Annotated in this window: 99 protein-coding genes and 1 pseudogene (2 of these 100 running past the window's edge); 38 read left to right on the top strand and 62 right to left on the bottom strand. The window is 60.8% G+C overall.

The window, feature by feature from the left end; genetic code table 11:
- From ACIOWL_RS04850 to ACIOWL_RS04805, 10 genes are all read right to left on the bottom strand, one after another.
- Window positions 1-109: the start of a class I adenylate-forming enzyme family protein gene (locus ACIOWL_RS04850; RefSeq protein WP_400382239.1), read on the bottom strand. It extends 1,424 nt beyond the left edge of the window; only the first 109 of its 1,533 coding nucleotides appear in the window; it begins with the start codon at window positions 107-109; its stop codon lies off the left edge, out of view.
- Between the two features lie 193 nt (window positions 110-302).
- The gene (locus tag ACIOWL_RS04845) at window positions 303-1,307 is read right to left on the bottom strand and encodes an ABC transporter permease (RefSeq protein ID WP_400382237.1); all 1,005 of its coding nucleotides are present in this window, start codon (window positions 1,305-1,307) and stop codon (window positions 303-305) included.
- Between the two features lie 2 nt (window positions 1,308-1,309).
- A complete protein-coding gene (locus tag ACIOWL_RS04840; protein ID WP_400382235.1) occupies window positions 1,310-3,838 on the bottom strand; it encodes an ATP-binding cassette domain-containing protein in 2,529 nt (842 codons plus the stop codon).
- Entirely contained in the window at window positions 3,835-4,935 is a 1,101-nt protein-coding gene (locus tag ACIOWL_RS04835) for a substrate-binding domain-containing protein (RefSeq protein ID WP_400382234.1), read from the bottom strand. Before ACIOWL_RS04835 ends, ACIOWL_RS04840 begins: the two co-directional genes overlap by 4 nt.
- A 63-nt stretch (window positions 4,936-4,998) precedes the next feature.
- Entirely contained in the window at window positions 4,999-5,769 is a 771-nt protein-coding gene (locus ACIOWL_RS04830; RefSeq protein WP_400382232.1) for an SDR family NAD(P)-dependent oxidoreductase, read from the bottom strand.
- A gap of 232 nt (window positions 5,770-6,001) precedes the next feature.
- Complete coding sequence (locus tag ACIOWL_RS04825; protein ID WP_400382230.1) at window positions 6,002-7,447, bottom strand: aldehyde dehydrogenase family protein; 1,446 nt, start codon at window positions 7,445-7,447, stop codon at window positions 6,002-6,004.
- Window positions 7,448-7,467: 20 nt separating this feature from the next.
- On the bottom strand, window positions 7,468-8,523 hold the full coding sequence (locus tag ACIOWL_RS04820; RefSeq protein ID WP_400382228.1) for a zinc-dependent alcohol dehydrogenase family protein: 1,056 nt from the start codon (window positions 8,521-8,523) through the stop codon (window positions 7,468-7,470).
- Between the two features lie 89 nt (window positions 8,524-8,612).
- Window positions 8,613-9,596, bottom strand: coding sequence for a helix-turn-helix domain-containing protein (locus ACIOWL_RS04815; RefSeq protein ID WP_400382226.1), 984 nt, complete (start codon window positions 9,594-9,596; stop codon window positions 8,613-8,615).
- 109 nt (window positions 9,597-9,705) lie between these two features.
- Window positions 9,706-10,032, bottom strand: a complete 327-nt coding sequence (locus ACIOWL_RS04810) for an EthD family reductase (protein WP_400382224.1) — start codon at window positions 10,030-10,032, stop codon at window positions 9,706-9,708.
- Window positions 10,033-10,049: 17 nt separating this feature from the next.
- Complete coding sequence (locus ACIOWL_RS04805; RefSeq protein WP_400382222.1) at window positions 10,050-11,615, bottom strand: acyl-CoA carboxylase subunit beta; 1,566 nt, start codon at window positions 11,613-11,615, stop codon at window positions 10,050-10,052.
- Between the two features lie 132 nt (window positions 11,616-11,747).
- Between ACIOWL_RS04805 and ACIOWL_RS04800 the strand changes: the two genes are divergently transcribed.
- Both ACIOWL_RS04800 and ACIOWL_RS04795 read left to right on the top strand, forming a co-directional pair.
- The gene (locus ACIOWL_RS04800) at window positions 11,748-12,239 is read left to right on the top strand and encodes a MaoC/PaaZ C-terminal domain-containing protein (protein ID WP_400382220.1); all 492 of its coding nucleotides are present in this window, start codon (window positions 11,748-11,750) and stop codon (window positions 12,237-12,239) included.
- Window positions 12,240-12,243: 4 nt separating this feature from the next.
- Window positions 12,244-13,461: an acyl-CoA dehydrogenase family protein gene (locus ACIOWL_RS04795; RefSeq protein WP_400382218.1), complete on the top strand. Its 1,218-nt coding sequence runs from the start codon at window positions 12,244-12,246 to the stop codon at window positions 13,459-13,461.
- Window positions 13,462-13,660: 199 nt separating this feature from the next.
- Here ACIOWL_RS04795 and ACIOWL_RS04790 read toward each other — a convergent pair whose 3' ends face one another.
- Both ACIOWL_RS04790 and ACIOWL_RS04785 read right to left on the bottom strand, forming a co-directional pair.
- Entirely contained in the window at window positions 13,661-14,110 is a 450-nt protein-coding gene (locus ACIOWL_RS04790) for a cupin domain-containing protein (protein ID WP_400382216.1), read from the bottom strand.
- A gap of 260 nt (window positions 14,111-14,370) precedes the next feature.
- On the bottom strand, window positions 14,371-15,597 hold the full coding sequence (locus ACIOWL_RS04785) for an OmpA family protein (RefSeq protein WP_400382214.1): 1,227 nt from the start codon (window positions 15,595-15,597) through the stop codon (window positions 14,371-14,373).
- Window positions 15,598-15,725: 128 nt separating this feature from the next.
- On the opposite strand from ACIOWL_RS04785, the gene ACIOWL_RS04780 reads away from it, so the two are divergent.
- Window positions 15,726-17,774 (top strand): alpha/beta fold hydrolase, encoded by a 2,049-nt coding sequence (locus ACIOWL_RS04780; RefSeq protein WP_400382212.1) that lies wholly within the window; start codon window positions 15,726-15,728, stop codon window positions 17,772-17,774.
- A gap of 118 nt (window positions 17,775-17,892) precedes the next feature.
- Here ACIOWL_RS04780 and ACIOWL_RS04775 read toward each other — a convergent pair whose 3' ends face one another.
- From ACIOWL_RS04775 to ACIOWL_RS04750, 6 genes are all read right to left on the bottom strand, one after another.
- On the bottom strand, window positions 17,893-20,361 hold the full coding sequence (locus tag ACIOWL_RS04775; RefSeq protein WP_400382210.1) for a hypothetical protein: 2,469 nt from the start codon (window positions 20,359-20,361) through the stop codon (window positions 17,893-17,895).
- Window positions 20,358-21,764: a hypothetical protein gene (locus ACIOWL_RS04770; RefSeq protein WP_400382208.1), complete on the bottom strand. Its 1,407-nt coding sequence runs from the start codon at window positions 21,762-21,764 to the stop codon at window positions 20,358-20,360. Before ACIOWL_RS04770 ends, ACIOWL_RS04775 begins: the two co-directional genes overlap by 4 nt.
- Before the next feature lie 181 nt (window positions 21,765-21,945).
- Window positions 21,946-23,352: a dihydrolipoamide acetyltransferase family protein gene (locus ACIOWL_RS04765; RefSeq protein ID WP_400382206.1), complete on the bottom strand. Its 1,407-nt coding sequence runs from the start codon at window positions 23,350-23,352 to the stop codon at window positions 21,946-21,948.
- Window positions 23,353-23,361: 9 nt separating this feature from the next.
- On the bottom strand, window positions 23,362-24,336 hold the full coding sequence (locus ACIOWL_RS04760; RefSeq protein WP_400382204.1) for an alpha-ketoacid dehydrogenase subunit beta: 975 nt from the start codon (window positions 24,334-24,336) through the stop codon (window positions 23,362-23,364).
- On the bottom strand, window positions 24,333-25,472 hold the full coding sequence (locus ACIOWL_RS04755) for a thiamine pyrophosphate-dependent dehydrogenase E1 component subunit alpha (RefSeq protein WP_400382202.1): 1,140 nt from the start codon (window positions 25,470-25,472) through the stop codon (window positions 24,333-24,335). The genes ACIOWL_RS04760 and ACIOWL_RS04755 overlap by 4 nt, the downstream gene beginning before the upstream one ends.
- A 122-nt stretch (window positions 25,473-25,594) precedes the next feature.
- Window positions 25,595-26,710 (bottom strand): histidinol-phosphate transaminase, encoded by a 1,116-nt coding sequence (locus ACIOWL_RS04750; RefSeq protein WP_400382201.1) that lies wholly within the window; start codon window positions 26,708-26,710, stop codon window positions 25,595-25,597.
- Between the two features lie 82 nt (window positions 26,711-26,792).
- On the opposite strand from ACIOWL_RS04750, the gene ACIOWL_RS04745 reads away from it, so the two are divergent.
- A complete protein-coding gene (locus tag ACIOWL_RS04745) occupies window positions 26,793-27,179 on the top strand; it encodes a phage holin family protein (protein ID WP_400382199.1) in 387 nt (128 codons plus the stop codon).
- A 21-nt stretch (window positions 27,180-27,200) separates the two neighbouring features.
- Here the strand turns inward: ACIOWL_RS04745 and ACIOWL_RS04740 are convergent, their stop codons facing one another.
- Window positions 27,201-28,571 (bottom strand): hypothetical protein, encoded by a 1,371-nt coding sequence (locus ACIOWL_RS04740; protein ID WP_400382197.1) that lies wholly within the window; start codon window positions 28,569-28,571, stop codon window positions 27,201-27,203.
- A 2-nt stretch (window positions 28,572-28,573) separates the two neighbouring features.
- Complete coding sequence (locus tag ACIOWL_RS04735) at window positions 28,574-28,846, bottom strand: hypothetical protein (protein WP_400382195.1); 273 nt, start codon at window positions 28,844-28,846, stop codon at window positions 28,574-28,576.
- A gap of 161 nt (window positions 28,847-29,007) precedes the next feature.
- Here ACIOWL_RS04735 and purB point away from each other — a divergent pair, with 161 nt between their 5' ends.
- The gene (purB, locus tag ACIOWL_RS04730) at window positions 29,008-30,417 is read left to right on the top strand and encodes an adenylosuccinate lyase (RefSeq protein WP_400382193.1); all 1,410 of its coding nucleotides are present in this window, start codon (window positions 29,008-29,010) and stop codon (window positions 30,415-30,417) included.
- Window positions 30,418-30,479: 62 nt separating this feature from the next.
- Here purB and ACIOWL_RS04725 read toward each other — a convergent pair whose 3' ends face one another.
- Window positions 30,480-31,259: a hypothetical protein gene (locus tag ACIOWL_RS04725; protein WP_400382191.1), complete on the bottom strand. Its 780-nt coding sequence runs from the start codon at window positions 31,257-31,259 to the stop codon at window positions 30,480-30,482.
- 225 nt (window positions 31,260-31,484) lie between these two features.
- Window positions 31,485-31,745 (bottom strand): hypothetical protein, encoded by a 261-nt coding sequence (locus ACIOWL_RS04720; RefSeq protein ID WP_400382189.1) that lies wholly within the window; start codon window positions 31,743-31,745, stop codon window positions 31,485-31,487.
- Window positions 31,746-32,058: 313 nt separating this feature from the next.
- Between ACIOWL_RS04720 and ACIOWL_RS04715 the strand changes: the two genes are divergently transcribed.
- The 7 genes from ACIOWL_RS04715 (at window position 32,059) to ACIOWL_RS04685 (ending at window position 46,505) form a co-directional block, all read left to right on the top strand.
- Window positions 32,059-33,435 (top strand): MFS transporter, encoded by a 1,377-nt coding sequence (locus ACIOWL_RS04715; RefSeq protein WP_400382187.1) that lies wholly within the window; start codon window positions 32,059-32,061, stop codon window positions 33,433-33,435.
- A gap of 1 nt (window position 33,436) precedes the next feature.
- Window positions 33,437-35,557: a molybdopterin oxidoreductase family protein gene (locus ACIOWL_RS04710; RefSeq protein ID WP_400382185.1), complete on the top strand. Its 2,121-nt coding sequence runs from the start codon at window positions 33,437-33,439 to the stop codon at window positions 35,555-35,557.
- Entirely contained in the window at window positions 35,554-37,050 is a 1,497-nt protein-coding gene (locus ACIOWL_RS04705; protein ID WP_400382183.1) for an FAD-dependent oxidoreductase, read from the top strand. The genes ACIOWL_RS04710 and ACIOWL_RS04705 overlap by 4 nt, the downstream gene beginning before the upstream one ends.
- Before the next feature lie 246 nt (window positions 37,051-37,296).
- The gene (locus ACIOWL_RS04700; protein WP_400382181.1) at window positions 37,297-38,436 is read left to right on the top strand and encodes a type IV secretory system conjugative DNA transfer family protein; all 1,140 of its coding nucleotides are present in this window, start codon (window positions 37,297-37,299) and stop codon (window positions 38,434-38,436) included.
- Between the two features lie 429 nt (window positions 38,437-38,865).
- Window positions 38,866-45,666: a DNRLRE domain-containing protein gene (locus ACIOWL_RS04695; protein WP_400382179.1), complete on the top strand. Its 6,801-nt coding sequence runs from the start codon at window positions 38,866-38,868 to the stop codon at window positions 45,664-45,666.
- A 2-nt stretch (window positions 45,667-45,668) separates the two neighbouring features.
- A complete protein-coding gene (locus ACIOWL_RS04690; protein WP_400382178.1) occupies window positions 45,669-46,016 on the top strand; it encodes a hypothetical protein in 348 nt (115 codons plus the stop codon).
- A gap of 201 nt (window positions 46,017-46,217) precedes the next feature.
- On the top strand, window positions 46,218-46,505 hold the full coding sequence (locus ACIOWL_RS04685; protein ID WP_400382176.1) for a recombinase family protein: 288 nt from the start codon (window positions 46,218-46,220) through the stop codon (window positions 46,503-46,505).
- 901 nt (window positions 46,506-47,406) lie between these two features.
- On the opposite strand, the gene ACIOWL_RS04680 is transcribed toward ACIOWL_RS04685, so the two are convergent.
- The 6 genes and pseudogenes from ACIOWL_RS04680 to ACIOWL_RS04655 form a co-directional block, all read right to left on the bottom strand.
- On the bottom strand, window positions 47,407-47,865 hold the full coding sequence (locus ACIOWL_RS04680; protein WP_400382174.1) for a DUF4913 domain-containing protein: 459 nt from the start codon (window positions 47,863-47,865) through the stop codon (window positions 47,407-47,409).
- Entirely contained in the window at window positions 47,862-48,227 is a 366-nt protein-coding gene (locus ACIOWL_RS04675; protein WP_400382172.1) for a hypothetical protein, read from the bottom strand. Before ACIOWL_RS04675 ends, ACIOWL_RS04680 begins: the two co-directional genes overlap by 4 nt.
- The gene (locus ACIOWL_RS04670) at window positions 48,184-49,248 is read right to left on the bottom strand and encodes a hypothetical protein (protein ID WP_400382170.1); all 1,065 of its coding nucleotides are present in this window, start codon (window positions 49,246-49,248) and stop codon (window positions 48,184-48,186) included. The genes ACIOWL_RS04675 and ACIOWL_RS04670 overlap by 44 nt, the downstream gene beginning before the upstream one ends.
- Window positions 49,249-49,275: 27 nt before the next feature.
- The gene (locus ACIOWL_RS04665; protein ID WP_400382169.1) at window positions 49,276-50,151 is read right to left on the bottom strand and encodes a hypothetical protein; all 876 of its coding nucleotides are present in this window, start codon (window positions 50,149-50,151) and stop codon (window positions 49,276-49,278) included.
- Window positions 50,152-50,166: 15 nt separating this feature from the next.
- Window positions 50,167-50,409 (bottom strand): annotated as a pseudogene (locus ACIOWL_RS04660) (relaxase/mobilization nuclease domain-containing protein); the annotation flags it as partial.
- A 159-nt stretch (window positions 50,410-50,568) separates the two neighbouring features.
- Entirely contained in the window at window positions 50,569-51,261 is a 693-nt protein-coding gene (locus tag ACIOWL_RS04655; protein WP_400382167.1) for a hypothetical protein, read from the bottom strand.
- Between the two features lie 52 nt (window positions 51,262-51,313).
- Between ACIOWL_RS04655 and ACIOWL_RS04650 the strand changes: the two genes are divergently transcribed.
- The 3 genes from ACIOWL_RS04650 to ACIOWL_RS04640 all read left to right on the top strand — a co-directional run bounded on the left by ACIOWL_RS04650 (window position 51,314) and on the right by ACIOWL_RS04640 (window position 53,552).
- Window positions 51,314-51,640, top strand: coding sequence for a hypothetical protein (locus ACIOWL_RS04650; RefSeq protein WP_400382166.1), 327 nt, complete (start codon window positions 51,314-51,316; stop codon window positions 51,638-51,640).
- Window positions 51,641-51,984: 344 nt separating this feature from the next.
- Window positions 51,985-53,193, top strand: coding sequence for an RNA-guided endonuclease InsQ/TnpB family protein (locus ACIOWL_RS04645; protein ID WP_400382164.1), 1,209 nt, complete (start codon window positions 51,985-51,987; stop codon window positions 53,191-53,193).
- A gap of 50 nt (window positions 53,194-53,243) precedes the next feature.
- Window positions 53,244-53,552 (top strand): hypothetical protein, encoded by a 309-nt coding sequence (locus tag ACIOWL_RS04640; RefSeq protein WP_400382163.1) that lies wholly within the window; start codon window positions 53,244-53,246, stop codon window positions 53,550-53,552.
- Window positions 53,553-53,778: 226 nt separating this feature from the next.
- Here the strand turns inward: ACIOWL_RS04640 and nirD are convergent, their stop codons facing one another.
- Entirely contained in the window at window positions 53,779-54,144 is a 366-nt protein-coding gene (nirD, locus tag ACIOWL_RS04635; RefSeq protein ID WP_400382161.1) for a nitrite reductase small subunit NirD, read from the bottom strand.
- A gap of 274 nt (window positions 54,145-54,418) precedes the next feature.
- Here nirD and nirB point away from each other — a divergent pair, with 274 nt between their 5' ends.
- From nirB to ACIOWL_RS04620, 3 genes are all read left to right on the top strand, one after another.
- Window positions 54,419-57,001, top strand: a complete 2,583-nt coding sequence (gene nirB, locus ACIOWL_RS04630) for a nitrite reductase large subunit NirB (protein WP_400382159.1) — start codon at window positions 54,419-54,421, stop codon at window positions 56,999-57,001.
- A 215-nt stretch (window positions 57,002-57,216) separates the two neighbouring features.
- On the top strand, window positions 57,217-58,233 hold the full coding sequence (gene cobA / locus ACIOWL_RS04625) for a uroporphyrinogen-III C-methyltransferase (RefSeq protein ID WP_400382157.1): 1,017 nt from the start codon (window positions 57,217-57,219) through the stop codon (window positions 58,231-58,233).
- Window positions 58,230-59,330, top strand: a complete 1,101-nt coding sequence (locus tag ACIOWL_RS04620) for a uroporphyrinogen-III synthase (protein ID WP_400382155.1) — start codon at window positions 58,230-58,232, stop codon at window positions 59,328-59,330. Before cobA ends, ACIOWL_RS04620 begins: the two co-directional genes overlap by 4 nt.
- Before the next feature lie 101 nt (window positions 59,331-59,431).
- Here ACIOWL_RS04620 and ACIOWL_RS04615 read toward each other — a convergent pair whose 3' ends face one another.
- Both ACIOWL_RS04615 and ACIOWL_RS04610 read right to left on the bottom strand, forming a co-directional pair.
- The gene (locus ACIOWL_RS04615; protein WP_400382153.1) at window positions 59,432-60,421 is read right to left on the bottom strand and encodes an aldo/keto reductase; all 990 of its coding nucleotides are present in this window, start codon (window positions 60,419-60,421) and stop codon (window positions 59,432-59,434) included.
- 255 nt (window positions 60,422-60,676) lie between these two features.
- Window positions 60,677-61,354: a GntR family transcriptional regulator gene (locus tag ACIOWL_RS04610; RefSeq protein ID WP_400382151.1), complete on the bottom strand. Its 678-nt coding sequence runs from the start codon at window positions 61,352-61,354 to the stop codon at window positions 60,677-60,679.
- Window positions 61,355-61,540: 186 nt separating this feature from the next.
- On the opposite strand from ACIOWL_RS04610, the gene ACIOWL_RS04605 reads away from it, so the two are divergent.
- Together ACIOWL_RS04605 and ACIOWL_RS04600 are read left to right on the top strand one after the other, a co-directional pair.
- Window positions 61,541-62,917, top strand: a complete 1,377-nt coding sequence (locus tag ACIOWL_RS04605) for an MFS transporter (protein WP_400382150.1) — start codon at window positions 61,541-61,543, stop codon at window positions 62,915-62,917.
- Window positions 62,918-62,977: 60 nt separating this feature from the next.
- Complete coding sequence (locus ACIOWL_RS04600; RefSeq protein WP_400382148.1) at window positions 62,978-64,345, top strand: FAD-binding oxidoreductase; 1,368 nt, start codon at window positions 62,978-62,980, stop codon at window positions 64,343-64,345.
- Here ACIOWL_RS04600 and xdhC read toward each other — a convergent pair.
- The 7 genes from xdhC to ACIOWL_RS04565 all read right to left on the bottom strand — a co-directional run bounded on the left by xdhC (window position 64,304) and on the right by ACIOWL_RS04565 (window position 75,311).
- On the bottom strand, window positions 64,304-65,131 hold the full coding sequence (xdhC, locus tag ACIOWL_RS04595) for a xanthine dehydrogenase accessory protein XdhC (protein ID WP_400382146.1): 828 nt from the start codon (window positions 65,129-65,131) through the stop codon (window positions 64,304-64,306). The genes ACIOWL_RS04600 and xdhC overlap by 42 nt on opposite strands.
- Window positions 65,121-67,469 (bottom strand): xanthine dehydrogenase molybdopterin binding subunit, encoded by a 2,349-nt coding sequence (xdhB, locus tag ACIOWL_RS04590; RefSeq protein WP_400382144.1) that lies wholly within the window; start codon window positions 67,467-67,469, stop codon window positions 65,121-65,123. Before xdhB ends, xdhC begins: the two co-directional genes overlap by 11 nt.
- Entirely contained in the window at window positions 67,466-68,941 is a 1,476-nt protein-coding gene (locus tag ACIOWL_RS04585) for a xanthine dehydrogenase small subunit (protein WP_400382142.1), read from the bottom strand. Before ACIOWL_RS04585 ends, xdhB begins: the two co-directional genes overlap by 4 nt.
- A 318-nt stretch (window positions 68,942-69,259) precedes the next feature.
- Entirely contained in the window at window positions 69,260-71,581 is a 2,322-nt protein-coding gene (locus ACIOWL_RS04580) for an FdhF/YdeP family oxidoreductase (RefSeq protein WP_400382140.1), read from the bottom strand.
- Between the two features lie 61 nt (window positions 71,582-71,642).
- On the bottom strand, window positions 71,643-72,473 hold the full coding sequence (gene fdhD / locus ACIOWL_RS04575) for a formate dehydrogenase accessory sulfurtransferase FdhD (RefSeq protein WP_400382138.1): 831 nt from the start codon (window positions 72,471-72,473) through the stop codon (window positions 71,643-71,645).
- A 175-nt stretch (window positions 72,474-72,648) separates the two neighbouring features.
- Complete coding sequence (locus ACIOWL_RS04570; RefSeq protein WP_400382136.1) at window positions 72,649-74,307, bottom strand: BCCT family transporter; 1,659 nt, start codon at window positions 74,305-74,307, stop codon at window positions 72,649-72,651.
- A 35-nt stretch (window positions 74,308-74,342) separates the two neighbouring features.
- The gene (locus ACIOWL_RS04565; RefSeq protein WP_400382135.1) at window positions 74,343-75,311 is read right to left on the bottom strand and encodes a flavin reductase; all 969 of its coding nucleotides are present in this window, start codon (window positions 75,309-75,311) and stop codon (window positions 74,343-74,345) included.
- 118 nt (window positions 75,312-75,429) lie between these two features.
- Between ACIOWL_RS04565 and ACIOWL_RS04560 the strand changes: the two genes are divergently transcribed.
- The 8 genes from ACIOWL_RS04560 (at window position 75,430) to ACIOWL_RS04525 (ending at window position 81,806) form a co-directional block, all read left to right on the top strand.
- Window positions 75,430-76,122 carry a GntR family transcriptional regulator gene (locus ACIOWL_RS04560; protein WP_400382134.1) on the top strand — a complete coding sequence of 231 codons (693 nt, stop codon included), beginning with the start codon at window positions 75,430-75,432 and terminating at the stop codon, window positions 76,120-76,122.
- Between the two features lie 50 nt (window positions 76,123-76,172).
- Window positions 76,173-76,841 carry an amino acid synthesis family protein gene (locus ACIOWL_RS04555; protein ID WP_400382133.1) on the top strand — a complete coding sequence of 223 codons (669 nt, stop codon included), beginning with the start codon at window positions 76,173-76,175 and terminating at the stop codon, window positions 76,839-76,841.
- A complete protein-coding gene (locus ACIOWL_RS04550; RefSeq protein ID WP_400382131.1) occupies window positions 76,838-77,389 on the top strand; it encodes an amino acid synthesis family protein in 552 nt (183 codons plus the stop codon). Before ACIOWL_RS04555 ends, ACIOWL_RS04550 begins: the two co-directional genes overlap by 4 nt.
- Window positions 77,390-77,427: 38 nt before the next feature.
- Window positions 77,428-78,180, top strand: a complete 753-nt coding sequence (locus ACIOWL_RS04545) for an alpha/beta fold hydrolase (RefSeq protein ID WP_400382129.1) — start codon at window positions 77,428-77,430, stop codon at window positions 78,178-78,180.
- The gene (locus ACIOWL_RS04540; RefSeq protein WP_400382127.1) at window positions 78,177-79,661 is read left to right on the top strand and encodes an aldehyde dehydrogenase; all 1,485 of its coding nucleotides are present in this window, start codon (window positions 78,177-78,179) and stop codon (window positions 79,659-79,661) included. Before ACIOWL_RS04545 ends, ACIOWL_RS04540 begins: the two co-directional genes overlap by 4 nt.
- A gap of 14 nt (window positions 79,662-79,675) precedes the next feature.
- Window positions 79,676-79,885, top strand: a complete 210-nt coding sequence (locus tag ACIOWL_RS04535; RefSeq protein ID WP_400382125.1) for a tautomerase family protein — start codon at window positions 79,676-79,678, stop codon at window positions 79,883-79,885.
- A gap of 13 nt (window positions 79,886-79,898) precedes the next feature.
- Window positions 79,899-80,945, top strand: coding sequence for an LLM class flavin-dependent oxidoreductase (locus ACIOWL_RS04530; protein ID WP_400382123.1), 1,047 nt, complete (start codon window positions 79,899-79,901; stop codon window positions 80,943-80,945).
- A 66-nt stretch (window positions 80,946-81,011) separates the two neighbouring features.
- Entirely contained in the window at window positions 81,012-81,806 is a 795-nt protein-coding gene (locus ACIOWL_RS04525) for a GNAT family N-acetyltransferase (RefSeq protein ID WP_400382121.1), read from the top strand.
- Window positions 81,807-81,810: 4 nt separating this feature from the next.
- Here the strand turns inward: ACIOWL_RS04525 and ACIOWL_RS04520 are convergent, their stop codons facing one another.
- Entirely contained in the window at window positions 81,811-82,581 is a 771-nt protein-coding gene (locus ACIOWL_RS04520) for a VOC family protein (RefSeq protein ID WP_400382398.1), read from the bottom strand.
- Between the two features lie 191 nt (window positions 82,582-82,772).
- Here ACIOWL_RS04520 and ACIOWL_RS04515 point away from each other — a divergent pair, with 191 nt between their 5' ends.
- On the top strand, window positions 82,773-84,332 hold the full coding sequence (locus ACIOWL_RS04515; RefSeq protein ID WP_400382119.1) for a long-chain fatty acid--CoA ligase: 1,560 nt from the start codon (window positions 82,773-82,775) through the stop codon (window positions 84,330-84,332).
- 8 nt (window positions 84,333-84,340) lie between these two features.
- On the opposite strand, the gene ACIOWL_RS04510 is transcribed toward ACIOWL_RS04515, so the two are convergent.
- The 6 genes from ACIOWL_RS04510 to ACIOWL_RS04485 form a co-directional block, all read right to left on the bottom strand.
- Window positions 84,341-85,135 (bottom strand): enoyl-CoA hydratase/isomerase family protein, encoded by a 795-nt coding sequence (locus ACIOWL_RS04510; RefSeq protein WP_400382117.1) that lies wholly within the window; start codon window positions 85,133-85,135, stop codon window positions 84,341-84,343.
- 277 nt (window positions 85,136-85,412) lie between these two features.
- Entirely contained in the window at window positions 85,413-86,408 is a 996-nt protein-coding gene (yjfF, locus tag ACIOWL_RS04505) for a galactofuranose ABC transporter, permease protein YjfF (protein ID WP_400382115.1), read from the bottom strand.
- Window positions 86,405-87,427, bottom strand: coding sequence for an ABC transporter permease (locus ACIOWL_RS04500; RefSeq protein WP_400382113.1), 1,023 nt, complete (start codon window positions 87,425-87,427; stop codon window positions 86,405-86,407). Before ACIOWL_RS04500 ends, yjfF begins: the two co-directional genes overlap by 4 nt.
- Window positions 87,424-89,004, bottom strand: a complete 1,581-nt coding sequence (locus ACIOWL_RS04495) for a sugar ABC transporter ATP-binding protein (RefSeq protein WP_400382112.1) — start codon at window positions 89,002-89,004, stop codon at window positions 87,424-87,426. Before ACIOWL_RS04495 ends, ACIOWL_RS04500 begins: the two co-directional genes overlap by 4 nt.
- 90 nt (window positions 89,005-89,094) lie before the next feature.
- Window positions 89,095-90,087 carry an ABC transporter substrate-binding protein gene (locus ACIOWL_RS04490; protein ID WP_400382110.1) on the bottom strand — a complete coding sequence of 331 codons (993 nt, stop codon included), beginning with the start codon at window positions 90,085-90,087 and terminating at the stop codon, window positions 89,095-89,097.
- Window positions 90,088-90,348: 261 nt separating this feature from the next.
- On the bottom strand, window positions 90,349-91,419 hold the full coding sequence (locus tag ACIOWL_RS04485) for a LacI family DNA-binding transcriptional regulator (protein ID WP_400382108.1): 1,071 nt from the start codon (window positions 91,417-91,419) through the stop codon (window positions 90,349-90,351).
- A gap of 143 nt (window positions 91,420-91,562) precedes the next feature.
- On the opposite strand from ACIOWL_RS04485, the gene ACIOWL_RS04480 reads away from it, so the two are divergent.
- Both ACIOWL_RS04480 and ACIOWL_RS04475 read left to right on the top strand, forming a co-directional pair.
- Window positions 91,563-91,718 carry a hypothetical protein gene (locus ACIOWL_RS04480; RefSeq protein WP_400382107.1) on the top strand — a complete coding sequence of 52 codons (156 nt, stop codon included), beginning with the start codon at window positions 91,563-91,565 and terminating at the stop codon, window positions 91,716-91,718.
- Window positions 91,719-91,791: 73 nt separating this feature from the next.
- Window positions 91,792-92,292, top strand: coding sequence for a DUF456 domain-containing protein (locus ACIOWL_RS04475; protein WP_400382105.1), 501 nt, complete (start codon window positions 91,792-91,794; stop codon window positions 92,290-92,292).
- On the opposite strand, the gene ACIOWL_RS04470 is transcribed toward ACIOWL_RS04475, so the two are convergent.
- The 4 genes from ACIOWL_RS04470 to ACIOWL_RS04455 are packed head-to-tail and all read right to left on the bottom strand — an operon-like array spanning window position 92,289 to window position 95,711.
- Window positions 92,289-92,894 carry a response regulator transcription factor gene (locus ACIOWL_RS04470; protein ID WP_400382103.1) on the bottom strand — a complete coding sequence of 202 codons (606 nt, stop codon included), beginning with the start codon at window positions 92,892-92,894 and terminating at the stop codon, window positions 92,289-92,291. The genes ACIOWL_RS04475 and ACIOWL_RS04470 overlap by 4 nt on opposite strands.
- Complete coding sequence (locus tag ACIOWL_RS04465) at window positions 92,891-94,045, bottom strand: sensor histidine kinase (protein WP_400382098.1); 1,155 nt, start codon at window positions 94,043-94,045, stop codon at window positions 92,891-92,893. The genes ACIOWL_RS04470 and ACIOWL_RS04465 overlap by 4 nt, the downstream gene beginning before the upstream one ends.
- Window positions 94,042-94,797 (bottom strand): ABC transporter permease, encoded by a 756-nt coding sequence (locus tag ACIOWL_RS04460; RefSeq protein ID WP_400382091.1) that lies wholly within the window; start codon window positions 94,795-94,797, stop codon window positions 94,042-94,044. The genes ACIOWL_RS04465 and ACIOWL_RS04460 overlap by 4 nt, the downstream gene beginning before the upstream one ends.
- Window positions 94,794-95,711: an ABC transporter ATP-binding protein gene (locus ACIOWL_RS04455; RefSeq protein WP_400382089.1), complete on the bottom strand. Its 918-nt coding sequence runs from the start codon at window positions 95,709-95,711 to the stop codon at window positions 94,794-94,796. Before ACIOWL_RS04455 ends, ACIOWL_RS04460 begins: the two co-directional genes overlap by 4 nt.
- A 313-nt stretch (window positions 95,712-96,024) precedes the next feature.
- Between ACIOWL_RS04455 and ACIOWL_RS04450 the strand changes: the two genes are divergently transcribed.
- Window positions 96,025-96,750 carry a DedA family protein gene (locus ACIOWL_RS04450; RefSeq protein ID WP_400382087.1) on the top strand — a complete coding sequence of 242 codons (726 nt, stop codon included), beginning with the start codon at window positions 96,025-96,027 and terminating at the stop codon, window positions 96,748-96,750.
- Window positions 96,751-96,755: 5 nt separating this feature from the next.
- Here ACIOWL_RS04450 and ACIOWL_RS04445 read toward each other — a convergent pair whose 3' ends face one another.
- Entirely contained in the window at window positions 96,756-97,112 is a 357-nt protein-coding gene (locus tag ACIOWL_RS04445) for a DUF2695 domain-containing protein (protein ID WP_400382085.1), read from the bottom strand.
- A gap of 237 nt (window positions 97,113-97,349) precedes the next feature.
- Between ACIOWL_RS04445 and ACIOWL_RS04440 the strand changes: the two genes are divergently transcribed.
- The 3 genes from ACIOWL_RS04440 (at window position 97,350) to ACIOWL_RS04430 (ending at window position 101,038) form a co-directional block, all read left to right on the top strand.
- A complete protein-coding gene (locus ACIOWL_RS04440; protein WP_400382083.1) occupies window positions 97,350-98,129 on the top strand; it encodes a LuxR C-terminal-related transcriptional regulator in 780 nt (259 codons plus the stop codon).
- A 123-nt stretch (window positions 98,130-98,252) separates the two neighbouring features.
- Window positions 98,253-99,707 (top strand): aminopeptidase P N-terminal domain-containing protein, encoded by a 1,455-nt coding sequence (locus tag ACIOWL_RS04435; RefSeq protein ID WP_400382082.1) that lies wholly within the window; start codon window positions 98,253-98,255, stop codon window positions 99,705-99,707.
- Window positions 99,704-101,038, top strand: a complete 1,335-nt coding sequence (locus ACIOWL_RS04430) for an alpha/beta fold hydrolase (protein ID WP_400382080.1) — start codon at window positions 99,704-99,706, stop codon at window positions 101,036-101,038. Before ACIOWL_RS04435 ends, ACIOWL_RS04430 begins: the two co-directional genes overlap by 4 nt.
- Before the next feature lie 290 nt (window positions 101,039-101,328).
- Here ACIOWL_RS04430 and ACIOWL_RS04425 read toward each other — a convergent pair whose 3' ends face one another.
- Window positions 101,329-102,531, bottom strand: a complete 1,203-nt coding sequence (locus ACIOWL_RS04425; protein ID WP_400382078.1) for a pyridoxal phosphate-dependent aminotransferase — start codon at window positions 102,529-102,531, stop codon at window positions 101,329-101,331.
- Entirely contained in the window at window positions 102,531-103,016 is a 486-nt protein-coding gene (locus tag ACIOWL_RS04420; RefSeq protein ID WP_400382076.1) for a carboxymuconolactone decarboxylase family protein, read from the bottom strand. The genes ACIOWL_RS04425 and ACIOWL_RS04420 overlap by 1 nt, the downstream gene beginning before the upstream one ends.
- A gap of 513 nt (window positions 103,017-103,529) precedes the next feature.
- On the opposite strand from ACIOWL_RS04420, the gene ACIOWL_RS04415 reads away from it, so the two are divergent.
- Window positions 103,530-104,048: a hypothetical protein gene (locus ACIOWL_RS04415; RefSeq protein WP_400382074.1), complete on the top strand. Its 519-nt coding sequence runs from the start codon at window positions 103,530-103,532 to the stop codon at window positions 104,046-104,048.
- Here ACIOWL_RS04415 and ACIOWL_RS04410 read toward each other — a convergent pair.
- The 5 genes from ACIOWL_RS04410 to ACIOWL_RS04390 all read right to left on the bottom strand — a co-directional run bounded on the left by ACIOWL_RS04410 (window position 104,045) and on the right by ACIOWL_RS04390 (window position 108,301).
- Window positions 104,045-104,320, bottom strand: a complete 276-nt coding sequence (locus ACIOWL_RS04410; RefSeq protein ID WP_400382072.1) for a hypothetical protein — start codon at window positions 104,318-104,320, stop codon at window positions 104,045-104,047. The genes ACIOWL_RS04415 and ACIOWL_RS04410 overlap by 4 nt on opposite strands.
- A gap of 66 nt (window positions 104,321-104,386) precedes the next feature.
- Window positions 104,387-105,685 (bottom strand): 23S rRNA (adenine(2503)-C(2))-methyltransferase RlmN, encoded by a 1,299-nt coding sequence (gene rlmN, locus ACIOWL_RS04405; RefSeq protein ID WP_400382070.1) that lies wholly within the window; start codon window positions 105,683-105,685, stop codon window positions 104,387-104,389.
- Window positions 105,686-105,911: 226 nt separating this feature from the next.
- The gene (locus ACIOWL_RS04400) at window positions 105,912-106,100 is read right to left on the bottom strand and encodes a CsbD family protein (protein ID WP_400382068.1); all 189 of its coding nucleotides are present in this window, start codon (window positions 106,098-106,100) and stop codon (window positions 105,912-105,914) included.
- Window positions 106,101-106,326: 226 nt separating this feature from the next.
- On the bottom strand, window positions 106,327-107,472 hold the full coding sequence (locus tag ACIOWL_RS04395; RefSeq protein WP_400382066.1) for a hypothetical protein: 1,146 nt from the start codon (window positions 107,470-107,472) through the stop codon (window positions 106,327-106,329).
- An 85-nt stretch (window positions 107,473-107,557) separates the two neighbouring features.
- Window positions 107,558-108,301: a sulfite exporter TauE/SafE family protein gene (locus tag ACIOWL_RS04390; protein WP_400382064.1), complete on the bottom strand. Its 744-nt coding sequence runs from the start codon at window positions 108,299-108,301 to the stop codon at window positions 107,558-107,560.
- Between the two features lie 358 nt (window positions 108,302-108,659).
- Between ACIOWL_RS04390 and ACIOWL_RS04385 the strand changes: the two genes are divergently transcribed.
- Window positions 108,660-109,835 (top strand): FAD-dependent oxidoreductase, encoded by a 1,176-nt coding sequence (locus ACIOWL_RS04385; RefSeq protein WP_400382062.1) that lies wholly within the window; start codon window positions 108,660-108,662, stop codon window positions 109,833-109,835.
- A gap of 54 nt (window positions 109,836-109,889) precedes the next feature.
- Here ACIOWL_RS04385 and ACIOWL_RS04380 read toward each other — a convergent pair whose 3' ends face one another.
- The 3 genes from ACIOWL_RS04380 to ACIOWL_RS04370 are packed head-to-tail and all read right to left on the bottom strand — an operon-like array spanning window position 109,890 to window position 113,434.
- On the bottom strand, window positions 109,890-111,410 hold the full coding sequence (locus ACIOWL_RS04380) for an APC family permease (RefSeq protein WP_400382060.1): 1,521 nt from the start codon (window positions 111,408-111,410) through the stop codon (window positions 109,890-109,892).
- A 31-nt stretch (window positions 111,411-111,441) separates the two neighbouring features.
- Window positions 111,442-112,464, bottom strand: coding sequence for an agmatine/peptidylarginine deiminase (locus tag ACIOWL_RS04375; protein WP_400382058.1), 1,023 nt, complete (start codon window positions 112,462-112,464; stop codon window positions 111,442-111,444).
- The gene (locus ACIOWL_RS04370) at window positions 112,457-113,434 is read right to left on the bottom strand and encodes a nitrilase-related carbon-nitrogen hydrolase (RefSeq protein ID WP_400382056.1); all 978 of its coding nucleotides are present in this window, start codon (window positions 113,432-113,434) and stop codon (window positions 112,457-112,459) included. The genes ACIOWL_RS04375 and ACIOWL_RS04370 overlap by 8 nt, the downstream gene beginning before the upstream one ends.
- 144 nt (window positions 113,435-113,578) lie before the next feature.
- Here ACIOWL_RS04370 and ACIOWL_RS04365 point away from each other — a divergent pair, with 144 nt between their 5' ends.
- Window positions 113,579-114,184, top strand: coding sequence for a TetR/AcrR family transcriptional regulator C-terminal domain-containing protein (locus tag ACIOWL_RS04365; protein ID WP_400382054.1), 606 nt, complete (start codon window positions 113,579-113,581; stop codon window positions 114,182-114,184).
- Here ACIOWL_RS04365 and ACIOWL_RS04360 read toward each other — a convergent pair.
- Both ACIOWL_RS04360 and ACIOWL_RS04355 read right to left on the bottom strand, forming a co-directional pair.
- Complete coding sequence (locus tag ACIOWL_RS04360) at window positions 114,181-115,308, bottom strand: signal peptidase I (protein ID WP_400382052.1); 1,128 nt, start codon at window positions 115,306-115,308, stop codon at window positions 114,181-114,183. The two genes, ACIOWL_RS04365 and ACIOWL_RS04360, sit on opposite strands and share 4 nt — an antisense overlap.
- A 1-nt stretch (window position 115,309) precedes the next feature.
- Window positions 115,310-115,343 carry the 3' portion of a hypothetical protein gene (locus ACIOWL_RS04355; RefSeq protein ID WP_400382051.1) on the bottom strand. Its footprint extends 542 nt past the window's final position, so only the last 34 of its 576 coding nucleotides appear in the window; the start codon falls outside the window, past its right edge; it ends in the stop codon at window positions 115,310-115,312.

Raw genomic sequence — 115,343 nt, 5'->3', positions numbered from 1 at the left:
TTCGTTCAGCGAGCTCTCCGAACGTAAGCCTGCCATCCCGGGCTACCAGCGCTTCACGGGCGGGAAAGCGTCGATAATTCAACCGGATCCATTCACCGATTGTGCGCATGAGATTCTCCTCAAGATCTAGGTCCGCCTCGTTGCGGAGCAACTACAAAGAGGCCAAAAACGAACGTTTGTTTGTATACCAATTCTAAGACGAAGCACCTCATCGTGCAACACATTAAACACAGCGTAACGCGGTGAATGTGCTGCACAATGGGGTGCTCAGGTATTCCTTTGGGCCTCAGGCCAGTGCTGGCCTATCGTCGACGTTGCCGAAGTTTGACCGCACCCAACACCGCCGCCACCGCAATGGCCAGCGCCTGGATCAGCATCTGGGTCGCAGTCGGCGCACCCAGCGTGAGGACGAGCTGAATCAGCTGGGACATAAACAGCGCCGCAATCGCCGTTCCCACGATCGTGCCTCGGCCACCGGTCAGCGGGGTGCCTCCAACAATGACCACCGCAATCACAGACATCAGATAGGAGCTACCGGCGTTGACGGTGACATTTTGCAGATAGCCTGCCAAAAGGATCCCGGCAATGCCATAGCAGACACCGGCCACCACATAGGCCAGCACCACACTGCGTTGAACCCGAATGCCGTTGCTGATTGCCGTTGCAGGATTCGCGCCGGTGAGGACAAACTGCCGTCCCAAAACAGACTTCGAAGCAACCAGCGCCAGCACCGCGACAAACACCAAACTGAACCACAGCAGGGCTGGCAAGCCCAAGAAACGGGCCGAGACCGCGGAGCTTAGCTCCGCCGGTGCCGCCGCGGAGGAACCAGAGGTGAACAGCAACGCCGCGCCCACCAGAATCGCATTCACCGCCAGGGTGGCAACCAAGGGAGTGATCAGCATTCGGGAGACCAGGATGCTATTGAGCAGCCCGAGCAATCCGCAGATCACCAGAACCACGGGGATCATGACAAATACCGAGATTCCGAACTTGCCAGGGCCCGCGGATACCAGCACCGCGGCCAAGGTAATACTTCCACCCACGGAAAGGTCAATACCTCTTTGCTGGACCACCAGGGTCTGGCCCACCGCGGCAACCGCAAGGATCGCCGCAAATGGAAGCATTGCTCCAAGGGAAATTGAGCTCATGGTCCGCGGCGCAATCACCGCACTAATCACCACCAACACCAAGGTTGAGACCAACACCGGCAGATAAGCTGGCATCTTGAAGGGTGCCTTGCCGATGACGGGCAAGGACGTTTGCTCCTGTTTCCCTTCGTGAAGAGAAGCCTGGGAAGTACTCATCATTATCTCGCCTCAACTTTCGCCATTTGACGGCTGCGGGAATAGCCAGCCACCGCAAGGATGGTTAACCCACCGATGAGGAATTGTTGCCAGGCCGAATTCAAGCCGATGAACGTCGTTACCGTCATGGCAGTCTGGATCAGCAACGCACCGAGGAACGCGCCAAAAAATGTTCCGCGCCCGCCCAGCAGGCTTGCCCCGCCAATGACCGCGGCGCTGATGGAAGACAACGTATAGCTGGTGCCGGCCGTCGGATCACCGCTGCCAAGCTGAACCATCAAGGTGATAGCACCCAATGTGGCCAGCAACGACGCTCCGACATAGGCCAGGGCGCGGATCCGTTTGGGGTTGAGCCCGTTGACCTCCGCAACTGTGGGTGCCGAACCGACCGCGCGCAGGGCGATCCCGCCCCGTGTGCGATGAAGCCAGAGCGAAAGCGCCACCGCTACGGTAGCCGCCAGCACAAACAGTACCGGGATGGGCCCCACCTTCAGACTCAACGGTTCGGTGATGCCGCGGCTGATGGTTCCGCCGGGGGTTGGACGCAGTATCAAGGCTACGGCCTGAAGCGCCATATAGGTCACCAGGGTGGCGATCATCGGATGGATTCCACCCACATCGCTCAGCGCCCAGTTCACCATTCCCAACATCAAGGGCAGCAGCAACAACAAGGCCCAACCCATCAGTTGAAGCCCTGAACCGGTCCCGTCAACAAGGAAAAACGACAGCACCACCACGGTCAGCCCCATGTAGGGGCCGATGGAGAGATCAATACCGCCAATCAGCAACACCAGGTTCTGCGCCAGTGAGGCAAAAATCAGGGTGGTCGACATCATCAGCAGCGCCGAAATGCTGCGCTCGGTGAAAAACAACGGGTTCAAGCCCTGAGCCAACACCGCAAGGACCAGCAAGGCGGCGCCGACCAGGCAAATCGGCGCAAGGTCCCCGGCAAGCCAGTTTCCAAGACGCCCCCGGCCGGATGCAACTTTTTCCCTGACGCTGGTTGCCTTCAGTGCGGTATCGGTAATGGTTTCTTCCGCAACTTCGTCGTCCACCAGTTCGCGGACCACCGAACCACGTGAGAATACCAGCACCCGGTCGCACAGTCCCTCAAGTTCCTTGGCATCCGAGGAAAGCACCAAAACCGCCATCCCGGTTTCGGCCGCTCGCGCGCGAATGAGTGTATAGATCTCACTTCGTGCACCCACATCAACACCCTGCGTCGGCTCATCCAACAGCAGCACTTGTGGATTGGCGGCGAAAGCACCAGCCAGTACCGCCTTCTGTTGGTTGCCACCGGACAGCGCCGCGATGTCGGTTTCCAGGTGCGGAGTCTTGACACGAAATTTCTCCGCCATCTGACGCACCGCAGCGGTTTCCACCCGATCTGAAACAAAACCGACCTTGCTGAAATGCGGTAGCACCCGTGCCGAGATGTTCTCCCGGATTCCCAGGCCGGCGTAGATTCCCTCACGATGCCGGTCGGGAGCCACATAAGCCATCCCACCAGCTGCCGCGGTAGCCGAGGAACGCAGGCTGAGGTTTTTCCCGCTGATCTTCACCTCGCCCCGGCTGGTTCCGATCCCGGCAAGGGCCCGCATAAACTCCCGCTGCCCGTTGCCTTCGATTCCGGCCAGACCAATAATTTCACCGGCTCGCGCGTGCAACGCCACCGAGGCGAAATCTGGCCCGTCCAATGAACGCACCTCAAGCTGGGTCCTGGCTTGAGCATCAATTCCCGGTTTGACCGGGAAAGTCGCTTCAAGAACCCGACCGACAATCAGGTCAACGATGTCTTTCTCGGTGAGCTCGGCAGCCAGGTGGGTGCCCTTGGCCTGCCCGTTGCGGAGCACCGAAATCCGCTGCGAAATCTCCTTCACTTCCGAGACACGATGGGAAATGTAAATGACGGCGGCACCCTGCTCAACAACGGACCTTATATGTCCGAAAAGGATCTGCACATCAGCCGCCGCGAGATGCTCCGTTGGTTCATCCAGCACCAGCACCTTCGGCTCAGCTGCCAGCGCCCGGCAAATCTCAACAATAAATCGTTGTTCCGGCGGGAGTTGTTCAACACGAAGCGCCGGATTCAGCTGCAGGCCCGCATCCCAGCGCGCCAGGATCCCGGCGGCCCAGGGCTGGAGGTCAGAGATCTTCGGTCGCATCCGTTGCGGCGTGCCGAGATACAGGTTCTCGGCGATGCTGAGGTCGGGCAGCAATGCCGGCTCTTGGCGAACCATCGCCAGCCCGAGTTCTCGGGCCTGTAGCGGGTCCGCTGCACTCAGGGTCTCACCGGCGAGGAGAACCCGCCCTTCATCAGGCTGCACCGCCCCGGAGACAACACCCATCAAGGTGGACTTTCCGGCACCGTTTTCGCCGACAATTCCGTGGACTTCACCGCTAAGAACTTCCAGGTCAACCTGGTCCAAGGCGGTAACCCCGGGATAGGTCTTAGTGATTTTTTGTGCCTGCAGCACGGTGTGCCGGGTGTCGGTCATTCCCCCTGCGTGAAGTGGTTGGGTGGTGCTCACTGGAACAGTTCCTTCAGCTTCTCGGTGCTCAGCGTTGAAGAGAGGTCGACGTCCGCTGGCAGGCTCTTATCGCAGCGCGGGTTTTTGCCGTTGGTTGTGTCAATGATGGTCGGCATCTGGACCACTGCGGGTTCTGGATTCTCGATTCCTTCTGCGGCGGCGACAGCCTTGCGCAAGGCGATCCGCCCAAAACTGGTCGTCTCTTCCAAGCCCATAAACGGATAGTTCTCTTCTTCCCACTGGCAGCCATTGGCGTTGCCGCTGGCATTGGTGGCAATGGCCGGCAGCTCCAAGCCTGCCTCCTTGTAGGCGTCGATGACCCCGGTGTCGGTCAGGCCGTAGTCGGTGATAAACGCGTCAATCCGGCCGTGCTGGGCCAACAGGCCAGACACCACACGCTTCTTCTGTCCCGCGTCCCAATTGGTATCGATGACAGAGTCAGAGACCAGTTTCAGCTTCGGGTAGTCCGCCAGCGCCTTCTTCACACCGTCGAAAAACTGTGCGCTGGAGGCGGCCCCCGGAACGCCGCCGAGGAAAGCGACACTTCCCTCGCCGATCGTCGCATCCAACCATTTGACCCAGTCGCGGCCCGAGGCGTCGGTGTCCTCCAGAATTTCGGCGTCGTAGTCCTCTCCTACCACTCCACCGGCGCTGGAGATCAACGTGGCAACCCCAATATCTGCGTCGTGTGCTGCGCGCAGGGCCGGAATCTGCGCCTGACCGAACTCCGGCTGGACCACGATGGCTTTGACCCCCTGGGCCACTAGGGAATTGATGTCGCTAATGGCTTGCTGCTGATTTCCCTGGGCGTCGGTGAAGATCACCTCGGTGATGGTGTCGCATTTAGCGGCCTCATCACGCATTTCCGCCAGGGTGATGGTGGTCCAGGAATTGTTGCTGCCCTTGGCATATGCAACCTTCATTGGTTCCTTGGGGCAGAAGTCGGCCATGTTCCCGGTGCCGTACTCGCTTGTGCCATTGAGCTCAGCTCCCTGCGCGGAGGTACCTGGGTCAGAGCTGGTGCTGGCGCATCCTGTAGCGAACAGTGCCAGGGCCGCCATACTGGCAACCAGGGGTGCAATTTTGCGAGTGTTCATGGGTATTCTCCTTTGAATAACGGACGATGCCGTAAATGTTTGAGGGTAATTCTGTGTCAAAACTCAGCCGAGGAATCCGCCGTCAACCACCAGGGTTGTCCCGGTGATGGCACTGGAAGCATCCGATCCGAGAAACAGCGCTGCCTGGGCGACTTCCAGAGGGGTGTTGTAACGTCCCAACGGAATGTCTTCGGCAATTTTTACTGCGGCTGCGGACGCATCAGCTGCTCCGGTGGCCTGCACCGCAATGTCATCCTGCAGCGCGGTTTGTGTTGGTCCCGGATTCAATGTGTTGACCCGGATGCGGCGTGGGGCCAGTTCTTGATAGGCGGTGCGCATAAGTCCTATCTGCGCGTGTTTTGCCGCCACGTAGGGGGCCGTCTGCGCGTACCCGGCCAGCCCGGCCGTTGAGGAGGTCAACACGATGCTGCCGCCGTCCGCCACCACCGGGGATGCATGCTTGAGTGTGTGGAAAGCCCCCACCACGTGCACGTTCAGGACCTTTTGAAACTCTTGGGAGTCGCGCTCGGTGATGTCTGCAACCTTGCAGCCGATCCCGGCATTGGCGAACACAAAATCGTATCCACCCCAACGCTCGACGCCCAGGGTAATGGCTTCGGCGAGCGCAGCCTCATCGGTGACATCGGCTCGGGCCGCGCTGATGGCAGCCTCGCCCAGTTCTTGGACCAAGGTGGTGAGCAGCTCGGCGTTCAATCCGATGACATGCACCCGAGCCCCGTGCTGGGTGAACAGCTGGACGGCTGCGCGGCCAATCCCGCTTTCGCCGCCGGTCACCAGCACCCGTTTGCCTGCCAATTGTGTACCTTGAACCACGTCATCCTCCGTGAAGTCGAGTTTTTTCCTGATCAACAGCCATTACGTGACTCAGGTCACCATCGTGTCTTGTTCAGATTAGGTGTGCGCTTCAGGCCAATTCTTCGGCACAGTGCCAGCAATTCTTTGAGCCAGTGCCAGAGTTCAAGTCCCCTTCTTTCCCCATAACAAAGCGGTGCCGCAAGAGATCGTTTGATCTCCCGCGGCACCGCTGGGCCTTGACGCCTGCTGGCTATCCGATGGGCAGGATGCCTCGCATCACGATGCTTTTCAGCTGCGTCATTTCCTCCAGGGTGTAATGGAATCCTTCACGGCCGATACCGCTCTTTTTGTAACCGCCGAAGGCGCTCAGGTCCGGGCGGTAGCAGTTGCCGCCGTTGATTGAGACCATGCCGGTCTGCATGGCCGCGGCCACGGCAAAGGCCTGGGTGAAGTCGCGGCTGAACACCGCACCCCCAAGTCCGTAGGCGGAATCGTTGGCGAGTTTCACTGCGTCCTGAACGGTGGCGAACTTCAGCACCGAGAACACCGGGCCGAAGATCTCATCATCCGTGGCGATACCCACCTGCGTGTTGATCTCCAGGACCGTTGGCTCGAAAAATGCCCCGTCGCGGGTGCCGCCCAGGCGCAGTACCGCACCTTCGGAAATGGCCTGCTGTACCTGCGCTTCCACTTTGCGTGCGGCGCGCTCGTTGATCAGCGGACCGATTTCGGTGTCCGGATCGGTTGGATCGCCGAGTTTTTTGCCGCCAACTTCCTTCAGCAGCTTCGCAAGGAACTTCTCGTACACGGCTTCGGCAACCATGATGCGTTTGGTCGCCACGCAGACCTGGCCGTTTCCATACAGCCTTCCCATCACGGCATGGGAGACCGCAAGGTCCACATCCGCATCCTCGCACACAATAAATGCGTCATTGCCACTGAGCTCCAGGAATGCGCGAATCCCGTTGCGGGCCGCGGTTTCAGCAATGGTGGTGCCCACCGCGCTGGAGCCGGTGAAGCTGATGGCGTCGATCAGGGTGCTGCTGGTCAGCGGCGCGCCGACCTGGGCGCCGTATCCGGTGAGCACCTGCAGCGAATCTTCGGGAACACCTGCCTGATGCAGCAGCTCGGTCAAACGAACGCAGGTCAGCGAGTCGTCCTCCGGTGGCTTCACGATCACCGCGTTTCCGCCGGCCAGCGCTGCACCCACCTTCTGGGCGTAGAGTTCGACCGGGAAGTTGAAGGCGAGCACCGCGGCCACCACGCCCAGCGGTTCACGCCGGGTGACCAGCAGGTCTCCTTCCAGGCCCGGCTGCACGTCCAGCGGGATTGCTTCACCAAAAAGGCGTTTGGTTTCTTCGGCGTATCCGGTAAAGATGCGCAGCGCCGTTTCCAGCTCGTTGCGTGAATGGGCAAGGATCTTGCCGCTTTCGGCGGCCAACAGCACTGCCAGCTCGTCGGACTGGGAGCGTGCGAGTTCCACAAATTTCAGCAGAATCTCGCTGCGCCGGTGAGCCGGGACCTGCGCCCATTGCTGCGCTCCGGCGCGGCCTCGTTTCGTCGCGTGCTGCACATCTTGCGCGGTTCCGGCGCGCACGCTTCCCACCACGGCGCCGGTGGCTTCATTGCGGATGTCAATCAGCTCCGGGGAGTCGCTTCCCGAGGGGCTGTGGGTGTCGGTTGTTTGGGTGCTCATGGTTTTTGTCCTTTCTTTGTTTACCAACGGTTGAGTACGGAGACGCCGGTTCCCCGGTACTCACCCATGGTGCTCAGTACGTCGCCAGCCTCATCCAGCCCCACCCGACGGGTAATCAGGTCTCCCGGGCGCAGCACATCGTTTTCAACCATGCGCATCATGTCCGGGTAACGCCCCACCGGCATGTTGGCCGAGCCGATGATGCGCAGCTCCTGCAGCACGATGTTGTCGATGGGCAAGGCAATCATTCCTGCTTCGGCGTTCGAGGTCATCCCCACCTGGAGCATGCGGCCGCGTTTGCGCAGGGAATTCACGGCAGCCTGGCAGGTTGCCGCGATCCCCAGGGCATCTACCGAGACATGCACGCCGCCACCGGTCAGTTCGCGGATCTGCGCGGGGACATCCCCGCTTTTGGCGTTGATCGTTGCGACCGCGCCGAGGCTTCGAGCCAGGGCCAGCGCGTCCTCATTGATGTCAACCGCAATCACGTGCGCGCCGGAGGCCGCCGCGATATGGATGGCCGACAGGCCCACGCCGCCGCAGCCGTGAACCGAGACCCATTCGCCCGGTCGCACCGCCACCTGATCCACTACCCCGTGGAACGCGGTCATAAATCGGCATCCCAGGCCGGCGGCGGAATCAAAATCGACACTCTCCGGCAGGCGGATCAGGTTGCGGTCGCCGTCGGGAACCGCCACGTAACGGCCATACCCGCCCCAATAGTTGGTCCCGGCAAAACTCACATGCTCGCAAACGTTTTGCTGCCCGTTGAGGCAATATTCGCAGGTCCCGTCGCCGTGGGCATGCGGCACCAGCACCCGGTCGCCAACCCGGTATCGGCTGACTTCGCTGCCTACCGCTTCCACTACACCGGCGAACTCATGCCCCATGATGTGCGGAAGCTCCAGCTTGAGCCCAATCCAGTCCCAGTCACCCATCCACAGGTGCCAGTCGCTACGGCAGATGCCGTTGGCCTCGACCCGCACAATGACATCCCGCTGGGACTTCAATGTTGGGTCCGGCATGTCCAGTACTTCAAGCTTTTCCTGAAACCCGGTTAGTACAAGTGCCTTCATCGCACACTCCTCGTTCTCGTGATGCGGATCACCTTTGATCTCCACTTACACGTTAGAACCAGGAATGACGCCCCGGGTTTGATCCAGTGTCAGCTGCGCTTCGGATCGGTGCCACTTGCCATGCACTGCCGCCTGAAGGACCCGGGCGACACCCCGTAGCGGTCCCTGAAGCGAATGTGGAAGGTCGAGGCCGACTGATACCCGACCGCAGAACCCACGGCCTCGATGGTCAGTGAGCACGCTTTATTGCGCAGCATTGTGGCGGCTGCTTCCATCCGGGTTTCATGAAGTAGCCCGGCCAAGGAAACTTGCCCTTCTTCCAAAGCCCTGAAAAGTGTTCGGCGCGACAAGTGCAGCCGGCCGGCCAAATACTCGGCCGTGAAGTCGGCTCGCCAGTATTCTTCTGCCACCACCTTGCGCACCGAGGCCAGCAGCCCGTCCCAGGTTGATGGTTCTCCGCGTTGCCCTGCCGCCATAGCGACCAAGGAGGTCATAGCGCTAAGGACAGGGTCTTGCATTTGCTCCATCATTGAACCAGAAGCGAATTGCGCCTGTGAAAAGGCGGTGCCGATGAAGGCAAGCCACGGGGCGACCAACGGTCCCCCATCCAGGGTTAGGCCGCGGAAATCATGGCGCACCCCTTGCGATCTCAGCCGATCATTCAGGGTATCGGTTGAAACGTGAATGACCAGTTGACCGAATTCATCCGAACACTTCACCTCGTAGGGGGTGTCAAGATCCAGGAAGGCTATCGTGCCTGGCGTCAGCACGGATTCTCGACTGCGTTGTGTCGTAATGCTGTTGCCCCGGAACTGCCAAATCATGATGGTGTTGCCTTCAGCGCCGCTGGCTATGTCTCGCCGCGTCCGAGCGGCGGTTAACGCGGTGCCGCGGAAGCTGCAGGCCTTCAGCGATCCGACGTTTGAGGTGGACATGCTAGCCGAGAATTTCCGGGTGCTTTCGTTGCGAAAAGTCAGCCGTGTATGGACATCGCCCACGGCGGCAAGCCACTCGTCCATCGAATGTTTGCTGACACTTCCAGCGCTCAGTTCCGGTGCCTGAACCATGCCCATGTTGTAGCCTCCTGACTCCGGCGGCCTTGAGGAGCTGGCCGGATAGTTCACCCATGATAACCAACCGCAGAAGCCGGCGCACTGATTGGATCAATGCACCGGCTTCGGGTTAGGACTGGACTTCGTCTAGTGAGATTTCCCGTTCATCCGCCAGGAACCACTGAACCGAATCGAGGAAAAGGTCCTCATGCGCGAAAAGCAGTTTTGCTTCGTCACCCGCGTAGGCGGTGCGCACATCGGCCACCGAATCAAACCACAGCTCAGCCATCCCGCTAAAGGGCCAGCCCTTGCGGTGTTCAATGGCCGGGTTCTGCCGGTATCGACGGATACCGGGAAGTTTGCGCACGTAGTCGGGATGCTCCACGTTCCACAGATGAAGAAATTCATCACGGGACAACTCGGTTTTGGCCTGAATCACTGCCACTACTTTGATCATGGCTTCGCTCCTTGGGGTTAGGCCGGCGTGACTGCCTGGCGACGTTCAACTGGGACGTTTTTGCGCTTGGAGTACAAGCCAAGCCGCCTGGTCAGGTCATCACGCAGATCATTGGCCGGAACAACCGCCTCAACGGCATTGGCGTTGGCAATCTTGAATACGTCGATCCCCTCGGCGTATTCGTTGTGCTTTTCCATGATGAACTGGCGTCGTTCCTCCGGGTCGGCAATGGCGTGGATCTGGTTGTAGTAGATGCCGTTGACCGCTGCATCAGGGCCCATGAGCGCCGGACGCGCGGTGGGCAGGGCGATCACCGCATCGGGGTTCATCGGCGCACCACTCATGGCGAGGTAGCCTCCGCCGTAGGCTTTGCGCACGAGCACCGTGATGCGTGGAACGCGGCATTCGGAGACGGCGAAAATCATCTTGGCACCGTGGCGAATGATCCCCTGGCGTTCAACCGCTGATCCGATCATGTATCCGGCAATGTCCACCAGGAACACAATCGGAATCCCATAGGCATTGCAGATCCAGATGAACCGGGCCGCCTTGTCCGAGGAATCAGGGAAAATCGAACCACCCATATGGGTTGGCTGGTTGCCGACCAAACCCACCGGACGGCCATTGATCCGCGCGAATCCGGTGAGCATCTCCGGGGCGAACAATTCCTTGTAGGGGAACCACGAACCTTCATCAACCAGGGATTCAACAAACTCTTCCATGTCGAATACTTCGGCTTCGCGCAACGGCACAATTTCTTCCAGGCTCCGCCCTGGACGCGGTTCAACCGCCGGCGCCACCGGGGCAGGCGTTTCCCAGTTTGCGGGGAGGAAGGAAAGCCAGACCCTGATGGCGGCCAGCGCTTCGGCGTCATCCTCCACCAGCACATCACCCAAGCCGGAGACCGAGCAGTGCATTTCGGCACCGCCCATTTCTTCCAGGGTCACCTTCTCGCCGGTCACCATTTCAGCCAGTCGAGGTGAACCGAGGTAAGCGGTCGCATGACCGCGCACCATGATGGTCATGTCGCACAGTGCCGGTACGTAGGCCGATCCGGCCGGCGAGGGACCGAACAGTGCACAGACCTGCGGGATCCGGCCAGACATCTGCACCTGGTTGTAGAAGATGTTTCCCCAGGCATGGCGGCCGGCGAAGGACTCAAATTGTTCGTCGATGCGTGCACCGGCGGAATCAAAAAGGTAAACAATGGGCACCCCGGCGGCCAGCGCCTTGTCCTGCGCCGCGGTGATCTTCTCAAACGTCCGGTTGCCCCAGGTTCCCGCCTTCACCGAATAGTCGTTGGCGATGACGCACACTTCACGCCCGTCAATACGCCCGAAGGCAATCACGACCGCATCGCCCGGAAGTCCGTCTTCATAGCGTGCCAACAGACCGTCTTCGATGTAGTTTTCATCATCAAACAACAGGCTCAGACGCTCGCGCACCAACAGTTTGCCGGATTCAATGATCTTCTTTCGGCTCTTCTCGGAACCGCCCAAGCGGGCGGTGGCCAATTTCTCGGCGAGCTGCTCATGGACAGTGGATTCCTTGACCGGTGATTCGGTGAGGGTTGCTTCAGACATTTCATGCCTCCAATAAATTGTTGTCTCACCCTAGTATACGAACAAGCGTTCGTCAGTCTAGTATGGAGGCAGAATAAATCAAGAAAGTTTTCGGTGTTATCACTCGAATCCCACAACTAGGAGCACACACTCATGGCTACCGAACCCCTCGGAAATATCTCCACCTCAACCCAGCCCAAAGGCCGGCCAGATCACTACTGGGATGCCCTCGTGACGGGAGACCGACTGGTCAGCGCCGGGATGACCATCACCGATGCGCACCTGGTTAATTGGGCGGGTCTGACCGGAGATTTGGTTTCCCTGCATCTGGATGAAACCTACGCCGCGCAAACCCAGTTCGGTCAGCGAATCGCCCATGGGCCACTGACCCTGTCCCTGGCCTTGGGGCTGATGACCCAAACCGGGTATTTCTCCCATGTGATGGCTTGGCTGGGACTGGACAATGTTCGCGCCCTGTCCCCCGTATTCATTGGCGACACCATCCACGTCGAAGCCACCGTTTCCACCGCTCGGGAAAGCAGCAAACCCGGCGTGGGGATCTGGTCGCTGGATTACGCGGTGCACAAGCAGGACGGAACCCAGGTCATGTCGTTCACCAGCAGTTTCATGATCGAACGGAACTAACCACATGAACAACATCGGCACGGAACACCGCAGCAACATTCCAACCCTCACCGCACCTCGCCACCGCGTCGATGAGTCAGCAGAACTCTCCGAGTTGCGACTCAGGGTGCAGGAACTGCTCGACCGCATCGCCACACCCGAGCGCCTCAATGAATTCGACGAAAGCGAAACCTATGATCTGGAAATGTACCGGGACCTAGGTCGCGCTGGACTCATCAGCCTCGGGGCTTCCCTAGACGGGCCAGGGCCTTCCCATGCGGCGCAAAGTGTGGTCCTTGAAGAACTCGGTGCCCGGCCAACCTCCATTGCCGTAAGCATGGTGGTTCAGTACATGGGTGTTCAGCTGCTGCACAGTTACGGCACCCCCGAGCAGCGAAAGGAATTCCTCGCGCCGTTGCACACCGGGGACGCGAAGATGTCCTTTGCCCTAAGCGAAGCCGCTGGCGGAACGGACATTGCGCGGGCCATGAGCACTCGGGCCACCCTGCTGCCGGATGGCAACTACTCGATCACGGGAGAAAAGCGCTGGATCGGCGGTGCCATGGATGCCGACTACCTCATTGTGCTTGCCCGGACCAGCGAGATCGACAGGTCGGCTATCGACGGAATCACCATGTTCCTCGTTCCGCGCAGTTCCTCAGGAATCCACACCCAGGAAATCGACACCATGGGCATTCGCGGGTTGGCCCAGTGCGACATCCAGCTCCAAGACGTCCAAGTTCCAGCGGCTAATGTGTTAGGACAAGTCGACCGCGGATTCCGCCAAGTACTGGCAACACTGAACGGCGAACGGCTCAACGGTGCCGCCGTTGCGCTGGGTATTGCCCGCGGAGCATTGGACTGCGCAGTGCTCTGGGCAAAACAGCGTCAGGCATTCGGGCAGCCCGTAGGATCCTTCCAAGCCCTGCAGCATTCACTCGTGGACGCAAGCCTGAAGATTGAAACCGCACGGCTGATGCTGCAGAAGGCAACCCAGTCCGCGGATACCGCCGATTCTCCCAATGAAACCCTCTCAGCCATGGCCAAACTGGCGGCCTCGGATGCGGCAACCACCACAACCGACGCTGGAATGCGTGTCATGGCGGGCTGGGGATTTTTCCGGGGTTTGCCGATGCAGCGATACTTCCGCGATGCCCGCCTTTATACCTTCGCCCCATTAACCGATGAAATGACTCGCAACTACATCGGCGAAAAACACTTGGGCCTGCCCAGGTCCTTCTGAATACCTGCGGTAACCGCTAATGCCCGCGCGTCCGGATACTGGACGCGCGGGCATTTCGCCGCCCTTCGCAACGGGTCCCACAATGCAAAATACCCTTCGCGAAGTCTCAAATATTTGGTGCCGCACAGCTCAAAACAAGGCACAAAAGCAGCGGTACCATCCGGCTTTCCGGGCGCTACCGCTGCTTTCCACTGCAAAATTATGACCGATAGTCGATCTCAATGTCCGCGATCTCCTGGTCCTCCAGGTTCACCACGATGTTGTCCGGGGTGCGGGTGGTCATCCACACCAGTTCTTCGGTCTTGCTTGCGTTGCCCTCAATGTGCGGCATATAGGGAGGAACAAAAACAAAGTCCCCTTCCTCCATGTAGACAATGTTGCTGTAACCCTCGCCGTAGCGGATGAATCCGCGACCTTTATGCACATAACCGCCGGTTTGGGCCTCGCCGTGATGATGCGGATCGGAGATTTCTCCGGGCCCGGTGTAGACCTTTCCAAACCAGATCTTGTCGGCAGCGCTATTTTCCTTGCTCACACCGGAAACACGTCGCGCATTCAGCGTTTGCCCGGGTGCCACCTCGAGGTCCGCGGCCTTATGGACCTTAAAAATGTCGGTGTTGAAGTTGATGTCAAACTCTCGGACTGTCATCAGGTTCCCTCTCATGGTTGGCTACGCGAAATTCTGGGTGCTTCCACGCAATTGGTCTGACTCCAGTATCTAGTTTCACCATCCAAAAATCAAGACGTACGCTTGTTCGTTAAATCTTCATGCCACTACAAATTCGTATCCCACGCTCTGCCCGATAACCCATTTCTCACGCCACGCATCAACATTCACGCAGCGAACATACCGCTTAAAGACCAATGCCGCACCCCGAAGCTTCCCGGGGCGCGGCACACGATTCTCGTTTAGGTTGTCGGGATAAAAATCTCCACCCGGCGGTTGAGCTGGCGGCCGGCCGCGGTGTCATTGCTGGCAATCGGCCGCGATTCCCCAAATCCAACACCGTCAAAGTCCGCGGTGGACCCCAGTTTTTCGAGCTGGTCGACCACAGCGTCAGCCCGGTCCTCTGATAGCTGCTGGTTCCACGCGTCGTCACGCACGCTGTCGGTATGCCCCTGGACTTCAACCTCGCCGGCATCGACGTCGTTCAGGGCCATGGCGACAGACTTCAGTGTTTCCATCGCATCATCACGAATCTCATATTTGTCCACGTCAAAGAGCACACCGGAGTCCAGGGAAATGACGGTGCCACAGCCCTTCACCGGCTCAAGTGCTCCCATCGGCGGGAACTGGCCGAGTTTAGCCACCTCATCCAGCGGTTCCATGTCGACAATATCGGAGTTCACGATTCCCGTACCGTCACCATAGTTGACGATTTCCACTCCGTATCCAGAATAGGTTCCCGAGCCGTCCCCGGAGTTAACGATGCTCTGCACCCCATCCGAGTAGGTACCCGAGCCGTCCCCGGCATTAACGATGGTGACCTTATCCGTGGAGTAGGTGCCACCACCCTCGCCGTCGATCACAAGATTGATAGTTCCATCCGCATAGGTGCCCGAGCCGTCACCGGAATTAACCACCATCAGGTCTGCGGAACTGAAAACTCCCGAACCATCACCGCCGACAACTACGCTCTGGCCATCAATGGTGTAGGTTCCCGACCCGTCCCCAGCATCCACAACATTGTGGTCGGTTCCACTGAACACACCACCGCTGCCGCCGTAAAGCACCGCCGAGCCCTCGCCTGAAATCACGACACCGCTGTCATCGCATCGCGCGGGGCTGACCTTCAAGCCCGGGTAGCTGGCCAAGGTCTTGTTCAGGTCCTTGCTGACCCCCTTCACCGACTGCTCAATCAACCCCAGGTCGGGAATCTCAAAAAGCGGAATCTCCGGCATCCGCCCATAAGCCAACCCCGGGACCGTCGGCCCCTGGGCAGTCGCTGCCGAACCAGCGGTTTCCGAGGCACCGGAATCCGCGGAATTCTCCGAGCTATCCGTGGACGGCGAGCTTTCGGCCGGAGCGGATTCAGCTGGAGCAGTTTCGGCTTGAGGCTGCGGTGAAGAAGCGCATCCGGTCAGCGCTAGAGCGATCAGTGCAGTGCCTACACTCAGGGCTTTCAGTTTTCTCATACGCACATCCTACGGTTTTACCCAGTCGCTTGCGTTATTTTCGTCGAATATTTCAACCATGTTCACAAACCGTTTCAATTTTCCCCGACCGGTGGAGCCGGAGTTCAATTCGTGGCATAGTTTGTGAGGTGGAACACTCTAAGCATTCATTTCAGGATTTGGACTCATACATCGCCCTCCCGCGGATTGGAGGTCTGGCTCTGTCCCCCGATGGGCGTCGTTTGGTCACAACCCAAAACAGCTTGAGCGAGGACGGCACCAAGTATTCCAGCGCCCTGTGGGAAATTGACCCGGCGGGGCAGCAACCTGCACGGCGTCTGACCTACTCGGAGAACGGTGAATCAAACCCTGTTTTCACCCCAACCGGGGACCTGCTCTTCACCGCTAAACGCTCCCCGAAAGACGACGCGGTCACCGAGGTCTGGCTCCTTCCGGCCTCGGGCGGTGAGGCGCGATCCGTGATCACCCACCCGGCCGGGATTGAATCGTTGGTGACTTGCGCGAAGTCCCCTCAAACCATCGTGGTGCGCACCTCAGCGCTCAGCCGCGCCACCGATCTTGACCACGAATCGAAGTTGCGTGCGGGACGTAAGGAAAAGAAGGTTTCCGCGATCCTTCACACCGGTTATCCGGTGCGTTTCTGGGATCACGACCTCGGGCCATCCACCCCGCATCTTTACGCCACGAATTTGCCCGCCGAAGGTTCTCGCGGCGAACTGAACGATCTCACCCCGGGTATCGGCGCGAACCTCACCGAGGCGGCCTTTGATGTTGCACCGAACGGCGATTTCCTGATCACCGAGTGGGTTGTTCCAGAGGGCCGCGGCGACCAGGCCGTTGGCCTGATGCGAATCGATACGCACACCGGCGCACACGAAATGCTGCTGGCTCCCGATGAGACATATGAATATGCCATCGGCAAGATCAGCCCCAATTCGGCCAAACTTGCTTACGTACGCTGGAATCGTTCCACCCCGGACTCGGCACCCTCCTGCGAACTGTTTATTATGCATCTAGCCAGTGGGGAGTCCTATCAGGTTGCGGTGGGTTGGGATCGCTGGGCTACCGAGATCGTTTGGGTCCCCAACAATCTCTCCCTGCTCCTTGTCGCAGACGAAGACGGCCATGCCCCGGTCTTCCACCTGCGTTTGGAGAATGATCGCATCACCCGGCTCACGGACTCCGGGGCCTATAACAACGTGCTGGTGAGCCCCGATTCCCGGGCTGCCTATACCCTGCGTTCAAGCTACGAGTACCCGGCCGAACCGGTGGCCCTGGACCTGACTCACCTCGGTGATCTGGAGGCGGATGACTATGTACAGGTCACCCAGCTGAAATCCCCCGCGCCGCGCCCCGAACTGCCGGGCACGCTGCAGCAGATCAGCACCCAGGTGGACGGCACGAGTGTTAGAGCTTGGTTGGCCCTACCCGAAGGTGCCAGCGCGCAAAACCAGGCACCACTGCTCTTGTGGATCCATGGTGGTCCCCTGAATTCATGGAACGCGTGGAGCTGGCGCTGGAACCCGTGGCTGTTGGTGCAGCAGGGGTATGCGGTCCTGCTGCCGGACCCGGCACTATCCACCGGCTACGGTCAGGAATTCATCCAGCGCGGATGGGGACGCTGGGGTTTTGAACCGTTCACCGACCTGATGGCCATCACGGACGCAGCAGAAGCGCGGGCGGATATCGATGAATCCCGTACCGCTGCCATGGGAGGATCCTTCGGAGGCTATATGGCCAACTGGGTTGCCGGGCACACCGACCGTTTTAAGGCAATCGTCACCCATGCAAGCCTGTGGGCCCTGGAAGGTTTCGGGAAAACCACCGATGCATCCTTCTATTGGACCCGCGAGATGAGTCCGGAAATGATCGAAGAGAATTCTCCACATCATTCGGTGGCCAAGATTGTCACCCCGATGTTGGTCATTCACGGCGATAAGGACTATCGGGTGCCAATCGGCGAGGGCCTGCGGCTTTGGTACGACCTGCTCTCGTCATCCGGCCTGCCGCAGCAGGCCGACGGGAGCACCGCCCATCGCTTTTTGTACTTCCCGGATGAAAACCATTGGGTGCTTTCACCGCAGCACGCAAAAATCTGGTACCAGGTAGTCACCGGATTCCTGGACGAAAACGTCTTGGGGCAGGAACCCTCCGAACTGCCCGAATTGCTGGGGTAACACTCATGATTCCTGCCCGCGTGCGCCATGTCCTGGCCACGCGGGCAGGTTAGTCCACGTGTCGTTCACGGCCCGCAGTCGGTGCAGATGACGCAGGCACGGTCGAGCAATGAACAGCCTAGCCACGGGTAGCCCGGACCAATTCCAACGCCCGGTGCGCAACATCGGTGTCCCGCTGCTCCAACAGGGCGGCAAGGCGTTCAAGTTGTGCCGCACGCGCCGCATAATCTGCCCGCAGTCGTTCGGTCAGTGGCAATGTTTCGAGTTCGTCTGCCTCACGCCACGCCATGGCCAACGCACGTTCGAAGAGGCGTTGGCCGGTTTCGTCGGCGCTGCGCGAGCCGCGGGCACCCAGCACAGCCACGGCATTAAGCTGTGAGTCGTCCAGCCCCAAGGCAAGCCCTTCGAGGCGGCGTTTTGCCTTGGCCAGCTGGGCAGCCCCGCGTCCCAAACGTGAAACTCGGGTGGTCGCACCCAGCAGGAAGATGAGCGCCTGCACGGCGTTGAGCACCGTGAAAAAGATCAGACCGGTCAGGATCCAGAAGAGTGTCGCGGTGCTGAAATCCTGTTCCACATAGGAGTTGCGGGCCAACGTTTGAACATAATCTTCGGCGGCGTTGGCGACCTCAATGGTCGGATTCTCGGATTCAAAAATCGACCCGTATCGCCAGCCCCCGTCGGGCCGTTGGAACCCGGTCAACACCTCGCCGGTGATGATGCCCGGCACGATTCCCTTGCCCTCATTGGTGATCATCAGCGGGATGATCGCCTGGCCGGCAGGCAGTTCGCCATCCACCATGAGATCCCCGAATTCATCCTTGATACGCCACATCGTTGAACGCACACTCTGGGCGGTGGAGTCGCGGTATTCGCTACCCTCATTTTCCACAAATTCCAGATACGTCTCGGCATCCCTGACCGCCACGATCAGGTGCTGATCCGTGGTGAAATCCGCGTGCATGTACCGGCGGATATCTTCCTCACTGATGAGCCCGGCAGGATCATCCAGTTCCAGCGTCATGCCCTGGCCCGAACCGTCGTAACTGCGGGTGGGACGGTCGGTGTAGTGCGCGGTGATTACCCCAGCGGCAATCAAGCTCGCAACGAGCAACACCGCCAGGCTGGCAACCAGCACCACCAGTTGGGCCCGCTGGGCGAGCACGGTGCGGACCGTCGGTTTCTTTTGTTCCAGCGCACGAATACCCGAGGCTGATTCAGCGGAGGCATCTTGCCCCAGGGTGTCGCTGTCCAAGGTATTTCCAAGAATCGCGCGGGCCATGGTGTTGGCGCGGAACAGCTCGTACAGGGCTGTTTTGTTTTTGGCGGTTTTAACACCAAGGTTTTCGCGCAGCCTCAGATGCTCGTCTGGAACCTGGGGCGCGTCGGGCGCCCCGGCTTGCGGGAACCGGCGCAGCCCCGCGCAAATCCGGCGGACGGTAGCCGCCACCGCATGTTCGGCATGCACCCAGGTTTTGATGGCTTGTTGCGAGTCCGGGTGGTTGGCGCTATCCAGCAGGATTCCCAGCTGTTCGCGCAGTTGTTCAGCCAGCGTGGGCGCGACGAGCTCACCCGGGGCGTTTTGAAGCCGCAACAGCAGCGAGGTCGCCGAGTCGTAGATGGGACGGTTGAGCCGATCCAGGGTTGAATCGGCCTTGAAACTCAGCGCCGTTCCCGTGGCGAACAACGCATCAGCCAACGCCGTCAGTTCAAGGGTCTTGGCTTCAAATTCTTGAAGTTTCACACCGGTAGCGGGACTGAGTGCGCTTTGGCGTGCATCTAGGGCCGTGCGCAGCGGTTCTTGAAGGCGGGCGGCATACAGGGAGCCGGTCTGCAACCGGTTCCAGCTACGCGAAAACTCGGACGGACGCAATGCCTTCGGTGTGGTGGCGAAACTCGCCTCCAATGCTTCAAGGTCAAGGACCACTCGCGCCAGGCGACGGCCGGCCGCGGTGAACCGCCGCTCCCTGCGGGAGAAGCTGGTCCGAAGACGCAGGGCAATACTCAGGAAGACCGTGGTGAGCATGGCGCACAGTCCTACCGCGCCCAACCAGAAAACCGGTGAACGGGTACCGTCTGCTGGAAGAAGTTGCGCGGCACCGCGCACCAGCTGTTCGGCGGCCGCCGGCCCGTGGCCCACCGAAAGGTTCGCGTGGAATGCCGCATCCAGCTCAAATCTCAGATCGGTGAAATCCTCGTCCGACCCGGCCAAGGCGCGGGAGAACGCGGTGCCGTTAAACCGTTCCTGCGGTGAGCGACCAGCCTCAACCCGCTCCAGGTTATCGAGCTGGCTGCTGGTGATGACGGTATTCTGCGGAACCTGTCCACGCAGGGTTTCATCCCCGCTCAGATAGCGGTCGGTCAGCACCACGGTCAGCGGCACCCTGGCGGTCACCTGGTCTTGTGCCAACCGCGCCTCAACAGACTCTTGGGTAATGCCGTAGCCAATATCCCCCTGGACCACCAGCTCCACCGGATAGCTTGGGGCGTTAACATCCAATGCGACCCAGGCGCGCCAGGCAACGAGCGTGGTCAGCAACGCCATCAGCAACGCCGCCCAGGCTGCCCAGGAATACGGGCGGCGCATCATGCCCGAACCCCGGTTGGCGCGGCCAATGCGGCTTCAATCTGAGCGAACACGTCGGTATCCGCCGCGGCATTCAGTGATTCCCGCAGCTGCGCTGGGACCTTCACCCGGGCAGCGGCTGCCTGTTGCAGCGCTCGGTGGGTGACCTCATGCAGTTCGCGCCACAGTTTCCAGAGCTCATCCAGGTCTTCAGGTCCTGCTTTCTCCAATGCCAAGGTGTGAACCACCAATATGCGGCGCAGTTCTGGTTCACAAGCAAGTTCTCCGGCTCCGGGAATTTCAAGCAATCCGGCTACCTCGTTGAGTTTCTTCCGGTGCGCAGAAATCAGCCGGGGAAGCTCACCACGAAGATTTCCCAGCGAATTGAATTCTTTCAACCCTCGGGTCAGCAGTTGGGCCTGTTCGGTGTTTCGCTCAAGTCGTTCAAGCTGCGCGCCACTCACCTCAGGCTGTGCACCAGCGCTCGCTGTCGGGCTGGTGGAGTCTGGTTCCTGAACGGTTTGGAGATAACTTGTAATTGCATCGCCAAGTGCGCCGCGCGCCTGCTCCGCCAGCTGGCCAACCGGCTCGGCCAGGGTCATGATGCGCAGGGACTTGAGCGAATCGGCTAGTTCGTGCGACAGTTCGGATGCACGTTTCTGGCGGTGCTGTGCCGCCGCGGTTGCCTTGCGGCGTAGGCTCAGGCTCACCGCGCGAACCGCCACGGCAAGGATCAGCGCACCCAGCACACCCAGCGCGGTGTACATCATCCAGGTGCGGTCGGCGGGTGCTTCCAAATCATCCAGCGCTGTGAGCGCCACCTGATTGATCCCCTCGGTATAGTCTCCCGCGGCAAAAGCGATCACCCCGGAGGAAACCAGCTGCTCACGATTTCCCTTAACGTCCCGGCCTGCGTCTACCGCGACTTCTACCGTTCCCCCGGTTTCTTCGGGCAGCATCACCCCGATGACAATCCAGCCATCGGCCACGTACCCCAGGGTTTTTCCGTTCTCCAGCCAGTCATCGGCCAGGGCCAGATAGGAGGTGTCGCTGAAAAGCAGCATGCCGCGCACCAATTGCCCAGCGCCTTTGAGGCTGTTGGGTTTTTTATCCACGCCGATCAGCAGCTTCGCGTTGCTTTCGCCCATTGCCTCGCGCACCGCGTCGAGGATCGCCTGATTATCAACCAATGGTTGCGCCGCCTCGGTGACCGCAAGGTAGGTATTGCCTTCCTGCGCCGAAATGGTCGGCAGCAAAACGCTGCCTTCATCGTCTTCGGCACTCGGCTCGGTCGCTTCCGGATAAACCGGCCCGTCAGAAGGCGCGGGGGTCGCGGCGATGGCGGTATTCGGGGCAATGAGGCAGGTGAACAGGATGAGCAGCAGGCCTGCGACCAGCGCCCTCCCCCGTGGCAGCGGTCGGGTCATATCCCTTATTCTACAGGTGTTTGACTAATGGCCGGTGTTGCCGTGCCACCCGGCCGTTGTCGGCGCCCGCCAAGCTGGGGGGGCGAAATCCACTGAGAATCTCGGCCGGTGGCCCTTGAATGGGACACTCGCCAATTGGACAAGGCACCCGCCTGTCGGCGGGTGCCTTGTGATCACGCAATTAGTCGAGCAGCATTGCAGGCTCCTGAAGGATCGAGGCGACGTCAGCCATGAAGCGCGCCGACAAGTCCCCATCCACCACGCGGTGGTCGAAGGAACCGCCCAGGGTGGTAATCCAGCGTGGAACTACCTCGCCGTCGACAACCCACGGTTTTTGGCGGATCGTGCCGAAGGCTACAATCGCCACCTCCCCCGGGTTGATGATCGGGGTTCCGGTATCAATCCCCAACACACCGATGTTGGTGATCGATAACGTTCCGCCACGCATATCCTCCGGGGAGGTTTTCCCGGCCCGGGCCGTGGTGGCCAGCTCGTTCAGGGCGATGGCCAGTTCCTTCATGTTCAGGTTCTGGGCGTCCTTGATGTTCGGCACCAGCAGACCGCGCGGGGTGGCCGCGGCGATACCCAGGTTCATGAAGCGTTTCTGGTGGATCTCCGCACCTTGCGGGGTTTCCACCCAGCTGGCGTTCACGCTTGGGTTGCGGGCGGCGGCCCAGATCACGGCGCGCGCCAGCACCAGCAGCGGGGAGACCTTGATGCCTTCGAAGTCACGGGACTTCTTCAGCCGCTGCACGTACTCCATGGTGCGGCTGGCATCCACGTCGACAAAAATGGAGACGTGCGGGGCTGTGAACGCGGAGTCCACCATGGCCTTGGCGGTGGCTTTGCGTACCCCGCGGACCGCGGTGCGATCCACCCGGGCATCGGCCAGCTGGCCGTGGGCCCAGTAGGTTGGCGCCGCCGCGTGCTCGGCTTCGCGCTGGGCTTGGTAGCTGTTGACATCCTCGCGGGTGATTTCGCCCTGGGTGCCGGTGCCGACCACATCATTGATGTCGATTCCCAGTTCCTTGGCCAGGCGCCGCACCGGAGGTTTAGCCAAGACCCGGTCGACAAAGTTGGCCATGGCCGGCTTGGCGCGGTCAACCTCGCGGGTCACCGCGCTGCCCAAGGAGGCGGCGCGGCGGGAAATGGTGTCCGCAATGGCCGAAGCGCGCACGGCCGGACGAGCAGGCGCCGCCGACGGGGTCGGCCGGTTGGTCCGCTCGCGGCGCACCGAGGAGTCCGCGGTGGGGCCGGAGCCTACCAGCGGGCCAGGCTCCTCGCTGGCCACGGGGGCCGCGGTCGCCAAGGCCTCGGCTGGCTCCGGGGTGCCGGTGGGTGCTGGTTTGTTGCCTTCCTGATCGATGGTGATCAGCGGATGGTCCACCAGCACGGTTTCGCCCTCGGTGGCATGCAACGCGGTGACCACCCCGGCGAAGGGGCTAGGCAATTCAACCAAGGACTTAGCGGTTTCAATTTCCACAAACACCTGGTTGACCTCAACGGTGTCGCCCACGGCGACCTTCCAGGAGGCAATATCGGCTTCGGTTAATCCTTCGCCCACATCGGGCAGGTTAAAAACGGTCATATTCGACTCCTAGTAGGCGAAGGAACGGTCGAGCGCTTCGAGCAGCTTGTCGATGTCTGGCAGGTACTGCGATTCAACCTTGGAGATCGGATACGGCATGTGGAATCCGCCCACACGCAGCACCGGTGCTTCCAGGGAAAGGAATGCACGTTCGGTGATCCGTGCGGCGATCTCCCCGCCCAGGCCGCCGAAGGTCGGAGCCTCATGGGTGACAATCAGCCGCCCGGTCTTCTGGACCGATTCGGTGATGGTGTCAAAATCAATGGGTGAGAGCGAGCGCAGGTCGATTACCTCAACGGATCGCCCGTCCTCGCGGGCGGCCTCCGCGGCGGCCAGCGCCACGGGAACCAGTGGGCCGTAGGCAACAATTGTGGCGTCTTCACCGCCGCGCACCACCTGCGCCTTGAAGGCGTCCAAGGCCGGGGTTTCGGTGTCCACCTCGCCCTTGAGCCAGTAGCGGCGCTTGGGTTCAAAGTAGATCACCGGATCCTGGCAAGCGGCTGCCTGCTGGATCATCCAGTACGCGTCATTGGCGTTGGACGGGGTGATGATGCGCAGCCCGGCGGTGTGGGCGAACAGCGCCTCGGGTGATTCCGAGTGGTGCTCAATGGAACCGATGCCGCCGCCGTACGGGATGCGGATGACTACCGGGACGGTCAGCCGACCTTCGGAGCGCGAGTGCATCTTGGCCAGCTGCGTGGTGATCTGGCTGAAGGCAGGGAACACAAATCCGTCGAACTGGATCTCCACCAGCGGCGAGAACCCGCGCAGGGCCATACCCACCGCGGTGCCCACGATGCCGGCTTCACCCAGCGGCGAATCAATCACGCGGTGCGCACCGTACTTGGTTTGAAGGCCGTCGGTCACCCGGTACACCCCGCCGAGCTTGCCGATGTCTTCACCCATCAGCAGGGATTTGTCATTAGAAGCCAGCACCTTGTCCAGGCCGGCGGTGATGGCTTTGGCCAGTGTCATGGTGCTCATAGGTTTTCTCCGGAATCTGCGAATCCTGCCTCATACTGCAGGTGCCAGGCGAGTTCTTCCTGGATCAGCGGGTGGGCTTCGGCGTACACCTGCTCGAAGGACTTGGCTAGCGGTGGCACCGGGAAGGCCATGGCATCTTCACGGACCGTGTTGGCCATCTGATCCGCGTCCTTGGCCAGCTGCTCAAAAAATGCGTCATCCACGATGTCGTTTTCGCGCAGGTACGCTTCGAGACGAAGCAACGGATCGCGCGGAGCCCACTGGGCTTCTTCTTCGCTCATTCGGTATTTGGTCGGATCATCGGCGGTGGTGTGCGCACCGAGCCGATAGGTATCTGCCTCGATAAATACCGGGCCCTTGCCGCTGCGCGCGTGTTCCAACGCCCACCGGGTCACGGCCAACACGGCCAACACGTCGTTGCCGTCCACCCTGATGCCTGGCATGCCGTAACCGGCGGCACGCTCAACCAAAGGCACCTTTGACTGCACCTCGAAAGGCACGGAAATGGCCCACTGGTTGTTCTGGCAGAAGTAGACCACGGGGGCGTTGAAGGAATTGGCGAACACCATGGATTCGTGGGCTTCGCCCTCGGTGGAGGAACCGTCGCCGAAGTAGGCGACTACCGCGTTGCCCTGTTCAGCAAGTTTCTGTTCGTCCCACCCGTGCTGTTCCATGTTCAGCGCCATGCCGTAACCGGCGGCATGCGGCAGCTGAGCGGCGAGCACCATGGTGTACATGTGGAAGTTGTTCTCCCGTGGGTCCCAACCGCCGCCGGAGATGCCGCGGAACAGGCGCAACATCTCGGAGAACGATACGTTGCGGGTTAACGCAACCCCGTGTTCACGATAGGTCGGGAAGATGTAGTCGCTGGGACGGGTGGCGCGACCCGAACCGATTTGCGCCGCTTCCTGGCCGCGCAGCGGAACCCAAAGGCACAACTGCCCCTGGCGCTGCAACGCGGTGGCCTCCTGGTCGAACCGGCGGGTCAGCGCCATGTCACGATAGAAACCACGCAGCATGTCCTCATCCACGTCACCCAGGTAGGCGTCATAGATTTCATGGGGCAGGCGTTGGCCCTCGGGGGTCAGGATCTGCACCGGATCCTTCGGCCCGACTTCGGTCACAGCAGGCGTCATAAATCTTCCTCCGGTCATAAATATGTCCCACACGGAATACATTCCGCATGGGACATATAGCGGCTTGTCTAATATCCAAGCCTATAGGATTTGCCTGTAAAAACGCGAGAAAACACTGTCTCTTAGCTCTGCGCCAAATCGAGAGACTGTGCACACAACTCGATAAAACGATTATTTGCTTCTGCCTCTGCGATGGAGATCCGCACCCCTTCACCGGCGAATCCACGCACCGACAACGCTTGGGCTTCGGCGCGTTCAACAAATGCGGCCGTGTTTTTCCCCAGGGGAAGCCAGACGAAATTCGCCTGCGTTTGTGGGAAGACCCACCCTTGCTGGCGCAGGGCCGCCACCACTCGTTCGCGTTCGGCAACCAAAGAATCAACTCGCTCATACACCGCATCAATATGCTTCAAAGAGGCAATCGCCGCGTCTTGAGCGACGGAAGACACCGCAAACGGAGTGGCGATCACCCGCAGGTTGCTGGTGATCTCGGGATGAGACACCGAGTACCCCACCCGGAGGTTGGCCAAACCATGCGCCTTGGAGAAGGTGCGTAGCAGAATCACGTTCGAATGAGCCTTGTAGGTTTTCACTCCGTCCACGGACTGCGGGTCGCGGACAAACTCGATATAGGCCTCGTCCAACACGATCAACACGTTACGCGGAACCCGGGCGATGAAATCATCAACCTCGGCCTGGGTGAGAATCGGACCGGTCGGGTTGTTCGGGGTGCACAGCAAAATCACCGAAGTGTTTTCGTTGATCGCCTCGATCATGGCTTCCAGGTCGTGGCGGCCATCGGCAAGCACCGGAACCTGGACCGGAAGCGCGCCAGCGGTCTGCACCAGAATCGGGTAGGCCTCGAAGGAACGCCATGCAAAAATGACCTCGTCCTGAATTCCGTCTTCGTTCTGGCCTGCATAGGTGTTCAGGATCTGCACCAAGGCACCCAGCGAACCTGCACCGGTGACGATGTCATCAGCTGGAACGTCCAGATATTCACCGAGGGCCACCCGCAGTTCGGTGCTCAACGGGTCTGGGTAGCGGTTCAACGCGTCCTGCTCGACCACAGCTTGGCGTACCTGTGGCAACGGACCAAAAGGAATCTCATTGGAGGACAGCTTGAACGAGCTCAGTCCCTGAATCTGTACCGGTGGTTTTCCGGCGGCGTACTTGGGCAGGCGGGCAACGATGGATCGCGGCTGCACCTGGTCTTGGGGCACAGAATTCTCAGTCATAAACCCCAGCGTAGTCCCCGGATGTGGGGAAAGGTGATTATGTTTTCATCTGCGACTCAGCTTTGTGTGCGACAGTTTTCTCATGAGTTTCTTGATTCGAGTCATCGTTAATGCGCTGGCCCTTGCCGTTGCCGTCTGGATTGTGCCCGGAATCCACATTGACGCCGTTGGCGACGACACCCTAGGCCTGGTGATGTCCTACCTGATTGTCGGGCTGATTTTCGGTCTAGTTAATGCTTTGGTCCGCCCAATCATCCAGATCCTCTCCCTTCCGATTACCTGCCTCACGTTGGGATTGTTCACCATCGTGGTGAACGCCCTGATGCTGGCCCTGACCGGATGGATTACCCAGTTCATTCCCGCGGAGCTGATCATCGACAAGTTCTGGTGGGACGCAATCATGGGAACCATCATCATCTCCATCGTCTCCGCGGTCCTGGGTTTATTTGTCAGCAGCGACCGTCGCTAGCCTCCTGGGTAGCCCTGTCACCTAGTGTGGCGGGGCAATCAGGTGATCCAACGGCTCCGGTCGTTTCTTGGTGCCGTGCGGCTTTTCGTCGCGCGGTTTGTTTTTTGTCTCGGCAGGTTTTCGTTGCAGGGTAAAACGGCGGAATACCAGTGGCCCCGGCGGCAGTAAAAACATCTCCAACTGCTTGCGCACCTCTGGTGCTGGATTCTCTTGCAACTCCCTCAGGTGATCTTCGTAGTTTGTCAGTGAATGGGGAGGGCCGAAGACTCCGTCTTGGGGCAATGAGTTTTTGATTTCCTCGCGGGGTCCGTCGAAGGTCACCGTCATCTGTCGTGGCGAGGTACGGTTCGGCCGTCCGTCGGTTCCGGGAACCATGTCTTTGGCATCTTCCAGTGACAGCGTTTTGATCTCCGGCGGCACTGGAATCCCGCCAATGGGCGAACCGAGGGTCAGCACCCGAGTCAGGGTGAATTTTTTGCGCAGCAACGTGTTGTTCAAAAGGTTCGTCACATGGATTCCACCTTGCGAGTATCCGGTCAAGATGACCTCGTCGCCGGGGCCAGCCCCGGAATACTCCAAGGCTTCGGCAATCGGTTCGGCATAGTTCTCAGACTGCCGGCCAAAACCATCCACAATCCCCATGGAATCGAAGGGGTTTGGTCCCCCGAAGCCATCTTGTGTCCCGGGAATCACCACCACGTACGTGCGCGGCTCCACCTGGGCAATCACGAACTTGCTGTGCTCCTGGCTTCCTCCGTCGTAAAGCAGGCGGTGGAGTTTTGTATAGTCATCCAGGCTTCCGTCCAGTTGCAGCTGCTCGGGTGGTTGCCGGCGGGTAAGTTCCAAGCGCCCCTCAGGGTCCGCCTGTCCAAGGGCTTCGCCAAGCTTTGTACTGGTTTCGGTCACCAGTTCCTCGGTGCTGGACTCTGGGCGGAGAATGCTCCACGGGTTGATCAGCATCAGTAAGCGCAGCAGGGATTCCATCTGCTGTGTCGGTGGCCGGCTCTCGTTGTTCATCGTTTCAGTGAAAAAATCGGCGACCGTCTGCAACCAGGTAACCGACAACATCAGCTTCTGGGCCGTAGCTTCGGCCGACTCATAGTTTTCGATAGCCGCGCTGACCCGCTCGTTCAGCCGCCGCGCAGCAATCACCGCCTCGGTGGTGTGCTGGTAGGCCACCCGTAAATGCTCGGCGAGTACCGCCAGGTTGTAGCCGCGAGCTCCGATGCCCGCGATACTGCACTGCACGTTGAGTTCGTCCTCGCACCGCGCCGTGTGCTGTGCCGCACGTATCAGGTCCGCGGCCATCTCTTGCAGCCGAGCGTAAACAGCCACCACGATGGCTCGTGAGTCCGCGTAATCCACGGCGTTGTAATTGACGTCATACCCCATGGTCAGGAAGCCATCCGCTGTTCATTGATCTGGGCTTCAAGGGCACGAATTTCATTTGTGGCCACCGCCAAATACGCTTCGGCGTCCACCAGCACCCCGGCAAGGACCTTCAGCCTTCCGTTGAGCTCCTCAACCTGCCCAGCGAACGCCCGTCCAGCCTCAGATCTCCAAGTCAACCCGGTGATCTGCGACAGCTGCTGGATCGCAAACCTGGTGGTTTCCTTGGCATCGGAAAGCTGGAAGGCTACCGAATCCAGTGTCGCTTGAAACATCATGATGCAACTCCCCGCCGCTTGGGTTTTGCCCCGTCTGGCATCCCCGCGAGCCTTCAGGATGACGCCACAGTGTGCACCGTGCAGGGCACCGGGCACGGAATGTGGATTGGGGCCGAGCGTAAAAAGTGTGATGCGGTGCCAAGGGATGAAAGAATAGGGGCATGGTTGAGATTGCGCGCACTTCCCTTGCTAATGAACCCCTGGCGTTGACCGCCCTTGACGGACGCTACCGTGCGGCCATTGCCCCACTGGTTGACTACCTTTCCGAAGCGGCCTTGAACCGCGATCGCATTCACGTTGAAGTTGAATGGCTGATCCACCTGACCGATAACTCGGTCCTTCCGGGCACCTCCCCGCTCACCGATGAGCAGAAGGCGGCCCTGCGAAAGATCGTCACCGACTTCAACGCCGATTCCGTGCAGGAACTGGCCGAGATCGAGGCAGTGACCGTCCATGACGTGAAAGCTGTCGAGTACTACATCGCCAACCGTCTTGAGGCCATCGGCATTGCCCAGCTCAAGCCGCTGGTTCACTTCGGCTGCACCTCAGAGGACATCAACAACCTCTCCTACGCCCTGGGAGTCCAGGGCGGGGTAAGCCAGGTATGGCTTCCAGCAGCCCGCGACCTGGTGGCGCAGTTGACCACCATGGCCGAGGAATCCCGCGAGGTGCCGATGCTTTCGCGCACCCACGGCCAGCCAGCCACCCCAACCACCCTGGGCAAGGAACTGGCAGTGCTGGCATGGCGCCTGACCCGCCAGCTGGATCGTATTGAGAAAACCGAGTACCTGGGCAAGATCAACGGCGCCACCGGCACCTACGCCGCCCACTACGCGTCGGTTCCGAATGCCGACTGGCAGCAGATTTCCCAGAGCTTTGTTGAGCACCTGGGCCTGACCTGGAACCCGCTGACCACCCAGATCGAGTCGCATGACTGGCAGGCCGAGGTGTACGCGGATATCGCCCGCTTCAACCGCATCCTGCACAACCTGTGCACCGACGTGTGGAGCTACATCTCCATCGGCTACTTCGCGCAGATCCCGGTGGCCGGCGCCACCGGTTCTTCGACCATGCCGCACAAGGTCAACCCGATCCGCTTCGAGAACGCCGAGGCGAACCTTGAAATCTCCAACGGCCTGCTCGATACCCTGGGCGCAACCCTGGTGACCAGCCGCTGGCAGCGCGACCTGACCGACTCCTCCTCGCAGCGCAACATCGGTTCGGCCATCGGCCACTCGGTGCTGGCGATCTCCAACGTGGCCAAGGGTCTTGACCGCCTGGATGTTGCCGAGGCAGTGCTGGCCGACGATTTGGATCACAACTGGGAAGTTCTTGCCGAGGCAATCCAGATGGTGATGCGCGCCGAGGCGATTGCCGGTGTTGAAGGCATGGACAACCCTTACGAGCGGTTGAAGGACCTGACCCGCGGCCACCGCGTGGATGCCGCCCGCCTGAAGGAATTTGTGGGCGAGCTTGGATTGTCCTTGGAAGCAGAGCAGCGCCTGCAGTCGCTGACCCCGGGTACCTACAACGGCATTGCCTCTCAGCTGGTAGACCACCTCAAGAAGTAACGTTCTACGGGTTTTAAACAGGTTTCGCCCCGGAATTTCCGGGGCGAAACCTGTTTAAGCGTCTAGAACTTGAAGTCGGTGAAGTCCGAGTCGGAACCGAAGATATCTCCGGCGCCGCCCAAAAGACCGTCGAACAGTCCACCGGCTTGTTCACCCAACCCTTCACCGGCTGCCGAAAGCTGCTCGCCGGCTCCGGCCACGGTATCTCCCAGGCCATCAGCCATTGAGCCCAGGTCCTCGCCGATCCCGGCAAAACCATCAAGCAGCGGACCGGCAATCGCGGTGCCGATGAAGGCTCCGGCAACACCACCGAGCAAACCGATTCCCAGTCCGCCGGCACCGGCGGCCAGTCCGCCCATGGACTTGCGGCCACCGCCCTGGCCAAGGATTCGTTCCATAAAACCTGGACGCGACACCTCGGCGCGCGTCGCGGCACGTGCCAGGTCTTGCGGCGCACCGGTGGCAGGGCGTTCGGCGGGCGGCAGCTGCGCAGACAGTTCGTTGTGCAGCAGTTCGCGCTGCTGCACCGTCAACCGGGCGAACGCCTCAGCGTGTGCGCGCTCCATGTCCTGCGGCGGAGCGGTACGCAGCATGTAACGGTATTTTTCGATCGCGGCCTGGTCCTCGCGCGAAACCGCTTGATTCCCCTGCGTAGACGGTTGGGCCTGGGTTTGCTGCGGCTGCGCATACTGGTTCTGGTTCTCATATCCACGCTGCGCGCCCTGTTGGCTGGCTCGCTGTTGGTTCTGGTTCCCCTGCGAGCTACCTTGATTCATCTGTTCCCGGACAAAATCGCCCGCGAGCTGCTTACCCTTGTTCAGAAGTTTGTTGAAGATCGCCATCAGTTTTCTCCTAGCGTTCCGGCCGCGACAAGAAGAATGCCGCTCTTGCCCTAAAGACGCTTCAGATGATGTGAAAGTTCCCCGATGCGACGGGTTTCACGCGGTCACGATCCGCAGACAGCAAAACGCCAAACAGCAATAAAACATCAGGTTAACTTGGGGTTAACTTCGACCGAGTGGGCACCTGGCCAGAGCTGAGCACCGTAGTGCGACGAGGCTTTGTTCTTAGGCCGTTTTGCGTCCGGGCGGAACGTAATTGGCCAATGCGATAATCGCGTCACTTGGCCGCTTACCGTCCAAAGTAGCCAGCCGATAGGCGGCCTTTGCCCCGTCCACGATGAAATGAAAACTGTCAGCGGGGTACCTTTCAGTCAGCGGCTCATTGTACTCATTCAGCACAATATAATTGCCCCCGAGTTTGACCACGCGAGCCGTGGTTGTCGGCGGAGTAATCTCCTCCTCAACCTTCTTCTTCTTCGGCCACATCTGTGTTCTCCTCTCCCCCACTCATTCTACGACCGGACCGGTGCTGTGGCTCAGAAATTGCGTCTTGCGTAGTCAGCTCATCTTTCGGTGCATGGCCTGCCTCAAGGTTGTTCAACTGGGCAGCGCGGGTGCTACTACTGCTGTGCTCTTCGGCGCTTGCCCCGTTCTGGTTTCCAACAGATTGCGTGGATCTCTCACCAAGGCGATGCCGGTCGTTAATTTAAATTCCCTGGGGCGCAACACCGCGCGCACCTTGGAGAAATACCGCTCTGGAATGCTCTATAACATCCACGAGTGAAAGGCACCGATTCGTATGAGCACGCAATCCCGCCAACTGAGCCCCGTCGTTGACCAACTGCAAATCAGCCGTGGCCGCTGGATCCAGAACTGGGACGCGGAAAACCCGGTGTTTTGGAAGGCCGTGGGTCAGAAAACAGCCACCATCAATCTGCGATGGTCGATCTTCGCCGAATTCCTCGGTTTCGCCGTCTGGCAGCTGTGCGCGATCCTCGCGGTGTATCTCCCGGCCGCCGGATTCGACTACAGCACCAGCCAGCTTTTCTGGCTGATCTCCATGCCAAGCCTGATCGGCGCCACCCTGCGTATCCCGTACACCTTCATGGTGGCCCGCTTCGGCGGCCGGAACTGGACCATCATCTCCGCGCTGTTGCTGCTGATCCCGGTGATCGGTTTGGCCTTTGCCACCGCAAACCCGGAAACTCCGTTCTGGATCATGTTGACCTTGGCCGGGCTCTCCGGATTTGGCGGAGGCAACTTCGCCTCCTCGATGGCTAACATCACCTACTTCTATCCCGCGGCCCAGAAGGGCTGGGCGCTGGGGATGAACGCCGCCGGCGGCAACCTGGGAGCGGCCATCGCGCAGCTGCTGGTGCCGATCGCCATCACCATTTTCGCCGCCGGATCGCTGCAGCTTCCCATGGCCGGCCTGATCTGGATTCCGCTGATCCTGCTGGCAGCGGCCGGCGCGGCGAAGTACATGCACAACCTGTCCAATGCGCGCAGCGATGTGCGTGGCGCGCTGGCCTGCCTGCGGGAGAAGCACCTGTGGATTATCGCCGGACTCTACATTGGCACCTTTGGTTCATTTATCGGTTTCTGCGCGGTCTTCCCCAAGCTGCTTGCCGATACCTTCATCGAATATTCCTCCTTTGAACTGGGCACCGCGATCATCTCCCTGGCGTTCCTCGGCCCGCTCGTCGGTTCCCTGGCCCGCCCCTACGGCGGACAGCTGGCGGACCGCTTCGGCGGGGCACGGATCACCCTGGCCGCATTTGCCGTCATGGCGGTGCTGACCCTGGCGCTGATGCTCAGCTTGGGACAGGTGAACTTTGTTGTCTTCCTGTTGCTGTTCCTGGCGCTGTTCACCGCGGCCGGCTTGGGCAACGGTTCCACCTACCGCATGATCCCTGCTGTCTTTGCCCTCTCCGGGAAACGCGAAGGACGCTCACCGGCAGAGCAAGCGCGCAGCGCCGCGGCCGCCCTGGGCCTCATCTCAGCCATCGGCGCCTACGGAGGCTTTTTGATCCCGCAGGTGCTGGGCCTGTCCCTATCCAAGCTGGGCTCCTATGTTCCGGCCTTCGGAGTGTTTGTTGGACTGTACGCACTGCTGTTCGCGGTGACCTGGTTCTGCTACGTACGCCGAGGTTCGGGCTTCGCGGGACGGGCCTGACATGGCGGTAGCAACCCACTGCCCCTACTGCGCGCTGCAGTGCGGCATCACCCTGGAGCACCGCAACGACCGGGTTGACCTGAGCGGACGCAACTTTGAAACAAACGGCGGGGCGCTGTGCCGCAAGGGTTACAGCGCCGCGCAGCTGCTGGATCATCCCCAGCGGCTGCACAGCCCGCTGGAGCGTGGAACCGACGGGGTGCTGCACCCGGTGAGTTGGGAGCGGGCGCTTGAATTGGTGGTGCAGCAAGTGCATCAGGTTCAGGAGGCCCATGGAAAAGACGCCGTAGCGGTATTCGGCTCCGGGTCGCTGACCAATGAGAAGGCCTACCAGTTGGGCAAGTTCGCCCGGCTGGCCCTGGGCACCTCACGCATCGACTACAACGGACGGTTCTGCATGTCCTCGGCGGCGGCGGCCGGCAACAAGGCCTTCGGGCTGGACCGCGGTTTGCCGTTTCCGCTGGCAGATCTTGACCGGGCCGGCACCATCATGCTGTTGGGCTCCAACGTCGCAGACACCATGCCGCCCTTTGTGCGGCACCTTGAATCCGCCCGGGATCACGGCGGACTGATGGTGGTGGACCCGCGCCGCTCGGCCACCGCCGAACTGGCAGACACCCACCTGCAGCCGGCCCCCGGCACGGACCTGCAGCTGTTGCTGGGCCTGGCCCATGTGCTGCTGGCCGAGAACCTGGCCGACACCGGCTACCTTGAGGCCCGCACCACCGGGCTGGAGGCACTGCGCATCTCGCTGGCCGCTTGGTGGCCCGAACGCGTCCAGGCGGAGACCGGCATTCCGGCCGCGGTGATCCGGCAGACCGCCAGGGTTTTGTCAGCCGCCGCCCGCTGTGCCCAGGCCGGCGGGAAACCGGTGTATATCCTCACCGGGCGAGGGGTTGAGCAACATGCAAACGGCACCGCGACCGTCAGCGCCGCCATCAACCTTGCCCTGCTCCTGGGCCTGCCGGGCACGCTGGCCGGGGGTTTTGGGACCATTACCGGGCAGGGCAACGGACAGGGCGGCCGCGAGCACGGGCAGAAGGCGGACCAGCTTCCCGGGTACCGCAAGATCACCGACCCGGCGGCCCGCGCCCACGTGGCCGCGGTATGGGGTGTTGACCCTGAGACCATTCCGGGACCGGGTATTCCGGCCTCGCAGCTGTTGGCGAGCCTGGGTGAACCAGGCGGCTCGCGCATGCTGTTCATGCACGGCTCAAACCCCGTGGTTTCCTCCCCCAACGCCAACCGCACGCTGCAGGCGCTGCGCCGGTTGGACTACCTGGTGGTTGCCGACTTTTTCCTCTCCGAGACCGCGGCCCAGGCGGACCTGGTGTTGCCGGTCCTGCAGTGGGCAGAGGAAGAAGGCACCATGACCAACCTGGAGGGCCGGGTCTTGCGCCGCCGGGCGGCCCTGCCCCGCCCGGCCGGGGCGCGCAGCGAACTGTGGCTGCTGGCCGAACTTGCCACCCGTCTGGGCTCGCCGGGCGGCTTCAGCGCCGATCCGCGCGAGGTGTTCAACGAACTGCGCCGGGCCTCGGCCGGCGGAATCGCCGACTACTCCGGGGTCGACTACTTGGACCTGGATGCCGGGGCCGCCATTTATTGGCCGTGCCCGGACGGTTCACCCATCAGCCAGCTTCCCGGCGAGCGCTCGGGCACTCCACGACTGTTCCTTGATCGCTTCGCCCATGCCGACGGCCAGGCAAAACTTGTTCCGGTGTACCCGCAACCGGTGCACACCACACAGGACTCAAAGAAACCCGGGGCTCTTTCGCTGGTCACCGGCCGATTGCTGGAACACTACCAATCCGGGGCCCAGACCCGCCGGGTCGCCGAGCTGTTGGAGGCTGCGCCGGCAGCCTTGGCCGAGATCCACCCGGACACCGCGCTGGCCCATGGAATTCACGACGGACAACCGGTGGTTTTGGAAAATGACCACGGCCGGGTTGAGGCCATCGCCTCCTTGAATGCCGGCATCCGGTTGGACACCGTCTTTTTGCCTTTCCATTTTCCCCAGACCCAGAACGCCAACCTGCTCACCGGTGATGCGGTGGACCCGGAAAGCTTTATGCCCGAGTTCAAACATGCACCGGTGATGCTCTCCCCGATCGGAGCGCCATGAGTGAACGACTGGTTATCATCGGTTTCGGACCGGTAGCCGCAAGCCTGATTGAAGGAATGCTGCCTGCGGTCCTCTCCGGCGACTGCGAGCTGACGGTGTTGGGCGGCGAGCAGCACGCCGCCTACAACCGCGTGCTGCTGGCCGAGGTGGCCATCGGCGCGGCCAAGCCCGAACACCTGAGCATGGCCGACGAGTCGCGGCTGCGTGCCGCGGGGGTTGATCTGAGGCTGGGTGTTGCCGCGACTGGAGTGGATCGGGCCCGTCGGGTGGTGCATACCGGCGACGGGCACCTCCCCTACGACCGGCTTGTCTTCGCCACCGGGGCCCGTCCGGTGATCCCGTCCCTTGCCGGGCTGAACTTCGACCCGCATGCGGACACCGCGTTACCCGCCGGGGTGCTTGCCTTGCGCACCCTGGATGACGCACTGCAGATGCAGTCTCTGCTGCGTGGCGGAGGCCGGGTGCTGGTCCTTGGCGGCGGCATCCTGGGGTTGGAAGCCGCGTTGGCCATGGCCAGTGCCGGGTATGAGCCGGTGCTGGTGCACCACGGTCCGACCCCGCTGGGCCGGGTGGTGGATCTGGACGGTGGAACCTTGCTGATGCGGCAACTTGAGGCGGCCGGGGTCAGTGTGCTTTCCGAGGTACGCGCCACCGGCATCGTCAAACACCAGGGCCGTTTTAGCGCGTTGGCCACCGAGACCCACGGGCCGATTCCGGCGGACGCCTTGCTGCTGTCCACCGGTGTGCGGGCACGCACCGAACTCGCCGAAGGCTGCGGGCTGAATGCCGGCAGCGGCATCATGGTGAATGAACAGCTCATGGCTGATTCAAGTGCGCGGATCTTCGCCATTGGCGACTGCGCCCAGGTGGCCGGTCAACGCCCCGCGGGGCTGTTGGCCCCAGGGTGGGCCCAGGCAGGTTGGTTGGCTCAATTCCTGCTCACGCATCCAGCCCCGCATCCGGCAGGCCCGGCCCCTGATCTAAGCAGCATTCCCGGCCCGGAAGCCCACGGCGGCGACATCCTGATGCTCAAGGGCCAGGGTTTGGAACTCACAGCGGCCGGTACCGTTCAGGTGGGGTTGTTCCAAGATCCCGACCAGCAGGTCACCGTGTATGCAGACCCGACGAGTGGGCAGTATTTGAAGATTGTTTCCCGCGACCGGGTCCCCACCGGTTTCCTGGCCCTGGGACTGCCGCGCACCGGGGCGGAACTTGCACTGAACTTTGAACGCGGCACCGCGCTGCCGGCGGATCCGGCCTTGCTGTTGCGTTTGGATGCGCCCTTTGAGGATTCGCAGGCGTCGGCGGCCGGGGCAGAGGACCAGCTGTGCCGTTGTTCCGGGGCCACCTATGGTCAAGTCAGTGACGCCATCGAGGCCGGGTGCGACACCGTGGCTGCGGTCGGTGAGAGCTGCCGTGCCGGGACCGGGTGCGGTGGTTGCCGGGATCGTATCGAAGAAATGCTGAAGCTGCTGCCGGCTTCCAGCCGCTAGCCTGGCCGTGGCGAAAGCACCGCGTTGGCATCATTCTTCAATCTGGCCTTGGGTAGCGAGAAACTCGCGCAAGGCTCATGCCGCAATGACGTGATCTTTGTTTAGTTGCTCTTCGCTTCACGGAACTCAAAGACTTCGTTGTAAACCTCGTCATCAATGAGTCCCATGTTATTAGCGCTGATCAGGTCCTGGACAGATCCGCCAGAGCTCTGCTCATACTCTCAGACCGCCACCGCGTGGGAGTTCATGGAACGCTCCGCACTGGTCATTTGGGGCGGTTTGGCTTCCTCGGAGATCGGTACCGTTTGGGCGCACGACGTGCAAGGGAGCATTGGGGAAGAACGCTCCTGGTGGTGGAACCCCCTCTCGTTTGTGACCGATATCGAAATTGCTGAAAATCTCGCTGACGTGTTCCTGGCCTCGGCCACCGACGCGGGGGCCAAGCAGGACGCGTATTTCGAATCTGACGGCAAAAGGTTGCTCTCACACCTGTTCTTCGCTGCTGCTGTGGGGCAGCGTCCGATCACTGATGTGTTCGCGTGGGCACAAGAACCCGAGGATTTCACGGCCCGCGACCTGCTTAAAGCACACGGCCACCTCGCACTAGCCCAATCCTTAGAGCAGATCCAGAAGCTCACCCCCAAACAGCGTGACGGCGTGTATGGCACGATGCGCCCCTGGGTGAACGTACTGTCCTACGACAAGGTGATCCCGTGGATTCGCAATAATGGGGTCAATCGTCCTGAGTTTGATCATCGCAAGCTGGCCACCGGAACCGACACCCTGTATCTCATCTCTAAGGAGGGCGGAGGCTCCGCCCGGGCGATCACCGCCGCTCTGGTCATGGCGGTCATGACCGAAGCGGAGAAAACCGCCGCTAGCCAGCCTGGTGGCCGGTTGAAAACCCCATTAACGGCTGTGTTGGATGAGGCCGCGAATGTGGTGCGCTGGCGCGAGCTGCCGGATGTGTATTCACACTATGGCTCCCGTGGCATCGTCGTTTCCACGTTCTTCCAGTCCTACAGCCAGGGCGTGGAAGCCTACGGGGAGAAGGGCATGAGCAAGCTCTGGGGTGCCGCCAATATCCGAGTCGCCGGTAGCGGCTTGTCTGACGATAAGTTCTTGCCGTTCCTCGCCCAACTCATCGGTGAATGCGACGTACTCAAACGTTCCTCCAGCACCAGCGGCCGCACCGGACGCTCGGTATCCAGTTCGATGCAACGCGAACGGATCTTGGACGTGGCCGACCTGGCTGCGTTGCCAAGAGGTCGTGCGATCCTCACCAGCTCAGGCTTGCCAGCAGGACTCATCGAGCTACTGCACTACACATCCAAGCCGTACACGCAGGAAGTGCAAGACTCGCAAAGGTATTACGAGGGCCGCTGAGGATCTAACGAATCACGAAAATTGGGTCCTCTTTATTCACTTCACCACCGAATGACGCTGATTTTTTGACTAAACCCAATAGTCACAAGGGCCTGAGGTGATCTTCAACTTCTCGTTTCGTAAGGTACTCGAGTAAATAACGTTTAGGCAACTTTTTCTCCATTCCGTTCTTTTTGGCATTACGCACGCGCCCGATATAGCAGAATCTATGTGTTGGCTATGTGCTAGCTATATTCCTTTCAGAGAACGAGGTCAGGGTGCACCATCTTTTCGGGGATTCTTCTGCGCGCGTGTGGACCGATTTCACAGTGCGTAAGAGAAAATTCTTATCGGCTCTCGCGATTGCCAGCACCAGTGCGTTGCTGGCCTCAGGGCTAATCGCCCCGTCTGCGTTCGCGGACGAAGAACCGCAAGACACCACTCAAACCGTTGAAGACGTCACCGAACGGCCCTGACGGGGTCTCTGCCCAAATTACCGCGAAGGCTACCGGCCACCGTGTTGAAGACTTGTCGCTCCGCACGGCCACCGAACAGGTGTTTGCCAACCCGGATGGGACCTGGACTTCTGAAACGACCTCAGCTGCCCGATTCAAAGAAAAAGACGGCAACTTTATTCCCCTTGGCCAGGATGCTGAACTGACAGACACCCAGTCTCCTGTGGTGGGTGATGGTACGGAACTGACCATCGCTGACGGCAAAGACACGCTCGGTGATGGGCCGACCCAGGATTCGGTCGTGCTGGCCGAGCTGGAGTCCACTGGTGAACATGAAGGTTCCACCCTGAAACTGGGCTGGGAAGGCGAACTTCCTTCCCCTAACATCAGTGAGAACCAAGCGACCTATACTGATCAAGTACAGGTGCCACTCACCGAAGACTCTTCCGGTGAGATCCTGCCACAGACCTCCACCGTAACTCCCCTGCCTTCGGATGCTCCGACCGAGACTCCAGGCGAGGTTGAGGCCACTGAAATCACTGATGAGCAACCCGAAGAAGAGGAGGAGGAACAATCCTCTGACCCGACCTCCGAGCCTTCAGAATCCTCAGCTGAATCTTCAGCGCCAGCCACCGAATCAGAAGCTCCTTCACTCGACATGCCCGCCGAAACCCGAACGGTGGATGCCAGTGTCATCGTTGAGCCGCTGCGGTCTGGTTTCTCGCATCGCACCGTACTGGAGCAGGCCCCTGACGGAGATGTTTCCTTACGTTTCCCGATCAAGCTGTCCAAAGGCTTGAAACTGAGCAAGGATCAGGACACCGGGGACTTACGCGCAGTCAACGGCCAGGGTGAGACCGTGTTCTTCGCCCCAGCACCAACAATGTGGGATGCAAAGATTGATGAAGTGTCCGGACTGCACCCGGCCGAACGCCTGATAGACACCACCCTTACGACGGAAGATGGCGTCCCTGTTCTCACATTGAACGTTGACAAAGAATGGTTGCAGGATCCACAGCGTCAGTACGCGGTCACGATTGATCCGACCTGGTCATCGGGTGTCTCCGACACTTGGGTGCAGGCTGATGTTCCCGGTTCCAAGGCCGGGGATCCGGAGCTGCGTGTAGGAACGTTTAATGGTGGCACCTTGAAGTCCCGTTCGTTCCTGCAGTTTGCCTCCACTGCGTTGGATGGTAAGAAGATCACCAAGGCGGAGCTGCGGATGCATAATTACCATTCGTACTCGTGCACGTCCTCCCCGGTGAAAGTCCAACGGCTGACTAGCGCGTGGATCGCTTCCGATGTTCGATGGACCAAGCAGCCAACCGCCACGTCCAGCGGTGAAGGCACGAACAACGTGTCCAAGGGCTACTCGTCGAGTTGTGCGGCCGGGTATGTCTACTATCCGATCACTCCGATCGCCCAGTATTGGGCGGATAACCCCACCAAGAACTACGGGGTGCGTCTGATCGCAGCCGATGAGACGAACAACTACACCTGGAAACGTTATCGTTCGGCAAACTATGTTGCTGGTGCGAATGATCCGATCGAACCGCAGTTCGTCGTCACTTATAACTCGTACCCTGGCACCCCTTCAGTGGTGTCGTTCAATTCTGGTGAATCGGTGAAGGATGCTTCCGGAAAACTGTGGGTGAGGTCGAAGGCACCGACGTTCCGTTCCACGGTTACCGACCCTGATGGCGGGAGCGTGAAGGCCGAGTTCGACATGAGTGGCGCCAGCACGCTGACCAAGCAAGCCGGTTCCATGGTGGCTTCCAAGCAGGTCTCCACTTACAAAGCCAGTTTGGCTGAAAACGGCACCTACACCGTCAAAGCCTGGGCTAACGATGGGACCTTGCGGTCTAAAGCTGCCGGAGCTGCCACGACGTTCACCGTTGACTCCATCGCCCCTTCGGTCCCGTCGATTACTTCCTCTGGTGGAATCACCAACAATGGATGGCAAGCTGCCAAGCCTGGCTCGAACACTTTCACGTTTTCTTCCAGCGCTGACACGGATAAGTTTTCGTACCAGTTGAATAATGATGCTTGGAAGACGCTGACCGCATCCTCTGGCAAGGCGACCTTGTCGTGGAACCCTACGGGAGCGAATATCCTCCGGGTGAAAGCGAGCGACAAGGCGACCAACACCTCGGGCACGACCACGTGGACTTTCGGTAATGGGGCGGCTTCGTTGACTTCACCAATGGCTGGGTCTACCTCGTCGGATTCGTTCAAGGTCACCGGACAAGGCCCCACTTCTTCCGCGGGTGCGGTGACACCCAAGGTGTATTGGCGTGAAGCTAACAGTGTGAGTGCGGATACGACCGTTTACGGTTCCGAGAGTGGATGGCATGAAGCCGCGACCTTGCCGGATATTGCTGCTGGGCAACCGGTGAAAGTGGACGCGACGGTGAATGTCGCGGCTGCCCCGGCCGGAAAGCTGAAGGAGCTGGGTAAAGACCGTCTGGCTACTTTGGTGGAGCTGCAGGTTTGTTTCGGCTACGCGGGCGTTACTTCCGCTTCGAAGTTGCAGTGCACGACAAATAAGTCCAAGAAGCCGGTTCAGGTGACCAAGTTGCCGCATGCGTTCGGGGATAACTATCCCGTGGCTGAGGCGGGAGATGGTCAGGTCGCCCTGACCACCGGTGAGCTGAACTTGTCGGAAACCGATGTTGAGGTCAACGCCGGTAACACCGGGTTGTCCGTGAGCCGCTCCTACTCCTCCTATTCCGGGATCGGGGCCAACTCTCGGATCTTCGGCAAGGGCTGGCGCGCTAACATCGACGGCCCTGACGAAGGGCTGTCCGGGCTCCTGGTCGCTGAATCCACCGCTCTGGATGGCACTGTCACCCTGATTAGTGATGATGAGACCGCTGCGGTGTTCCGCCAATCAGGTAACGGCCGAGTGTCTTTGAAAACTGGAACTTACGTGGCTGCGAATGAGGACGCTAGCGGCTCGGGTTGGAAGCTGGCCGTATCAGGTTCAGGAACCAGTGCGCGGATCAAGATCACCGAGGAAGATGGAACGGTCACCACGTTCAAACGCGGCGCCAACCTTGAGGGCAACCCCAAAATTTGGGAATGGATCACCGAGACCGTCACCGGAGGCAACGGCACGGGGACAGCCAAGTTTGTGTCAAACACTGCCGGGCAAACCACCATGGTGGTTGCTGGTACTGAGGCAAACCTGACGTGTGATACCGCGACTCCTGTGAAGGGTTGCCGGCGCATCAACCTGGCCTATGACGCAGCAGGCAAGATCACCAAGGTCACCTACACCGCGTGGGATCCAGCTGCCGGTGCTATGAAGACTGTGAATATCGCTGAGTATGGATACGACGGCGCCAGCCGTGACTCACGGTTGACCAGTGTGAAGAATTCACGCACCGGAGATGTGACGACCTACACCTACGGAGTCGAATCTGCTGCCGGGGTACCCCTGCTTGCCTCCACCGAGGAGAAAACCAGTAGCGGTGCCCGTGTTGATGCGCCGACCAACTACATCTACGGTCTGGCCAATACCGCATCCGGACGTTCGGATTGGCTGGAAAAGGTTGAGCGGGGCAACGCCACCGATGGAAATACCAGAGTGCAACACGCTCGGTTCGTGTATGGGTTGAGCACTGACGGTGATGGGCAGAATACACCGAAACTGGCGGAGAGCCAGGTCAAGCTCTGGGAACAGGACGGCACCCATAAACCGGTGACCGGTTATGCAGTGTTTGGTCCGGGCAAAACTATAGGATCGTCCAAAGCGGCCTCTGTTCCGGTGGCGGATTACAAGTATGCTGACCTGCAGTATGTCGATGCGCAGAACCGCGTGGTCAACACCTCCTCCTACGCTGCCGGAGCCTGGCAGAGCACCGCGAATGTGTTCAACGAGGACGGCAATATCGAGCGGGCCTATGACACCAGGGCAATCCGCACCATCCAGGCCGCAGCAGGCACCCCTGCGAACGTCGTGGATGGAGTGCTGAGCAGCCACGAAGAACACGCTGAGCTGAATGTTTACTACTCCGAGTTGAAAACGTTGGTTGATGAGGACGGCAACGGCCTCTCAACGAAAACCGATGCCACGGAGAAAGCAGAAGAAATTGCCAAAAACGAGGCGACTGCCGAGTTCCTGCGCGGGTATGTCACTGACACCTATTCACCGGTAACCACCGATGAAAACGATGAACCCGCCCGGGTCCACACCAAGACCAGTTACACACCGATCACGGATGTTGATACCGGGGGCATGCCGCGCATGCTGCCGACAACTGTGGTGACTTCGAAAGCCAACTCCGGGAAAATAAACCCAGATGCCACCGGGGAACCGGTCATCACCCAGGTGGAGAACGGTTACAACGCCTACACGGTCGACAAGGACGGGCGTGCGGTCACCGATAAGAATAACCTGCGCTCGGGTTGGGTGGTTGGTTCACCGACGAAGGTCACGCAAGTCCTGGCCAAAACCGCGGAGAACATCGTTACCGAGACCCGGTTCGATGACCAAGGTAGGGTGATCGAAGCGCGGCAGCCGAAGTCTTCCGGTGCTGATGCTGGAACGACGAAGAGCATCTACTACACCGCTGGAGCGAACGCAGCGGATAGTGACTGCGGAAGCAAGCCGGAATATGCGGGGTACTTGTGCAAGAACGTCCCGCAAGGCGCCGGGTCGGTCGCTAAGCACCAGACCGGGTTCAATATCTATGGGCAGCCCGCCACATTCACCGAGTCCTCGACCGGAACCGATGGGGCTAAGCGCACCACTACCCAGACGTACCGGACCGATGGCCAGGAGCTGAAGACGACGGTAACCACCAGTGGGATCACCACCACTGCGGTGCAACCGGTTGAGAAGCTCTACGACGTCACCGGGGTACAGAACGGCGTGCGGGCGGTAGCTTCCGGTTCCTTGCCGCAGTCTGAGGTGAAGTGGACCCAGGATTTGTGGGGACGTACCACTTCCTACACCAACTCGCTGGGTGAGACGACTACCACCGAGTACGACGTGTTTGGTAACGTCGCCAAGACGGTGTCCCCGGTGTCTACCACCACCTACAAGTATGGGGCGCTTTCAGGAGATGGAACCACGGAGTATCAGGGTGTGGTGACCAGCATGACCGTGTCCAAGCACGGTGGGACCGGCACTGGAACCTATAAAGCCACCTATGACGGGGACGGCAACGTGCTGACACAGGTCATCCCCGGGGGCTTCACCCAGAGGATGGATTACGACGAATCCGGTAAGCAGGTGCGTTTGGCGTATGACGGTCCGTTGAAAGCCGAGGACGGGACTACGTCGAACGGCACGTGGATCGCGTGGGAGCTGAACCGTGACGTTACCGGACGTATCATGGGTGAAACCACCCCGGAAGGTGACGTGCTTGCCGGGACGTCCACTGCGGGGGATCGTGGGGCTGCTTATGACCGTGCGTTCACCTATGACCGGGCTGGGCGTTTGACCGAGGTCAAGGACATTACCGCTACCCCGGGAGAAACGGTGAACACTGACCCCGAGGAAGGGGCTGTGACCCCAACGACGGTGCGCAAGTATGCGTTTGATAAAAACGGCAACCGTGCCTCGTTGACGACCACGGTTAATGGAACCCAGACCGCTAAGCGGACTTGGGCCTACGACGCGGCAGACCGTGTTGGTGTGGGGGCTGGGTACGTGCATGACGGATTGGGACGTCAGACGACCATTCCGGCCGCGGATGCTCCGGCAGCTGCTGGCGGGGTGAAGGTTGGGGTTGGGGCGATCACGGTGAAGTATTTCGCTGATGATGCTGCCGCCGCGATCACCCGCAATGGCACGACGTCCACGATTGGCCGGGATCCGTCAGGGCGCCGTTTGTCGGTGACCTCGACCGGGACAGTGGCGGCCGGGACCGAAACCAAGCACTATGCTGATGATTCGGATAATCCTGGGTGGACGACCCGTACGCAAGGGACCGAAACGGTTACTACGAGGTATGAATCGACTATCGGTGGGGACCTGGCGTTGACGATCACCGGGAACACTGTCGAACTGGCCGTGAACAACCCCCACGGGGACGTGGTGGCTACTGTACCGTTGACTGGTACGGGTGCTGGTCAGGGTATTACTGGGTGGGCGCAGTATGACGAGTATGGCAACCAGCTCACCGAGCCGGTGAGTACCGGTGCAACATCGTATGGTTGGCATGGTGCTGATGAGCGTGCGGTTGATACCAGTGGGTTGATCCTGATGGGTGCGCGGCTCTATAACTCGGTGACGGGGTTGTTTACCAGCCGCGACCCAGTTGAGGGCGGCAACAGCACGACCTACGCATACCCACAAGATCCGGTAGGCATGCAAGATACCGATGGAGCAAAGGGATGGGCAAAGAATGCTTGGCGTTGGGGAGTACGCGCTTGGAACAGCCCAATTGGACGTGTCACTCGCAGGGTGGTTGGTATCGCCTCTTGGTTTGTACCCGGAGGTGCTGCGGTAAGAGCAGGTATTGTTGTCTACAAGGGCTACAAGCTCTATAAAGCTGTAAAATCAGCTTCACGAACTGCTTCAGACTTATCTGCAACACGAGGAGCATCTGCCATAGCAGGCCGCCTGTGGACAAGATCCTTGAAAAAGAAACCATATAATTGGGCCAAAAATCAAGGAAATAAACGAGCGTACATGCTTCGCAATAAGACTAGGCAATACCGTAGTCCAAGCCTAAAGAAGGGTACAAGTCGTAATGGCTATTATTCAAACTTCAATGGGCCTAAAAATTTCAACATGCACGTTCGGATCACCAACCCTCGTAAGTCTTGGTCACAATGGAGATAGGAATGACAAACACTTCTAACGCCCCGTCTCATGATGCGCTTGAATTAGGAGCTAAGAGTTTCATCGGCCTGATAGTTACAGGAGATTACAGAGAGTGGTTAGTTTCAGTTGATGTACTGACTGATACTCACTGTTATGGCAAAAGAAGAAAAGTTTCAACTTCGTTTGAAATTAATCTTGCACCCACTAACAACGCCATTCCTGCATCAAAAATGGAGTTGGAGGATGTTTTTGCAGTTCTGGGGAGTCTAGAGGAAGTTATAAACCATCTAAGTAGGTTCAAGATACGCTGGCTTGATGAAAGCGAAGCCATCTTCGCTCTAAGTAGGCTGGACAGGAAACCCGAATAAAATTGCCCTAAAAGGGGGTCAGCACTTCCCTCGACTCTAGAGCAGCAGAGGTGCTTTCCCCGGTACCAGAGCGGTTCAGAACAGAGTATGGACTACGCAGATGGTCCAGAAAACCACTGCGGACTACAGCAAGGAAGTTACTGACAGCATTATATAAAGCTGGCCAGCGAAATTCGCTGGCCAGCTTTTGTCACTACACCGATGAACGGCGTCGCCCTGGCGATGCTCGCCGAGCCGCTCACCGAGATCTACGACCCAACCGGCACCGGCCGGGTGCTCTTCGCGTTCTTCGTCGCGATCGCCGAAACCGAACGCGAGAACATCCGCGAAACCACCCTCGAAGGCCTCAATGCGGACGCCCGCAAGGGAAACCATAGCGGACGCCTACCAATCATCACCGACAATATGCTATACACCTTACTGCGCCGTCGCGCGAACGGTGAGTCACGCGAGGACATCCGGCTCGACCCGATCATCCCCCACTGGTAAAAGCAAAGGCCGGAACCCCCCGCCTGGCCAACATCTACCGGGCTCTCAAGGAGGACGAAAAAAGCCGGGCCCACCCCAAAGCCATTGACCAGGCTCACGCCGACTTCGCCACGCTCCATCCAAGCACCCGACACGACTGAACGGCCCAGTTACCGATTTTCGGCGAGAACCACGGCGACTCCGATACATCGGAAACCCCGATGAGAGCAAAAAATCGCCCAGGATATGGAATCCCAGGCGATTGAAAATATTGCACCATGCTACACGGTCATTTCTATAGTGTAGAATGGTGAAGGGTGCATTTTCTGCGCCCAAAAGCGACTCGCGAGGATGGCAGTCCACACGAATCACTTTGACAACTATTTATTCGGCACAACCACAGGAGGTACCGTTTGCTTACTAACGTTCATCTTAAGCATACATTCTATGCAAAGATTCCGCCAATCCTGGCGGATCTTTCTTCCTTCCGCAGTGGTGTGCCACCGACTGAAGGAACTCCCAAATGGTACGAAAAATCGAAATCAACCTTGTCAAGGTTGTAAATAACCAGAACACCTACTGCTCTCACGAGTCAGGTGTCGCTCCATCTGCTCAGCCACCGGCAATTCCATCTCGTACAAGGTGGTTGGTCTGGGCTGCACGCCTCGTCAAAGTCGTAGTGTTCTGTGTCCGGGTCTATTTGGCCCTCTATGGGGCTGATCCTGATCCCGTGGGGTTGGCCGCTCTTGGCTACGGCTTCATCACTGATGTGAAGGCGTGGATCGTAGAACGCTGTACGAAGTAATGAGCTGAATAGCTGGGTGGCACCTTGTTCGCCACCCAGCTATTCGGTTCGTCCGCGGGTTGCGTTATGGGGCACAAAAAATCTGGCCAGAGAATTTCGCTGGTCAGTTTCCTGCCGCTACACAGATGACCGGAAGTATCCGTCCGGTGCATTATCGACAGGAAACATCTCCGGTAACTGCGGGTGCATCACCTTGTCATACGCATGAAAAGGACCGTCCGGGGAGGTGAGCCTGTCCATCAGCGGGTAGAAGAAATCCCGATAGAACACCAAAATCTGTTGCGGGCCATCCCACCGCATCTGCTCCCACGTCTCCCACAACGCGGAAACCACCGAATACACTTCCGGGTACTCGTACCAGTTCGGCGCCCAGGCATGCCCCGAAGGCCCATACTTCCGCAAGTAGCGAGGCAACGCGTAGCCGTGCAACCACTGCTCCGCGTCCTCATACACGAAAGAGCGCTCCGGCTCTGCTTGGTCGGTGTCCTGCTGCGCGATGGACGGCTGCTGCTCTGGTTCGTGGGTCTCGTCGCCGTCCAAATCCAGCTCATCGTCATTCGGTGGGATGCCGATCATCGCGACAGCTCCTGTCCTAGGGTGCGGCTCGGGGCCGCACCGGCCATGACACGCTTACGGTTATTCATGGCCGTCTGCGGATTCTGCGTGCTCGGTGGCAGCGGGAAATCAGCATCCTTGCCGCCCTTGTTCTTCCATACCGCGATGACCCGTTCTGAGGCAGCACCGTGCTGATCTAGCGGCAGCTTGTCAGCTTCCTCCGGGCTGGCCGCCGCTGGGGGTGGCGTGCTTGCTTCCTTGGCTTCGGCGGTTTCGGTATTAGCCCGGTCAAGGTCTTCTTCGCCCTCAAACCGTTCGGCTTGCCCCTGATGTGCAGCCTCATTGTCCTGGGGTGCGGCTCGGGGCCGCACCGGCCATGACACGCTTACGGTTATTCATGGCCGTCTGCGGATTCTGCGTGCTCGGTGGCAGCGGGAAATCAGCATCCTTGCCGCCCTTGTTCTTCCATACCGCGATGACCCGTTCTGAGGCAGCACCGTGCTGATCTAGCGGCAGCTTGTCAGCTTCCTCCGGGCTGGCCGCCGCTGGGGGTGGCGTGCTTGCTTCCTTGGCTTCGGCGGTTTCGGTATTAGCCCGGTCAAGGTCTTCTTCGCCCTCAAACCGTTCGGCTTGCCCCTGATGTGCAGCCTCATTGTCCTGGGCTTCTCGCATCTCGGCAGGAGCCTTCTCAGCGGATACCTTCGCACCCTCGGGCACCAGATGAGGGAATTTCTCAGCAATCGCCCGGTCTGCATCTTCATCATGGCCATACCAAGAAGGCACAGAACTAATCGTGTCGCGTCCGCCCAGGGCTGGATCACGCACTTCATCCGGTGACAGATCATCGATCAGGCCCAAGACGCGTTCTTTATCGATCTGCACCTGACGTTCTAGACCTTTGTTGTAGTCGTACATCATGAACTGCGCTGGCTGTTCCTGTGCTGCGCCCCATTCCGCACCCACGGGCTTGGCCTCGGCGTTAGCCCGTTGGCCGGCCAGGTAGTCATCCAGGGCATCACGCAAGGCCCGGTGGCGGTCCGTCGCCGCCGTGGGATGATCCCGGTTCAGATCCTCCACATTGATCCCGAACTGATTGCGAATACAATCAGCACCCGCCATGAACGCCTGGGAAGCTGACTCAGGCCGTCCAGCAAGTTCACTGGCAACGATCATGCGATCAGCAATCGCTTCACTACCAGCATTCTTCCAAAACTGGGGAGAGGACAAATCGCGGTGAACCATCTGAGCGATGTTGCGTTCACGCCCTACTTCCGCATTGACCTCAGACAAGCGCATGTGCGCTCGACGCTGAGCGTGCTCGGCCATTTGCATTCCCGAACCCATCACAGCTCGGACGATGCTGCCGAAGTCTTGCATCAGTTCTGATTCTTCTTGGTTTTCCACGGTGTTTCCTCTCGCTAGGTTCTGGGCCTATCGTTCGTAACCTTGGTCATTCCCTGGTCCAGGCTGCGCCCCGGCGTCCCAATCCCGGTAGGGCACATGTGGCTGCTTCGACGCGCCCACTTTCTGTGCGTCCTGCGCCTGGATACGTTTCATTTCAGCATTCACGATGCTCTCGGCATCGTTGATCAGCCGGTCAACACCAGCGACAAAACGGGGACGGTCCGTGGCCATATGGTTCTGCATCATCACACGGCCTAAACGTCCTGCCTGCTTAGCAACTGCCACCCAACCGCGACCGTTCCCCGCCGCGAATCTCTGATTCAACCGGGCAGCATACCGGGTGTTACCCATCCCCTGGGTAGCGCGGGCATAAGACATAGAAAGTTGATGCAAGGTTCCAGGCTTATTGCGTTCCCATTGCAACGACAAACGGGCATAAACATTCGCCAACGTATCCGGTCCCGTCTTGTGACTCATCATCCATTCCAGTTGCTCCGCAGACACCGGACGAGCCACCGCCTTGCGATGCTCGCGGCTCTGGTTCGAGGAATGCAAAGACACCAAATACGCGTCCCTCGCCGCGCGATCCTTGTTCCCGTACCGGGCGTGAATATCATTCCAAGCCAGTGTGGAATCGAGCTTGGATGGTGCGTACCAGATCGTCTTGTCATCGCTGCCGCGTTCACCTAGAGACACGCGATAGCCGCGCACTTCACTGTTCGATCCAGGCCTGAAGCTCGGAGCGATTCGCACGCCCAAGTCTTGGGCATGACGAACATATTCTTCGGCACTGTTTGCGGTGGATAATGCGGCCCGCAACCGGCGGCGCAGCTCAAACTTATCCGACAGCGCGTTACTCCCGCGCTCGGCCCGTGCACGTTCTGCGGGCTTTTCCCCCGCCAAGCCCTTGCCATGTTCCTAGGGCTCCAGACGTGGCAACCCGTACTCGGCTTCCAGCTCGCGGCACGCGACCTGTGCACGATGGAAATCATCGTGCGTCCCTGCTTTGCTGCCGTCCTCACGCACCATCGACACCACCAAGTGAATATGGTCATTCCCGTTCTTCGACGCACCATGATGCACCGCGATCCAGCGTGACGACTTCGCACCGTCAATGTCAACGAAACCCATCTTCTCCACGAACGACAGAGCGATCTTCCCCCAGTGCTCATCACCCGTCTGTAATCGTAGATATCGGCGAAAGCAGTTGCGGGGGAATCAACTGCAACACTCCGTCCGATCACAAGGATGACCGTCTCTCACCCAAATGGTGGGATTCACGCAACAGCTAACAGGTCTGCCGGACGCTCAAGTCATCGCCTAAGAACACTGGAATCCTTGGCATGGCAGTTTCGGCTCGCGCGGCTCCAGCCCCGCCGGCACGGTGAGCAGCTGTTCCGCCCGGGTAGCTGATACCTGCTGAATCCCCGCCGTGGTCATCACATGCCGAAAGGCATCACAGGACGGATCAAACGGTGGCTGTTCGTAGTCGAAGGCACGCAAGGTCTCCGGAAGCTGCGCTCGTTGCAGCTCCTGCACGTTCTCATGCGCCGAAGGATCAACTTCCATCACAATTTCGGGATCAGCAACAAGCTGTTGCGCAGACATGCTCGCGGAAATCACCGTTGGGGCGCTGAGCAGGGGAATCCAGGGGCCTCGAACCACAAGGTCATAGGTTGCCCCTGGCGAAAGCACGATTGCCCGGCTCGGATCACTGATGCAGGCAACCTCTTTGCCCGCGCGAAACCGCCCGCAGTCACTGGCTACTTTTGCCCGGAGTACCGACCTCCTGCTCGACTGCGGACCTGACTGGCCCACCGTGCACGAAGAGATTTTCTTTTCGGTGAACTGATCATTAAACAGCACGGTGCCCCAAGAAATACCTGCGGGAAGAAGCAACACCAGCGTAACCACCAAAGCAATCCAACGCCTGCGGCGAGGTACCCGGGCGCGTGGAAACGTAGAGGACGCCGGGGGCTGGGTCTTGGATTCAGGCACAATCCATGCTCTCACAGTTACTAATCTTCCGTGAGATACTAGCTCCGTGGTTAATCATCGGCAGCCAATGGCCCAAAAATTCACATGCTACACCGCCGCGCTCTTGACCGCTGTGGCGGCAATGCTCACGCTGTCCGGATGTTTTGTAGTTCCGCTGGCAGACGGGCGCTCGCCGTTTGATGACCCCAACGGGGCAAGTTTTGCTGATATCAGCAACGCGCTGCCTGAGATTCAGACCGCGCTCACCGAAGCGAACCCCGGTGGAACCGAAAAGCCGTCGAAAGGCTTGCAGTTACCTTTTCGGCACTACCCCGGTGACATCAAGAAGACCAGCACAGTGCCGAACGAACCCCATGACGGTACACAAATCCGGATAAACTATCCCCACACCTGAAACCAACCCAGACAACAAGTGAACACTTTTATCCCCCACCGGCACACATCAGAACCACCAACACCCACAACGCCTTTAGTGTCGGTACCAGCAGCTAACATCCGTACCAAAGACCGAGAAGAGTAGAAACCGGGAAGGAGCCACCACCGTGTTAAAGCCTGACCGCAACAGTGTTCACCCCACCAGCGAACAAACACCAGCGATAACCCACCTGCTCCCAGGTCTCCCTGCCGCCTGGAACAACTCACTAACGCGGGAACAGGCAAGGAAAACTACAACACCTTCACCCAAGAACAAGAAACTGATCGACGGCCGGGACGATTCAGTGACTCAGGCGGTGAACGATGCACAAAGCACATAAAATCCGGCTCGCCCCCACGAACAAGCAAGCCACCGGGCTTGCCAAAGCCTCCGGCACCGCTCGCTTCGCCTACAACTGGGCGCTAGCCCAATGGAACGAACAATACGAAGCAAGAAAACTTGACCCTTCCCTGCCAGCACCGACGCAGTATGCGTTGCGCCGTGAACTGAACAGCATCAAACGAACACAATTCCCGTGGATGCTCGAATCCACTAAATGCGCCCCACAAGAAGCAATCATCGCGTTAGGGGTGGCATTCACGAACTTCTTCGCCGGCCACGCCAAGCACCCGACCTTCAAGAAGAAGAACGTGAGCACCGAGTCATTCCGCCTGTCTTCGGGGCAGTTCCGTATCGAAGGCAAGCGCCTGCGCGTACCGAATATCGGGTGGGTGCGAATGCGTGAAACCGTCCGCTTTGAGAACGCCACACAGGTTTCAGTCACGATCTCGAAACAAGCCGGCCAGTGGTACGCCAGCGTAAATTGCGAAATCACACACCCAATAACACCCACGATTCCGGCAAGTACTGTGGGTGTTGACCTTGGGGTACGCGAGTACGTGGTCTCAGACGGTACACGCCACCAGGTGCCTCGTGCCCTTCGCAACGCGCAACACGGTCTCAAACGTGCTCAGCAGAGCCTGGCACGTACGGTCAAAGGCTCGACAAACCGTGCCAAGGCACGCCACAAGGTGGCCGTGCTTCATCATCGGGTGGCTAATACTCGCACTGATTGGATGCATCAGCTCACCACAGGACTTGCTAATTCTCATGACCGGATCGTGATTGAAGACCTCAACGTGCGTGGGATGCTGACGAATCACCATTTAGCCTTGTCCATCGCGGATGCGTCCTTTGGTGAGTTCCGTCGCCAACTTGAATACAAGACAACTGATCGCAGTACAACGCTGATTGTCGCAGATCGTTGGTTCCCGTCCTCGAAAACATGCAGTGCTTGCGGCGCAAAAACCACGCGCACCCTGGCATTGCAGGTGAGGTCGTGGACATGCGAAACCTGTGAAACCGTGCATGATCGTGATGTGAACGCGGCGATTAATCTCGCCTTATACGCCGGGAGTTCCCCGGTGTCAGCCTGTGGAGAGCTCTTCGCCTCTACCGGTACCGGGCCTGATGGTTTGGTGTGGGTAAGCGGTCTCGATGAAGCAGGAACTAGACAGCATCAGGCTATTTGAAACCTGTTTGCATAGGTTCTAGAGAACGGCCCTGCAATCTTCACGTGGTGGTGAGCATCAACCCTGTCGCCGACTTCTCCACGTCAATCGTTCCAGACCGGGCACTCGGGGAGGTGCTGAGAACCGTGGCCCCGGTAGCTGAACAACATGAGGTTGAGCTCAGGGTGCAAAGCGGCCGGAGTGATGCCGGTTCGCCAGCCGACCTCACCGAAGCCGCCGAACAACTCTTCGGCCGGATCCCTGATGAAGGGCTGCGCACCGATCAGTACTCCGTCGACTTTGAGCCCAACGGCCGGGTGGAAATCCAGTTGAATACACGCAAGCACACCGACGTGCTGCACTCGATGGGCCTGAACTAAACCAACACCAAGCTTTTGGCCCGAAACGCATCAGCTGCCCCATGCCGCAAGATGGCACCGGGCAGCTGATGCTGACACCAAATTTTCCTTGAAACACTGGATAGTCCCAGCAGCACCTCTCACGCGCGGGTACGCGGTGCTTGGTCTGGATTCACCTCATACCAGCCGAACCAGGCCGAATGTTCATACTCGGTGCTGTCCTCTCGCCGGATGCCGCCGAGCCGACTCATTTTGATTCCTCAATCCATAAACGCCCGCCATGCTCGTGCACCCCGAACACCGGCAGGGAGGTTCCCGGGGCGCTCAGGCAATCACCGGTATCAAGGCGGTAGATCTCCTTGTGCAGCGGGCAGGCAACCGTGGCCACCCGTTGCCCTTCCACGGTGGCGTCCCCCAGGATGCCGCGGGCCATCACCTTGGCCCCGGTGGAAGGGCAATGGTGGGAGCTGGCGTAGAAGTCCGAGGACTCGGTGCGATACACCGCAATCTGCTGCCCTGCCATCCAGGCGGCTTCGCCCCATCCTGCTTCCAAGTCATCCGGCGAGCAAAGTTCGGCCAGGCCGGTCGGTGCGTCAATCAGTTGCGTGGTCATCGGTGGGTCCTTTCGCTGGTGTTCCGATGTATCGAGCCTAGGTTCGTTATGTTTCAGCTAATCCCGCGCTTGGTTGCCGGTCCGTAAAGCCCGATTCACACCCCACCCGAAAACCCGTGCTACGAACATGTTTCGCGGTGCTCACCGCCGTGGCGGGCCGGTGCAATAGAAAATTGCGCCGGGTGAAACACCGGGGTAACTGCGGGGCAAAAACGATTTTTTAAGCTGGATTCACACGTTCCACACACCGTGGCTCTGCCAGCGAAAGGGCATCATGACTACCTCCAGCGAACAGCGACAAATCCTCGTGATCGGCGGCGGTCCAGCCGCGCACCGCTTTGCCGAAGCAATCGCAAGCCGTGAGCCGGCAGGCACCCACTTGACCGTGCTCACCGAGGAAACCCACCTCCCCTACGACCGGGTGGCGCTCTCCAAGGCACTCACCGATCCGGGAGTCGACCTCACCCTGGGAGACGCGGCCCTGTGGGAACAGGAGCATCTGACCCTTCATACCGGCGCCCGGGCGGTATCCCTTGACAGCGCCGCACGATTGGTGCGCACCGAGGACGGACGCGAATTCGGCTACGACGAACTGGTGCTGGCCACCGGTTCCAACGCCGCCACCCTCCCGATCCCGGGCGCTGAACTCACCCACGTCTACCGCACCCTGGAAGATGTCTGGGGTATCGCCGAACAAGTCCGCACCTTGGCAGAAAACCTGGGGCGCACCCCGGTGGTCGCCACCATCGGCGGCGGCCTGCTGGGCCTGGAGGCCGCGGCCGGAGTCCAGGCGCTCGGCGCCAAGGCGCTGATCATCGACGGCGGCCACTGGCTGATGGGAACCCAGCTGGACCAGGGTGCCGGACAGGCGCTGGGCCGGCTGGTCGCAGAAAAAGACCTCACGGTCCACGGCGGGGTCTACCCGGAAAAGATCCTCTCCGAGAACGGCCAGGTCACCGGCGTGCACATGGCCGACGGCAAGGTGATCGATGCGGACATGGTGATCGTGTCCATCGGCGTCCGTCCGCGTGATGAGCTGATCCGCACCTACAACGACAACCAGCCAGAGGGCGCTGCGCTGTTCGGCATGGGCCCGCGCGGCGGTGTGGTGATCAACGAATCCTGCGCCACCGACATCGAGCACGTCTGGGCCATCGGAGAGGTCGCCAACTTCGGCGGGATGTGCATCGGCCTGGTCGCACCGGCCAATGCCATGGCGGAGGTGGCCGCCGCGCGGATCACCGGCGGCGAGGGCGAATTCACCGGCTTCGACACCGCCACCAAGCTCAAGCTCTCCGGGGTGGATGTCGCTTCCTTCGGCGACGCCTTTGCCCGGGCCGAGGGTGCGCTAGAGGTGATCTACGCCGATGCGGCCCGCGGGCTGTATCAAAAGCTGGTGGTCTCCAATGACGCCAAAACCCTGCTCGGCGGCATTTTTGTGGGCGACGCGAGCCCGTACCAGTCGCTGCGCCCGCTGCTCGGCCGGGAGCTGTCCGCAGAGCCCGGCGCCTACCTCAGCGCCGCTGGCGGACAGGCACCGGATACCGAGCTGCCCGATGACGCGGTGGTGTGTTCGTGCAACAACGTGGACGCCGGTTCCATCCGCAATGCGGTGGGCGGCGGCTGCGCCGGCTGCGGTCCGGTGGCAACGGTCTCCGGGCTGAAGTCCTGCACCAAGGCCGGCACCCAGTGCGGTTCCTGTGTTCCGATGCTCAAGAAGCTGATGGAAGCCGAAATGGCTAAAAACGGGATGGAAGTCTCCACCGCGTTGTGCGAGCACTTCAGCCTTTCCCGCCCGCAGCTTTTTGAGGCCGTGCGGATCGCGGGGTTGAGCACCTACCTGCAGATCATGGAACGTTTCGGCACCGGCTCGGGATGCGATATCTGCAAACCCACCATCGCCTCCATCCTGGCCAGCCAGACCAATGTGCACCCCATGGACGCCGGATTGGCCGGCGCCCAGGACACCAACGACCGCGTCATGGCGAACATGCAGAAAGACGGCACCTACTCGGTGGTGCCGCGCATCCCCGGCGGGGAAATCACCCCGGAAAAGCTGGCGGTCATCGCCCGGGTGGCGCAGAAGTACGGGCTCTACACCAAGCTGACCGGCGGACTGCGCATCGATATGTTCGGTGCGCGGCTTGACCAGCTGCCGGAGATCTGGCGCGAACTGGTGGACGCGGGTTTCGAATCCGGGCAGGCCTACGGCAAGTCGCTGCGCAACGTCAAAACCTGTGTGGGGTCAACCTGGTGCCGCTACGGCATGCTGGATTCGGTGGGCATGGGAATCGACATCGAGCTTCGCTACCGCGGGCTGCGGGCGCCGCACAAGTTCAAGATGGGAGTCTCCGGCTGCGCCCGCGAATGCGCCGAGGCCCGCGCCAAGGACGTGGGGGTGATCGCCACCGCCGAAGGCTGGAACCTGTACGTCGGTGGAAACGGCGGCGCCAACCCGGCCCACGCGCAGCTGCTGGCCGGAGGTGTTGATGACCAGACGTTGCTGCGTTACATCGACCGCTTTTTGATGTACTACATCCGCAGCGCCGAGCGTTTGCAGCGAACCGCCCACTGGATCCAGGAGCTCCCCGGAGGCATGGACACCGTGCGCAGCGTGGTGGTTGAGGATTCACTTGGTTTGGGCGGCGAACTTGAAACCGCCATGGAACGCCACGTTTCAAGTTATCAAGATGAGTGGGCCGCGACCTTGGCCGATCCGGAGAAACTCAAGCGCTTCCGCTCATTCGTCAACGCCCCGCAGGTCACCGACACCGAGCTTGAATACGTCAGCGAACGAGGCCAACGCCGCCCGGTTGACTTGGGCGCGAGCATCCCCGTGCGGTCCTCGGCGAGCTGAGATGAGCATCTGGTAGACAAGTTATTCCCGGCGAAACAATTGCGAAATTTCCAGGCAAAAAGCCCTGGATAACATTTTAGATATTCCCCAAACCGAGCAATTTGGAGCGTACCTCCCATGTCACAGCATCAAACAGGCAATTTTGCAGCAAATCAGTGCACGTCGTGGCACCGCGGTGCCGGGCACACCGGCCGCGTGGCAAGGGAGAGTACAAAATGATCGGCGCACGGCTGGACCTTGCCGGGTGCACGGTCCTGCTGGCCGCGAAACCAGGCTCGGCAGAGCGTGCCGCCAGGTACCTGCAGGCGCAGTTCGTTGATACCTTGCTGCAGGCAAATACCTGCACCGGGGCGTTGGCGTTGCTGGCCCAAGCAGATGTGCTGGCTTTGTGCGCCGGCCAATCCTTGAAGTTCGCGGCCCTGCGCGACCAAGCGCTGCGGCAGGGAATCCCGGTGATCGAGCTTGATCCGGGAGAACTGGGCGGGCGCATCACGCTGGTTGGCGGCGGCCCAGGGGCCTTGGACCTGCTCACCTTGCGGGCTGCCACCGCAATGGCCAGCGCGGATGTGGTGTTCTGCGACCGGTTGGGGCCCGGTGAGTTCCTGGAGCAGCTGGCACCGCAGGCACGCATCATCGATGTGGGCAAGCAGCCCGGGCACCACAAGGTCACCCAGGACCGGATCGAAGATCTGATGCTGGAGGAGGCGGCCCGCGGAAACCACGTGGTGCGCCTGAAGGGCGGAGATCCCTATGTGTTCGGCCGCGGTTTCGAAGAGGTCGAATCCGCCACGGCGGCCGGCATTCCGGTCAGCGTGGTGCCAGGTTTGTCCTCGTGCATCACGGTGCCGTCGGCGGCCGGCATCCCGGTCACCGCCCGCGGGGTCACCCGCGCGTTCACCGTGATCTCCGGGCACGACCCGTTGGAGGAGCACCAGCTTCAGCAGCTGGCCAAACTCGGCGGAACGGTGGTGGTGCTGATGGGGATGGGGACCCTTGAACACACCACCGCGGGTTTGCGCCGTTGCGGGATGGTGGGAGATACCCCCTGCGCTATTGTTGAGTCCGGGACCACCGGGACCCAGCGCACCACCCATGCAACACTGTCCACGCTGGCTTCCGCTTCACGGGCCGCCGGCTGCGCTAATCCGGCTGTCATTGTCATTGGGGAGGTCGCTGCCCTGCCGCTGAGCCTGGATGCGGTGCAACCGATGAGTTTAGGAGCCACCGCATGATCAGCCCGCAGCAGCTCTCCGGTTTCCGTATTGCGGTGACCAGCGACCGGCGGTCGAACGAACTGATCGAAGCCCTTGAACGCCGCGGGGCCGAAACCACCCATACCCCGTTGCTGCGGCTTGCTCCGTTGGAGGATGAGCAGATTCTGCTCAGCCAGACCCGTCGGATCATCTCCGAGCCACCCGAGGTGTTGGTGGTGACCACCGCCTACGGGCTGCGGCGCTGGTTCGACACCGCGGAGGCCGCGGGTCTGGCCGACCAGCTCAGCCAGGCCTTGGAAGGTTGCCGTATCTACACCCGCGGCGCCAAGGCGCTCGGTGCGGTACGCGCCGTGGGCCTGACTGTGGTCGGCAGCGCGTCGGACGGCACCAGCGAGGGTTTGCTTGAGCTGCTTCGCGGCCAGGTGGACGGGGCCAACGTGGCGGTCCAGATGCACGCAGATAATGACCGGCCGCTCTCCCGGGATATCAGGCGGCTCGGGGCGGCGCACGTGGTGAAGATCGAGCCCTACCGGTGGCTGGAGAACAGCAACGATCCGCACATTTCCGCCCTGGTGGAGGGGATCTGCGCCGGGCGATTTGACGCGGTCACCTTCACCAGCGCCCCCAGTGTGCACACCCTGCTGGCCGCCGCCGCGGCCCGCGGGATGCTGCCCACGCTGATCCGCTCCTTTAACGAGCGGGTGCTGGCGGCCACGGTTGGCCCGGTGACCGCCGAGCCGCTCATCCAGGCCGGGGTGCTGCATCCCTTGATCCCGCAACGCCACCGGATGGGGGCCATGGTGCTTCAGCTGGTCATCGCGCTCGGGGACCAGGGCACCTTGAGTGTGGATACGGCGCGCGGGTTGTGCCAGTTGCGCGGTCGGACCTTGTCGCTGAACAACCAGGACTGCACCCTGACCCCGTTGCATGCCGAAATCCTGCGCTGCCTGCTGCAAGCTGGCGGGAATGTGGTCTCACGCGATGAGCTGGCCACCTCGCTCAGTTCCCTGCCCTCACGCCATGCCCTGGATATGACGCTGAGCCGGTTGCGCAAAAGCCTGCCGGATCCCAAACTCATCACCACGGTGATCAAACGCGGGTACCGTATCGCCTGAGCCAGCTGCACCCGGAAATCGGCCTAAATCTCGAAAAGCTTGCCCTCCTTTCGTGCGACACGACAGGAGGGCAAGCTTTTTTGATCAGTTTTTTTGATCAGTTACCAGCGCGGGTGGATCTGGGCACGCAGTTTCTCATCGTAAAGTTTGCGTACCGCGTCGTTGAAGTCTGCAGAGACCTCCAGTGAGCCAGCCGCCGCATTGGCTTGGGCTTGGGCCGTGGAGCGGGCCCCGGGGATGATGGTGCTGATTCCGTCCTGCGCCGCGAGCCAGGCCAGGGCCACCTGCGCGCTGGTTGCCTCAGGGATCTCGGCTGCGGCCAGGGCCGCGAATTGCCCGGCGGCCTCAAGCCCGGTGGCATAGTCGACACCGGAGAAGGTCTCCCCCACGTCGAAGGAGGAGCCGTCGCGGTTGAAGTTGCGGTGGTCATCCGCGGCGAACTGGGTGTCCTTGGTGTAGCGGTTGGCGAGCATGCCGCTGGCCAGCGGGACGCGGGCGATAATTCCTACACCTGCCTGCCGGGCCACCGGCAACACCTGTTCGATCGGTTTGTGGCGGAAGGCGTTCACGATGATCTGGACCGTGGCGACGTTGGGACGTGCCATGGCGGTCAGCGCCTCATCCACGGTTTCTACCGACACCCCGTAGTTGGCGATCCGGCCTTCGGAGACCATGGTGTCCAGCGCGTCGTACACGGCATCCGAGGAATAGACGGCGGTGGGAGGGCAATGAAGCTGCACGAGATCCAGGGTATCCACCCCGAGGTTGGCCCGGGAACGATCATTCCAGGCGCGGAAAGCGTCAAGGGTGTAGGCTTCCGGCACCTGTTCGACGCGGCGACCCATCTTGGTTGCCACGGTCACCTCAGCCTGCGGGTTGGCCTTGAGCCAACGCCCGATCAGCTGCTCGCTTCTGCCATCCCCGTAAACATCTGCGGTGTCGAAAAAATCGACACCGGACGCATGGGCTGCATCCAGTACCGCCAATGCTTCACCCTCATCCACCGACCCCCAGTCGGCTCCGAGCTGCCAGGTCCCCAATCCGATGACGGAGACGTTGCGGTGTGTGCGTCCAAGTTCATGATGTTTCATAGCCTGAGTCTAAACCGGATCTGGGCCCTGATCTGTGAGCTTGTTACAGATTGGTGCAGTGTTACTCGCAAAATCAAGGTATCTGGCTTGCCCCGGGCATCACCGCGCATGTCACCGGGAAAGCAAGGTGTCCCCCGCCCCACTGGCAGTTGCCGGACAGGGATGCGCTCATCGTGGAAGATCTGATGTGCAGAACGTGCCAGGTTCATTTGACCGGCAAGTAGGAAACACAAACTATTCCCTCCCAACAACTAGCTACATCAGTCGACTTTGATGTTTTGTTCGAGCCTCAAGTGAGCTCAACACATGCCGGCGGGATGCCATCTCGATCTCTTGGATCGGCGCACCTTCTCGGATGAGGGCCAGTAGCGCACGATGTTCTTCAACCGCACCGCGGGCACGGTGCTCGTCAACGTTGGCGCCGGGGTCCTGAATGCTCGCGAATTTTTTCCATTCCGACCTCGTGAGTTCCAAGATCCGATCATTAGGGCATTTTGAATGCAAGATGGCATGGAACTGAGCGTTCAAGTCCCCGTAAGCACCCTGATCAAATGAATCAAGCATCGCCACGATTTGTTCATTGACTTGCTCAGCTTTCTTCAGATCCGCCTCGCGCAGGTGACTGGCCGCCAGTGCGGTTGCCGTGCCATCCATCACTGCCAAGGTTTCCATTCCGTCTCGATAGGCGCGTTCGTCGATGACCGCTACCCGCGCTCCGACGTTATGGATGATCTGCAGCAAACCTTCAGCGGCCAGACGCTGAATTGCTTCACGTACCGGTACCCCACTCACACCGAGCTCGTGCGCTAGCGGTCCGGCGAGGACACGCTGGTGCGGAGCAAGGGTCCCATTCTCAATTTGTTGCTTGATGTGAGCGTACGCAATATCTGCTTTGCTCTGTGATCCGCGTCGTTGAAGCTCGGAAGCCGACATCGTCCCCCGCTTTCAACCTCGCGCCCATGGATTCCATCGGCCAATTCATCACTATCTGCTCGCAAGACGAGAATATCGCACCCGCGACAGTTTTTTGGATTCAAGGCTTGACGCTCATATTTTATAATATAAAGTATGTAACTGACGTCACTCGTATCTCTTGTTCCTTCAGACAAAGGAGTCGCCATGACCACATCACGCAGTACCCCGCTCACGACGCAACCCACATCAACACCCGCTGAAAGACGACGGGTCGTCTTTGCCACCATCGTGGGAACAACCGTCGAATGGTACGACTTTTTCCTCTACGCCGGCGCGGCAGGTCTAGTTTTCTCGCACCTGTTCTTCGCACCAGCAGGGGCGCAATTTGCTACCGTGTTGGCATTCGCTTCGGTTGGTATCAGCTTTTTGTTCCGTCCGTTAGGAGCCTTCCTCGCCGGACACTTTGGCGATCGCTACGGACGCCGACCGGTTCTCATGGCCGCGCTGATCCTCATGGGCGCCGCCACCACCTTGATCGGATTGCTTCCCGATTTCGCCTCTATTGGCCTGGCCGCTCCGATTCTTTTGGTATTTTTGCGAATCGTTCAGGGCCTCTCAGCCGGCGGCGAATGGGGAGGTGCGGCGCTCATGGCGGTGGAACACGCGCCGGAGGGGAAGCGCGGACTCTACGGAGCTTCACCGCAGATCGGTGTTCCGCTGGGACTCCTGCTGGCCTCGGGGATCATGGGATTGATGGCCGTCATAGCTCCGGGAGACGCGTTTCTCGCGTGGGGCTGGCGTATACCTTTCCTCTTCTCGGTGGTCCTGATCCTGATCGGTTACTACGTGAGGCGAAACGTTGAAGAAAGCCCCGTCTTCGCGGAGATTGCTGAACGCAAAAAGGAAAACACTTCGCCAGTTGTGACACTTTTCCGCAAACACGCATTGCTCGTTCTCGTCGCCGCACTGGTTGTGGCTGGCAACAATGCCGTAGGCTACATGACCACCGGCGGATACGTGCAGAACTACGCAACAAACCCAGACGGGCCACTGGGGATGGAGCGCGAGCCGGTGTTATTCGCCGTGGCGCTGTCCGGGCTAACGTGGTTGGCTTCCACTTGGTTCGCTGGCTGGCTCAGCGACAAAATCAACCGCAGAAACACCTATCTCATCGGATGGGCACTGCAGCTGCTCGGCGTCATTGCACTCTTCCCGCTAGTGAATACCGGAGAGGTCGCGCTGCTATTCGTCGGCGTCGCCTCGCTAACCATCGGATTAGGTTTCACCTACGGACCTCAATCAGCTCTGTATTCTGAGCTGTTTCCAGCATCCGTTCGTTTCTCAGGGGTATCGATTGCGTATGCGCTGGGTTGCATCCTTGGCGGGGCTTTCGCGCCGACCATTGCCACCTTGCTGGTGCAGTCCACCGGCACAACCGTCTCGGTCACCATCTATCTTTCGGCCATGACGCTCATCGGCGCCTGCGCGACATTACTGTTGCGCGACCGCACCGGCATCCCGCTGGGACCGGACGCAGAACAAGAACAACTGAGCAGCCCGTTTAAGACCCGGGCTAAATAACCGTTTCGAAAACCTGTCCGGGCATCTACCTACAGCATGATAAGCAGAACGAAGGAATTTATGCACACGCAGTCCCCCACCGCCCCACCAACCAGCGAACTTCACCAGATCTTCGGCGCTCGATTCGTGACCGAAGGCCCCGAACTGGACCGTGTGTCCCGCGATGAGTCACGCTACCAACCTCAAGGAATCGCTCTGGGTGCGGTCTTTCCCGAAACCACTGCCGAGGTCTGCGTAGCACTGCGCTGGGCGAACCAGCATGGTGTGCAGGTCTCCGTGCGTGGAACCGGCACCGGATTGAGCGGCGGTGCCCTGGCCTATGATCACGGGTTGGTCCTGTCGCTTGAACGTATGAATCAGATTGTACGAATCGATCCGGTGAACCGATTAGCCGACGTACAAGCAGGGGTCATCAACGCCGACCTCAATCAGGCAGCCAGAGAATTCGGATTGTTTTTCGCCCCGGACCCGGCGAGCGCGACAACCGCCAGCATTGGCGGAAACATCGCCACCAACGCCGGAGGACTGCGTTGCATTAGCCATGGGGTAACCCGAGATTCGGTGGCCGCTCTGGAAGTCGTACTGGCCGATGGCAGCATCTTGCATACCGGTGCCCGGACCCTGAAGAACGTGGTGGGTTTGGACCTGACAAGCTTATTTGTCGGTTCCGAGGGGACCCTTGGAGTGATCACCTCGGCAACACTGCGGCTTCAACCGATCGCGGCCGGAACACCCTATACCTTCCGTGCAAGTTTCGAATCCATCGAAGCAGCAGGGCGTGCGGTTACCGCGATCGTCAACAGCGTTCAGACCCCTGAGGTCCTGGAACTGCTCGATGCCCGCAGCGTGGAGATCATCGAGGCCTACAAACCTTCTTCGCTGCCCGCGGACGGCAACAACCTGCTGATCGGCCAGTTCACCGGCCTGCAGGCCGAAGCAATGGCCCAAGACACTGCGCAGCTGTGTCGTGAGTACGGCGCCGCAGAGGTGGTGATCGCCGAGGGCGACAGCCTGTTGGAAGCGCGCCGGCTGGCCAACCCAGCGCTCAGCGCCCAAGGCCTACGCGTTTCCTGCGATGTGGCGGTCCCGGTCGGTCAATTAGCCGAGGTATTCCGCGGCATCGACAGGATCTCGCAAAACCATGGGCGAACCATTTCGGTAGTTGCGCATGCGGGGGATGGCAATTTGCATCCAACAGTTGAAGCAGAGGACACCGCGCAGGGTTACGCCGCAGCGGAGCTGGTGATCGAAGACATCACCAAGCTAGCGTTGAGCCTCGGTGGCACCATCAGTGGAGAGCACGGCATCGGGTTGGTCAAACGGGATCAGCTGCCGTGGCAGCTGGATGACACTGCGCGACGCACCCACCAGTTGATCAAACACGCGTTAGATCCGAAGCACATCCTCACGGCGAGACGCGGCATCTAACGTCATCCGGGACAGCAGGTCCGCGGCCACACTCAACGCAATGACCGCGGGCTGCTTTCCCAGAATTCCGGGTAAGCCAATGGGGCAGGTAATGCCGGCGATGCTCCCTGGGCTGTGACCGGATTCGGTGAGCATCTTGGTGAATCGTGTGTATTTCGCGGCCGAACCGATCAGTCCCACAAAACCCAATCCATCGCGGCGCAGCGCCGCATCACACAGGTGAAAATCCTCCGCGTGATCATGGGTCATGATCACCACCATTGCCCCGGTGGGCAGCTCGCTCAGGAGCTGTTCGGCCAACACCGCGTGGTGGCACCGGATCTGCGCCACCGGAGAAGATGCCAGCAACGGTTGGAGCTGCGCCAATTGTTCGGGACGCGAATCGGTTAAAACCAGTTCGACGTCGTGCCGCGAGAGGATGTGGGCCAATTCCAGCCCCACATGCCCTATCCCGAAGATCGCAATAACCGGCCGCACCGGCACCGGTTCGAGCAACACCACCGCTTCTCCCCCGCAGCATTGTTTGCCGTAGACCGCCGGCTGCCGGTCATTCAGCCGCAGCGTCAGCTGCTCCGGGGACTGCTCAGCGGTTTCCAGCATGTGCCGAGCGCGGGTGGCCACCAGCATTTCCAGGTTCCCACCGCCCACACTTCCCAGCAGCTCGTCCGCGGTGATCACCATCTTGGCTCCGGCCTCCCGCGGGGTGTGCCCGCGGACCGACACCACGGTAGCCAGCACCGCCGGGATGCGTTGGGCGCGCAGCCGGGCCAGGTCCTCAATCCACATGATGCCCGCCCTCCTGGGCTTGACGGGCTTGGTGCACCGCCCAGAACACCGCTTCCGGGGTGGCCGGCGAGGCCAGCTGGACACTGTGCCCGGCCGGTGCAAAACCTGCCACCGCTTGGCGTAAGGCTTCACGGACACTGAAGGCCAGCATCAGCGGCGGCTCTCCGACCGCCTTGGACCCGTAAACCACGCCGTCCTCCGTGGCGTTGTCGAGGAACTCGACGTTGAACACCGGTGGCATCTCGGAAAAACTCGGCAATTTGTAGGTACTGGCGCTCGCGGTAGCCAGCCGCCCGCGGTTGGGGCCCTGGGTTTCCCACCGCAGGTCCTCCAAGGTGAGCCAGCCGGTGCCTTGGATAAATCCACCCTCAATTTGCCCACGGTCCACTAATGGGGACAGCGAGTCACCCACGTCATGCACGATATCCACCCGGCGCAGCTGGTAAGACCCGTCAAAGCGGCTGATCTGCACCTCGGACACCGCCGCCCCATAGGAGAAGTACTTAAACGGTTCCCCGCGCATGGCATTCAAATCCCAGTGCAAACCCTCGGTGCTGTAAAAACCGGCAGCGGAGAGCTGGATCCGTGCGAAGTATGCCTTGGACACCAAGGTTTTCCAGCTCATGGTTCTCCCCTGAGCCGTCACAACCCCGTCCAGGAAGCTGACCTCTGAATCCTCAACACCTAGTTCCGCGGCGGCCAGCGTCTGAAGCCTGTGGCGAATCTGCTCGCAGGCATTCTTAACGGCTGCGCCGTTGAGGTCGCTTCCCGTGCTCGCTGCGGTGGCCGAGGTATTGGGGACCTTGTCGGTACGGGTCGGAGCCAACCTCACGTAGGAGAGGGGAACCCCCAGCGCGGTGGCCGCGACCTGCAGGATCTTGGTGTGCACCCCCTGTCCCATCTCGGTGCCGCCATGGGTGACCAGCACCGAACCGTCCTTGTAGACCAGCACCAGCGCGCCGGCCTGGTTGAAAGCCGTGAAGTTGAAGGAAATGCCGAATTTCACCGGGGTGATGGCCAACCCGCGTTTGGCATGCGGGTGGGAGGCGTTAAAGACCTCGACCTGTTGCTGGCGTTGCGCAAACTGCGAGGATTCAAGCACCTGCTCCCAGACCCGATGCAGCCGCTCGGCGTGGCGCACCGGCTGGTAGTACGGGGTGTCTTGCCCCGGAACATAAAAGTTCCGCCGGCGCAGTTCATGCGCGCTGACCCCCAGCTTCGGGGCGACCTCACCAAGGATGTTTTCAATGACCAGCATTCCCTGCGGTCCGCCGAATCCGCGAAACGCCGTCTGAGAGGTTTTATGGCATTTAGCCACCCGCCCGCGCACCTGGATGTTCGGAATCCAGTAGGCGTTGTCGATATGGCACATGGCGCGGGTGAGTACAGGCTCGGACAGATCCAGGCTCCACCCGCCGTCGCTGGTCAGCTGCGCGGACAGCGCCGTAATCCGTTGATGCTGGTCGAATCCGATCTGCCAGGAGGCATGGAAGCCATGACGTTTACCGGTCATCGTCAAATCCCGGGCTCGTTCCAGCCGCACCCTCACCGGCCGGCCGGTGAGGCTCGCGCCGAGCGCCGCCACCGCGGCATACCCGTGGGGTTGCATTTCCTTGCCGCCAAAGGCGCCGCCCATGCGCAACACCTGCACCGTGACCCGGTGCGAGTCGATACCCAGCACGTGGGCAACGATGTCCTGGGTTTCGGTGGGGTGTTGGGTTGAGGCGTGCACCATGATCTGCCCGTCCGCCTCGACATAGGCCAGCGAACTCTGGGTTTCCAGATAAAAGTGCTCTTGTCCGGCGAACTCGAATTCTCCTTGGAAGATGTGGGCCGCCGTGGCAAACGCCTGCGTGGTATCCCCCTTGCTGATCACCGGTTGGATGCCGTGAAAACTTTGCGCGGCGATCGCTTCACCGAGCGTGATCAGTGCATCAAGCCGCTCGTAGTCAACCTTCACCGCCGCGGCGCCGGCCTTCGCCGCTTCGAGGTCTTCGCCCAGCACCCACGCGACCGGCTGCCCGTGGAACATCACTTCATCCACCGGGAGCATCGGTTCATCATGTTTGGCGCCTTGGTCATTGACCCCGGGAATCTCAGCGGCGGTGAGCACCAGGTGCACCCCCGGAATTTGTCTGGCGGCCGAGTCATCGATGTTCAGGAGCTTGGCGTGTGCATGCGGGGATTGCACCGGGTACGCGTGCAGCACCCCCAGCAAGCTTCCGGCCAGATCTTCGGTGTACCGGGCCGCACCGGTCACATGCTCAAGCGCCGATTCGTGGATGATTCGCTGACCGACAACCGATCCGGCTGGACGCTGATTCTCTTGGATGCTCATGATCCCGCCCGCCTCTCGGTTTCCTGCTCCGCAAAAAATCGTTCAAGCGCCGAACCCAGCATGGCTCGCCGATAGGCCGCGCTGGCCCGATGATCATCCAGCGGTGTGCCTTCGGTGCTCAGCAACGCACCGGCTTGCTGCATGCTCTGTTCATTCCATTCCAGGCCAAGCAACAGCTGCTCGGTGGCCGTGGCCCGCACCGGGGTGGCCGCCACTCCGCCCACGCCAATGCGCGCCCGCGTGATCCTGCCGGCCTGCACGTCAAAGGCCAAGGCGACGGCCACACTGGAAATGTCGTCAAAACGGCGTTTGGCAATTTTCTGGAACGACACCCGCGCGGCCAACGGCATGGGAATCCGAATGGCCGAGATCAATTCATCCGGCTGGCGCACACTCTGGCGGTAGCCGGTGAAGTAGTTTTCCAGCGGCACCACCCGCTCACCTGAGACGGACACCAGCACCACCTGCGCGTCCAACGCCAGCAGCACCGGAGGCGAATCGCCAATGGGGGAACCTGTGCCCAGGTTTCCTCCGAGGGTCGCCGAATTGCGGATCAGCCGGGAAGCGAAGTTCGGCCACAGCAGATCCAGCAGCGGAACACGCCCAGCCAGGGCGCGCTCAAGCTCGCTCAGGGTGCAGGCGGCACCCAGTTCAAGATAGTTTTCGTTTTGCACCACCCGGCGCAACTGCGCCAAACGGTCGATGGCCAGCACCGAGTTCGCCCGAGCGGACTTGAGGTTGACCTCGATGCCCCAATCGGTGGCCCCGGCGATCACCTTGGTATCCGGTTCCTCGCTCAGGATCTGCAGCGCTTGGCTCAGGGTCTCGGGGCGGCGAAATCGACCCACGGCTCCCGCCGGGGTGTCCGCACCCCAGTAATCGGTGGGCGCAGGGCGCGTGGCGGGAACCTGGGTGAGGTGGTCCTCGGGTTCCGGCATACCCAGCTCGAAGGCCGCATCCTTGATGGGCCGATATCCGGTGCACCGGCACAGGTTGCCGGACAAGGCGTGCAGGTCGAATCCGTTGGGTCCCCCGGTGTGCGGGCCGGGCGCTTCGGCAACCTGCTGTTCGGCACGTTCGGGCCGGTAGAATTCAGCGGCCATGGCGCAGACAAATCCCGGGGTGCAGTAGCCGCACTGCGAACCACCGTGCTCTGCCAGCTGGTGTTGCACCGGGTGCGGTTCGGAAACGGTGCCCAAGCCCTCGGCGGTCAGCACGTGCTGCCCCTCCAAGGCCGCGGCCGGAATCAGGCAGGCGTTCACCGCACTCCAGCGTGAGCGCTCGCCGTCGGTGCGCGCCAGCAGAATCGCGCAGGCCCCGCATTCGCCTTCCGCGCAGCCTTCCTTGCAGGATGTCAGTCCGAGTCCGCGCAGGAAATCCAGGGCGTTGGTATGCGGGGGTCCGGCGAATTGTTGTGCTTTGTGGTTGACGGTGACGGTGCACCGCGGCGGCGTGGCAGATTCGGGAGCCATAGCGCCTCACCTCCTACGCCGTGGATCGGCGCATAGCGAATGGGCATGAATGAGCGGAGTTTGTCGTCTCGAGAACAAGTCAGCCGAAGCCGGGTTGCGAGCCGCGACGGGAAAACCTAGTTCCCGTGGGCAATCAACCCTTTCCCCCACGCGCCGGACCCACCCATGTTCTGCCTCCCACTGGACATCACAGTGAACATCATTTGGATCTTGAACATACCACACCCAGTGTGTCGCAAGTCACGGTCGCCTGAAAGCAAAAAACGGCCCGCAGATGGGATTGGCAAGAATTCCATCCGCGGGCCGCCTTCGCTCAGGCTAGCTGTCCAGGGTCGGGCCCGGGTTCTCGGTGTGCTCCACAAACCGCACCATCATGGCCTTGAAACCAGGGGTGTTCGACTCGCGAGCCACTAAGTCTCGGTGCACCAGCGCGTTGGCTTCCGGATAGTAGGCGGCCACGCAACCCTTGGCGGTGGGGTAGGAGACCAGCCGGAACCGGTTGGCACGGCGCTCGGTGCCGCGGAAGGTTGAAATCACGTCCACCAGGTCGCGATCCTTGAACCCGGATTCTTCCAGATCCTCTGGATGGATCAGGATGACCCGGCGCCCGTTCTTGATGCCGCGGTAGCGGTCATCCAGCCCGTAGAACGTGGTGTTGTACTGGTCGTGCGAACGCATGGTCTGCAGGATCAGGTGGCCCTCGGGAGCCTCAAGCGCCTCGAACTCGGAGACCGTGAAACGGCCCTTGCCGATGTCCGTGGCGAAGGAGCGGGTATCGCGCGGCGGGTTGGGAAGCACAAAACCGTTCTTCTCCCGCACCCGGCGGTTGAAGTCCTCAAAACCTGGCAGCACTCGGGAAATGTGGTCGCGGACCACGTCGTAGTCCTCGGCCATGGCTCGCCAATCCACCGGGTGGTCATCCCCGAGGATCGCCTGGGCCATACGCGCCACGATGACCGGTTCGGAGAGCAGGTGCTCGGAGACCGGGGTCAGCCGCCCCTGGGTCGAGTGGATCACGGACATGGAGTCCTCCACCGAAAGGAACTGCGCCCCGCCGGGGTGCTTGTCGTCCTTGTCGGTGCGCCCCAGCGTCGGCAGGATCAGCGAGGTCTGCCCGTGGACAACGTGTGAACGGTTTGGTTTGGTGGAGATGTGCACGGTCAGCTTGGCGCGCTGCATGCCGGCTTCCAAGGACTCGGTATCCGAATTGGCCAACGCGAAGTTTCCACCCATGGAAACAAAAACGTCGATCTCATCCTTTTCAAACGCGTGCAGCGCTTCGGTTGAATCAAAACCGTGTTCGCGCGGCGAGTGAATCCCGAACTCTGCGTCGATATCCGCCAGCAGTTTTTCGGTCGGCTTCTCCCAGATCCCCATGGTGCGGTCGCCCTGCACGTTGGAGTGCCCGCGCACCGGGCAGGCCCCGGCACCGGGTTTGCCGAAGTTGCCCTGCAGCAGCAGCAGGTTGATGACTTCCTTCAGCGTCGGCACCGAGTGCGGCTGCTGGGTCAGGCCCAGCGCCCAGCAGATGATGGTGGCCTTGGACTTGGCCAGCAGGCGGGCAACCTCCGTGATCTGCTCGCGGGTCAGGCCGGTTGCCTGTTCGGTGGCATCCCAGTCCAGGGTGGCGCGGGCCTTTTTGTAGTCCTCGAAGCCGTCGGTGACCTCCGCGATGAACTCGTGGTCCACCACGGAGCCCGGGTTCTCCGCCTCGAACTGCAGCAGCAGGTGGCCGAAGGCCTGGAACAGGGCCAGGTCTCCGCCGACCTTGATCTGCAGGAAATCGGTGCAAATCGGGTCGGCCTTGCCCAGCATGCCCTTGAGCGATTGCGGATCCTTCAGGCCGAAGAATCCGGCTTCCGGCAGCGGGTTGATGGCCACAATCCGCGCCCCGCCCTTGCGTGCCTCGGCCAGGGCAGAGAGCATGCGCGGGTGGTTGGTGCCCGGGTTCTGGCCGATCACGAAGATCGCTTCGGCGTGGTCGAAGTCTTCCAGGGAGACGGTTCCCTTGCCGATGCCGATGGTCGGGTTCAGTGCCGTGCCCGAGGATTCGTGGCACATATTCGAGCAGTCCGGCAGGTTGTTGGTGCCCAGCGAGCGAGCCAGCAGCTGGTACATGAACGCGGTTTCGTTCGCGGTACGTCCCGAGGTGTAGAACACGCAACGCTCCGGGGTGGTGGCGTTGACGTGTTCGGCGATCGTGGCGAAGGCCTCTGGCCAGCTGATTGGCCGGTAGTGGGTCTCCCCCGCGTGGATGATCATCGGGTTGGTGATGCGCCCCTGGGAACCGAGCCAGTACTCGGTTTTGTCGCGCAGTACGGACAGCGGGTGCTGGGCGAACCACTCGGGGGTGACGGTGCGGGCGCTGGCCTCTTCGGCCACCGCCTTGGCGCCGTTTTCGCAGAACTCTGCCGGTTTGCGCGCCCCGGTGATCGATTCCGGCCAGGCGCAGCCCGGGCAGTCGAATCCGCCGCGCTGATTGATGCGCAGCATGGAGCGCAGGGTGCGCGAAGGTCCGGCTTCGGAGAAACCGCGTTCCATGGAGACCATTACGGCCTTCAAACCGGCGGCCGCGTGAGCGGGCTCGGTGACCTTCAGATCATCCTCGTTGATGTCTTCTGTGGGTGCCGGGCGATGCATGTCATTCCTCCATCTGAGATCCTGCCAAGTGCGTTGTGGCCTCAGCCACACGTTTACTACGCTACGCGTTCACAACACGATGTGCATGTGTATATAGGTTCACGCTTTGACCGCGTGAAAAAGCCGCAAGGGTTAATCCGGTGTCCTGCGCCAGGTCTACCGCAAGGGATGAGGGGGCGCTGACCGCGGTGAGCACCGGGATCCCCGCCATGGCCGCCTTCTGGACCAATTCAAAGGAAGCACGCCCGGAAACCTGCAGCACGGTATCCGACAACGGCATTTTCCCCTCGCGCAGGGCCGCACCGATCACCTTGTCCACCGCGTTGTGGCGGCCCACGTCTTCACGCAGGATCAACAGCTCGCCAGCGGTGGAGAACAGTCCCGCCGCGTGCACCCCGCCGGTTTGCGAGAACAGTTTCTGGGATTCACGCAAGATCTCAGGCATCGACAGCAGCACGGGCAGCTCAACCTGCCCGGCATCCGGTTCCAGGGTGAAAAATGACTTTTTCCGGACTTCGTCGATGGAGTTCGTCCCGCAGATGCCGCAGGCCGAACTGGTGACCACGTTGCGCGCGGTGCTCAGATCCGGCGGGACGGCGCCAAAACCCAGCTGGACTTCGATGACGTTGTAGGTCTGGTTGCCGTCCTCGTCGGTGCCCAGGCAGTAGCGCATGGCCACCAGGTGTTCGGGGCGGCACAGGATGCCTTCGGCCAGCAGGAAGCCGGCGACCAAATCGAAGTCGTCGCCGGGGGTGCGCATGGAGGTGGTGAAGGACTGGTGACCGAAGCGGATTTCTAGCGGTTCTTCCCCGGCGAGCTTTTCCTCGCGCGGGCGCCGGGTTCCATCCAGCGTCGCGCGGATAACGCGGCGGCGCACGATCTTGCGTCCCATGCTCACCTTTCTCAACTGATGCTGGTGCCGTGTCGCAGGTTACATTACCGTGCGACCAACTTAGTATGTCACTGATATATCAGATAAGTAAAGCCTTAACCGACCTCGGACGGTCCAACTCAGCACCGGAGAATTCCGATACTGCGTGTGACCGTCCGCGGTGGGCCGTGGCGCCCTACTTCACCTTTTCCATGGAGCGCCCGCCGTCGGATGCCTTCAGCGCAATGCTCGGCAGCCTAGGGTCGGTGCGCAATTCCTTCATCAGCGACATTCCCAGCAGCACCACGATCACGGTGAATGGCACCGCGGAGAGGATGGCCGCTTGCTGCAGGGCCTGCAACCCGCCGACCAGAAGCAGGGCAATGGCGCACAGCCCGGTGAGCAATCCCCAGACCAGCAGCAACGGGCGTTTGGGGTACATATTTCCGCCGGAGGTCAGCGTCCCCAGCACGTAGGTGTTCGAGTCGGCTCCGGTAATGAAAAACAGCACCACCATGATGATCGTGAAGGCCGAGGTAATCACCGGGAACGGAAGCTCGGCCAGCAGTGCGAAGAAGGTTGAGTTGGTATCCGAGAGTGTTGCCTCGCCGATTCCCGTATCCAGGTTCATCTGCTGGTAGATCGCGGTGCCGCCGAAGATGCTGAACCAGATGGTGAAGACCAGGGTCGGGACACCCATGACCGCGATGACAAATTCCCGGATGGTGCGGCCCTTGGAAATACGCGCCAGGAAGATCCCCACGAATGCGCCCCAGGACAGCCACCACGCCATCATGAAGTAGGTCCACCACTGCATCCACTGCAGGTCTTCGGCGCTGGAGGGTGTCAGCAGCGCGACGGTGGGGAATTCGCCCAGGAACTGCCCCATGGAGCGGAAGTAGATATTGGTGATGAATCCGGTGGGACCGGAGATCAGCACAAAAATTCCAATGACCGTGGCACCCAGCATGGTGCCCTGGCTCAACCACTTGATTCCCTTACCCACGCCGGACAAGGCCGAGAGGGTGAAAATAACGGTCACCCCGGCAATGATGATCACCTGGACTCCCACATCGGTGGGCAGCCCGAACAGCCGGTTCATGCCCTCGGCAATCTGCGAGGCGCCCAATCCCAGCGAGGTGGTAGTGCCAAAAAGTGTGGCCAAAACGGTGAATACATCAATGATCTTGCCTAGCCAGCCATCCACGGACTTGCCCAGGATCGGGCGCAGCATGACCGAAACCAGCCCGGAGTTGCCGCGGCGATGGGTCGAGTAGGCGATGGCCAGGCCGAACACCCCGAACAGGGCCCAGGCGTTGGGGCCCCAGTCGAAATAGGAGAATTGCAGCGCGGTGACCGCCGCGTCGATGGTTTCGGCTTCGGCTCGGCCGTGCGGGGGCGCCATGAAGTGCGACATCGGCTCGGCAGCTCCATAGCTGATCAGCCCCATGCCCATCACCGCGCCGAGGATCATCGCCAACCACGCCCAGGTTGAGAACTCGGGGCGGTCCCCGTCCTTGCCCAGCCTGATTCCGGCGTAACGAGAAAATGCCAGGAATACCAGCAACGCAATGCAGCCCAGCGTGACAACCAGGTATCCCCACCCGATGTTCTTGGCCGACCAGGTTGAGGCCGCGGTCATCAGCTCGCCCATTTGCTCGGGCGCCAGGGTTGCCCACAAAACAAACGCGACGACCAAAACCAAAGAGATGAACAGGACGCTGCCCGGCCCGGAGACCTTGTGATACACCTTCTTGGCTTCTGCGGCGTTCGAGGCCCGGCGCAGCTCGCCACCGGTTAACGTGGACCCGCCGGCGGGCCCTTCAAACTCTTGTTCTGTGGAATTGGAATTCACGTTCGTCACGCTTCCTGTCAGGGTGAGTTTGGCTCTTAATCGAGCTCTGGGAGTTCAGCGCTGTCGAAGAATCGACCGGCCTTGTAGATCATGGGCTGCAGCTCCGCGACCTCGGAGTGCTTCACCTTCGCGATGAACACCGTGTGGGTTTTAGCCTGGAAACGTTCCTTGATTTCCGCCTCAATCGAGGCGGCGGACCCGTCGATCAACGGGCTTCCGCCCGGCCCCTCATGCCATTGCAAACCGGCGAACTTGTCATCGCCCTTCGAGGCGAAAACACCGATCGTCGAGCGCTGTTCATTGCTCATGATGTTGATCCCCAGGTGGGTGGATTTGAACAGCGAGGAGTAGGTGCTGGTGGTTTTCTGCACGCAGACCAGCACCAGCGGTGGTTCCAGGGAAACCGAGACGTAGGAGTTGGCCGCCAAACCGCGCGGTTTTCCCTCTTGGTCAATCGTGGTCACCACGGTCACTCCGGTGATGAACTGGCGGTTGAAACCCTTGAGCTCCTCGCGCCCGGGAATCCCGGACAGGTCATCGATGACCAGACCCTCGGGGGCCGGTTCAAAGGCCGACTTCAGCGATGGCACCCCGACGTCCTTGAGCAGTTCGCTCTGGTCCCAGGTGACCTGCTCGGAATAGATCTTGCCATCACGCAGCACCGCGAGGTTTGAACCGCGGGTTTCAACACTGTTGCCGGTAGCTGGAACTCCCGAGAGGTCGTTGGTGAAGGTGCCTTTGGTCCGCCAGAAGATCGCCACGCTTCCGGCTTCTTCATCTACCAACACGCTGTCCACGTTGGTGCTCAGGTCGGGGAAGGCCTGTCGGATTTCCAGGATTTCGGCCTTGAGCTGGGCGGCGGTGAGCACCTTGTCCGAGGCGGCCCGTTCGCGTGTGAACTCCGGGTGCAGGATGGTGTCTAACGCGTCAACTTCGCCACGGTCCCAGGCAGCTTCCCAGGCGGCGACGATGGATTCTTTGAGAGAAAGATTAAGTTGTTGCATGCATGAAATGCTAGCACTGCCTGTGATCCAGTCAACAGGTTTCGGCAAAAAAGCCTAAACTTCCTGAAGTTCTCAAAAATCTCTTGCATACAACAGATGGCAGGGTTAGAGTTCTTGTATGCAAGAGACAACGCAAGCCTCCCTCAAGGTCGAGGACATGGTCACCGAGCCGCCACTGCTGAACCGGTTGCGCAAAATGATCGTCACCGGCGCCGTCCAGCCCGGAGACCTCCTGGCCGAGACCGCACTGGCCCAAGACTTCGAGGTCAGCCGCACCCCGATCCGCGAAGCCCTCAAACAGCTAGAGCGTGAAGGCCTCGTGGAGGTTCGCGCCCGGGTGGGCACCTTCGTTCGGAAACCAACCCAGCGCGAAATCCATGAAATGTTCCAGCTCAAGGAATCCTTCGAAGGACTCGCCGCAGGCTTGCTCGCCAAACGCGGCGAAGTTCCCGAGCTGCAGGCCCTGCGCCAGAACGTGGCCACGGCCGCCGAGGCGGTGAAAACGCAAGACGCCAACGCCTACTCGCAGCTGGTGCACGAATTCCACAGCATCATCGTGGCCGGGGCCGACAACCACAAGCTCGCGGAGCACTACGACCTGTTGATGAACCAGCTGGCGTACCACCGCATCGTCTCCCAGACACTGAGCCTTCCGGGCCGCCTGGAGAGCTCCGCGACCGAGCACCAATCGATCGTTGACGCAATCAGCTCCCGCGACCCGCTGGTCGCCGAGTTGGCCATGCGCCGACATGTCACCGCCTCCAGCCAGTCCGCGGCCCTGGCCGCCTTCAAGGAAAACTACGAGAGCTAATCCCGTGGGGCGGCCCGCCGACTTCTTCCCCTTAGCCAGAAAGACAGCAGATGACTACCCCGTTTACCACCAAGCGTGAGACCGCGGATTTGAGAACCCGCTCAACGCTCACGCACTACGCGGACATCGCCGCGGCCCTGGGCCTGCGCAAACTGAATGTCACCGTTGAAGAAGTCCCGCATGCGAGCCTCGGATCCATCCGCCGGGCCACCGCCAGCGCGGTCATCGCCAACCCCTGGCTGGGCACCGGCACCGATCACGACCTGGCCGAGCGCACCGAAGCCCTGGCACCGCTGCTGGCAAAACTCCTCTCCGACCGGTTGCTGGACGCCCTGGGCGGAGCCGAACAGGTCCAGGCCTTCGGCAAGGCCGCCCTGGTGGGCACCGACGGGGAGCTGGAACATGCCGGTGCACTGATCCACACCCCGTACTTCGGCAACCTGCTGCGTGAAGCGCTTGAAGGCACCTCGATCATCTGCTTCGCGGACGGGCGCGGGGTTCCCGGCGAGGTGCTGCGCATTCCGATGTGGCACAAGAGCGAGCCGGCCACCCGCAGCCACTACCAAAGCATTGAACTATGCCTTCCCGATGCACCGCACGCCACGGAAATCGCTGTCATCGCGGCGGCTTCCGGCGGCCCGCGCCCCCACGCGCGGATCGGGGATCGCAAAACCGACCAACCAGTTACCACCGAAATCCTGAAGGACATCACGTTATGAGTTACCGCAAACTGCTGACCATCATCGAAGAAACCGCCTTCGAAGGCGGGCGAAAGGTCGACCCCATCCACAAGGTGGCAATCGTCGCCGCCGTCATCCCCAACCCCTGGGCGGGCCAGGGATTTGTTGAGGATCTGAACCCGGGCATCGATGCGGTGGCATCAGAGATTGGCGCCCTGCTGGCGCCGCGCGTGATCGAAGCCCTCGGCGCACCGCTGGAGGCCTACGGCAAGGCGGCCATCGTGGGGCTGGACGGGGAAATCGAGCACGGCTCCGCGCTGATCCACACCCTGAAATTCGGCAACCACTTCCGCGACGCGGCCCGGGCCACCACCTTGCTGCCGGCCGTGGAAAAACGTGGACCGGCCGGGGTGCAGTTCGACATCCCGCTCAAGCACTTCACCGATGCCACCATCCGCTCGCACCACCAGAGTGTTGAGGTCAAGATCGCCGATGCCCCGCATCCCGGGGAGATCCTGATTGCGCTGGCCGGCGCCACCAGCGGCCGCCCGCAGCAGCGCCTGGCCCCGCTGTCCACCGAGCAGTAGACACCCAGGGCAGCACACCGATCATAAGGGGAGGTACGTTGAGCGAAAATCCGAAAACACCGGTGATCTTGCTGCACGGGGTGGGTTTGGACCACACCATGTGGCAACCGTTGCAGGAGCTGTTGGGCCGGTCGAGCACCGCGCTGGACCTGCCGGGGCACGGCGCGCAACCGCCGCTGCGCACCGAGCAGAGCCTTGCAAGCCTGGCCGAAGATGTGGCCGCGCGAATTCCCACCGGGCAGCCGGTGCACCTGGTCGGATTCTCGCTCGGCGCCCTGATCGCCCAGCACCTGGCCCGCCATCTGCCGTCCCGGGTGGCGACCCTGACCTCGGTGAACTCGGTGTGCCAACGCACCGACGCGGAGGCCGACGCGGTGGAACAGCGCCTGGCCACCGCGGGCACCGATTTCGATGCAGGTATCCAGCGCGCACTGGAACGCTGGTACCCGGCCGGGGTCAGCACCGTCCCGGCCGCCGTCATCCAGGCCACCGGTGAGGTATTGCGCGCCAACGACCTGGAATCCTACCTGCACGCCTACACCGTGTTCGCCCGCGGCGACCGGCAGATCGGCGGCGAACTGGCCCGCATCACCGCCCCGTCCTTGGCCATCACCGGGGAACTGGATCCGGGGTCGACCCCGGACATGTCCCGCCGGCTGGGTCGGGCCATCCCGAACTGCACGGTGCGGATCATCCCCGGGGCCAGGCACATGCTGCCGGTAGAAAACGCCGCGGCGCTGGCCGCGGAACTGACCACATTTTTCAGCCTTTACGAAGGGAACGCCTCATGAGCCAGAGCTATCAGCACTTCATTAACGGGCACTATCAAGCCCCCAGTGAAGACCGCTACTTCGCCAGCACCAACCCCGCCACCCTGGAAGAGCTCTACCACGCGGCCCGCGGAAACGCCCAGGACATCGACGATGCGGTTAATGCGGCGCACCGGGCCTTCACCTCGCGCCCCTGGCAGTCGCTGAGCGCCACCGCGCGCGGGCATCTGCTGCGCCGGCTCGGCGACTTGGTCGGTGAGAACGCGGAACGCCTGGCCCTGTACGAATCCCTGGACAACGGCAAGCTGTTGCGCGAAATGCGCGGGCAGATGAGCACGCTGCCCGAGTACTTCTACTACTATGCAGGGCTGGCGGACAAGGTCCAGGGCTCCCAGGTTCCCACCATGAACCCGGCGATCCTGAACTACACCCAGCGCGAGGCGCTGGGGGTGGTGGGTGCCATCACCCCGTGGAACTCGCCGCTGACGCTGACCACCTCCAAGATCGCCCCGGCACTGGCCGCCGGCAACACGGTAGTGATCAAACCCAGCGAATACACCTCCCGCACGGTGCTTTTGCTCGCCGAACTGGCCACCGAGGCCGGGTTCCCGCCCGGGGTGATCAATGTGGTCACCGGTTTCGGCGCGGAGGCCGGGGCCGCCCTGGTGGCGCACCCGCTGCTGGCCAAGATCTCATTCACCGGTTCCACCGCGACGGGTTCGAGCATCGCCGCGCAGGCGGCCAGCCGGTTCATCGGCTGCACCCTGGAGCTGGGAGGCAAGAGCCCGAACATCGTCTTCGAGGATGCAAATGTCTCCAACGCCGCCATGGGTGTGGTGGCCGGGATCTACGCCGCCGCGGGGCAGACGTGTATTGCCGGCAGCCGCGTGTTCGCCCACAAGTCCGTCTACGACGAACTGCTTGAAAAGGTCACCGAACGGGCCCGCTCGATCATCATCGGCGACCCGCTTGAGGACAGCACCGAACTGGGCCCGCTGGCCTTTGCCGGCCAGCTGGAAAAGGTCAGCTCCTACGTGGAACTCGGTGCCCAAGAGGGCGCGAGGGTGCTGGCCGGGGGCGGGCGCCCCGAAGGGCTCGAGCTGCCCGGCTACTTCTTCTCCCCGACGGTGCTCACCGACGTCAACAATGACATGCGGGTGGTCCGCGAGGAGATCTTCGGACCGGTCGCCGCGATCATGCCCTTTGAGCATGAGGACGAGCTGCTGGCCCTGGCCAACGACACCCAATACGGGTTGGCCGCCGGCGTGTGGACCCAGAATCTGGCCCGCGCCCACCGCATGGCCCGGAAACTGGAGGCCGGAACCATCTGGGTGAACACCTACCGCGCCATGTCCCCCATGTCTCCGCGCCAGGGATTCAAGTCCTCCGGTGTGGGGATCGAACACGGGTTGGAATCCATGAACGAATACACCCGGCTCAAGAGCGTCTGGATCAACACCGATGAATCCCCGGTGGCCGATCCGTTTGTGATGCGGGCCTAGGAGGAGGAAAAACCATGCCACTGATCGATGTCTCCATCGCCCGCGGGCGCAGCCCCCAGCAGCTGCGCAACCTCATGCGGGCCCTGCACCAGGCCGCGGTGGACACCGTGGATGCCGCCGACGAAAACATCACCGTAATCATTCGAGAAGTTGAGCACGAACACTGGTCGCGGACCAACATCACCATTGCCGAACGCGCGTCGCAGCCAACCGACGCCGCCTGAAAGGAAACCAACCGTGCGTTTTTCCCTGTTCATCCATATGGAACGTTATGACCAGTCAGTAAGCCACGAGGAGCACTTTGCGAACCTGGTTGAGCTCACCCAGCTAGCCGAGGCCGGCGGTTTCGGCACGGTATGGATCGGTGAACACCACTCCATGGAGTACACCGTCTCCCCCAACCCCATCCCGCAGCTGGCCTACCTGGCGGCGAAAACCTCCACCATCCGGCTGGGTGCCGGCACCGTGATTGCACCGTTCTGGAACCCCATCCGCGCCGCCGGCGAGTTGGCGCTGCTGGATGTCATCAGCAACGGCCGCGCCGAGCTGGGTGTGGCCCGCGGCGCCTACCAGTTCGAGTTCGACCGGATGACCCCGGGAATGTCCGCGGCCGAGGGCGGGGCCTCCATGCAGGAGCTGATCCCCGCGGTGCAGAAGCTCTGGGCCGGAGACTACGCCCACGACGGCGAGGTTTGGCAGTTCCCCACCTCGACCTCGGTGCCTAAACCGGTGCAGCGCAACCTGCCGGTCTGGGTCGCTGCCCGCAGCCCGGAATCCCACGACTACGCGGTGGCCAACGGCTGCCACGTGATGGTCACCCCGCTGATGAAGGGCGACGAGGAGGTCCAGTCGTTGGTTGAGAAGTATGAGACCGCCATCGCCAACCACCCGGAGGTCGCCGAACGCCCCGACATCATGGTGCTGCGCCACACCTACGTGCATTCGGAGGCGGAACCCGAAGGTTGGCGGGTGGGAGCCGAAGGCATCAACAAGTTCTACCGGACCTTTGATGCGTGGTTCGGCAACAAAACCACCCCGGTTGACGGGTTCTTGGAGCCGAGCCCCGAGGAGAAATTCGAGGGGCGAGAAGAGTTCACCGTCGAGTCCCTGCACCGCACCGCCATGATCGGCACTCCCGCCGAGGTGATTGAGCGCCTGCGTGGTTATGAGCAGCTCGGGGTGAGCGAATACAGCTTCTGGAGCGATAATTCGCTCAGCCATGAAGAGAAAAAACGTTCGCTGCAGCTGTTTATCGACGAGGTTGTCCCGGCCTTCGCGAAGTAGTTTGACCATGGCCGCTCGGGCCTGCGCCTTGACCCCGCAGGCTTGAGCGGCCATAAACTTTTAACCATGGAAAAGAGCGCCGCGCACTATCTTCAGATCTATGATGCCCAACTGCGCACCGACGCCGAAACCCAGGGCTCGGAAAAGGTGCAGCGGCTCGGCCCGCTCTACCTTGCAACTTTTGCCCAAGGTCAAGGCTTTATCACCTATCCACACATCACCGGCACCGAACCGGTGCCGCTGTGTGATTTGGTAGCTCCGGCTTTGGCCCATTTTGCCGCACAACCTCAGATCAGCAGCGTTGAGTTCAAAACGCGTGGCCATGACAACACCCCCGGGCTGGAACAAGAACTGCACACCCACGGGTTTATCGCCCAAGATGCAGAAGCCGTGATGATTGGCCCGCTTCAGGAACTGGCTGCAGTTCAAAAGATCCCGGCCGGAGTCACCCTGCGCAGCATCACAACCCGTGCGGATATCCAGGCCATGTGCCGCATGAGCGATCAGGCTTTCGGAGAGCGCTTTGATTCACATGCCGCCGAAGAATTGTGCGACCGCTTGGAACACACCGACGGGATGGAAATCTGGGTTGCCGAAGATGATCATCAGATGGTTGGCGCCGGCAGGCTGGAGCCGGTCGCCGGCAGTGATTTCGCCGGCATGTGGGGCGGTTCGGTACTGCCCGAATACCGTGGCCGCGGCATTTACCGGGCGCTGACCGCGGCCCGGGCGCGCAGTGCGCTGGCCCGTGGGCTGCGTTATGCGCACAGCGACTCGACAAAGTATTCCCAGCCGATTTTGGAGCGCAGCGGAATGCTCGCGGTCACCACCACAACCCCGTATCTATGGACCCGTCCCTGATCAATTAGCCCGGGATGGTTTGAATGATGGAAAACTGAGCGCCGGTCGGATCGGTGAGCACCGCCATACGTCCGAACCTGAGGTCCTGCGCGCCTTGGACCACCTTGGCGCCCAGTTTTTCGGCGAGCGCCAGGGTTTGATCTGTGTCTGTCACCGCGAAGTAGGTCCGCCACCCGGGATGCGGGTCAGGTAAACCGGAAATGTCGTAGATCCCGGATTTCGCATCCCGTCCCTGCCCATAACTTTGATACCGGAATTCGTCCGTATCGGAAAGGTTGAGCAGATCCCATTCAAGGGCGTCCCGATAGAAGTGAGTGACCTTCTCAAACCCGGTGGTGTGCAATTCATTCCACACCCGGGTTCCGTGGCGCCCGGAAGCGGTGGTCAGCGCCCGGGTAATAGATGACTGCCACAACCCCACCCCCACCCCGGTCGGATCCCCGATCATGGCGATGGTTCCCTCACCCTCGATATCCACTGGCGGAAGAAATACATATCCCCCATACATCTCAGCTGAATAGCTGGCGGCGTGGGCGTCGGTGACGTTGAGATAGGTAATCCAGGTGTCGCCGTAGGCGGACTGGGGATCGTTTCTCAAAAACCCTGCCACAAGTTCGTCGCCTAAATACATTTCCAACGGATCAGCATCATCCGGCTGGACACCGCGAGTTGTCCAGCCGAATAATTCCCCGTAAAACTCGATACTTCGACCGATATCACCGGTCAACAAATCCACCCGGCACGGTTCCGCGCCGGGCTGCCCAAGCTCCTGCATCACTGCCCCATTTCATACATGATCCAGTTTCTAGGGCTGAGTCTAGGCTTCGAAGCGGCTAGCGGCAACGGTTTGACTAGCAGAATCAGAACTAATGATACTGAGCTTCAAATTCAGGGCCCAAGTTCCACTATGCTAGGTTGTGACACGGCACACACTGTTGTTTTCAAACTGATTCCCGGGAGTTCTTCATGCTTTCTTCCTCGTCCAACCTCACCATGTCGGTTGCGTCAATCCCGGCCGAAGGCGCCGCCCGGCATGGCGACCTGAATGCCATCACCGTCAACGGACAGAGCACCAGCTACCGGCAGCTGTGGGATGAGACCCGCGCCTACGCCGGAGCGCTGCGCGATCAGGGAATCGGCGAATCCGACCGGGTTGCGGTGCTGATCCCCAACGTCACGGATTTCGCCCGCGTGTACTACGCGATCCTTTCACTCGGCGCCGTGGTGGTGCCGATCCATGCGCTGCTCAAACGCAACGAAATCTCCTATGTCCTGGATGATTCGCAAGCCAGCCTGCTGGTTTGCGCCGCCCCGCTGCTGGGTGAGGGTGCGGCCGGCGCCGCGCTGGCCGGTATCCCGACGCTCAGTGTGCTGGCTGACGCCGAGCATGAGAGCACTCGCCTGGAAGACCTCGCAGCCAAGGCCGATCCCATCTCCAGTTACCTGCCCCGGCGCCCGGAGGACATCGCGACCATTCTCTACACCTCCGGCACCACCGGCAAACCCAAGGGCGCGCTGGGAACCCACGTGGCTCTGCTGGAACAGGCCAACACCCTGCTGCTGGACACCATCGACATCCGCCGGGGCGACAAGATTTTCGGCGGACTGCCGCTATTCCACACCTTCGGGCAGACCACGGTACTCAATACCGGATTGCGTATTGGCGCGGAAATCATGTTGTTGCCCAAGTTCACCGCCGAAGGTGCACTTGAAATGTTGCTGGATGAAGACATCGACCTCTTTTTTGGGGTTCCCACCATGTATGTTGCACTGCTGGAAGCCGGCAAGCAACGCCAGGGTAAACCCTCCAACCTGAGATTCGGGGTCTCCGGCGGCGCATCGCTGCCACTGTCGGTTCTCACGGCATTCGAAGAACGTTTTGGTGTTCCAATCTATGAGGGATACGGCCTGACCGAAACCTCGCCGGTGGCCTGCTTCAACCACGTGGGCCGCACCCCGCGCCCCGGCACCATCGGCACCCCGGTGTGGGGTGTCGAGGTGGAAATCGCCGACCCCGCCTACCCGGATGAAATCCGGATGCTGCCCCGCGGAGAGATCGGGGAGTTGGTGGTGCGCGGCCACAACCTGTTCGCCGGATACCTCAACCGCCCGGAAGCCACCGCCCAGGCAGTGGTTGACGGCTGGTTCCGCACCGGAGATCTGGGGACCAAGGACGAGGATGACTACCTGCGCATCCTCGACCGCACCAAGGACATGATCCTGCGCAACGGCTACAACGTCTACCCGCGCGAGGTCGAAGAGGTGCTGATCAGCCACCCGGAAATCTCAAATGCCGCGGTGTACGGTGTTCCGCACGACACCCACGGACAGGAGATCGCCGCGGCGATCACCCTGGAAGCCGGGTCAATGCTGGATGCCCCAACCATCATCGCGTGGGCCAGTGAGCAAATGGCGGCTTACAAGTATCCACGCCATGTCGATATTGTGTTGCAGTTTCCCTTGGGTCCCAGCGGCAAAATCCTCAAACGCGAGCTGGTGGCCCAATACGCCAAACCCGGCGACTAACCTTTGGGTCATTGGTACCGAGGCACCCGGCGTTCAAGGAACGCTTGGCGCCCTTCGGCAAGCTGCGGGTTTTCGCCATTCTCGTCCCAGAGATTTGCCCACCATAACTCATGCTCCACGTCGGTTTGTGCTCGCCCGAACCTGCCGATTGCCTCCCGGGTACGGGTAATGGAGTAGGGCGAGTTGCCCTTCAGGGCGCCAAGCAGCGCCGCCAGTTCCTCATCCAAGCTCGCGGAGGGGAACATTCTGGTGAACATTCCCCAACTCAACGCCTCGGAGGCGGGGATGCGCGCGCCCGAATACAGCAGGTACTTGGCGCGGCTCTCACCGACCGTGCGCACCAGGCGCTCAATGCCCGGGCGAGGGAAAACCAAACCGATTTTGGCCGGGGTGATTGCCAACTTCACCTCGTCGCTGGCAAATTGGATCTCGCAGGCCGAGGCCAGCTGCCAGGCACCGCCAAAACAGTTGCCTTCCACCACGGCAATGGTGGTTTGCGGGCATCCGGTCAGCGCACGGTCCACGAGGTCGAAATGGTTCATCAAGGCCCCGTCGGCATCCCTGTCAAAGAGCACCCGGTCCATTTGATCAATCGCAATCCCGGCACAGAAATTTCCGCCGGCACCACGAAGAACGATCACCTTCACCTCGCTCTGCGTCGACAAATCCGTCAGGATCTCGACCAGTTGCAGACACATGTTTCTGGTCAGCGCGTTGAACTGGCGCTGATTCTCCAGCACCAGTGTTGCGGTGCCATCCTGGATCTGGACGCTCACCCGCCCCTTGTCATCCGAGTCCATCATTTCCCTTCGTGCTCGCCAGCGACCAGGCCGCCCTGTGGGAGCTGGACCGCTGCGCGATCTTCCCTGCTCCACCTTGCAATCTATCGCGTGGCAGGTTCCAGGCACCAGAGGCAGTTTTCCCGCCGGTGAGAGCGCAGGACGCAGATTCAGCCGGTCCCCACCCTGCCCGCTTGGACTCCCGGGTTCTTCCCGCCAAGCTTGGTGGCCATACAAAAGGCCCCCGGCACCAGGTTTGGTCCTGATGCCGGAGGCCCCTTGCCCTCCAACACTGTTGCCGCTAGGTTCTTCGCAGGGACAGCACCCGCTGCAGAATGACAAAAATCAAAAGCAGCACACCGATCACGATCTTGGTCCACCAGGAACTCAGCGTCCCCTCGAAGGTGATAATCGTTTGGATCAGTCCAAGAACCATCACACCCACCACGGAGCCCAGCACAAAACCGGTGCCGCCAACCAGCAGCGTCCCGCCAATGACCACCGCGGCGATTGCATCCAATTCCATGCCCACACCGGTCAGCGCGTAACCGGAGCGGGAGAACATGGCGAAGAGGATGCCGGCCAACGAGGCGCAGGTTCCGGAAATAACGTACACGAGCACCTTGGTGCGCGGCACCCGCAAACCCATCAGGGTGGCGGACTGTTCACCGCCGCCTACCGCATACACGGTGCGGCCAAAACGGGTGCGGTGCAGCACCCACCACGCACCGGCCACCACCAGCAGCGCGATCACCACCGCGGCGGTGATCCGCCACCGTCCCAGCGACAGGCTCCAGTTCGTCAGGGAAATAAACGCCTCGTTGCGGATTGGCACGGATTCCGGAGCGAAGATGAAACACAGGCCGCGAGCCAAGAACATGCCCGCCAGGGTCGCCACAAACGGCTGCACCTCGAAGTACTGGATCATCACCCCCATCCCCAGGCCGATCACCGAGCCGGCCAGCAACGCCACCGGCAACACAATAGCCAGCGAGATCCCCGCCTCCAAGAGGGTCGCGGTAATGACCGAGGACAGCGCCAGCACCGCGCCGACCGACAGGTCGATGCCGCCGGTGAGGATCACAAAGGTCATCCCGGTGGCCAGCACAATCAGGTGCGCGTTGTTGATGAAGAGGTTGGAGATCACGGCGGGAGACAAGAAGTTGTCATACCGCACACCGCCAATGACCAGCATCAGCAGGAAAACAATCACGGTGCCCAGCACCGGCAGGTAGCGCCGATCTATGGAGAAACGTCGCTTCGCGCTACTCGCCACGGTAGTTATTGCGGTGCTCATGCGTTGACCTCCTGGTAACGGCGGCGCTCACGCAGCCCCGCCAGCATTGCGCGCAGGCGTGTGGACATCATCAGCGTCACAGCAATCACGACGATGGCCTTGAAAAGCGAGGTGACCAGCGGGGAAACACCCAATACAGTCACTGTCAGGCTCAGGGTGGTAATGATCAGCACACCGACCAGGGTGCCCGAGAGGTTGAACTTGCCGCCGGCCAGCGAGGTTCCGCCGATCACCACCGCCAGGATGGCATCCAGCTCGATAAACAGGCCGGCGTTGTTCGCGTCGGCGGCCATGGTGTTGGCCGCGAAAATCAGGCCGGCCAACCCGGAGAGCACCCCGCACAGCGCGTACACGGTGAAGATCAGGGTCTTGGATTTCACCCCGGCCAGCCGGCTGGCTTCCGGGTTGATGCCCACGGCCTCAAGCAGCATTCCCAACGCGGTGCGGCGCACCAGCACCGCCACCACCAGGTACACACCGTAGGCGATGATCGCCGCCACCGGCAGCCCCAGCAGGAATCCGGAGGCCAGGGTGGCAAAGGGTGCACTGGTGACGGTGGTGATCTGGCCGTTGGTGATCAGCATGGCCACCCCGCGCCCGGCGGTCATCAGGATCAGCGTGGCGATGATCGGCTGGATCCCGAAATTCGCCACCAGCATGCCGTTGAAGCTTCCCAGCACCAGGCACAGTCCCAAGGCCACCACAATGGCACCCAACGCGGTGCCCACCGATCCGGGGTTATCGGAACTGGCAATGAAGGTCAGCGCGACCGCCCCGGAGATGGCCACGATGGCACCCACGGACAGGTCGATGCCGCGGGTTGCGATCACCAGGGTCATGCCCAGGGAGACCAGCAGCAGCGGGGAGCTGTTGCGCAGGATGTCGATCGGGGCGCCGAACAGGTGGCCGTCCAGCACGGTGATCCCCAAGATGTCCGGGCGCTTGATGGTGCAGCCCAGCAGCAAGGCGGCCAAGGCGACCAACGGCCAGAACAGTCGGTGTTTGTAGATGCGGGTCATTTGTTTTCTTCCCCGGTGGCGATGATTTCGATCAGGCGTGGCACGTCCACGTCTGGGGTACTTGGAATTTCAGCGACCTTGCTGTGATCGCGCATCACAACGATGCGGTCAGAGAGGCGAAGCACCTCCTCCAACTCGGCGGAGATGAAAACCACGGACATTCCCTGCTCGGCCAATTCGGAGACCAGGTTCATGATTTCGGTTTTCGCGCCGATGTCGATGCCGCGGGTCGGCTCATCCAGCAGCAGCAGCTTCGGTGCGGTGGCCAGCCAGCGGGCCAGCAGCACCTTTTGCTGGTTGCCTCCGGAGAGGTTCTTCAGCAGCGCCTGGGGGTTGGCCGGGCGCACCCCCAAGGCCTTGATGTAGGCGTCGACAATCTGCGTGGCCTTGGCCTCGGGCAGCGGACGGGTCCACCCGCGGGCCGCCTGCAGGCCCAGGATGATGTTCTCCGCGACCGTCAGGTCGCCCACCACCCCTTCGCCCTTGCGGTCTTCGGAGGTATAAGCAATTTTCTGGCCCAGCGCCTGGCGCGGGGTGCGCAGCTTCACCGGTTTGCCGTTCAGCGTGGTGCTTCCCGCGTCGGCCTTGTCCGCCCCGTAGAGCAGGCGTGCCAGTTCGGTACGCCCGGAGCCCAGCAGGCCCGCCATCCCGATGACTTCCCCGGGATACAGGTCCAGGTTGAACGGTTGCACCGCGCCCTTGCGCCCCAGGCCCACCGCCTGCAGCAACGGCTTGGCATCGGCAGGGCGCTCGGTGGCGGCGGGACGTTCATGGGCCTGGCCCACCTGGGCGTCGGAAGTTCCGGCGATCATCAGCGAGACCAGTTCGCGCTGCGGCAGATCGTCCTTGAGCCTCTCCTGGACCAGTTCGCCGTTGCGCAGCACCGTGATGCGATCCGAAATGGCGTAGATCTGGTCGAGGAAGTGGGAGACAAACAGAATCGCCACACCGTCCTCGCGCAGTTGGCGCATCACCCGGAAGAGCTGCTCCACCTCATCGGTATCCAGGGACGAGGTCGGCTCATCCAGGATCAGCACCTTGGCATCAACCACCATGGCGCGGCTGATGGCCACCAGCTGCTGGACCGCCAGCGAGTGCGAACCCAGCGAGCTTCCCGGGTCGATGTCCAGGCCCATGCGCTTGAGGAACACCGTTGCCTGGCGGCGCATGGTGCGCCAGTCCAGACCGCCGAATCGCCGCGGTTCGTTGCCGAGCATGATGTTTTCCGCGACGGTCAGATTGGTGCACAGGTTGACTTCCTGATACACCGTGGAAATCCCGTGTTCGCGGGCGTTGGCCGGGCCGCTGAACCGGATGGAGTTCCCGTTGACCGTGATGTTGCCGGCGGCAATGGGGTTCACCCCGGTCAGCGCCTTGATCAGGGTGGATTTGCCGGCGCCGTTCTCGCCCATCAGGGCGTGGACCTCGCCGGGGAACAGCCGGAAGTCGACCGAGTCCAGCGCCTTGACGCCGGGAAATTCCACGGTGATGCCGGTCATCTGCAGGACGGGCGGTTGCGGGTGGGGTTCAGCCGGGCCCGACTGGGTGGGCTGCTGCGCAGGTGTTGATGCAATCATTGGCTTGCCTCTGGGTGATGCGTGATGTGCCACGGGATGATGGGTCGGCGGGCGGGAAATCCGCCCGCCGACCCGAGGTTCCGGATACGTTTAGTACTTGCGATCCGGCAGGGCCGCTACGGCTTCTTCCTGGGTGAAGGCGGCGTCTTCGACAACGATGCGCTTCTCCACGGATTCACCGGCGACAACCTTCTTGGCGATCTCTGCCAGGTCCTCGCCCAGCAGCGGGTTGCACTCGACGATGTAGTTGATCTTGCCGTCGGCCAGGGCCTGCATGCCGTCCTTCACCGCGTCGATGGTGACGATCTTGATGTCCTCGCCCGGCTTCTTGCCAGCGGCCTCGATGGCTTCGATGGCACCCAGGCCCATGTCGTCGTTGTGAGCGAAGACCAGGTCGATGTCGTCATGCGAGTTCAGGAAACCTTCCATGACCTGCTTGCCGCCGGCACGGGTGAAGTCACCGGTCTGCGAATCGATGATCTCGATGTCGCTTCCGGCGATCGCGGTGGCGAAACCTTCCTTGCGGTCGATCGCCGGGGCGGAGCCGGTGGTTCCCTGCAGCTCCACGACCTTCAGGCCCTCGTCCTTGAAGTTCTCCGCCACCCAGGCACCGGCGCGCTCGCCCTCTTCAACGAAGTCCGAGCCGATGAACGAGGCGTAGAGCGAGTCATCCGTGGTGTCTACCGCACGGTCGGTGAGCACCACCGGGATGTTGGCGGATTTGGCTTCCTGCAGCACCGCATCCCAGCCGGTTTCAACCACCGGGGAGAAGGCCAGCACGTCAACGCCCTGGGCGATGTAGGAGCGCAGTGCCTGGATCTGGTTTTCCTGCTTCTGCTGGGCGTCGGAGAAGCTGAGCTTGAAGCCGTTGGCTTCGGTCAGGGTGTCCTGGATGTCCTTGGTGTTGGCTGCGCGCCAGCCGGACTCGGCGCCTACCTGGGAGAAGCCAATGGTGATGGTCTCCGAGCCGGAACCTTCGGCCGCGGGTTCGTTGGCGTCGCCGCCCGAGCAGGCGCTGAGGGCTGCCATCGCCGCAACGGAGAGAGTGGCAAGGCCTGCGCGCAGAAAGGTATTTCGCTTCATTGAGATGTCCTCCTCATAGGTCCCCACCGGCTGTCGAGTGAATGTTGCCCGGTGCTGGGATACTGTGTCAGTGCTCACAATGTTAGCGCTAACATTTTGGGGTGTGAAGAGGGTACGAGAATTTTCTTTTTTATTTCTTCGGGGCCAGCCGTTTGTGAACTGGATTCTCAAATTGCCGTTTTACGTGCTTCAACAAAAAATCGGCCGGGATCGCGGCCAGCGGAACACCGGTGAATTCGGCCTAGGAGCCAAGCGTGGATCCTAGCGGCGGCGCGGCGCGGCGCAGCTTCCGCGCACCACCAGTTCGGGCGCCAGGACGGCTTCAAACCTGCCTGGCTTAGGCGCTGCCCCTGCCTGGACCTCCGCCAGAGCTTCCATGGCCGCCTGCCCTAAGAGTTCAAATGGCTGACGCACGGTGCTGATTGACGGAACAAAAAACGCCGAGCTTTCCACGTCGTCAAAACCGATGACCGATACATCTTCCGGCACCCGCAGGCCGCGTTCCCAGAAGGCCCGCAGCAGTCCTTGGGCAATGTAGTCATTGGCCGCGAAGATAGCCGTCGGCCCCTGCCCGGAGAGGATTTCATCCGCATGCTCCAGACCCACCGCGTAGCCGTGGGCGGCGGCCCAGCCATCGGCTCGGTACTCCAATGCTTGAAGTCCCGGCCGATCCATCAACCGGCGGAATTCGGCCAGTCGCTCCGAGGCGTCAATCCACGTGCTCAAACCGGAAACGTGGGCAATGCGTTGATGGCCCAAGGCAATGAGGTGTTCCACCGCAAGGCGTGTGCCGGCGCACTGATCCACGCAGACATAGCGCAGCTTCCCGGTAGGGGTGGCCTGCGGGTTGGCGGCGGCAATCACCAGAGGAATGTTCAGCGCCGCTCGTTCGACGAACTCGGCGACATCCACCAGCGGTGCAACCACGATAATCCCGTCCACACCCTGGTCAACCAGAAGTCCCAGGGCGGCCTGGGCCGCCCCGGACTCGGCGGATTCCAGCGAGCTGACGGAAACAAAATAACCCCGCGAACGCGCCGCGGCTTCAACGGCCAAGACCGTGCTTGACGGACCGAAGTGGGCGTTGCCGATGGTCAAGATTCCGATGGTGCTCGACCGTGCGGTGGCCAGCGCATGGGCTGCGCGGTTGCGCCGGTAGCCCAGTTCGTCGATCACCTGCTGGACCCGTTCCCGGGTCGAGGTGCGCACCCGCTCCGGGGTGTTCAACACCCGGGAAACCGTCTGGTGGGACACACCCGCCCGGGCTGCGACATCAGACATGGAGGGCGGACGCCGGCCATGGTTTTCGACAGAGTCAAGGGCGGAGGTCATTCGACCATTATCACAGAGGAATCAGCCGGCAACCTCTCGGAGCAGAAATCGCTACCCCACGAACCAGAACACACCAATGGCCCCACCGGCACGTTGCACCTTGTTAGACTGGATAAAACACCATGCTGCAAGGGGAAAAGCCGATGGATTCTAAGATTCGCGCCCGCTGCGCTTCCTGCCGCACGGCCCTGCGCCGTTCAGAGGACGGTGCATGGTTTGGGCCTGCGGGTTATGCGCTGTGTTCGGCATGCCGTTTCCAAGAGCACCGAATCACCGCTGAAAACACCCCGGAGAGTTAACACCCGCCACCTGGCTCCTATCAGATTCTCCGGATGACACCTCGAAGGCGTGGCTCCGTGCGAGACTGGGCAGGTGGATCTTCAGATTGTGTACACAATAATTGCCGGCCTGCTGCTGGTGGTCGCGGCTCTCGGCACCATCTTTCCGGTGCTTCCAGGCTCGCTTCTGGCCATCGGAACCCTGCTCGCGTGGGGTTGGCTGTTGGGAAGCGCCGCCTCGTGGTGGGCCGCCGCCCTGGGCATGATGTTGGCGTTGCTGGGTTTCTCCGCCTCCGCGGTGCTCACCGGGCGCAAACTCAAGGAACACTCAATTCCCACCGGCTCCGTGCTCATTGCCCTGATCGGTGCCATCGCCGGGGCGTTCCTGATCCCGGTGGTTGGCTTGTTCCTGGGATTCGCCGTGGGATTGTTCCTCGGCGAGGCGGTGCGGCGACGCGAAACCTCCGGGGCTTTGGAGTCCTCCTGGGCAGCATTAAAGGCGATGGGGCTGGGTATCGTGATCGAGCTGGGTTGTGTCCTGCTTGCGGCCTCGGTGTGGGTGGTGGGTGTGGTGGTGCACTTTTCGACCCGCTAGATCCAGCCCATTTCCCGTGCCAGGCGGGCCGCCTCAATCCGGTTTGAGGTGTTGGTTTTGCCAATGGCATTGGACAGGTGATTGCGCACCGTACCAGCGGAAAGATGCAAGGTTGCCGCGATCTGCGACACCGGTCCCCCGCCGGCGGCGAGCGCCAAGATTTCGCGTTCGCGGTCGGTCAACGGGTTGGCCTGGGTTTCCACGCTGAGCATGGCCCGCTCCGGGTCCACCACCTTGCCCCCTGAAAACACCCGGCGAATAGCCGACACCAACTCAGCGGGCGGCGAATCCTTCACCAAAAACCCGCTGGCCCCGGCCTCGAACGCCTGGCGGAAATACCCGGGACGGTCAAAGGTGGTCACAATCAGCACCTTCACCTCCGGGTGGCTACGTCGTAGAAGTTCTGCGGTTCGCAAACCGTCCATGCGCGGCATCTGGACATCGAGCAGCGCCACCTCGGCCCCGCTGCTGTCCAACGCTCCGGCCACCTCGTCGCCGTCGGCGCATTCGGCGACCACCTGGATATCGTCTTCCAGGTTCAACAGTGCCGCCAAGGCGCCGCGCACCAGATGCTGGTCATCTGCGATCAGCACCTTGATCATGAATCCCCGTTTCCTGCTGTGAAAGTGACCTGCACCGTGGTTCCGCCCAGTTTGGATGCTCCCACTGTACAGTTGGCGCCGAACAATCTGGCGCGTTCTTGCATGCCGCGGATTCCGTGCCCGCTCTCCCCGCCTTGAATCCCATCCCCGTCATCATCAATGCTCACCCCGTGGGCACCCAGACGGATGACCACCGAGCCAGCGTGCGCATGACGCAACACGTTGGTTACCGCTTCGCGCAGGATCCACGCGACGTGCGACCGCCAGGCGACGGGGATCTCGTCCACCAAACCCAGCACCGTGAAGTCCAACGTGTTATCCGTGCAGGCCTGGTGCAGTTCGGCTAGCTCCGCGGTGAGGTCCTGCCTGCTTAACCCGTGCACCGTGGTTCGCACCGAGTCCAGTGCGGTGACCGCCAGTTCGCTGAGCTGTTCCAGTTCGCTGCGGGCCTGGGTGTATTTGCCGGCGTCCATGAGCCGCAAGGCAAGCTGCGCCTTGAGATTCAGCGCGGTCAACGAATGGCCGATTCCGTCGTGGACATCGCGGGCCATCCGCTCCTGTTCAGCCACCACCAGGTAGTCCGCCCGGATCTTTTCAGAGGTCACCGACCGGGTAATCGCCGCCACCGTGATGGCGTACACCACCATCAGCACCAGGTTCAGGCCGATCAGGAAGAGCAGATCAACAAACTCGCCGTAGATGATCGGCAACAGGAAACTCAGCACCGCAACGACGCTGTAGGTGGCGATGGTGTAGCGCTTGGTCAGCAGGAAGGCGGAGTAGGAGGTCAAAAAGGGAAACATCCCAATGACGGTTAACCCGATCACCGGCAGACCGGCCAACACGATGGCCCATAGAATCAGGAAGTACACATGGGCCCGCACGTCCGTGGTGCCGCCTTCACCCACCACTCGGCTGTACACGGAGTAGGCCCGCAGATACACCCCGGCAAACACCGCCACCAGGATCAACCCAATGATCCTGGTGGGCAGCGAATAATCCTCCAACAGCAGATCCAGCACGGGGAAGATCAGGAAAATGATCCACACCCCGGCAACCAGCCAGCCCCATTTATCCCAAAACGCGGTGCCGTCATCAACCTCGCATCGGGCCTGGTTCATGGCGCTCTGTCCGGTTTCTGCCGTATTCACTGACGTGCCTTGGCCTTTCGGGTTGCGATGACGGCGAAGACCGCGAAGATCAATGCCCATGCCACCACACTAGTCACTGGCATCCATAAAGGATCCGGTGCCATCTCGGCTCCAGCAGGAATATTGTGCAATAGCGGGTAGCGAGCCAACGCGACATAACCGTACATCGGGGTGAACCGCGCAGCATCCAACATACCGCCTTCCAGCGGCATGAATACGTTGCCGAAGAAGGCGAAAAACACCATCAGGCCCGAGGCCAAGCCCAGCGCGGATTCAGATTTGAAAACCATACCCACACCAATGCCGTAACAGGCGAAAATCATGGCGCCAATCAAGATGATCAGATAGCTGACAACCCAAATCCATCCCTCGGTGACCTGTGCTCCGGTGGCCGCGCCCAAGGCGAAAACCAGTGCGGCAGAGGCGGCGGCCACGGTGGCCGCGACAATCATCTTGCTGGTGACAAAGGATGCGGAAGACATTTTGGTCAGGGCAATCTGTCGGCCCCAGCCCTGCATGGTTTCGGTTGCGACCGTTCCGGCGATGGCCACGGTGCTCACCGCAGCTCCGTAGGCGGCCATCGAGACCATCAGGTAGAACTTGACGTTGCCGCCGCCGACTTCGGCGTCGGTGTAACTGGGAATGTTGCCGAAGAGGAAGTACATGGCCGCCGGGAGCAGCAGGGCGAAGATCAGGTTGTAGCCGTCGCGGAAGTGCCGGGCGAATTCCACACGAATATAGGTGGCGATCATGATGCGTCCTCGGTCAGTTGGATGAATGCGTCTTCCAGGCTCGGGGCGGAGATTTCAAGGTCCCAGGCCCCCAGCTCGGTGAGCAGGTTTTGGGCGAAACGGTCCGAATCCGAACAGGTGAAGGAAATTCGTTGGCCGTTGCGTTCGGTGATGTTCACCGAGGTGTCGAAGTCAGCGGCCTGCACGATCGCCTGTTCGGTGGGGAAGGTGGCGCTGACGGTGCGCCCGGAGATCAGCTTGCGAAGTTCCGCTGTTGCCCCGTCTGCCACGATTTGCCCGTGGCTCATCAATACGGTGCGTTCGGCGAAGTTTTGCGCTTCTTCCAGGTAGTGGGTTGCGAAAATGATCGTGCGGCCGCCGGAAGCTTCGGTGCGCATGTTCTCCCAGAAGTCACGGCGGGCCATGACGTCCATTCCGGCGGTGGGCTCGTCAAGAATGAGCACATCTGGGTTCGGGAGCAACGCCAATGCGAACTTGATCCGTTGCTGTTCACCGCCCGAGCACTTCCCGACCCGGCGTTTGGCAATGCCCATCAGCCCGGTACGTTGCATCACCTGCTCAACTCGTTCGGCCCTCCCGTGCATGGTGGCAATGACGGTGACGGTTTCGCGAACGGTCATATCCCGCAGCAAGCCGCCGGTCTGGAGGACCGCGGAGACTCGTCCGGAAGCCACCGCACGGTGCGGGCTGAGGCCCAGAATCTCAACCGTGCCGCTGCTGGGTTGGGTTAATCCCAGGATCATGTCCACGGTGGTTGTTTTTCCTGCACCGTTGGGGCCGAGCAAGGCGACAATTTGCCCGGTACCAATCTTGAGGTCGATTCCGCGCACGGCTTCGACCTTGGTCCGCGGTGTTGTAAATGTCTTGTGCAGACCCGTCAGCGATACAGCATCGGTTCGGTTCAACGTTTCCATGCTCCAAGTCTTCGCGAAAAACTGCCTGTCGCGAAGAGCGGAATGTCATGACTTGGACATGACCGTTGTCATGGTTCACACCAGCTAAAGTAGTTGGCTATTTTCAACCGTCTGGATTGAAGCGCTCCATCAGATGTGAGCTTGGCTACTGTCGATGCATGACTTCTCAGCGTCACAACAAAGTTCACACAGTTCCCAGTTCCACAGTCTTTACCGGTCAGCCCGGCCATCACCGCCTAAAATCTTCAATTTTCCGCCGTGATCTGCAACTATGCACGGGCAAACTCACAGCGAAATCCCGTAGGCTTCTACCGTGCTAGATCATTCTTCATTTCTTTCGATTGTGACCGATTTAGGGACGCCCACCGTGGGTGCCGCGTTCCTGCCTGACTGGCTGAACCCGGCAGTGTTCCTCAACGATCCGGCACTGGGTCCTTGGGTCCTGCTTCTGGTGTGCGGTATCGTCTTCGCGGAAACCGGCCTGCTGGTCGGGTTTTTCCTTCCCGGGGATTCGATGCTGTTTACCGTCGGCATGCTTATTGCCACGGGCACCATCCACATCCCGCTGTGGCTGTTTGCGCTGTGCATTTTTATCTGCGCATTCGCCGGCGACCAAACCGGATACATCATCGGACGAAAGTCCGGTCCAGCGATCTTCAAGAAACCCGACTCCCGGTTCTTCTCGCAGAAGAATGTCGAGCACGCTCACAGCTTCTTCGAACGTTTCGGCGGCCGCGCGGTGATCCTGGCTCGCTTTGTCCCGGTGGTTCGCACCTTTGTTCCGGTCATCGCCGGCGTGGCCAAGATGAACCACAAAACATTTATCATGTTCAACCTCATCGGCGCCCTGCTGTGGGGTGTGGGTGTGACCTTGCTGGGATTCTGGCTTGGACAGTTCAGCTGGATCGAGAAGAACATCGACCTGATCTTCATCCTGATCGTGCTGATCTCCGTGATCCCCATCGGTGTTGAACTGCTCAAGGCTTTTATGTCTGGCAAGAAAAACAAATCTAGCTCCACCACGACCCTGGAAGACTAGGCTATCTAAGCACTTCGGGTGCGGAACTGACCTCCGCCCCATTGCACGCCGCGGCGCATCAACCACTGTTCGCAGGGTTGAATGCTGCCGCGGCGTGTTCCTTTACAGATGATATCCAGCCCTTCCTCCATGGCGGCTTCGACTTCCTCGGTGTGCGGGCGAAAGGCATTCATCAAGACTTCGCAGTCGCAGTTGCCTCCCAACAATCTGGCCTTGCGTTCAAGCGCAGTAGCTCTCGGGGCTGAATAATCACGATAGTGGGTGAGCGCCTCGGTGCTGCGTGAGCAGCCCAGGGTGTTGCCCATGCGGTAGAGATAACAGGCCAGGCATTCGTGGTCGACGGGGTTCGGCAGTGATGACATTGATTTTCCTCGATTCAGCGTTGCGTCTCTGGCCATCCACAACGACCAGCTAGACCCACTGTCATCCACCCGCCGGCGTGCAGCAGGAGTTTGCCACGAACTGTGGACAACCAGGCTTGGGTACAACGAGTTCCAGATCCGGTTCAGTGATAATGTGCAATGATTCAACTGTCCCTGCGTCGGGAATACTGGCGCCTGTTTTCCTGCCATTTCACATATTTAGAGGTTGTTCACCCCATGGATGCCGACGCACTCACGTCAATTTCTGAGCAGTTGGCCGCGCTGGCAGAACAGATGCGACGGCACACGGACCCGGTGAATGGAGCGCAGTTCACCCACGATGGGTTCTCGATGCGGATGATCTATTCGCGTCAGGATCTGCTCGACACCTTCAACGATTTCCAGGACCGAGCGGTTCATTCGATTGATGCGCTTGACCGTGGTGGCCGGCCAGCGCACTCGGACCCGCAGTCCAAATCCCAGCCTGCCGCGCTCGCGCGCGGGGTGCGTTTCAGGGTTGTTTATGATCCGTTGGTTTTTGCGCGCGGAGATCTCACCCGCGCGATGTTGGACTCGGTGCGCCAAGGCGAAGAAGCAAGGGTCTCCACCAACGTTTCAACCCGGTTGCTGATCCGTGACCGGGAAGAATTCATCATCCATTCCTCCGAGAACTCAACCGCTTCGCACCTTGCCATCCAGCTCACCTCTGGGGCACTGGCCGATTTCATCAACGATCTTTTCTCCAAGATCTGGGACACGGCCGTCCGCGTGAGCAATCGAAAATTTGAATCAGGCAAGCTGCTGGAAGACGACGAAATCCAGATCCTGCGCTTATTGGCGGCCGGGCAAAAGGATGAGGCGGTGGCCCGAGCCCTCGGTGTCAGCGTCCGTACCGTGCAGCGCAAAGTCCAAAGTCTGCAGCGGAGTTTTGGGGCCGCCAGCAGATTCCAGCTGGGAGCCATCAGTGCACAGCACCTGATGGTTGAACGCGGTGGCAAGGCATCGACGGCAGATTAACGACGTGTCGGTTTTACGACACCGTTTGATGCCGTGGTGCCACGGCTTCCGTGAAAAGCTTTAAAGGCGCAGCCCTCGGATTGCGCCTTCCAGCCGTTCTCGTTTCACAGGAGCCCCGAATCGATGAGTGAGAAACTCCCCCGGTCAATGCCGATCCCGCAGCACAGTCAGCCGAGAATTCCACGGCTCGCCGACAGCCAGCCGTTCGTCGACTTCATGGCCAAGGGTTGGGACTCACCCCAACTGACAGCTCCGGTTGATTCAGCGGCCACCCAGGCCGCCGCGAACCACCGGGAGAATCTCTCCCAGGCATTCACTGGCCAGGGAATCATGGTCTTCGCCGGACAGGCCCCGGTACGTGCCAATGACAATTTCCATGAGTTCCGCGCCAACTCGGATTTTATGTACCTGATCAACGCCCAGATTGAGACTGCGGTATTGCTTGGGCACCCGACTACCGACGGGCACGACTTCGAATTGTTCATCCCGGTGCCCTTTGCCCCGGGGACCGCTGACTTTTTCTCCAATGCAATCCACGGCGAGTTGTGGGTCGGTCCCAGCCACAAACCACTTGATTGGCAGCGCGCACTGGGCATCCCGGTGCGTCCCATCCAGGAACTCGAATCAGCGGTACGTTCCGGCCATTTCCATGCCGCCGGCGCCGTGAATGCCACCGAGCTGGGCACGCTAAATGCCCAAGATTCCCCTTCCCTGAAACGGGTTCTCTCCCAGCTGCGGATGGTCAAGGATGCGTGGGAAATTGCCGAGCTTCGGGCCTCGGTGAACCACACCATTGATGGTTTCGCTCAGGTGCTCAACGAAATTCCACACGCCATCCGTTTCGGGGGCGAGCGCTGGCTTCAGGGCACCTTCGACAGGGTCGCCCGCACCTACGGCAACGGCCCCGGCTACGCGACCATTATTGGCGCCGGCATCCACGCACCCACCTTGCATTGGACCCGGTGCGATGGTCCGGTCAGCGAGGATCAGCTGTTGCTGCTGGATATGGGTGTGGAAGAGCGCTCCTGCTACACCGCGGATGTCACCCGCACCTTCCCGGTGGCCGGCACCTTTACCGAGGCTCAGCGCCAGGTCCACGACCTGGTGGAAAAGTCACACCGGGCCGGTCTCGCGGCCTTGGCCCCCGGCAAGGCCTACAGCGACTTCCATTTCGCTTGCATGGAGGAAATCGCCAAGGGCCTGCACGATTGGGGACTACTGCCGGTCTCCGTGGACGAAGCACTGTCCCCCACCGGCCAGCATCACCGCCGCTGGTTGGTCTGCGGGGTGGGCCACCACCTGGGACTGGATGTGCACGACTGCTCGCACTCGCACTACGAGGACTACCAGGGCGCGTTGCTCCAGGAGAACATGGTGCTCACCGTGGAACCAGGCCTCTACTTCCATGCACACGACACCATGGTGCCGCCGGAACTGCGCGGCCTGGGTGTGCGCATCGAGGACGACCTGCTGATCACCGCCACCGGCTATGAGAACCTCTCCGCCGAGCTGCCCTTGGATGCCGCTGGTCTGGAACGCTGGATGGCGCAGGCCATGAACCCGGCGGTGCGCGCATGAGCCCGCTGAGCCACACGGTACAGCAGCTGGGGAGTACACCCAGGCTGCTTGAGACTTACGTGGCGGGCGGCCGACGCTACCGCGACTACGTCCTTGAGGTCCCGCTGGATTGGAACGCACCGCAGGGGGCCAGCATCCAGCTGTTTTACCGAGAAATGGTGCTGGCTCATCTGGACCGCCAGCAATTGCCGTTGATGGTTTACCTGCAAGGCGGACCCGGCGGTACCGGGCCGCGCCCGGTCGGCGGGTCGGACCGCCTCTCCGTAGCTCTTGAACGCTACCGGGTGATCCTCATGGACCAACGTGGCACCGGCCGCTCCACCCCGGTCACCACTCAGGTCATCTCCCAATTCCCCGACGGCCAAAGCGGCGCCGCCTATTTGGAGAACTTCCGTGCGGACTCGATTGTGGCCGATGCCGAGGCAATCCGGACCCGCGGTTATCACGGCCGTCGATGGGCCACGTTGGGCCAAAGCTACGGCGGGTTCTTAACCCTCACGTATCTGAGCTACTTTGACGACGCGCTGAGCGCCTGCTTCATCACCGGTGGTTTGCCAAGCCTTCAGCCCAGCGCCGCCGGCGTCTATGACCGAACCATCCGCCGGGTGCGGGCGAAAAACGAGCAGTTCTACCGGCTCTATCCGCAGGACCGTGCACGCGCTGCCGCGTTGGCCCGGACGCTGGCCGAGCGCGAAGTGCTGCTGCCCGATGGAGATCAGTTCACCGTGCGCCGGCTTCAGTCGTTGGGCATCGATTTCGGCATGGGACCGGGTTTTGAACGCTTGCACTGGCTGTTAGAACTGTCCGGCGACGGCACCCAGCTAAGCGATGCGTTGCTCCAGGAAGTTCAATCGCGCACCAATTTCGCCAGCAACCCGCTGTTCGCAGTGCTGCAGGAGGACATTTACGGTCACGATTCAAACGGCGCCAGCGCCTTTGCGGCTCAAACGGAGTTGGAGCAACATCCAGACTTCGCCACAAACGCGGAGACCTTGTTGTTCTCCGGGGAAATGATGTTCCGTTGGACCTTTGAAGAAACCAGGCTGCTGCGCGCCTTTATCCCTGCCGTTGAGGTACTGGCCGCGCGCAGCACCCACCGGCCGATCTATAACGTTGAGAAGCTCGCGTCCAACAAGGTGCCGATAGCCGCTGCTGTCTACCACGACGACATGTATGTGGATGCAGGCCTGTCCCTGGACACCGCGAAGAAGGTCGGCAGCCTGCAGGCTTGGGTGACCAACGAATACGAGCACGACGGGATCAATGACCCCGCGGTGTTGCGTCGGCTCTTCAGTATGGTTGATGAGACAGGTGGCCCACTGGAGGGCTAGAAGCTTGCAGCACAGCTTCGATGTTGCCTTGGAGCACGAGTCTAGATTCCTCAAGAGTGTTCCCCACCCAACTACACATAAGGCACGCACGTTTCATTCTCTGAACGAATCCGTGGGTGGGACCCCCGTCGGTGGAACTGGTTCATGAACGCGCCGTAGGCATAAACATGTCCAAGCGAGACGCCAAAGTCGCCATCAGAATCCCGGGCAGACGAACGAACGCCTTCACTCCCTCGCACTTGTTATGGGTGAATATCGCGAAGTCGCTCGTGGCTGCTTAACAACCCCGTTCACGATGCGGTTTCCGGCAATACCTGATGCAAAAACTCCTCGACACGATCCAATGCTTCAGCCACCCGTTCATACCCTGCAGCGAAAGATAGACGGATAAACACATGCCCCTTGAACGGGTCGAAGTCTCCGCCCGGAGTCAGTGCCACATGAGCATGTTCCAGCACCTGCGCGCAGTACTCACTGGCAGTTCCGAACCGTTCAAGTACACGTTCGCTAAGCCGCCCGTAAAGGTAAAACGCACCGTCTGCTGGCGCTGCCTGCGCAATACCCAGCTTGCTGAAGTTGGCCAATACCAGTTCACGCGTCCTCGCGAATTCTGCGACCCGCTGTTCAGCTTCTGCGATGCTTGACGGCTCGAAGGCCGCCAGCGCGGCTCGCTGAGCCGGTGCGGGGGCGCAGAGCGCCAGGTTAGAAGCCAAGGCATCCACCACAGAAACCATGTCGTCCGGGACAATCATCCAACCCAGACGCCAGCCGGTCATGCCCCAGTACTTGGAGAAAGAAGAAACCACCATCGAAGAGCGGGAGAACTCCCACGAGGTGTGTCCCCTGCGTTCGGGCGCAAACTCGATGCCGTGATAGATTTCGTCGCTGATCAACCGGACACCGTGGGCCTGGCACCAGCTGCACAGTTCCTGGAGTTCGTCGGCACTGAACATCGCGCCGGTTGGGTTGTTCGGCGAGGCGATCACCAGGCCATCTAGTTTTCCATGCTCGACCAATGCCTGTTCAAGAATCTGCACCGTCGGCTGGAAACGCTCGGCCTCACCGGTGGGAAGATCAACTATCTTTAGGCCCAGCGCACCGAGAATGTTCGCGTAGGCGGGATACCCGGGCCGAGCCAGCGCCACCACATCCCCAGCGTCAAAAGCGGCGAGGAAAGCCAGCTGAAAGGCTCCCGAAGATCCCGTGGTCATCACGAAGTTCCGAGCCGGGATCTGGACTGAGTACCGTTCCAGGTAGTGCGCCGACAATGCATCCCGGATCTCGGTCAGGCCAGCGGTCGGGGTATACCCGAAGTCCGCATTCTGCGTATGCAGTTGAGCGGCCAGCTGGTTGACCGCAGCGGGCGCCCCGCCACCGGGTTCACCGACGCACAGTGAAATCACGTCGCGGCCAGCCGCACGCAGGTGCGCCACCTCCTGCACAATCTGCATCACTTCAAACGGCGGCACCTGTCCGCGCTGGGAAACCTTCACTACTTTGCGCCTTCTGCCAGGGTGCGCTCCTTGACCGGATGCCGGGACAATACGGAGATGCGGTTGAATGCATTCATGGCCACGGCAATCCATTGGATGGCCGCCACTTGCTCATCTGAGAACACCAGCCGGGCGGAAGCTACCGCCGCGATTCGTTCCTCGGGTGCGGGCAGATTGGTCGCAGCCTCGGCGATGGCCAGCGCCGCGCATTCTTGCTCATCGAATAAACCACCGCATTCATTCCACGTGGACAGCAAGTTGATACGCTGCATGGTTTCCCCGGCGCTCAGTGCTTTCCGGGCGTGCAGGTCCAGGCAATAGGCGCAGCCGTTGATCTGTGAAACACGCAGGTTCACCAGTTCCGTCAGCCGATCGCTAATACCAGCGGCCCGAACCGAGGTACTCAGCTGATTGGCGAACTTGCCAATCGAGTTCCACAACTCAGGATTGGATTTATCAAGGAACAGAGGATCTGAGACAGCCATATCTGAACCATACCGCCCGCCGCTGACTTCGCAAAAGACACCCCCGGAAGGAGCGAAGGGCCCGACATGCGTACTCGTAAATTGAGCATAGGCAACGACGAACCCTTATTCCGCATGGCATAAAGACAGAGGCGGCACAAAACAAATTATCACGGCATGGTGATTCACAGAATCCCTGGAGAACGATAACAACGCTTCAACAACCCTGATTGATGACGGCATTCCTCGCCCGGCTGCTGTGGGCAACAGCAGCGTACGATCCGAGAAGATCGCGCGGTCAACCAACGCAACGCCAGTTACTGGACCAATTCTTTGTTGCCATGTAGGCTGCGACGCTGATCTACCAGAAAACGCGGGTATCCAATTCGCTTCCTTCGAGACGCTCGCCTGCATCCTGCAATGATTGCCCGAAGGCTCCCTCTACTGGTCAGCAGAAATCTCGCTTAGAATACCGGCATGCTCCGGTGACGCTTCAGCAACGTGCAACGAACCGGCTGGTGGTGAGGTGGCGAGATGCAGATTCAAACGTGTGGTCAGCTGGATTCGAAAGACCTGATCCAGCTGTGCGATTTCATGCGTGAAAACATCTCCGCGTTGAGCCTCACGCCATGGTCCACCGCTATCCTCGGCCTGCTCACTGGATTGGCAATCACGTGGGTGACCGTGCTGGGCAACCGTAGGGCACAACGTACCGAGCGTCGGAACACCGCCCAACTCTCCGCGCTGATCGCCGTGCAAGATGTGGCCTTGAAGTTACGCAACAAGTGGAGCGAACATCTGGATCATTTACAGTCGGGGACCACCATGCCGGACCCGTTTCCGGCGCTCGCGCAAGCATCGCTCCAAGGAGAATTCAGCACCGCGGCTAGTCGCATCGACAACACCGAGCTGCGCGAGAACTATGCCCGATGGGAAAAATACGCGGAACTTTTCTTCAATGATTCGGGCACGATTCAGGGGTTCGAGGAGCAGCAGCTCTGGGACCGCGCGTTGGTGTTATCTGGGAAGAACATCCGCTGGATCGATTCCTAGTCCAGCGGTTGCACCTTGATCTGCACATCGTGGCTCAGCCCGGCAGCCCGAATGGATTCCTGCCATTCGGGGCTGCCGCCGAGCACCTCAAAGTGCACAATGTTCTTGTTGCGTAGCTCCGTGGTGAGCTGGCTGGCAAAGGCATCGGTGTTGACAACCATCCAGCGCCCGTCCAGCACCACCGGTTCATCGGCCTTGACGCTATCCGCCCAGACAAGGTCTTTGGCCACGTCGCGGGAGACGGCAATCCGCGGAAGCCGAATCGTGCTCATGAGCGTTACTCCCCACTGTTTTGGTCTTAGCCAAAGTATAGGCGCGTGAGACCCGAGCAGCGGATGTTATTTGTCGCCGTCGGCGGCCAGCTGGCCGCAGGCACCATCGATTTCCTTGCCGCGGGTATCACGCAGTGTGGTGGGCACACCCAGCTCATCAAGCCGGCGCACGAACTTGCTGGTGATATCCGGTTCGCTCCGCGTCCAGATGGAACCCGGCACCGGGTTCAACGGAATCGGGTTCACGTGGACCCAACCACGACCGCGGGCATTAAGTTTTTTGGCCAGCATTTCTGCACGCCACTCGTGGTCGTTCATGTCCTTGATCAATGCGTACTCAATGGAGACGCGGCGCCCGGTTTTCACGTAGTAGTCGTACGCGGCATCCAGTGCTTCGTCGACCTTCCAACGCGAGTTCACCGGGATCAGCTCGTCGCGCAGCTCATCATCCGGAGCATGCAGCGACAGCGCAAAGGTCACCGGGATGTTCTCATCCGCGAGTTTGCGGATGGCTGGGACCAGTCCGACGGTGGAGACGGTGATGCCGCGGGCGCTCATCGCCAGGCCCTCGGGTGCCTCGGCGACCATACGGTGCACGGCGTTCATGACTCGTTTGTAGTTGGCCAGCGGCTCGCCCATACCCATGAACACGATGTTGCCCACGCGCTCATCGGGGTGCTTTTGTCCGCCCAAGCCGCCTTCTGCGATAACCCGGTTGGCCTGGACAATCTGATCCAGAATCTCAGCGGTGGACATGTTGCGGGTCAGGCCCGCCTGCCCGGTGGCGCAGAACGGGCAGTTCATTCCGCAGCCGCACTGCGAGGAGATGCACAGGGTGATGCGGTTCGGGTAGCGCATCAGCACCGATTCAACCAGCGAACCGTCGAACAGGCGCCAGAGGAACTTGACGGTTTTGCCATCATCGGTGGTCAGCCGCTTGACCTCGGTCAGCAGCTTCGGGAACATCGCATCGACCAGTTCCTCGCGGCGTTCCTTGGGAAGGTCGCTCATCTTGGCCGGGTCGGTGGTGTAGTGCTGGAAGTAGTGCACGGATAGCTGCTTGGCGCGGAACGCCGGCAATCCAAGTTCTTTGAGTTTCGCCTGGCGTTCAGCCAAGCTCAAGTCGGCTAAGTGCACCGGCGGCTGGGAGACGCGGCGTTTGGCGGAGAACTGCAGCTCCGGACGTCCGTCGGAGCCCATTTCCTGTTTCCAACCTTCGGCGGTGGGAATCACCTGGGCGCGGCCTTCAGCCGCGGCTCGCGAGGTGGAGATGCGCAGTTGCTGGGCGCGTTGGGCTGCGGCTTGCTCAAGTCGCAGGGCCTTGCGCTCGTCAGCGGAAAGTGTGGTGGGGTTGCTCGAAGTCATCACCATCTATTGTTTCACGTAATTGTTGGGGATACGCGGTGAGTTTGGGCACGCGCTCCTGTTACACCCAAGGCCAGCCGCCGAGGCACCAGAAATCTCTGCGTCCAGCTGTGGAGCTCATGTAGCCGCGATCAAACCTGCGCACACGTTGCTCGCTCCGCGCCATGCCGCAAAAAACCGGCCAGCGGCCCACCCCCTGGGGTGGAACCACTGACCGGATGAGATTTTATTTGTTGTCAGTTGCGTCTTTGAGTGCGTCCTTGGCTTTTTCGCCGGCCTGCTTGGCGTTGGCAGCAACCTGGTCCTTCACACCTTCAGCCTGAAGCGACCTATCGTTTGTCGCCTTACCAACGGCCTCCTTGGCCTTGCCAACAACTTCTTCCGACTTATTCTGAATCTTGTCTCCCAGACCCATTCTTGCCTCCTAAGTTATTCGGTTAAAACGACACCACCGACGCTACCGAGAACTCGGTGCCACCGTTGGAATGTTCAACAACTCCCAGAGAACGTCGAGGGTTTTTGCCGTAGGCTTCAGGGTTCAACATCAACTTTCACGAACCCGGCTACACTTATCGCTGGCAAGCCATAAGCAGCTTTTGCCGGTGGCGACCGGGAGCAACCCTAGGCGAGAAAAAGCTGGATCAAGAGACTGGTTTTTCAGTTGAGTGATGAGTGTTTCCATTAGCGCGCCGGGCACCGGCACCATGGGTGCTTCGCGGCTCCTGCCGGTCGCGGATCATCGCAGCGGTAGTGCGGATGAACACCGAAATCCAGGTGAACAGGATTGCCACTGCGGTCAGTTCGAATCCGGTGAGGTTGTAATAGGACCACGAATCCCACAACAAGAACGCCACCCACAAGGCACCGACCGCAGACAGCGACATGAGGTGGAACACCGCTGGGTAGCCCGGCAAGAGCAGCATGGTGCCCAGCAGCAAAATGATCATGGCTGCCGACGCAAGCTGCACAAAGGCCGAGTGCACCTCGAGCGAAAGGTTCATAGGCACACAGCCCACACCGATGATGCCCACCGAGACCGCAACCAGGCACCACCGAACAATCCGCGGGCGCGGGCGCAGCTTGCGGAAAACCGCATACCGCTCCAGGCTCGGACGGCAACGGTAGGTCTGCGAAAGCACCACCAGGTCTCGGGTCAGGAACTCGGTGAAGGCGATGAGCACCAGACCGGAAATGATCATGGTGGTGTTGAAGGTCCAGAACGATCCCATCCCGGATTGAGCGGTCCCGAGGCGTGAGAACATGCCTTGCCACCACCCCTGATCTTCGGCGAGCAGCATGCTGATCAGCACACCCGCAGCCATGTAGATCCCCAAAACCACGGAGAGATTCTCCGCGCTGGTTCGCGCCGTGGCGACCAACGCCAGGTACGCGCTAAGACCGGTAATTCCGGCAACTGCCAGCGCCCCGGCCAACACATCTAGTTGCAGGCCCACGAACGCTTGCTGGAACAGGTGGGTGGCCACCAAAATCATCATGACCGTGCTGGCCGCATGGACCAGTACCAATCCCGCGGCAGCCACATACTGCCGCCACGCTGGGATATGGCGAAGCCACGGTTCGCGTTGACGCAATAGGCTTCGAAAGGCATAGGCGCTGGAGAGCCCAGCCGACACTCCGCCGGTCACCGAGGCCACAGAGCCCACCGAGATTCCGCCGAGCAGGGCCGGATGTTCCCCGGCGAAGATGATCAGGCCGGTGGTCAGCCCGAAAAGTGCACAGAACAACCCGGACCACAGCGCGTTACGTTCAATTTCGAGTTCGGTCACACGTTTAGGATTCGATGGCGTGGGAAAGTTCAGTGGCACGATATGTATTCTTTCACGAACATTTCACGTCAAAGGTGCCAGCCGCTTAGATCAGTTCCATGATTCCGTTGATCATAAGTCCCACCGCGCCGCTCAAGGCCACCAGCACCACAAAGGCCCGGCTGATTTTCTCCGGGATCTTGGGGGCAAGGAAGTTGCCCAAAATGATCCCCAACACCATGGCCACCAGGCAGGCGGTCCACTGGGTCCAGGCCAAATGGGGCACACCGCCCTTGGCGATCAATGAGGAGGTTGCCAGCACCAGGAAATACAGCTGAACTGACACCGCGAACTTCGCCTGCGGCCAGCGGCTAGCCACCGCGTATCCTGCGATCGCCGGCCCGGAGACGCCAGCGGTGACCGACATAAATCCGGACACTGCCCCGGCGCCAATGGCCAGTGCCGGGCTTTGCGCCGCGGGCAGGTCGCGGATGAGGAAGCTTGCACCCAGCGCAAGGATCACCATCACCGCGATCCCGATAGACAGCCAGGGACCACCAAGCATAGAGGCTACCCAGGCTCCGGGGAATGTCATGATGACCGCTGGGATCAACAGCAGCGCAACCTTTTTGTATTCAACCTGCCGGAATACCTGGGCGAAGATCAACAGACTGCTGCACCCGCCAAGCAAGTTCACCAGCATGATCCCCTCGAAAGGCCCAAGCACGATCACCAGAAAAGGAGAGGAAACCAACGCAAAACCCATTCCGGAAATACGTTGGGTTGAAGCTCCGACAAATATGGCGGCCGCCAAGGCGATCAATGCAGAGAGCTGTACCGTCTGCTCCACTGGCTCTCCGTTCGTTTAGGTACCGTGCGCAGCCTGGTTCCGGTGCCTTGCCGCGCATCCTTCCGGATGCCGAGTGATCCGGTGATGGTGTTCACGCGACGCGGGCTTCGGGGAACAAGCCGCGGAACTGACACTACCTGCCCTCGACGCACAGCAGTAAACCAGCGCCCGCGGTGTGTTACCGCGAGGGTGCAATCAAATCCGTTCACCGTGCTCCACTGGATACAATTAGGCTCAAGAGCAGCGGTGCCAACACCGCGATCCCACCGACGATCTGAGGACCGCGCGACCGGTCATTCCCACCGGTCTTCGCCCGTCCAGCACTACATGCATGAGGAGAATTACCATTCGAAATCACGTGAGCACCGATGTTGATTTCTTGGTTGTCGGAGGCGGCGCCATGGGCTCGGCCACAACCATGTCCCTGGCAGGCCTCGGACACCAAGTTCTCCTGCTGGAACGTTTTGCTCCAGGGCATCATGAGGGTGCCTCCCATGGCACCACCCGCAACTTCAACCCTGCCTACGCCGATCCCGCCTACGTGTCGCTTCTTTCGCGCGCTACCGAGCTCTGGGAAAAAATCTCCCTTGCCGGCAACGTGCAGCTGCTGAACCAGACCGGTCTGGTCAACCACGGCGACGTCGCCGGCCAGCGCCAAGTTCATGCAGCATTGAGCGCGGCGGGAATCAGCAGCGAGCTGCTGACGACAGCCGACGCGGGTACACGTTTTGCCGGGATGCGGTTTGAGACCGAAGCGCTGCACATCCCCAGCGGCGGCCAGCTCAATGCCGACCTTTCGGTCGCAACCATGCAACGTCTGGCGACCGAAGCGGGAGCCGAGATCCGCCACCAGCACCGGGTGCTGGAGATCCAGGTCGTCTCCGATGACCTGGTCAAGGTCACGGTGGACGACGGCCAACGCGTCAGCATACTCACCGCACGCCACCTGATCCTCACCGCCGGGGCGTGGACCCACGCGTTGCTGGGTGCGGGCGCGAAGATTCCGAAGATCCACGTGACCGAGGAGCATCCGGTGCACTTTGCACCGCGTGGTTCGGATGCCTTCTGGCCCGGTTTCAACCACACCCTCGCCCCGGGACTCCACCAGGGTTTGCGGATCTTCTCCCCGATCTACGGGATGCACACCCCCGGTGAGGGGATCAAGGTGGGTTGGCACGGTACCGGTGCACTCATCGATCCGGATCATCGTCCGCATCTGGCCATCGACGAGCAGCTCAGCGCCTTGCAGGACTACGCACGCAGCTGGCTCCCCGGAACCGATCCAGAAAGTTTTGAACCGGTATCGTGCACGTATTCAAACACCGAAGACGAGCACTTTATCCTCGACCGTTTGGGCCCGGTGACCGTAGGGGCCGGATTCAGCGGCCACGGGTTCAAGTTCGTGCCGGCGATCGGCGAGCATCTGGCCCAGCTGGCCACCGGACAGGCCTCCGCGATCGCGCGCTTCAGCGCTTCCCGGACCATCACCACGCCCCTCTTCCTTGAGCGCAGGGCCAAGGCCCCAAAAAAATAGTCTGTTCAGGCCAAGAGCCCGACCCGCGCAGCGGGCCGGGCTCTTGCTTGATGCCTAAGGCTTTTCTTGTTTGAGATACCGTGTTTCCGGCCTTGATTCGTAAAAGGCCGCGCGGCGGGTGCGGGCACCGATCAGGAACAACGCTCCGAGGAGCAAAATGCCCACCCCGACCACAAACACCAGCCCCATGCCGGCCACATGCGTTCCGGACCCGTAATCAGGATCCAGCGAGTCGACGGTGGTCTGCACAAACACCGCAAGCAACGCGATCCCGCCGAGCAGCGGAGCTAGACCGCGGATCACAAAGTTCCGGGCCGAAGCGAAAAGCGTGTGGCGGAAGAACCAGACGCAGGCGAAAGCGGTGATGCCGTAGTAAAAACAGATCATCATGCCCAAGGCCAGGATGGTGTCGTTCAAAACGTTGGTGGAGACAAAACGCATCATGGCGTAAAAACCCGTGGATACCACCGCGGCCACAATCGTGGCGAAGGCCGGAGTCCCGAACTTCGGGTGGATGCGGGTGAACGCGTCGGGCAGCGCTCCGTGGTGTCCCATGGCCAGCATGGAGCGTGCCGGGGAAATCATGGTTGACTGCAAGGACGCGGCGCAGGATGCCAGGGTGGCCAGCGAGAGCAGAATGGCGGCTGGGCCCATCACCGGTCCGGCCAACGCGGCAAACACATTGCCGATATTCTCCGGATTAGCCAGACCCAGCCCGGAGTCCCCCACCCCGGCGAACACCGTGGCTGCCACGGAGGTGAGCAGGTAGATGGCCAACACGATCACCGCGGTGAAACCAGCTGCCAGGCCCGAGGTGCGTTCGCCGTTTTTGGTTTCTTCGTTCATGCTCAAACACACGTCCCAGCCCCAGAAGGCGAAGATGGACAGGCTCAACCCGACCGCCATGGCGGAGAATGAGTCGATGCCCATGGGGTTGAACCACTCGGCGGAAAACTGCACCGCGGGAGCGGCCTTGTCCAACGCGGCGATGGTGAACCAGAGCAATACCAGCACTTGGAATCCCACCAGCAGGTACTGCACCAGGGACGCGGCGTGCAGCCCCCGCACCGAAATCCAGGTGGCGGCCAGCATGAACACCAGGCAGGTGGACACGTTGACCCACGGGTTGGAGGCCAGCTGCGCCAGCTGTTCCTGGCCGGTGGCTTGGGCGAGGAACAGATAAAAGAAATCCACCGCGACACCGGCCAGGTTGGAGAGCACAATGATATTCGCCGCCAGCATCCCCCAGCCACCCATCCATCCGGCACGCGGGCCGAAGGCTTTCCAGACCCAGGTGAAGGTGGTGCCGTTATCCGGCATGGCTCGGTTCAGCTCGCGGTAGCCCAGGGCGACCAAAAACATGGGGATGAACCCGATGATAAAAATTGCCGGCAGGTGGGTGCCCACCGCCTCGGCCGTCGGGCCAAGGGTGCTGGCCACCACGTAGCTCGGTGCAATGGTGGATACACCAATCACGATGGCCGTGAACAAACCGATCTGGCCCGCGGTCAGGCCCTTGCCGGTTTCGGTCACCGGGCTGGTGCTCAGCCGGCTCGGTTTCGAATTATCATTCATCACACAAGATCCTTGGGTCAGGTCGGGTTGTTTAGCGCTGGGGAACCTGCTGGGTAATGCAGTGGATTCCGCCGCCGCGGGCAAACAGTTCGGTGGCATCCACCGAGACCACCTCGCGGCCGGGGTAGGCCTGGGCCAGGATCTGCGCGGCCTGTGCATCGTTCTCATCATCAAAGGCGCAGGCAATCACCGCGCCGTTGGTGACCAGGTGGTTGATGTAGGAATAATCCACCCAGCCCTCCTCGTCTTTCAGCGTTGCGGGCGCTGGAACCGGGATCAGGCGCAGCTTGCGCCCCTTGGCATCGGTCGCCTGCTCCAGGATGCTGCGCACCTCGGCGGAGATTACATGATCCGGGTGCTCCGGGTTTTGCTGGTCGTGGTAGAGCACCACACCTGGTTGGGCGAAACAGGCAACAATGTCCACGTGACCGCGGGTTCCGAATTCTTCATTGTCGCGGGTCAAACCGCGCTCCAGCCAAATAACCTGCTGCACCCCGAGCTGCCGGGCGAATTCTTGTTCAATGTCGGCTTCCACTGCGTGCGGATTGCGGTCCGGATCCAGCTGCACGCTGCGGGTCGCCAGCATGGTGCCCTCGCCATCCACGTGGATGCCGCCGCCCTCGGTGGTAATGGACGACTGAAGCCGGGTCACGTTTTCCAGCTGCGCCACGTGGGCCGCGATGTTGCTGTCGTTGCCCCAGGACGCCCACGACTGGGCACCCCACCCGTTGAAGTTCCAATCAACGGCGGCGAGGTTTCCGTCGGCATCACGCACAAAGGTGGGGCCGATATCCCGCATCCAGGCATCATCCAGGGCCGCAAATTCGTAGCTGACAGTCTCACCCAGGTGCCGGCGCGCATCGGCTTCCGCCTGCGGGTCTACCACCATGGTCACCGGGGTGAAGCGGGCAACCGCCTTGGCCACGGCGGCCCAGGTCTCCCGGGCGGCTTCGGCTTCTTCCTCGGTTTCTCCCAGCGTATAACCGCCGGAGGGGAAGGCCATGTAGATACGTTCGTGTGCTGCGGTTTCGGCGGGCATCAGAAACTTAGACATGGGTGCGGCCCTGTTCTCCCAGACCAGAATCGGCGCGCGCTTCGGTCAGCGCGCCGTAGGTTTCCGGACGGCGGGTGCGCAGGAACGGGAAGAGCGTCAGCCAGTCCCGGCGGGCATCCAGATCCAACGTGGCCACCAGCACCGCCGATTCATCACGCCCGGCCCGCACCAAGATGCGTCCATAGGGGTCCGAGATGAAGGAGGAGCCGTAGAAGGTCAAGGCTCCTTCATCACCCCAACGGTTGGGCACCACCATAAACAGGCCGTTGGAGATCCCGTTTCCAATGATGGTTTGACGCCACAGCGGCTCGGTATCGAATTCCGGGTGGTCCGGCTCGGAACCAATGGCCGTCGGGTAGGCCACCAGATCCGCTCCGGCCAGCGAGTAGATACGCGGCGGTTCGCTGAACCATTCGTCCCAGCAGGTAGGCAGACCCATGGCCAACCCGTTGAGCCCTTCGAGGCGGTGCACCGGGTAGGGGTCCTGCGTCGGCCCTTCACGGAAGTACTTGTCTTCGTAGTATCCGGCCGTGCGCGGGATGTGGAGTTTGTTCGTCAACGCCACGATCTCACCAACAGGTGAGACCACCACCGCGGTGTTCAGCCCCAAACCGTCGGCGGCAGGAGCCTTGCGGAACAGGGAGATATGCACATGCAGGTTATAGCGTGCGGCCATTTGACGGGCAAAACTTACCGTGGGGCCCTGCTCCAGGTCCTCTGCGCTTTCATCCGCGGCCTGGGGATTGGGCACCTCAAAAGCCGGGTATTTGCTCAACGTGAGTTCGGGAAGATACACAATTTTGGCCCCGTGCGAGGCAGCCCGGCGAATGCCGTCCTCCAGTTCGTCGCGCAGGTCCTGCGGGTCGGCGTGCCAGCGGTGCTGGACCAACGCGACGGTCAGTTCACCGCGATCGGCTGCGTCGACTCGTGCCGGCGAGGTCGGCGGAGTCAGGGCGAGTATTTCCTTCATGGTCAGGCTCCCTCAATAAAACGAATATCATTCGTTTACAGGATAAGCAGTGCCGGGCGTCACACGCAAGAGGGAAAACGAATGTATTTCGTTTAAATCGGATAGGCTCGGAAGCGAACCGCCAACCAGAAAGCAGCAGACTTCATGGCTCGCCCCACAAAACCCAAACTCAGCACGGAAGCTATCGCCGTTGCCGCACTGTCACTCGTTGACGCTCAGGGCGAGTTCACGCTTCCGCAGCTGGCCAAAACCCTGAACGTGACCCCGTCGTCCTTGTACAACCACGTCTCCGGCAAAGATGAAATCATCGAGCTCATGCGTGGGAGAGCTATGGCCGCCATTTCACTGCCCTCCGGCGAAACAGAGGACTGGCAAGCTACCGTCAGGCAGATCGCCATCTCGTACTGGCAGTCCTATTCCCAGCACCCCCGGCTCATCCCGCTGTTGACCAGTCATACGGTGCGCGACCGCACCACCTTGAGGGTGTATGACGCACTGGCGGAGGCGTTCGCCCGTGCCGGATTCCCTCCCGCCGACCGGCTGCACGCCATCACCATCATCGACTCGTTTGTTTTAGGCTCCGCTATGGATGCCGCGGCGCCAAAGGTCGTGTGGGAAGCCGATGAATCATCGGGGGCCGAGTTCACAGAGGCCCTGGCCGCAGGCCTCGACGTGGAGCAACGAGCCCGGCGCTCATTTGAGATGGGACTTGAATTGATCCTGAAAGGTTTGGCGCAGACCCGGCGTTAGGCACACCGCAGGGATCTGTCCAAGCCAAGAACTGCAATATTCCCCTTGGCCGCCGGATACAGGGCCGGAACAGCCGTCCACCCGTTCTGGTACACGGCGTATACCCGGAAATTCACATCGAAGCTCGAACCCAAAAGGTTTCCTAGCAAATCAATCAACAGATATAAGAGTCCGTTGGAGCGTGAAATGTCCACGGCGTACGAGGTGGTACTCACCGGCAAGAGATCTGAAAAGCTTTCTGCGCTGTCCTTCACCTGAACGGAAATCTTGTATCCGGCCAGCGGCGCGCTCTGGGCTATCGGCGCGGTCCAGGTGAAGTCGACAATTTTGTTATTGGAACTTGCCGATCTGTTGGTGCATTGAATCGCGCGGGCCGGCTGCATCACGTCCCCCTGCGCCGTGGCCGTTGCCTGCGCGCTGGTATTGAAGGCCGCGCGGGTTGTTTCGGCCAGGGGGAACAACTGAATCGAGGCCACCGCCAGAGACAGCACCGTCACCGCCGCCAGGAGCTGCGAACCGCTGCGCCCGCGGGCGCGTTGAGCGGCCTTGGGTGGTGCATCCTTCCCAGCTTTTGGCTCCACCTTGCCGTCCGGGTCTTCATCGTTGCCGTCAACGTCGTTTTTCCGCCCGTGCCCTTGCCGCGCAAAGGCAATGTAGAGCAAATAGGCGCAGAGCAAACCACCGGCAAAATACATCCATGGTTGGGAAAGCCAGGACACCACATAACCCAACCCCGGCACGCTGAACAGCAGCTTGTCTGCTTCATCCACCGCATAGGGCTGCAGGTCTGCCACCGGATTGGCATCTCCCTTGAGGATCAAGCCTGCCTCGGTTTTTTCAACCACACGGTGGGTCACCCGCACTTCGTCGCTGGCCACCACCGAGACAATATCGCCCACACCCAGGTCCTCAACTGGCTGCGGAATCGCCAAACCCAACGATCCGGTGGGGATCTCCGGGCCCATGGAACCACTGATAAATACCAGCGGTTTGAGCCCGAAGAGAACTGCGGCAAGGGTCATCAGCAGGCACAGGGAGCCTAGCACCGCCCCGATATTCAGCGCCCACCGCTGAAGCGGGCTTTCCCGCTGCGTGCCAGAGCCGGAAGTTGTTGATGCACCCATCCTAGGAGCCCACCGTTGCGGTGAAAATCAGATCC

The organism is Glutamicibacter sp. NPDC087344 (assembly GCF_044744225.1).
GTDB lineage: Bacteria > Actinomycetota > Actinomycetes > Actinomycetales > Micrococcaceae > Glutamicibacter.
This window is presented reverse-complemented; position numbering and strand designations above follow the sequence as displayed.

Coding starts and splice junctions, on each gene's coding strand:
- nirB (WP_400382159.1), top strand. CDS start 54,419: ATGACTACCTCCAGCGAACAGCGACAAATCCTCGTGATCGGCGGCGGT.
- ACIOWL_RS04565 (WP_400382135.1), bottom strand. CDS start 75,311: ATGCAACAACTTAATCTTTCTCTCAAAGAATCCATCGTCGCCGCCTGG.
- ACIOWL_RS04560 (WP_400382134.1), top strand. CDS start 75,430: ATGCAAGAGACAACGCAAGCCTCCCTCAAGGTCGAGGACATGGTCACC.
- ACIOWL_RS04790 (WP_400382216.1), bottom strand. CDS start 14,110: ATGACAGTCCGAGAGTTTGACATCAACTTCAACACCGACATTTTTAAG.
- ACIOWL_RS04800 (WP_400382220.1), top strand. CDS start 11,748: ATGGCTACCGAACCCCTCGGAAATATCTCCACCTCAACCCAGCCCAAA.
- ACIOWL_RS04715 (WP_400382187.1), top strand. CDS start 32,059: ATGAGCACGCAATCCCGCCAACTGAGCCCCGTCGTTGACCAACTGCAA.
- ACIOWL_RS04515 (WP_400382119.1), top strand. CDS start 82,773: ATGCTTTCTTCCTCGTCCAACCTCACCATGTCGGTTGCGTCAATCCCG.
- ACIOWL_RS04685 (WP_400382176.1), top strand. CDS start 46,218: ATGAACGGCGTCGCCCTGGCGATGCTCGCCGAGCCGCTCACCGAGATC.
- ACIOWL_RS04735 (WP_400382195.1), bottom strand. CDS start 28,846: ATGATGTTTCAAGCGACACTGGATTCGGTAGCCTTCCAGCTTTCCGAT.
- ACIOWL_RS04445 (WP_400382085.1), bottom strand. CDS start 97,112: ATGTCATCACTGCCGAACCCCGTCGACCACGAATGCCTGGCCTGTTAT.
- ACIOWL_RS04610 (WP_400382151.1), bottom strand. CDS start 61,354: ATGTCGGCTTCCGAGCTTCAACGACGCGGATCACAGAGCAAAGCAGAT.
- xdhB (WP_400382144.1), bottom strand. CDS start 67,469: ATGAGCATCCAAGAGAATCAGCGTCCAGCCGGATCGGTTGTCGGTCAG.
- ACIOWL_RS04540 (WP_400382127.1), top strand. CDS start 78,177: ATGAGCCAGAGCTATCAGCACTTCATTAACGGGCACTATCAAGCCCCC.
- ACIOWL_RS04480 (WP_400382107.1), top strand. CDS start 91,563: ATGGATTCTAAGATTCGCGCCCGCTGCGCTTCCTGCCGCACGGCCCTG.
- ACIOWL_RS04795 (WP_400382218.1), top strand. CDS start 12,244: ATGAACAACATCGGCACGGAACACCGCAGCAACATTCCAACCCTCACC.
- ACIOWL_RS04460 (WP_400382091.1), bottom strand. CDS start 94,797: ATGATCGCCACCTATATTCGTGTGGAATTCGCCCGGCACTTCCGCGAC.
- ACIOWL_RS04775 (WP_400382210.1), bottom strand. CDS start 20,361: ATGATGCGCCGCCCGTATTCCTGGGCAGCCTGGGCGGCGTTGCTGATG.
- ACIOWL_RS04365 (WP_400382054.1), top strand. CDS start 113,579: ATGGCTCGCCCCACAAAACCCAAACTCAGCACGGAAGCTATCGCCGTT.
- ACIOWL_RS04550 (WP_400382131.1), top strand. CDS start 76,838: ATGAGTTACCGCAAACTGCTGACCATCATCGAAGAAACCGCCTTCGAA.
- ACIOWL_RS04435 (WP_400382082.1), top strand. CDS start 98,253: ATGAGTGAGAAACTCCCCCGGTCAATGCCGATCCCGCAGCACAGTCAG.
- ACIOWL_RS04825 (WP_400382230.1), bottom strand. CDS start 7,447: ATGAGCACCCAAACAACCGACACCCACAGCCCCTCGGGAAGCGACTCC.
- ACIOWL_RS04375 (WP_400382058.1), bottom strand. CDS start 112,464: ATGTCTAAGTTTCTGATGCCCGCCGAAACCGCAGCACACGAACGTATC.
- ACIOWL_RS04845 (WP_400382237.1), bottom strand. CDS start 1,307: ATGAGTACTTCCCAGGCTTCTCTTCACGAAGGGAAACAGGAGCAAACG.
- rlmN (WP_400382070.1), bottom strand. CDS start 105,685: ATGACTTCGAGCAACCCCACCACACTTTCCGCTGACGAGCGCAAGGCC.
- ACIOWL_RS04760 (WP_400382204.1), bottom strand. CDS start 24,336: ATGAGCACCATGACACTGGCCAAAGCCATCACCGCCGGCCTGGACAAG.
- ACIOWL_RS04400 (WP_400382068.1), bottom strand. CDS start 106,100: ATGGGTCTGGGAGACAAGATTCAGAATAAGTCGGAAGAAGTTGTTGGC.
- ACIOWL_RS04410 (WP_400382072.1), bottom strand. CDS start 104,320: ATGAGCACGATTCGGCTTCCGCGGATTGCCGTCTCCCGCGACGTGGCC.
- ACIOWL_RS04705 (WP_400382183.1), top strand. CDS start 35,554: ATGAGTGAACGACTGGTTATCATCGGTTTCGGACCGGTAGCCGCAAGC.
- ACIOWL_RS04810 (WP_400382224.1), bottom strand. CDS start 10,032: ATGATCAAAGTAGTGGCAGTGATTCAGGCCAAAACCGAGTTGTCCCGT.
- ACIOWL_RS04765 (WP_400382206.1), bottom strand. CDS start 23,352: ATGACCGTTTTTAACCTGCCCGATGTGGGCGAAGGATTAACCGAAGCC.
- ACIOWL_RS04680 (WP_400382174.1), bottom strand. CDS start 47,865: ATGATCGGCATCCCACCGAATGACGATGAGCTGGATTTGGACGGCGAC.
- ACIOWL_RS04615 (WP_400382153.1), bottom strand. CDS start 60,421: ATGAAACATCATGAACTTGGACGCACACACCGCAACGTCTCCGTCATC.
- ACIOWL_RS04710 (WP_400382185.1), top strand. CDS start 33,437: ATGGCGGTAGCAACCCACTGCCCCTACTGCGCGCTGCAGTGCGGCATC.
- ACIOWL_RS04690 (WP_400382178.1), top strand. CDS start 45,669: ATGACAAACACTTCTAACGCCCCGTCTCATGATGCGCTTGAATTAGGA.
- cobA (WP_400382157.1), top strand. CDS start 57,217: ATGATCGGCGCACGGCTGGACCTTGCCGGGTGCACGGTCCTGCTGGCC.
- xdhC (WP_400382146.1), bottom strand. CDS start 65,131: ATGTGGATTGAGGACCTGGCCCGGCTGCGCGCCCAACGCATCCCGGCG.
- ACIOWL_RS04725 (WP_400382191.1), bottom strand. CDS start 31,259: ATGGCGATCTTCAACAAACTTCTGAACAAGGGTAAGCAGCTCGCGGGC.
- ACIOWL_RS04415 (WP_400382074.1), top strand. CDS start 103,530: ATGCAGATTCAAACGTGTGGTCAGCTGGATTCGAAAGACCTGATCCAG.
- ACIOWL_RS04600 (WP_400382148.1), top strand. CDS start 62,978: ATGCACACGCAGTCCCCCACCGCCCCACCAACCAGCGAACTTCACCAG.
- ACIOWL_RS04510 (WP_400382117.1), bottom strand. CDS start 85,135: ATGATGGACTCGGATGACAAGGGGCGGGTGAGCGTCCAGATCCAGGAT.
- ACIOWL_RS04520 (WP_400382398.1), bottom strand. CDS start 82,581: ATGCAGGAGCTTGGGCAGCCCGGCGCGGAACCGTGCCGGGTGGATTTG.
- ACIOWL_RS04745 (WP_400382199.1), top strand. CDS start 26,793: ATGAGTTTCTTGATTCGAGTCATCGTTAATGCGCTGGCCCTTGCCGTT.
- ACIOWL_RS04580 (WP_400382140.1), bottom strand. CDS start 71,581: ATGCATCGCCCGGCACCCACAGAAGACATCAACGAGGATGATCTGAAG.
- purB (WP_400382193.1), top strand. CDS start 29,008: ATGGTTGAGATTGCGCGCACTTCCCTTGCTAATGAACCCCTGGCGTTG.
- yjfF (WP_400382115.1), bottom strand. CDS start 86,408: ATGAGCACCGCAATAACTACCGTGGCGAGTAGCGCGAAGCGACGTTTC.
- fdhD (WP_400382138.1), bottom strand. CDS start 72,473: ATGGGACGCAAGATCGTGCGCCGCCGCGTTATCCGCGCGACGCTGGAT.
- ACIOWL_RS04485 (WP_400382108.1), bottom strand. CDS start 91,419: ATGACCTCCGCCCTTGACTCTGTCGAAAACCATGGCCGGCGTCCGCCC.
- ACIOWL_RS04645 (WP_400382164.1), top strand. CDS start 51,985: ATGCACAAAGCACATAAAATCCGGCTCGCCCCCACGAACAAGCAAGCC.
- ACIOWL_RS04720 (WP_400382189.1), bottom strand. CDS start 31,745: ATGTGGCCGAAGAAGAAGAAGGTTGAGGAGGAGATTACTCCGCCGACA.
- ACIOWL_RS04430 (WP_400382080.1), top strand. CDS start 99,704: ATGAGCCCGCTGAGCCACACGGTACAGCAGCTGGGGAGTACACCCAGG.
- nirD (WP_400382161.1), bottom strand. CDS start 54,144: ATGACCACGCAACTGATTGACGCACCGACCGGCCTGGCCGAACTTTGC.
- ACIOWL_RS04360 (WP_400382052.1), bottom strand. CDS start 115,308: ATGGGTGCATCAACAACTTCCGGCTCTGGCACGCAGCGGGAAAGCCCG.
- ACIOWL_RS04555 (WP_400382133.1), top strand. CDS start 76,173: ATGACTACCCCGTTTACCACCAAGCGTGAGACCGCGGATTTGAGAACC.
- ACIOWL_RS04535 (WP_400382125.1), top strand. CDS start 79,676: ATGCCACTGATCGATGTCTCCATCGCCCGCGGGCGCAGCCCCCAGCAG.
- ACIOWL_RS04820 (WP_400382228.1), bottom strand. CDS start 8,523: ATGAAGGCACTTGTACTAACCGGGTTTCAGGAAAAGCTTGAAGTACTG.
- ACIOWL_RS04605 (WP_400382150.1), top strand. CDS start 61,541: ATGACCACATCACGCAGTACCCCGCTCACGACGCAACCCACATCAACA.
- ACIOWL_RS04470 (WP_400382103.1), bottom strand. CDS start 92,894: ATGATCAAGGTGCTGATCGCAGATGACCAGCATCTGGTGCGCGGCGCC.
- ACIOWL_RS04805 (WP_400382222.1), bottom strand. CDS start 11,615: ATGTCTGAAGCAACCCTCACCGAATCACCGGTCAAGGAATCCACTGTC.
- ACIOWL_RS04650 (WP_400382166.1), top strand. CDS start 51,314: ATGGCCCAAAAATTCACATGCTACACCGCCGCGCTCTTGACCGCTGTG.
- ACIOWL_RS04815 (WP_400382226.1), bottom strand. CDS start 9,596: ATGGGCATGGTTCAGGCACCGGAACTGAGCGCTGGAAGTGTCAGCAAA.
- ACIOWL_RS04500 (WP_400382113.1), bottom strand. CDS start 87,427: ATGACCCGCATCTACAAACACCGACTGTTCTGGCCGTTGGTCGCCTTG.
- ACIOWL_RS04495 (WP_400382112.1), bottom strand. CDS start 89,004: ATGATTGCATCAACACCTGCGCAGCAGCCCACCCAGTCGGGCCCGGCT.
- ACIOWL_RS04420 (WP_400382076.1), bottom strand. CDS start 103,016: ATGGCTGTCTCAGATCCTCTGTTCCTTGATAAATCCAATCCTGAGTTG.
- ACIOWL_RS04620 (WP_400382155.1), top strand. CDS start 58,230: ATGATCAGCCCGCAGCAGCTCTCCGGTTTCCGTATTGCGGTGACCAGC.
- ACIOWL_RS04785 (WP_400382214.1), bottom strand. CDS start 15,597: ATGAGAAAACTGAAAGCCCTGAGTGTAGGCACTGCACTGATCGCTCTA.
- ACIOWL_RS04585 (WP_400382142.1), bottom strand. CDS start 68,941: ATGGCTCCCGAATCTGCCACGCCGCCGCGGTGCACCGTCACCGTCAAC.
- ACIOWL_RS04490 (WP_400382110.1), bottom strand. CDS start 90,087: ATGAAGCGAAATACCTTTCTGCGCGCAGGCCTTGCCACTCTCTCCGTT.
- ACIOWL_RS04835 (WP_400382234.1), bottom strand. CDS start 4,935: ATGAACACTCGCAAAATTGCACCCCTGGTTGCCAGTATGGCGGCCCTG.
- ACIOWL_RS04770 (WP_400382208.1), bottom strand. CDS start 21,764: ATGACCCGACCGCTGCCACGGGGGAGGGCGCTGGTCGCAGGCCTGCTG.
- ACIOWL_RS04380 (WP_400382060.1), bottom strand. CDS start 111,410: ATGAATGATAATTCGAAACCGAGCCGGCTGAGCACCAGCCCGGTGACC.
- ACIOWL_RS04755 (WP_400382202.1), bottom strand. CDS start 25,472: ATGACGCCTGCTGTGACCGAAGTCGGGCCGAAGGATCCGGTGCAGATC.
- ACIOWL_RS04455 (WP_400382089.1), bottom strand. CDS start 95,711: ATGGAAACGTTGAACCGAACCGATGCTGTATCGCTGACGGGTCTGCAC.
- ACIOWL_RS04440 (WP_400382083.1), top strand. CDS start 97,350: ATGGATGCCGACGCACTCACGTCAATTTCTGAGCAGTTGGCCGCGCTG.
- ACIOWL_RS04740 (WP_400382197.1), bottom strand. CDS start 28,571: ATGGGGTATGACGTCAATTACAACGCCGTGGATTACGCGGACTCACGA.
- ACIOWL_RS04525 (WP_400382121.1), top strand. CDS start 81,012: ATGGAAAAGAGCGCCGCGCACTATCTTCAGATCTATGATGCCCAACTG.
- ACIOWL_RS04750 (WP_400382201.1), bottom strand. CDS start 26,710: ATGACTGAGAATTCTGTGCCCCAAGACCAGGTGCAGCCGCGATCCATC.
- ACIOWL_RS04370 (WP_400382056.1), bottom strand. CDS start 113,434: ATGAAGGAAATACTCGCCCTGACTCCGCCGACCTCGCCGGCACGAGTC.
- ACIOWL_RS04700 (WP_400382181.1), top strand. CDS start 37,297: ATGGAACGCTCCGCACTGGTCATTTGGGGCGGTTTGGCTTCCTCGGAG.